This is a genomic window from Mycobacterium sp. 1081908.1, from assembly GCF_001673535.1.
Classification (GTDB): domain Bacteria; phylum Actinomycetota; class Actinomycetes; order Mycobacteriales; family Mycobacteriaceae; genus Mycobacterium.
On sequence record NZ_LZLY01000022.1, the window covers coordinates 1 to 81,609 of the forward strand.

Sequence of the window (81,609 nt, forward strand, 5' to 3'; positions counted from 1 at the left end):
CAACACCGCGCTCGCCCAGATGGTGCTGCGCCTGGCGGCCGACCTGCCCATCGAGATCGCGGACCGCAACAAGCGCGCCTTCGTGACCGCCGGCTCGATCCTGTGCGCCGCGCAGCGCCAATGCGACCTGGCGGCGCCGACGCAGGCCTGACGAACGCCCGGTAGATAACAGAGCGGACGCTCTGTTATCCTTGCGAGGTGCCCCGCCCTCGCGTCCATGACCAGGATCAGATCCTTGATGCCGTGGAGTTGTTGGCGGCGGAGTCCGGGCCCGCCGCCGTCACGATCCGCGCGATCAGCGACGCGACCGGCGTGTCCAACGGCGCGCTCTATCACTCATTCGGTTCGCGCGCCGGCCTGGTGGGCCGCGCCTGGTTGCGGGCCGGGCACCGATTCCTTGCCGCACAAGGCGAATTGATCGACGCCGCGCTCGACGGCGACCCCGCCGCCGCGGTGGTGGCCGCGGCCGAGGCGCCAGCGGTGTTCGCCGAACAGCATCCGCACTCGTCGCAGCTGGTGCTGACGGTGCGCCGCGAGGAGCTGCTGGGACCCGACACCCCGGCCGAGATCGCCGCCCAGTTGCGCGATCTGGACCGGTTGTTGGTGGAGGCGATGATCCGGCTGGCCCGCGCCCTGTGGGACCGAAAGGACGCCGCGGCCGTAGACGCCATCACCATGTGCATCGTCGACCTGCCGACGGCAATCCTGTTAAACCGCAACCGAATCCACGATCCCGACGCCCGAGAACGACTGCGCGCCGCGGTACGCGCCGCGCTGGCCGTCGGGCCACCGCCGTTGCGACGCCGAAGCACCGAAAGGAACACGAAATGACACCCACACTGATCTGGGACGACAAGATCGCCGTCGTCGACCTCGGCGAGGACGAGAACCGATTCTCGCCAGAGTTTCTCGACGCCATCAACGTCCACCTGGACGAGATCGAGGCCGCCGGCGCGCAGGGCCTGGTCACCACCGGGCGCGGCAAGTTCTACACCAACGGGCTGGACCTGGACTGGCTCGCCGCCCACGGCGACCAGACGCAGTCCTACGTCGGACGGGTGCAGGCCTTGTTGGCCCGCGTCCTGACCTTCCCGCTGCCGACCGCCGCCGCGGTCACCGGACACGCCTTCGGCGCCGGCGCCATGCTGGCGATCGCCCACGACGTGCGCGTGATGCGCGCCGACCGCGGCTATTTCTGCTTTCCCGAGGTCGACATCCGGATCCCGTTCACCGACGGCATGGCCGCGCTGATCCAGGCCAAACTCACCCCGCGCGCGGCGGTCGCGTCGATGACCACCGGGCGACGCTTCGGCGGGACCGAGGCCGTCGAGTTCGGCATCGTCGACGCCACCGCGGGCGAGGGCGAGGTGACCGCGGCCGCCACCGACCTGGTGCGGCCGTTGGCCGGCAAGGACCCCGGCACGCTCGGCGCGATCAAGCAGACCATGTTCCGCGCCGCGGCACAGGCTCTGACCAACGCCTGATACCTATTCGCCGGCGAAGCGCTCCCACGCCGACTGGCGCGTAATGCCCAGCGTCTGGCCGATTTTCGCCCAGGTGACCCCGCGCCGGCGCAGCTCAGCCACCCAGGCGCGCAGGTCGGTCTCGACCTGCTGGGCCACCACCGCCATGCGGGGGATGTGGTCGAGCATCTGCTGATCGCTCCACGACTCCCAGATCGGCATCCGGAGTTCGTTCGGCTTGTCGCGGAACTCGTCGATGATGGCCTGGGAGAGGTCGATGCATTCGTTGCAGATCTGCACGCCCGGCCCGGCGACCAGCTTGTCGACCTCGGCGTTGGACTTGCCGCAGAACGAGCACCAGATCTGCGCGGTCTGCTTGGTGGTCGGGCTCATGGGGACTCCCTGGGTTGTCAGGCTCCGCCTGACACGGTACGACGTCAGGGTCGGCCTGACAAGGGGCTAGCGGCGAGGTTCTGCTCGGCGATAAGCGGTGGGGTCCTGGGGGATTTCCTCACCCGTAATGCGGGACGTCGGGGGCGTCGGATTCAAGGCGCTCGAGCAGGTCCTTCACGGCAGTCGTGATGTCCCTGAGTTCCTTGAAATGTGTGCTCGGCGCGGCATCGTCCTGCTGTATTTTCGCCAAAGTTTCAGTCAGGCCTGCCGGGAGAGACGCGGCGGCGTCCGCTGCATGCCGACCGATCGCTTCGACAGCCTCAGTCAACTCCGAGATCAGGAAGTCTTGCGCCTGGCGTTGCGCAAACTCGCTCGCGTTCTCTTTGGCCGCTAGACCGCTGTAGGACATCAGCCGGTTGGTCAGACCCGCGCGGGCTATCTCGATTCCCGCCTTGCACCAGAGCATGGCAGTGACACTACGGGCCGCGAGCGTAAGGCACCGTCAAATGCTCAATCTCGTGGGTTGCCCGGTTCCTCGGCAATCCGCGACATACGGTCAGCGATTGTTACCATCGCGCGGGTGAGTGATCGGCCCGTTTCACGGCGCGACGTCCTGAGGTACGTCGGCGTCGCGCCGGCGCTGCTCGGCGGCGCCGCGCCGGCCGGCGCGCCCCGCGCGGGCGCCGGCATCGCCGGCATGGGCGTCTTCCTCGACCCGGGCCACAACGCCGTGAACGACGCCTCGATCAACCGACAGGTCCCGAACGGCCGCGGCGGCACCAAGGAATGCCAGACGTCGGGCGCGTCGGCTGACGACGGCTACCCCGAGCACGCGTTCACCTGGGCCGTGGTCGGGCTGATCAGCGGTTCGCTCAACCAGCTGGGCGTGCACACCCAGCTGTCCCGGGACAACGACAGCTCCGTCGGCCCGTGTGTCGATGCACGCGCGGCGGCGGCCAACGCGATGCACCCCGACGCGATCGTGAGCATCCACGCCGACGGCGGCCCCGCCTCCGGTTCGGGATTCCACGTCAACTACTCCAGCCCGCCGCTGAACGACGTGCAGGCCGGCCCGGCCGTCCAGCTGGCGCGCACAATGCGGGATGCGCTGGTGCAGGCGGGCTTTCACCCGTCCACCTACGCCGGCTCGGATGGCCTCTACGGCCGCGCCGACCTCGCCGGGCTCAACCTGGCCCAGTACCCGGCGATCCTCATCGAGCTGGGCAATATGAAGAACCCGGACGAAGCCGCGCGGATGCAGACCCCCGACGGTCAGGCGAAGTACGCCGCCGCCGTCACGCAGGGGATCGTCGCGTTCCTCAACGCCAAGGGCCCGGCCTAGCGGCTCAGGTGCCGAAGCCGCCCGGCGTCCTGGCGTCGCCGCCGAGATGGCTGGCCGCGAAGGCCGCGCCCTTGTCGATCATCTGCCCGTCCGAGGCGTACGTGTTGTGGGCGGCGAAGTTCATCCCGTCCGAGCACACCGGGTCCTCGGGCGCGCACACCTTGATGGTCTTCGCCTGATAGAGCGGGCCGATGGCGACCGGGGGCTCGTTGAGGAAGTTCATCGCGCGGACGTTGGGCATGCCGAAGAGCACGACCGAGGAGACGTGGTCGGCGACGGCGGGGTCCATCGGTTTGGGCACGGTCGCGGGGTCGACGCCGTCCGGCACGGCGGAGGAGGTGACGAAGCCCATGACGGCCGCGCCCTGGGAGTAGCCGCCGAGCACCATCTTGGTGTTGGGGCAGCTCCTCGCCATGTCCTCGACGTGAAAGCCGGCGTCCTTGATGCCGTCGAGACCGGTGTCCCAGTCGTTGCTGGCGGGGTAGTTGACGGGATAGACGTCGAGCGATCTTCCGCCGATTCGCGAGCGCAGGTTGTCGACGAAGGCCTGCCCGGTCGGACCGACGCCGGGGTCCTCGCCGGTGCCGCGGGCGAAGACCACCTGGACGTCCGGGCATCGGGCGGAGGCCGGGGGGAGGGCGGGCGCGACGACGGCGGCGCTGATACCCGCCACCGCGGCCGCCGCGGAAACAGCGAAGCGAGGGATGTGACGCGTAATCATGCCAGGTTATTTACCAGGATGAGCAGCGCCCAAACCTGGGAATTTCCTTGAACTTTCATAATGTTTTGCTGGTCGAGCCACCGCGCTAGACCAGCTGGGCGACCATCGTCACGACGATGAGCGCCAGCACGGCCGCCCCGATGCCGTACACCTGCCGGCGCGGGGTGATCCGCGGCGGCAGTGGATGCCGCTGCAGCGTGCGCTGGCGTTGCAGCGCGATCAGGTAGGTGCCCAGCGCGACCGCGGCGGCCAGAAAGGCGGGGACCAACTCCCACGGCCCGACGGGGCCGTGCAGGTTCTTGATCGTCAGCAGCGCGCCGTTGGCCAGGAAGGCGAAGGCCGTCCGCGTCCACGCCAGCGTCGTCCGGTCGGCCGGGTCGTTCAACCGGTGACCGCCTTGGCGATCACCAGCCCGATGGCGACCAGCCCCACCACGCTGAGACCCACCGCGAGGTAGGCCGGGGTGGGATGGCGGGGCAACGGCTCGCCGTGCCGCATCGCCTGGTCGGCCTGCCGCCAGCGCACCAGCCCCATGCCGCTGGTGAGGGTCGCCAGCACGGCGAGCCCGATGCCGAGCGCGCGTCGCGCCCCGGGGACGGCGAGCTCGGGAACCAGCTGCACCAGGGCGACCGCCGCGGCGAGCAGGCCGAGCGCGGTGCGCTGCCAGGCCAGGAAGGTCCGCTCGTTGGCGAAGGTGAAGCGGTAGTCGGGCTCGCGCTCGTCAGGTTCGGCCACGAACTACCCCGCCTCGGAATGGAAGGTCAAGCGTTTCGACGTCGCAGATTTTAGCCTGCATGATGAGCCTCGTGGTCAAGGCGCTGTTGTTCGACGTGCAGGGCACGGCGACGGATTTTCATTCGACCGTGTGCGACGAGGCGGCGCGGATCAGCGCGGGGCGCTACCCGGGCGTCGACTGGCCCGACGTGGTCCGGCGTTGGCGCGCAGGCTACTTCGCGGCGTTGGAGACGGCGCAGGGGAGCGGCTGGGTCTCGGTGCACTCGGTGTATCGGCGCGCGTTGGACGCCGTCCTGGACGACGGCGGGATCGCGGGGTTCTCGGACGCCGAACGCGAGGAGCTCACCCTGGCTTGGCAGCGGCTCAGGCCGTGGCCGGACGTGGTGCCCGGGCTGACGCGGTTGAAGCGCGGGTACACGCTGGCCACCCTGTCGAACGCCGACGTGTCAGCGGTGGTCAACATCTCCAAGCGGGCGGGTCTGCCGTGGGACGCGATCTTTGCCGCCGAGATGGCCGGGGTGTTCAAGCCCGACCCGGTGATCTATCGCATGGCCGCGACCTATCTGGGCCTGCATCCCGCTGAGATCATGATGGTGGCCAGCCACAAGTACGACATCCGCGCCGCGGGAGGGCTGGGTTTTGCGACGGCCTTCGTCGCGCGCCCGCTGGAGTTCGGGCCCGGCGGCGACGCCGACGTCGCGTACTCCGACGAGTTCGACGTCAACGCGTCCGACTTCCTGGACCTGGCAGCGCAACTCGGTTGTTAGCGGCGCGCCGAGGCTGTCAGCGGCTGGCCGTTGGCGGATTCCAGCAGGCAGATGACGGTGCTCGGCGTGAGATCGGCGCCGGTCCGGTCCTGGTTCGAGTCGATGAGGAACGTGATCGAAAACGGGCTGCCGTCCACGGGCCGGCCGGTGTAGGGGGCGAATCCTTCGTTGCAGTCCTTGTTGGCGACGATGGCGACGGCCTTGTCGACGGCCAGGGGACCTCTGAGATACACCTCGGCCAAATGCGGTGTGGCGCAGTCGACGGCGGTGACGGTCACCCGGCTCAGATCGATCGGCGGAAGGTCGGCCACGCACTCGCCGACCTGCGGGTCGATCCATTTCACGGTGTGTGAGCTCAGCTTTGTGGCCGTCGTCGCGGACGGCGTCGCCGTCGCGTGTGGGGTGATTGTGTTTCGGGCTGGGTCGGAACCGCAGGCGGCCAGCAATGCGCCGGCGGCTAGGCCGCATACCGCGTAAAGGGCCCGCATGCGGTGCAGTTTACGCGGAAGTCAGTGCCGGGTCCGGCTTTTCGGGCGACATCGACAGGAAGCCGCGCACACACCGCGCGGCCAGCAACCAGTTCGCAGGCTTCTTCATGTTCAGCCCGCCCAGCAGCTGCTTGATCATGGTCAGCGTGTCGAAGTAAATACGTTCGCAGACAAGCGTTTCGGTGTCGTCGAACACGAAGTAGGCGTTCATGCGCACCCGGAACCGGCTGCCGGTGGGCGGGACCTTGCCGAGATATCCGCGATGCGTGCCCATCAGCCAGAACTCGACGATCACCGCGTCGGCGCTGTGTCGCAGCTTGATGATCTCGTGGTCCTGATCGGGGAACGCCGTCCTGGTGTACACGTAGTAGCCGCGCACCGCCTCGTCGCCGTCGTGGACGACCATCTGCGGGATCAGCTCGTAGCGCGGGTGCGGGAACGTCGCCAACACGTCGTCCCACGCCTGGCGGACCTCGTCGTGAAAGTGGTCGAGCACGAGCTTCTCGCGGGCTGCGAGCACGTCGGGGGCGGGAAACGCGGGAATGGTCACGCTGGTGAGCCTATGGCGCGTCGGCTCGCGAGAGAACGGCTATCCACGAATCGCCTTGCACCCGGCGCTGTCAATGGGGTGTGGCTGTCTCGGAATTTGATAGCGCATGCGCTATCAAGTTTGAACGGGATATATCCCTTCCGGCAGCCGCGGTCGCCCGACGAGAGCGGCTACCACCGCACCAGCGAGAAGGGGTAGGTGTTCACCCCGTCCGGGGAGCCGCCGCAGCCCGTGGCGAACGTCGACTCCACCTGGCCCTGCAGCGTCACCGCGTCCCAGGAATAGACGTCGTGCGAGGGAAGGAACTGCACCACGCAGCGCACGCCGTCGGGGACGTCGACGGCCAACGTGTAGCGGCCGCCGGACAGATACGCCTCCCCGTCGTAGGGCGCCGCCTGCCCGTTGGGTTGCGGAACCGCCGACACGTGAACGCATCCCGCCCGGTCGCCCACGCACTGCCGGACCGACCACATCCAGATGTGGCCGGGATCCCGGTTGGTGTCCACCTTGTAGTTGCCCAGCGTCATGCCCGCATGGGCGGCCGGCGCCAGCGCCAGCGCGGCGACGGCGAATACAACGCTTACCGCGAATCTCTTCACCGCTCAGCTCCTCGGCGTCCACGCGACCGGCAACCTCTTGATGCCGTGGATGAATTGCGACAGCAGCATCGCGGGTTCGTCGACCGCGACGATGTCGGGGATCTCGCGCCGCAATTCGTCGAAGACGACCCTGATCTCGCGGCGGGCCAGGTTGGCGCCCAGGCAGAAATGCGCACCGCCGCCGCCGAAGCCCAGGTGCGGGTTGGGGTCGCGGGCGACGTCGAACATCCACGGGTTGGCGAACTTTGACTCGTCGCGGTTGGCCGAGTTGTACCACAGCGCGGCTTTGTCGCCGGCCGCCATCTTCACGCCGCTCAGCTCGATGTCGCGGGTCAGGGTGCGCCGCATGTAGACCACGGGGGAGGCCCACCGCACGATCTCCTCGACCGCGGTGGGGGCCAGGCCGTCGTAGTCGGCCCACCACTTCTCCCGCTCGTCGGGGTAGCGCGACAGCGCCAGCACCCCATGGCTGATCGCGTTGCGCGTCGTCTCGTTGCCCGCGACCACCAGCAGGATGAAGAACGACGCGATCTCCTGCGACGTCAGCCGCTCGCCGTCGACCTCGGCCTCCACCAGGCTCGTGGTCAGGTCGTCGTGGTGGTTGACGCGGCGATCCTCGGCCAGCGCGGTGGCGTAGGCGCCGATGTCCATCGAAACCTGCGTGAATTCCCCGAATTCGGTCGACAGGTCGGGGTCGCCGAACCCGAGAATCACGTTGGTCCAATGGAATACGCGCTGATGGTCCTCCTCGGGGATGCCCATCATGTCGCAGATGATCTGCAACGGCAGCGGCCCGGCGAGCTCGCCGACCAGATCGGCCTCGCCGTCGGGATGGTTGGCGATCAGCGACGCCACGAGCCGGTGCGCCCGCTCGCGCACCGACGCCTCGATGCGGGCCACCACCTTTGGGGTGAACGCCCTACTGACGATCGAGCGCAGCCGTTGGTGTCGCGGATCGTCCGTCACGATCATCGAGCCGAAGTACTCGGCCAACTCCGGCATCTGGTCGCCGATCGTGATGCCGCCGGCGGAGCTGAAGACGTCCGGATGGCGGCTGGCGTAGTGCACGTCGTCCAGCTTGGTCAGCGCCCAATACCCGGGGCCGGCCTCGAAGCCCTCGTACTCGACGGCCGGCCAGAACGAGATCGGCGCCTCGCGGCGCAGGGTGGCGAAGGCGCCGTCGCGGTAATCGTCGCCGAGCCCCCAGAATTCGAGCGACTCGAGATGAATGTCGGCCAGTGGGATCTCGGGCGGCGGAGTCCCATTCGCGCGAGTCGCGATACCTGTCTTAAGTGGCACGGCGGGCCGTTATCAGTGCGTGCACACGGTTCGGGCCGGCGTCCCCGTCGTCGCCGTCGCGTCGCTCACCACGTTGCCGTCGAGCTTGATCTTGCACGAGATCGGCCCCGGCCCTTGGGCGCTGAGCGCGAAGACCTCGCCGCCGAATCCGGTGAACTGCGTCGACCAGGGCAGCTTGGCGTTCACCGCGCGCAGCTGGCCGTTGTCGGTTTGATACGAGATGTATTCGGCGACGGCCGGTCCGCTCACCTCGTAGGTGACCCTGGGGTTCTCGGGGATGGCGCTGGCCACGCCGCTCCCGTTTGCGAGCCCGACTCCGATCGCCAGCAGGACCGACGGCCCGCGCAGATGACTGGTCATGGTTTCACATCGTGTCACCACGAACATGGCCTGGTCTATAGGGTGAACCGGGGGCCTTGATGCTCAGGAAGGTGTGTATGTCGGGACACGACCCAAAGCGCGTGGTGGTCTGGGGCACCGGATTCGTCGGCAGCATGGTGATCGCCGAGATCGTCAAGCATCCACTGTTCGAGTTGGTGGGCGTCGGCGTCAGCAACCCCAACAAGGTCGGCCGCGACGTCGGCGACATCTGCGGGCTGTCCGAACCGGTGGGCGTCACCGCGACCGACGACGTCGACGCGCTGATCGCGCTGCGGCCCGACGCGCTGGTGCACTACGGCCCGACGGCGATGCACGCCGACGCCAACATCGCGCTGATCACCCGGTTCCTGCGCGCCGGCATCGACGTCTGCTCCACGGCGATGACGCCGTGGGTCTGGCCGACCATGCACCTCAACCCGCCCAACTGGATCGAGCCCATCACCGAGGCCTGCGAGCTGGGCGGATCGTCGTGCTTCACCACCGGCATCGACCCGGGTTTCGCCAACGACCTGTTTCCCATGACCCTGATGGGCGTCTGCTCGGAGGTGCGCCGGGTCCGCGCGTCGGAGCTGCTGGACTACACCAACTACGAGGGCGACTACGAGGTCGAGATGGGCATCGGCCGCGAGCCCGAATACAGCCCGATGCTGGAACACCCCAGCGTGCTGATCTTCGCGTGGGGCGCCACCGTGCCGATGATCGCGCACGCGGCGGGCATCATGCTCGACGAGATCACCACCACCTGGGACAAGTGGGTGACGCCCACCGAGCGCACCACGGTCAAGGGCGTCATCAAGCCCGGGCACGTCGCCGCCGTCCGGTTCACCATCAACGGCATCTACCAGGGCGAGACGCGCATCCAGCTCGAGCACGTCAACCGGATCGGGAACGACGCCGCCCCCGACTGGCCGTCGGGCCACGACAACGACGTCTACCGGGTGGACATCGAGGGGACCCCGAGCATCTTCCAGGAAACCGCGTTCCGGTTCACCGACGGCTCGGGCCGCGACGCGGCCACGGCCGGCTGCCTGGCCACCGGGATGCGGGCACTCAATGCGGTCCCGGCGGTCAACGACCTGCGGCCCGGCTGGGTCACCCCACTCGACCTGCCGCTGATCGCGGGCGCGGGCTCCATTCGCTGACCGGGCGGCGGCTGCCCCGTTATACAGCTCACGCATAGCATGCGCAGAGACTGGCTATAGGTTCTGGCGGCACGATTTAGGTGCCGCTGACCTTGGGGATTGATAAATGGTGGATAGTGCTAGGCCCGCGCTGGGCTTGTCGATTGGTTCCACCAACCTCGCGGCCGCGACCGCCAACCTCGCGATCATGCGCAAGCCGGTCCTCACGCTCTATCGCCAACGCGCGCCCGAGGTGGGCGTGCCCTCGGAAAACCCCAGGCTGGACGAGCCGGGCGTGGTCGTCGCCGGCTTCGTGGACCGGATCGGGGACCCGGCGGGAATCCGGGCCGCCGACGGCTCGGTGCACCGCAGCGACGCGCTGATCGCCGACGCGATGCGCGCCCTGGCGTACGCCGCCACCGGCGGCCGCCCGCTGCCCGACGGCACCGCGGTGACCTATCCCGCCCACTGGTCGGACCAGGCCGTGCATGCCCTGGGCGTCGCGCTGGGCGGCGTGTCCGAATGGTCCGATCCCGCCAAGCCGCTGGTGCTGATCCCCGATGCCGCGGCGACGCTGTTCGCGGTGCGGGCCAACCCGGGCATACCGGAGCGCGGCACCGTGGCCGTGTGCGATTTCGGCGGCAGCGGCACCAGCGTCACGCTGATGGACGCCGCCGGCAACTACCGGGCCCTGGCCCCGACCGTGCGGTATCGCGACTTCTCCGGGGACATGATCGACCAGGCGTTGCTGACCGCCGTCATGGCCGACGCGCCGAGCGTCGGCTCGCTGAGCCCGCTGCGGAGCGGATGCCGCGGTGCCAAGGAGCAGCTCTCGTCGGACACGGTGACCACCCTGAGCGTCAGCGACATCCGGCTCACCAGAAGCGAAGTTGAGGACGCGATCCGCGGGCCGCTGACCAACTTCGTGGCGGTGCTGGATGATGCGTTGCGCCGCAACGGGATTCGCGATCTCGCCGCGGTGGTTTCGGTGGGCGGCGGGGCGAACATCCCGGCGGTCGCCACGACGCTGTCGGGACATTTCCGGGTCCCGGTCATCACGACGCCGCGGCCCCAGCTGGCCGCCGCCGTCGGGGGCGCGTTGCGGGCCGCGTGGGATCCCGCGGAAAGCAGCGCGACCGTGCTGATCCCGGCCGCCCCGGCAACCGCGCCGGCACCGGCGATGGCGACGGCGACCGCGCGGGCGTGGCCGGGGCGTCGCGGCGGTGGGATCGCGACGGCCGAGGCGCCCGCGACGGGGACGTCGCCCGCGGTGGCGTGGTCGGAGGCCACCGGCGCCGGCCCCACGTCCGGGAGCCCGGCGCCGAAGCACGACCAGCCCGAGCCCTCGCCCGCGGAACCCAAGAACTCTGGCCGGCTGTGGCGCCGGCTGGCCTTGGTGGTGATCATCGGCGCCTTGTTGACGATCGCGGTGGTGGGCGCCGCGATGGCCATTGGCCTGGGGTCCAGCGACAAGCCCGCGACGACGCCCGGCGGGAACACGACTCCTGCTTCGCCCGCGCCGTCCTCGGCGCCGCCCGCCCCGGTGACCCAGGCGCCGCCCCCGCCGCCGAGCGTCGAGCCGAATGCGCCGCCCGCGACGGATGCGCCGAGCCCCGCGCCGCCGGCCGCTCAGGAGTCGGTTCCGGCGCCAGCGCCCGCCCCGGCCGCACCGCCGGAGCCACCGCCCGCGGCGGCCGCGCCGCCGATACCGCGGATCCCGCGAATCCCCGCGATTCCCGCGCTGCCACCCATTCCCGGGATCAACGAGCCGATCCCCGGCTTCCCTGAGATCCCGACGCTATTGGGTGAACTCGCTACGCGCGTTCACTGAATCAGCTTCCGGTGGGCCGCTTTTCGCCTTTGTTCTCCTCGGCCGCGGCCTTCTTCAGCTCCTCGTTCAGGGCCTTGTCCTTCTCGATCTGCTCCTGGTGAGCCTCGGGGTCTTTGCCCTCGTCGTCCTTCTGGTCCGAGCCGGCTTCCTTCGGGTCCGAGTCGGCTTTTGCGCCGGCATCCTCGGAGCCGGCGTCGTCGGGCGTCTCGCACTTCGGGTTGCCGTCCTCATCCAGCCAATCGTTGACCGCGGTGCCCGTCACCATCGCGGCGGACCCCGGCAGCACCAGGGTGGGACGGTCTTCGTAGGCCGTCATCATCTCGGCGGCCTTTTCCTTGTGCTCCTCGTTCGGCTCCGGCTTTTCGGTTTGCTGCCGATCGTTTTCGTTGCCCGACTCCTGGTCGGTTGCCTGCTGGTCTTCTTCCTGGCCAGTTTCTTTGTCGTCCTGCACGCTCATGCACGTACCCCCTTGGAGTCGCAGCGACTATCCCCGGGGGTTACCCGCTGCCGCGGCGTGCCGAAACGCTCGTCACTGCGATCGGCCGCGCTTGACCAGCACCACCGAGGCGATCGGGATTCGCATGGGCTCGGGCGCGCTTGACAGACGTCCAGCAACGGCGGCCTCCAACTGCTCGACGAACGCGGCCGCCCGCGGGTCACCGGCACCCCCGTTTAGCCCGCTCACCAGGGCCGGAAAGAGCGCGGCCCGCGCGAACGCCGCCCATTGCGCGCCGAAAGCGTTTGCGTCGTCGTCAATTTGGAGGCGGGCCCAGAATCGGTCCTCGGCGTTGAACGTCTCGAGGTGTTCGATGGTCAGGCCTTCGAACCGCCCGCTCGGCGCGAACGGGGCGCGAAAGTCCTTCTCGCCGCGGGCGAATGTGGGAATGACCATGCGGCGCCGCTCGTCCTCGTCGAGCAGGCCGTCGCGCGCCTGCTCGGCCAGCGCCGCGACGATCGCGTCGAGCAGCGGCCTGAAGCCGGACGTGCCGTCCTCGTCGACGGCCGACGTCATCACCACCAGCCGCCCCTCGGGAACCAGCTCGCGGCCCCGGAACGCGACGAAGTCGTGCCAGTCGACGGCGGCCTGGTGCGCGTAGGCCGCCCGCGCCGCGTCGTCGCTGGTGTAGCCGACGTGCACGTGATCGTGCAGCTCGCAGGGGATCCGGCTCACCCACTGCGTCGCCCACGACGTCCAGCCGAGGTTGACCGCGTTCGACGGCAGGATCTGGCCGTAAAAGGACCGCCCGATCGCCGAGACGAAACTTGTTGTGTCCGTGTGCAAGTAGCTGTCCGGGTCGTCGGACAGGGTCCGGAACAGCGTGGAGAAGTCGTTGTCCGGCACGTCGGTGTGCGCCACCAGGATCGCGTGGTCGTGGCGGGTGCGCCGGCGCAGCACCGCGATGCCGGCCGACAGCGGCTTCAGCGAGTTGTGCCCGTTGGCGGCGCCGTAGTCGGCGATGACGATCGGCTGGGGAGCCGCGGGGATGGGCACCTGTTCGGCGGCGCGCTCGAACAGCGCGATGCCCTGGGCCAGGCCGGCGGCCTGCAGCCGGGACGACTGGGTGTAGGTCGCGCTGTCCGTCGGCTCTGGCCGGACCACGATGCTCGACTCGGGGAGTCGACGTTCCGGCCGCATGCACCAACGATAGTCAGTTGGTCGTCGGGTAGCTGACCCCGGTGAGCTGCTCGGAAAGCTCCCAGAGTCGCCGGCAGTCGTCCTCGTTGCGGGCGAGCTTGGGCACCCGGGCGGGCGCGACCCCGCCGCCGGCCAGCTCCTGGAACCCGCGGGGCCCGTAAAACGCGCCGCCCTCGGCGCGCGGGGCGGCGGCCGCGTACAGCGCCGGCAGGATCCCCGCGTCGATCTCCTGCCACAAGAACGGCGTGAAACGCCAGGACGCCTTGTACAGCCGCTCCATCAGCGCGGGCCTTTCGCGGCCGTGCGAGGGACCGGCGATCTGCAGGTTGGTCTTCGTCAGGCCGGGGTGCGCGGCGTTGGACACGATGCCCCAGCCGCCCGCGCGGCTGCGCCGGTCGAGCTCGAGGGCGAACATCAGCACCGCCAGCTTCGACTGTCCGTAGGCCGACATCGCGGCGTAGGACTTCTCGAACTGCGGGTCGTCGAAGTGAATCTTGCCGCTCTGGCGGGCGGCGAGGCTGCTCAGCGAGACGACCCGGGCGCCATTGGCGGCGCGCAACAGCGGGAGCACGTGCCCGGTCAGCGCGAAATGGCCGAGATGGTTGCTGCCGAACTGCAATTCGAAGCCGTCGGCGGTGGTGTCGCGATCCGGTGGCGTCATGACGCCGGCGTTGTTGATCAGGATGTCGATCGGGCGGCCCTCGGCGTTGAGCTGTTCGCCCAGCGCGGCGACGGAGGCCAGCGACGACAGGTCGAGGGCCTTGATGGTGAGCTTGGCGTCGGGAACCGCGGCGCGGATTTCCTCGATCGCCTTTTCCCCTTTGGCGCGGTTGCGGATCGCCATCACGACGTCGGCGCCGGCGGCCGACAGGCGCCGGGCGAGCCCGAAGCCCAGACCGCTGTTGGCCCCGGTGACGATTGCCAGCTTGCCCGACAGGTCGGGAACCGTGGCGACGAGATCGTTGGCCATGCGTATCACTCCTTGGTCGGTATCAGCCCCGTCCTAGTCTGCTCTTTGTGTCGCGGTCAGCGAACCCCTGCGGCAATCTGATCGCCGCGTCGGTGCTCGGCGCGCTGCCCGCGCTCGCCTTCCCCGCGCCGACGTGGTGGTGGCTGGCCTGGGTCGGCCTGGTGCCGCTGCTGTTGGTGGTGCGGGCGGCGCCGTCCGGGTGGGCGGCGGCCGTGCGGGCCTGGTGCGGTGTCGCCGGGTTTGTGCTGGCCACCCAGTACTGGCTGGTCACCAGCATCGGGCTGTTGCTGGTGCTATTGGCCGCTGGGCTGGGTGCGCTGTGGCTGCCGTGGGGGTGGCTGGCGCACCGGCTGTTGGCCGCGCCCGTCGGCCCCGGGCGAACTGTCGTGGCAGTGGTGGTGTTGCCCAGCGCGTGGGTTGTGGCCGAAGTCGTGCGGTCCTGGCCGCCGCTGGGCGGTTCGTGGGCGCCGCTCGGCGCCTCGCAGGCCGCCCAGCCCGTGACGCTGGCGTCGGCGTCGCTGGGCGGGGTATGGCTGACGAGTTTCCTTGTGGCCGCGTGCAATACGGCCGTCGTCGGGGCGCTGGTGCACCGGGGCACTTTCGGCCGTGCCTTGGCGTTGGGGTGCGCGGTGGCGTGCGTCGCGGTCGGCCCTTTGTGGTACCTGCTGAGCCATTTCCCGGCCGGGAGCGCGACGGCGCGTGTGGCGCTGGTTCAGCCCGGCGACATCGCCGACTCCGGCGAGCGCGAGGCGGCCGGGGAGGCGCTGACCGGGGGGCTCGCCGGCGCGCGGCTCGACCTTGTTGTCTGGGGTGAAAGCAGCGTGGGATCCGATCTCGCCGGCCACCCGGAGGTGTTGGCCCGGCTCACCGACCTGTCGCGGCGGGTGGGCGCGGACCTGCTGGTCAACGTCGACGCGCCCGCGCCGGGCGGCGGGATCTACAAGACGGCCGTGCTCGTCGGGGAGCGCGGCGTGTTGGGCAGTTACCGCAAGACCCGGCTGGTGCCGTTCGGCGAATACGTCCCGCTGCGACCGCTTTTCGGCTGGATCACCCGCCACAGCCGGGCCGCCGCCGAGGACCGGCAGCGCGGGAGCGGCCCGGTGGTGCTGCACGCGGGCGACCTGCCGATCGGGCCGCTGGTCAGCTACGAAACCCTGTTCCCCGACATGGCCCGGCGGGAGGGGCGCCTCGGCGCCGGCTTGCTGGTGTACCAGAGCTCCACGTCGTCGTTCCAGGGCAGTTGGGCGCAGCCGCAGCTGGCCGCACAGCCCGCGGTGCGCGCCGTCGAGGTGGGCCGGCCGGCGGTGCACGTGGGATTGTCCGGCGACAGCTCGGCCTTCGACGCGCGAGGCCACCGCCTGGTCTGGTGCCGGTCGGGATTCCGGGGGGTGACCGTCGTGGCGGTGCCGTTGGCGTCGACGGTCACGCCGTACCAACGGTTGGGGGACTGGGTGCCGGTGCTGGCATTGGTGATCCTCGTCGGCTTTGCGGCTTTTCGCTGGCATCGCCTGGCCCGCGGTGCCACACTGCGTGGATGACCAGCAGACGGCTCGCGAAGATTTCGCTGTCGGCCGCCGTCGCGCTGATGGTCGTGTCGGTGGGCGGCTTCATCGTCGCGCTGGTGCTCAACCTGTTTTTTCTGGACAAGTACAACGCCTACGGCGAGGTGCCGATCCCGGGGTCGAACAGCCTGTACCTACCCGCCGGCGAGGTGACCGTCAGCCTGCACGCCCTCGTCGTCGGCAGCTCAAACGGGGGCCTGCCGGTGCCGCCGCTCGGCGTCACGATCGCGCCGCCCGAGGGGGTCGCGCAACCGGCCGTCAACGAAAACATCGGCAGCACAACGACGGTCAACAACGACGCGCACGTGCGGGTGTGGGTGGCGCAGATTCCCGTCGCCGGAAACTACAACATCACGACCGACGGCCAGGTCAACGGATACATCAACCCGCGACTGGCCTTCGGCCACCAGAGTTCCTACGGCTTTCTGGTGTGGCTGTTCGTCGGCCTGTTCGTGGTGGGACTGGTCGATTCGATCCTGTCGGGCATGTGGCTGTCTCGCACCCGGCGCAAGGCGGTGGTGGCGGCCAACCCGTTCTACCAACCGCCCGCGCCCGTGTCGCCGACGGCGCCGGTGGAACCCGGTGACGAGGGGATTCGCATCGAGCGGCTCAAAACGCTGGCGGCGCTGCGGGATTCCGGCGCGTTGACGGCGGAGGAGTTCGAGGCCGAGAAGCGCCGCATCCTCGGGGGATACTGAAGTCTCAGGCTTGCGTACCAACGGCATTGAGGAACATGGACGTGAACGCCGCGCACACCTGCTCCAGATCGGGCATCTCCCAGTCCGGCCGCCCGGCAGCGGGACGGAACAACGCGTGGGCCAGCAGGGGCCCGGTCAGTTGCTCCACCAACAAGGGGATCGGAATGTCGCGGATCGCGCCCGCGCCCGCCTGCCGCTGTAGCCATCCCCCCACGATGGCCTGCTCACGAGGAAAGTACTCGGCAAAGACCTGGGCGACGGCTCCGCGCGGGCTGGCCAGCAGATCGGCCAGCATCGCCGGCGCCACCCGAGGTTCACGCGTCAGGCCGGTCACCATCGCCTCGTAAAAGCCGGCCACCGTTTCCTCGATGCGCACCGCTTCGTCGGAGAACAGGGCGGCCAGGTCGCTCAGCGGGCTGTAACGCTCGTAAATCGCCGCGAACAACCGGTCCCGCGTGCCGAATATGGCCTGCAAGCTCGCGACGGAGCAATCCGCCGACACGGCAACGGATTCCAGCGTCACGGACGCGAGCCCCCGATCGCTGATCAACCAGGCTCCGGCTTCGATCGCGCGTTCGCGCACCGGCCGTCCGCCGGGATCGACGCCGGCGGCGCGCACCGCCTCGTCCAACGCCCGCCGGGATCCCCCGATCCGGCGCAGCAGCGTGCTGCGCGAGATCCCGGCAGCCTCCGCGAGCGTGCCCAATGGCACCTCGGCCACCGGCCGGCCGCACCGCTTCGCGGCGGCGTGGGCGGCGTCCACCAGGTCCGGTGACACTTCTAATTCATTGCCTGTTGACATCTTACTAGGCATATCACATAGAATAGTATCACAGTGATGTCTCGGCCTGGGAGACAAGGCGATTCGCCATGAGAGGGGTGCGACCACGATGGCCGGATACGTCGCCGCGTCTATCCTCATCGTCCTAATTGCGACGGTGCTGACGAGAGTCCTCATGCTGCGCAGAAGCGGCACGCGGGCAATGCATTTCGGAAACCTCGACAAGACGGATTTTCTGATCCCGCCGGTCGCGCTGTTCTACTTCTATACGATTTTCGCCGCCGCGTTCGACTGGCCGCTGGTGAGCCGGCAGCGGTTCTTTCATTCGGATGTCGCGGCGTGGGCGGGGATCGCGGTTTGCCTCGTCGGGTTGTCGGTCCTGGCGGGCAGCCTGGTCTCGTTCGGCCGCAGCTTCCGCGTCGGCATCGACGTCGATCATCCCGACGAGTTGGTCACGACGGGCATCTTTTCGGTGACCCGCAACCCGATCTATGTCGGCTTCGCTCTGATCTTGATCGGCGAGTTCCTCGTTTTCCCGAACTGGATCCCGTTGGCCTACCTCGCCGGCGGGTTCGCGCTGTTCCACCGCCAGGTGCTGCGCGAGGAAGAATTCATGCGCGGCCACTACGGCGAGCAATACCGCCAGTACTGCCAACAAGTGCGGAGATACGTGTAGGTCGCCGGGCGGCGGCCGACTTGCCTGAACCCTAGGATGTTCGTTCCGGCCGCGCTACGATCCTGGCAGCTGAGCTGGGAGGTGGCTCATGTCGCACGTGACCGCTACGCCGCACATGTTGGCGGCTGCGGCCGGGGATCTGGCCTCGGTCGGGTCGACGATAAGCGCGGCCAACGCGAGTGCGGCGGCCGGGACAGCGGGAGTCGACCCTCCGGGCGGCGACGCCGTGTCGGCGTTCGTATCGGCACTGTTTACCGCGCACTCCAAGGCCTATCAGGCCGCCGGCGCCCAAGCCGCCTACTTCCACAACCAGTTCGTGCAGGCCCTGCACGCCAGCGCGGGATCGTATGCCGGTACCGAAGCCGTCAACGCGTCGCCCCTGCAGAAGGTGCAGGAATTCATCGGCACGGCCAGCCAGACTCCCGCAGGGCACCTGATCGGCAACGGCGCCCACGGGGCGATGGATGCCGCGCAACACGCAGGCACCGGCGGGCCGGTCACCAGCGGCGGCACCCCCGCGCCCGTCGCCGGCAACCACGCGGGCGCTGGGGTCGGAGCTTCCGCCGGCGACGGCCGGGCGGCCGCGGTCGGTGGCCCGCAAAGCGGCAATGCCGGAGGCGGGGCCAACGCCGTCACCACCGGTGACGGCGGCGGCCCGGGTGGCGGCGGCGGGGGCGGATCCGCCGGGTCCGCCGGGTCCGCCGACCAGGGTGGCGTGATCGTCAGCGGCGGCAGCGCCACGGCGGCGGCCGCCCCGGCCGCTTGGGCACCGGCGGCCCCGGCGGCGCCATTGGCGCCGGGCGTGGCGACGCCGCCGGCGGCACCCGCCGTGATGGCGACCGGCTACCCGGTCTCGCCGATGCTCTCGGGGCTTGGCGCGGAGGGAGTCAGCGGCCACGCCGCGGCCGTAGGCGGCCTGGGCGAACCGGTGACGCCGGCGGCCTCCGCCGCGGCGCCATCCCCGGCGACCGCCCCGGCCATACCGACGGCACCGACGGCACCGAAGGCGCTGCACCAGGCCGGCCCGGCGCACGACGGCGACCACTCGGATCACTCCGACCGCGACAAACCGGCGCTGCTGCTTCCCATACCGCCGCTTCGGCTACCGAGCCTTAGGGGGTTGCGCGGCAAGCTGCGGTTGGGGCTTCGCGACAGGGAGGAATGGCGAAACGAGCTTCGCGAGGCCGCGACCAGCAAGCCGTGGGGGCGCGAGGAACTTCTGGGCGCCCTCGGCCTTCGACCGCCCGGGAACTAACGCCCGTTCCGGCACAACAACACTCGAGACGAAGATCTTCGTTACGCCCGCGGGGCCGAGCCAGCCGATTTGATGACACGCAGCAGTTCGTGCAGCCGGGGAGCGTCGGCGCTGTGGGCGTATGCGCCGAGCCACTCAGTGAGCTTGGTTATCAGTTCGGACGTTATCGGCGCGCCCTGTTGTGCCATGGTTTGCAGCGCTGTGTCGATCGCGGTATAGCACTCGCCCGAGCCGATCGCGGCGTAAAACCGGCTGCGGTCGCGGTCGGTGAGCGCGGGGCTGATCAAGTCAGCCAGTTCCCACGCCAGGTCGGATTCGGCCCTATCGTCCACGCCCTCAATCTTCGTCGGCCCGGGCCGTTTCGGCGACTCAGAGCGTGACGAAGTCGGCCATCATCGCCATGTCTTCGTGCTCGAGGTTATGGCAATGCACGAGATAGGTTCCGCGGTAGTCGGTGAATTGGACGGCGACCTCCACCGCCCCGGACGGCGCGACGTCGACGGTGTCTTTCCATCCGAGATCGTAGGGGCCCGGGGCCCTGTTGTTGCGTGAGAGGACCTGGAAGTGGTTGAGATGCACATGGATCGGGTGGCGGATGTCGGTGATGAATCGCCAGATCTCGACATCACCCAGGCGCGGTGTGGCCAGCGGGACCCCGGGCTTGTACGGCTTGTTGTTGATCGCCCAGACGCCGCCGCGGCCCTGTCCGAACAGGAAGGTGCGGGTGGCCACGGCGCGACCAGCCTCTAGCGGGGCGTAGCTTTCACTGAGTTTCTCGGGAATCGCCGTGTCGTCCGACCGGTCGGTACCGACGACGTCGAAGCGCATGATCTCCGAGGTGGACTGCGTCCCAAGCGCATTGGTGAGCCTGATCCGGGTTCCCGCCGGGTAGCGGGAGAAGTCGACGACAAGGTCGAACCGTTCGGCCGGGGCGAGGTCGATCGCGTCGTGGTTGATCGGCGCGGGCAGCAGGCCGCCGTCGCTTCCTATTTGGGTGAACGCGGACCCGCCGGGAGGTGGCGGGTCGAGCTGCAGCCGGTACCGGCGCGCGTTGGAGGCGTTGAGAACCCGGAATCGGTACCGCGCGGGGTCGGTTTCCAGCACCGGCCAGGGCGCCCCGTTGACCAGCACGACGTCGCCGAGCACACCGTTCATGTAGGGCAGGGCGACGTCGCCGCTTTCCGTGGTCGGGTACTGGAACGAGCCGTCGGCGCCGAAGGACCGATCGGCGATCATCAGCGGTATGTCGCGGCGGCCCCGCGGCAGTGGCAGCGCGTCCTCTTCGTCGTCGCGCACGATGTGGAAACCGGCGAGCCCGCGCCAGACGGCCTGACCGGTGTAGCCCATCCGGTGATCGTGATACCAGAGCGTGGCCGCGCGTTGCTGCATTGGGTAGACGTACTCACGCTGCCCGACAACGGAGTTGCGCGACATGCCGGGCATGCCGGTATGGCCCGCGGCGTGTGGCGCATGTGGCTCGAGGAGGTCGAGCGGGTACCCATCGCTGTCCGGCGGGGTGTGGCCGCCATGCAGGTGCACGGCGACCGGAACCGGGAGGGCATTGTGATGGCGGATCGCGGTTCGCCGGCCCGACCGCGACTCGATCGTGGGCCCGGGAAACGTTCCGCCGTAGGTCCACGCCCGCGTCGCCAGCCCGGGCAGTATCGCCAAGTCGGCGACCCGCTGGGTGATGGTGTAGTAGTCCGTCGTGCCGTCGGTTTCGTTGGGGGCCAGCCGGACCGGGATGGGCAGCGGCGCCAGATAGCGCGGCGGCAGCGGCGCACGGCTGGCCAGCAGCGTGCCGGGCTCGGCGGGGCCCAGCGCTGTTTGCGCCGCCGGCAACGCGGCTCCGACGACGCCCACACCCGCGGTGAGCAGGCCCGCGCGCAGCACGGCGCGGCGGTTCATGGTGTCGCCTCGAGCTCGGCGACGACGCGTCGCACCGGCAGGGGAATACGCCAGACCATCGTCACCAGTTGGACAATCCCGGTGACCAGCAGCACACCGAGCGGGATGTGCAGGGCGGTGAAGCGCAGTTCGCCGGTCGCGAACTCGGCGACGAGCAGCAGGGTCTGCACGACGCCGGCGAAGAAGGGGCCCCGCCGGCGAGTGCTGCGCCAGACCCAGGCCAGGATCACGATCTGCACCGCGGAGGTGATGGTGATCGCCCTGGCGCCAAGCGCGTGCAGCCGCAGCGCGTCGTACTGGCCGCCGAGGAAGTTGCCGGCCAGGATCGCCTGCGTGAGCGCCCAGGCGACCATCAACGCGGTGCTGAAGCGCGCCAACAGCAATGGAACGCGTGCCATGTTCACAAGACCCCCGGGTGGGCGGCGATCGCGGCCGACAGCGCGGCGCAGTTGAGCGCGAGCAGGAACGCGCCGAACATCATCTGGCCGGTGATGTCGTGGGCAAGCACGTGGGTGTAGACGGCGCAGACGAAAAAGACGACCAGTCCCGCCGCGGCCGCGATGCCGATGGCCGGAACCCACAGGCCGACAACGAGTCCGACGGTGCCCAGGGTCTTCAATGTTCCGATGGGAAACCTCAACCACGAGACCGGGACGCCCGCGCTCGCCATCCCCGGGAGAATCGGCGCGAAGTGAACCAGCGCCGCGACGCCCGAGAATCCATCGAAGGCGATCGCGATGAGCGTTACGACGAGATATGCGGTGTGCACGTCGCTCTCCTATCGGAGCAAATTAATCACAGATGATGATCATCATCATATGTGACAATTACGAGCGATGCCAGACCCCCAAGGGTCCGAGCAAGGAGCGGACGCGGCGCGCGCGTCGCGCTCAAGCCAACCGCGGGTGAACTCCCGGGATGAGTCCCGCCCCGGCGGCGACTCGCTGCAAAAGTCGTCGCAGCGTGGCGCGTTCCTTGGCGGATAGCGGTGCGGCGATCTCATTTTCAAGCTCAAGGCCCTGGTCGTGCAGGGCCGGCAGCAGGCGCCGGGCCTTGGCGGTGAGCGTCACGGCCACCGCCCGCCTGTCGTCGGGATGGGTCAACCGTTTGGCCAGCCCGCGTTGCTCGAGGCTGTCGATCACCATGACCATGGCGTTGCGGTGGATGCCGAGGCGCTCGGAAAGCTCGCGCTGCGACTGCCCGTCGGCGCTGGCCAGTGCCAGCAGCACCGCGTATGTGCGCGGGTCGGCGCCGATCGGCGCCAGCCGGCGCTGGAAATCGCTGCTGACGTGGGCGCCCAGCTGCGAAAGCAGAAATGGGATCCGTTCGTCGAGTTCGGTGATGCCGGAGCCCTGTTCACTCATTGGCCAAGGCTACATCGGCCGCGAGCGCGTTGATAATCACAGCGTGTGATAATACACGCTGATGACGGAGTTGAGTTGGTTTAGGCCGTAGCGACCTAATGGCCGCGGGCCACCCACTCCTCGTAGTGCACGATCTCGTCGCCGATGGTGGTGCTGTCGCCGTGACCCGTGTGCACGATGGTCTCGCCGGGCAGCGTGCCGAGGCGCTCCGAGATGGACTGCAGGATCGTCGGGAAATCGGAGTACGAGCGGCCCGTCGCGCCGGGGCCGCCGGAGAACAGGGTGTCCCCGCTGAACACGATGCCCAGGTCGTGCGAATACCAGCACACCGATCCGGGGGAGTGGCCCGGCGTGTGCAGCGCCCGCAGCTCCGTGCCTGCCACGCTCAGCGTCTCACCGTCACACACCGAGCGGAAGTCCGTGTCCGGGTGGGTCATTCGCCACAGTACCTCGTCGGCCGGGTGCAGCAGCACCGGCGCGTCGAGCGTCTCGCCGAGTTCCGGCGCGACCGTCACGTGGTCGTTGTGCCCATGCGTGCACACCACGGCTACCACGTGGCGGCCACCCACGGCCTCGACGATCGGTGCCGCGTCGTGGGCGGCGTCGAACACCACGACATTGGAGTTGTCGCCGATCAGCCAGATGTTGTTGTCGACTTCCCAGCTGCCGCCGTCCAATTCGAACGTGCCGTGGGTCACCACGCGATCGATGTTCACCATCAGAGCACCACCACCGAACGTAATATCTTGCCGCCGTGCATCTTGTGGAACGCCTCCTCGACGTCGTCGAGGCCGATGCGCTCGGAGACGAACTTGTCCAACGGCAGCCGGCCCTGCAGGTACAGGTCGATCAGGGTGGGGAAGTCGCGTTCGGGCAGGCAGTCGCCGTACCACGACGACTTCAGCGACCCGCCGTGGCTGAAGAAGTCCACCAGCGGCATGTCCAGGCGCATGTCGGGCGTCGGAACACCCACCAGCACAACGGTTCCCGCGAGGTCGCGGGCGTAGAAGGCCTGCTGCCAGGTCTCGGGCCGGCCCACCGCGTCGATCGCCACGTTGACGCCGAAGCCGTCGGTGAGGTCCTGGATGGTCTGCACCACGTCGAATTCGCGGGCGTTGATCGTGTGGGTGGCGCCGAACTTGCGGGCGAGGTCCAGCTTCGTGTTGTCGGTGTCGACGGCGATGATCTGGCGGGCCCCGACCAGCGCGGCCCCCGCGATCGCGGCATCGCCCACGCCGCCGCAACCGATCACGGCGACGGTGTCGTCGCGGGTCACCGCCCCGGTGTTGATCGCCGCGCCGATGCCGGCCATCACGCCGCAGCCCAGCAGCCCGGCGACCGCGGGGTCGGCCTGCGGGTCGACCTTGGTGCATTGGCCGGAATGCACCAGCGTCTTGTCGGCGAACGCCCCGATGCCCAGCGCCGGGGTCAGTTCGGTGCCGTCGGTCAACGTCATCTTCTGTTCGGCGTTGAACGTGTCGAAGCAGTACTGCGGGCGGCCGCGCTTGCAGGCCCGGCACTGCCCGCACACGGCGCGCCAGTTCAGGATCACGAAGTCGCCCGGCTCGACGGCCGTCACGTCCGGCCCGACCGCTTCGACGCGGCCGGCGGCCTCGTGGCCCAACAGGAACGGGTACTCGTCGTTGATGCCGCCCTCGCGGTAGGTCAGGTCGGTGTGGCAGACCCCGCAGGCGACGACGTCGACCACCGCCTCACCGGGCCCGGGGTCGGGGACGACGATGTCGACCAGCTCGACGGGTTCGCCCTTCTTGCGTGAAATCACTCCGCGCACTGTCTGACTCATGGGCACCAACCTACTGTTGGGCCCGCCGCGTGGTGGCGTCGAGTCGGTACTGAGATCGCCCGGGCCGCCGAAATGCGCGCGCTGAGCGCAGACTCGGCGCGTAACCGCTCGGGTGTAGCGTCGCTCAGCGTGACGGCTAGCGAAACCACCGAGGAATTCGCCGGGCGAATGGTCGCGGCCATCGACGGCGCGAGCCTCACCATCCTGCTGAGCATCGGGCACCAGACCGGCCTGCTCGACACGCTGGCCGGGCTTCCGCCCGCCACCAGCGCGCAGATCGCCGAGGCCGCCGGACTCAACGAACGCTACGTGCGGGAGTGGCTGGCCGGCATGGTCACCGGGCACGTCGTCGACTACGACCCGGCCGGCGCCACCTACACGTTGCCCGCCCATCGGGCGGCCGCGCTCACCCGTGCCGCCGGCCCGGACAACCTCGCCCTCGTCGCCCTGTTCCTCCCGCAGCTCGGCGAGGTGGAGCAGAAGATCGTCGGCTGCTTCCGCGCGGGCGGCGGGCTGCCGTACAGCGAGTTCCCGCGCTTCCACGCGCTGATGGCCGAGCAGAGCGCCGCGGTGTTCGACCTCGCGCTCGTCGACGTCGTGCTGCCGCTGGTCGACGGGCTGCCGGATCGCCTGCGCTCCGGGGCCGACGTGGCCGACTTCGGCTGCGGCAGCGGACACGCGATCAACGTGATGGCACAGGCGTTCCCGGCGAGCCGCTTCACCGGCATCGACTTCTCCGACGAGGCGATCGCCACCGGCGTCGCCGAGGCCGCCCGCCTCGGCCTGACGAACGCGACCTTCGAAAGCCACAACCTGACCCGGCTCGACAAACAGGACGCCTACGACGTCATCACCACGTTCGATGCCATCCACGATCAGGCGCAGCCCGCACGGGTGCTGGAGAACATCTACCGCGCGCTACGCCCCGGCGGCGTTTTCCTGATGGCCGACATCAAGGCGTCGAGCCGGCTCGAGGAGAACGTCGACGTCCCGATGAGCACCTACCTGTACACCGTGTCGCTGATGCACTGCATGACGGTGTCGCTGGCCTTGGACGGCGTCGGGCTGGGCACCGCGTGGGGGACGCAGCTGGCCACCTCGATGCTCGCCGACGCCGGGTTCGACGACGTCGAGGTGACCGAGATCGAGGGCGACCCGATCAACAACTACTACATCGCCCGGAAGTGATGGCGGCCCTCGACTCGATCGCTGACTGGCCGGTGACGGCTGCGGCCGCCGCAATCATCGGACCCGATGGGGTGCTGGCCAGTCACGGCGACACCGGGCGGGTCTTCGAGCTGGCCTCGGTGACCAAGCCGCTGGTGGCCCGCGCCGCCCAGGTCGCCATCGAGGAGGGGGTCGTCGAGCTGGACACGCCGGCCGGGCCGCCCGGCTCCACGGTCCGGCACCTGCTGGCGCACGCGTCGGGCCTGGCGATGCACAACGATCGGGTGCTGGCCAAGCCCGGCACCCGGCGGATGTATTCAAACCAGGGCTTTGCCGTGCTGGCCGAGACTCTGGAGGCGGAGTCGGGGATCGAGTTCGGCCGCTATCTCGCCGAGGCGGTGTGCGAACCGCTCGGCATGGCGGCGACCCGGCTGAACGGCGGCGCGGCGGCCGCCGGCTTCGGCGCGACGTCCACGGTCGCCGACCTGGCGGCCTTCGCTCGCGAGCTGCTGCGGCCGGCCACGGTGTCGGCGGCGCTGCACGCCGAGGCCACGACCGTGCAATTTCCCGGCCTGGACGGGGTTCTGCCCGGCTACGGGGTGCAGCGGCCCAACGACTGGGGCCTGGGCTTCGAGATCCGGGACGCCAAATCGCCGCACTGGACGGGGTCGCGCAACTCGGCGCGGACGTACGGCCATTTCGGCCAGTCGGGCGGGTTTATCTGGGCGGATCCGGAGGCGGAGCTGGCGCTGGTGGTGCTGACCGACCGGGACTTCGGGGAGTGGGCGATCGCGCCGTGGCCTGCGCTTTCGGACCTGGTGCTGGCCGAGTGATATTTGGCCACTCCGCACACTAGCGCAACAGGGGTATCAGAGGGCACAATAGACACGCAGGACACAAAAATTTACATGCATCCCGCTTTCACGGGTCCACCAGGTCGTTGGGGAAGACGTCCCTCGTGGAACCGAAGGAGCAGGAGATGCGTGCGTCGAATCAATTTGCCGACGTGACGACCGGCGTGGTGTACGTGCACGCCTCGCCCGCGGCGGTGTGCCCGCACGTCGAGTGGGCGTTGTCGTCGACCCTGCAGTCCAGGGCCAACCTGGTCTGGACGCCGCAGCCGGCGATGCCGGGGCAGCTGCGCGCGGTCACCAACTGGGTCGGGCCGGTGGGCACGGGCGCCCGGTTGGCCAACGCCCTGCGCTCCTGGTCGGTGCTGCGCTTCGAGGTCACCGAGGACCCGAGCCCCGGGGTCGACGGCCAGCGGTTCAGCCATACCCCGCAGCTCGGCCTGTGGAGCGGGTCGATGAGCGCCAACGGCGACGTCATGGTAGGCGAGATGCGGCTGCGATCGATGATGGCCCAGGGCGCCGACTACTTGGCGGCCGAGCTGGATTCGGTGCTGGGAACGGCGTGGGACGAGGCGCTCGAGGTGTATCGCGACGGCGGCGACGCGGGCGAGGTGACCTGGCTCAGCCGGGGCGTCGGCTAGACGACCGGCGGGCTAAACGGGGTGGCGGTCACGGGCATTTCGACACTGCCCTTGCAGGCGCCGTTCAAGATGTCCATGTGAAGCACGCCGGTGAGGCTGCCGTCGGGGCTGGGCGTCAGGGCCGTTATCGACCTCGCCGCGTCGTGTTCCACGACGCCGCCGAACAGCGGGCAATCCCATTGCCGGTTTATCTGCTGCACCCACTGGGACCCGTTCCAGGCGTATTGGACAGATCGCTGCATGTACGGATTCTTGGGCGCCGGCGGCTCGCTGACCGCGGCGACGCAGACGCCCGTCGAGCAGCTGGAAGTGAACGAGTAGCTGGCCCGTTGGGCGTATTCGGGCTGGCGGGCCGCCAGGCTGGTGCCGACTTTTTGGTTGGCGGAGAAGGTCAGCAGATAGGGCCCGTCCCAGGACGAGGCCGCGCCGGCGACAGCCGTAGGCGCAACCGCCAGAGAACAGCCCAGCGACGCAGCCCCCAACGCGAGCAGCGCGGTCTTGCGGTGTCCCGACATCTTTCCTCCCGATGAGCAGGTATATCAAGATGTCGCTTTCGGTGTCCGAGTTGTTACAACGCCGTGATCCTCATCGGGCCGGTCGCAAGATCCGGGCCGCGGCCGGGACCGCGGAAATCTCGGCGGGCAGCGCGCAGGCGAAGTCGCCGTCGGCGTAGACGTTGATGCCGGGGCATTCCACGTGGATGGTCTTGGCGCGCGCCGTGGTCACCTCGTCGAGGTCGACGTGCGTGCCCTTCATGACGGTGGGGAACAGCCGGACCAGCTTCGTGCGGGACGCCGAATGCGCCATGGTGATGTCGAGCAGCCCGTCGGTGGGATCGGCGTGGGGACAGATCAGCAGGCCGCCGCCGTAGCTGCGGGTGTTGCCGAAGGCCGCCAGCGTGATGTCGGCGTCGATCTCCCGGGTGCCGTCGAACACCATGCGAAACGGCAAGAGCCGCAGCTGCGACAGCTCGGCCAGCATCGCGATGTAGTAGCGCAGCCGCCCGTGCGGCCAGGTCATCCGGTTGGCGCGATCGGTCACCAGGGAGTCGAACCCGGTGGCCGCGACGGTCCCGAACCACTTCTCGGTGTTGTCCCACTGGATCCGGCCCAGGTCGATGGTTTCCGTCCAGCCGTCGACGACGACGTCGGCGGCGGCCGCGGGATCCTTTGTGGGAATGCCGAATTCGCGGGCGTGGTCGTTGCCGGTGCCGGCCGGGATGATGCCCAGCGGGACGTCGGTGCCCGCCAGCACCTGCAGGGCGTTGGAGACCACACCGTCGCCGCCGGTCACCATGACCGCGTCGGTTCCCCGTTCGATCTCGGCGGCGACCAGGTGGCGCGCGTCCTCGGCGTCGTCGCCGATGATCTCGGTGACCTGCACGCCCCGCTCGTGCAGACGCGCGATCGCGACCTGCGCGGCGCGGATCGCGGCGCCGTGACCCGAGACGGGATTGGTCAGCGCGGTGACTTTGCCGACCTCGCGGCGGGTCACGGAATCAGCTTGCCGGGGTTGAGGATTCCGGCCGGGTCGAGCGTCGCCTTGACCGCGCGCAGGACCTGGACGCCCAGCTCGCCGACCTCGTCGCGCATCCAGGGCCGGTGGTCGGCGCCGACCGAATGATGGTGGGTGATGGTTCCGCCGGCGGCGACGATCGCGTCCGAGGCGGCCTTCTTGGCGGCCCACCACTGCTCGATCGGATTGCCGCGCTGCCCGGCGACGACCGTGAAGTACAGCGAAGCGCCGGTGGGGTAGACGTGCGAGATGTGGCACATCACCAGCGCGGGTGTGCCGGATTCGGCCAGCGCGCTCGTAAGCGCATCGGTGACAGCGGCTTTCAGCCTCGGAACGTTGGACCAGTCGGTGGCGGTCTCGAGGGTCTCGCAGAGCGCGCCGGCGGACAGCAGCGAGTCGCGCAGGTACGGCGCGGCGAACCGGCCCCGCTCCCACGCCTGCGCCGGCGCCTCGCCCAGCGACGTGCCGCCCTTGGCCGCCAGCAGCGCGCTGGTCTCGGCGTGCCGGCTCTCGACGTGCTCCTTGGTGCCCTCGAAGGCCGTGATGCCCAGGCAACCGCCGGTGATCTGGCTTTCGCCGATCGCCTCGGTGGTGGCGAGGTTGACCCCGGTCTCGACCTCGTCGGAGAGCCGAATCACGGTGGGGCCGGTGGCGTTTTGCGTGACGGCGCGCAGGGCCGCGGCCCCGGTCTCGAAATCGGGGAACGACCACGCCTCGTAGCGCACGGCTTCGGGGATCCGGTGCACGCGCAGGCGCACTTGGGTGATGACGCCGAGCGTTCCCTCCGAGCCGAGCAGCAGCTGACGCAGGTCGGGGCCCGCGGCCGATTCCGGTGCGCGGCCCAGCTCCATCGTGCCCACCGGTGTGACCATCCGCAGGCCGCGAACCATGTCGTTGAACCGGCCGTAGCCCGCCGAGTCCTGGCCCGACGACCGCGTCGCGGCGAAGCCGCCGATGGTGGCGTACTCGAAGCTCTGCGGGAAGTGGCCGAGCGAAAAGCCGTGTTCGCCGAGCAGGCGTTCGGCGTCCGGCCCGGTGACCCCGGCCCCGAAGACGGCCTGGCCGGACACCTCGTCCAGCTCGATGAGCCGGTCGAAGCGGCGCAGGTCGAGCGACACCACGGCGCCGAACTCGCCGCGGGTGGGGTCGAGACCGCCGACCACGCTGGTGCCGCCGCCGAACGGGATCACGGCGATGCGGTGCTCGGAGCAGTAGCGCAGGACCGCGGCGACGGCGTCGTCGTCCGCGGGCAGCAACACGGCGTCGGGCGCGTCCTGCACCCCGGCATCCCTGCGGCGCAGCAGGTCGAGCGTGGACTTGCCGCCGGCGCGCAGCAGCCGGTCGCGGTCGGCCGTGCGGCAGTGCTCGGCGCCGACGATGCCGGCCAGCGCCTCTTTGTCGGCGGGGGACAACGCTGACGGGCGCAGCTTCACCTGGTCGGCGTCGAGTTCGGGTTGGTCCGAATCCTGCAGGCTCACAGCCTGTTTCAGCAGCGCGCGGATCCCCTCGGAGAGGGGCTTGGCCGCGGCGGGGTCCCCCCATGCGTTCCACTTCATCGGCGGGAGGAGTTGCTCGGCGTGCGTCATGCGTTACAGTATTACACATGCTGTCAATCAGTAACGCTCCGCCGGACACCCGGGACCGGATCCTGTCGGCGGCGGCCAGCTGCGTGGTCGATTTCGGGGTGGACCGGGTCACCCTGGCCGAGATCGCCCGGCGGGCCGGTGTCAGCCGGCCCACCGTGTACCGCCGCTGGCCGGACACCAAGTCGATCGTGGCGGCGCTGCTGACCCAGCGCATCGTCGGCGTGATGCGCGACGCGCCGCTGCTCGGCGACGACCGAGAATCCCTTGTGCGACAGATCGTTACGGTCGCCAACCTGCTTCGTCACGACGAGCTCGTGATGTCGGTGATGCACTCGGAGCTGGCACCGATCTACATCACCGAGCGCCTCGGGGCCAGCCAGCAGATGCTGATCGACGCCCTGGCCGAGCGCCTGCGCGCGGCCCAGCGCCACGGCAGCGTCCGCGCCGGCGATCCGCTGCAGATGGCCACGATGGTGCTGCTCATCGCGCAGTCGACCATCCAGTCCGAGCGGATCGTCCGCCCGATCCTCGACGCCGACGCGCTGGCCGCCGAACTCGCCTACTCGCTCAACGGATACCTGTCGTGACGGCCCTGAACGCCGCGCGGCGCATTGCCGACCTGACCGAACTGGCCGACGGCGAACCGCTGGACGTCGTCGTGATCGGCGGCGGCATCACCGGCGTCGGGATCGCCCTGGACGCCGCGTCGCGGGGCCTGCGGGTGGCGCTGGTGGAAAAACACGACCTGGCGTTCGGCACCAGCCGCTGGAGTTCCAAGCTGGTCCACGGCGGTCTGCGGTACCTGGCGACGGGAAACGTCGGCATCGCCCGGCGCAGCGCCATCGAGCGCGGAATCCTGATGACGCGCAACGCCCCCCATCTCGTTCACGCGATGCCGCAGCTGGTGCCGTTGCTGCCGTCGTTGAGCCACACCAAGCGGGCGCTGGTGCGCGCGGGATTCCTGGCCGGCGACGGGCTGCGGGCGCTGGCGGGGACGCCGTCGTCGGTGCTGCCGCGGTCGCGGCGCGTTTCGGCGGCACGCGCCGTGCAGATGGCACCCACGGTTCGGCGCGACGGCCTCGACGGCGGCCTTCTGGCCTACGACGGGCAGCTGATCGACGACGCACGCCTTGTCACGGCCGTCGCGCGCACCGCGGCGCAACACGGCGCCCGCATCCTGACCTATGTCGCGGCCTCCGAGGCGGCGGGCACCTCGGTGCGGCTGACCGATCAGCGCACGGGACAGTCGTTCGACGTGTCGGCCCGCGCGGTGATCAACGCGGCCGGGGTGTGGGCGGCCGAGCTCGACGATTCGTTGCGGCTGCGGCCCAGCCGCGGGACGCACCTCGTCTTCGACGCTCGGGCGTTCGGGAATCCGACTGCGGCCCTTACGGTTCCGATTCCCGGTGAGCTCAATCGCTTCGTGTTCGCCATGCCCGAACAGCTCGGCCGGGTCTACCTGGGGCTGACCGACGAGGACGCGCCCGGCCCGATCCCGGACGTGCCGGAGCCGTCCGGCGACGAGACCGCGTTCCTGCTGGACACGGTGAACACCGCGCTGGGCAGTCAGCTGGGTGCCTCCGACGTGATCGGCGCCTACGCCGGGCTGCGGCCGCTGATCGACGCCGGTGAGGGCCGCACCGCCGACCTGTCGCGCGAGCACGCCGTCATCGAGGCGCCGTCCGGCGTCATCAGCATCATCGGCGGCAAGCTGACCGAATACCGCCACATGGCCGAGGACGTCCTGGACTTCACCGTCGCCAAGCGGGGGCTGAGCGCGGCCGGCTGCCGGACCCGCGACCTGCCGCTGATCGGGGCGCCGGGCAATCCGGGGCCCGGGGCGGGTTCGGGCGCCGGGTTGCCCGCGTCGCTGGTGGCGCGGTACGGCGCGGAGGCGCCCAACGTCATCGCGAGCGCGAGCTGCGACCGCCCGACCGACCCGGTCGCCGAGGGCATCGACGTGACCCGGGCGGAGTTCGAGTACGCCGTCACCCACGAGTGCGCGCTGGACGTCGACGACATCCTGGACCGGCGAACCCGGATCGGCCTGGTGGCGCGGGATCGCGACCGGGTGGTCGCGGTGGCGGAGGAGTTCCTCGCTGGCGCCGGAAAGTGATAGGCACTATCATTTTAGTGTGACTTCCACATTGGATGTACCGGTGCTGATCGTCGGCGCGGGAGCCGCCGGCCTGGCCACCTCCGCGCTGCTCGCCAAACACGGTGTTCGCTCGTTGGTGGTCGAGAAGCGCGGTGAGGTGTTCATCTACCCGAAGGCGCGCAACCTGAGCTTCCGCAGCCTGGAGATCCTGCGTGGCCTTGGCTTGGCCGACGAGGTCCACGCGATCGCCCACGGCGTTTCCGACATGCGCAGCAGGCCGACGCTCAACAGCCCCGAAGAGCGTCAGGCACTCGACGTCAACGCGATCTTCGCGCCGTTCAAGGACCTGAGCCCGGAACCCGGCGGCCAGTACTGCCCGCAGAGCGCCTTCGAACCGATCCTGCTCACGCACATCCGCCGGCACGGTAGCGAGGCGCGCTACAACACGGAGTTGGGCTCGTTCGACCAGGACGACAGCGGCGTCACCGCGGTCATCCGCGACCGCGAGTCGGGCGCGACCGAGACGGTGCGCGCCGACTACCTCGTCGCCGCCGACGGCGTGCACAGCCCGATCCGCGACGCGCTGGGCGTGACGACCTCCGGCTACGGGGCGCTGCCGATCTATGTCGTGTTCGTCTACTTCCGGGCGCCGTGGCGGCAATTCGCCCGCGGCCTCGGGGCGGGCGACGGCATCCAAGTTAAAAACCCGGACGTGGAGGGCATCTTTCTGCCGGTGCGCGACGACTTCGGAATGTTCATCAGCACCTACTTTCCCGCCCGCGGCGAATCCGTCGAACAATTCACCACGCAGCGGTGCCGCGAGATGCTGACGAAAGCGATCGGCGAGCCGATCGATGTGGAGGTCATCGACGTCGCGCCGTGGCAGCCGTACGAGCGGGTCGCCGACCAATTCCGCTGCGGCCGAGTGTTTCTCGTCGGCGATTCGGCCCACACCATGCCGCCGTTCAAGGCCGGCGGGGCCAACACCGCCATCCAGAGCGCGCACAACCTGGCCTGGAAGCTGGCTAGCGTTTTGGACGGGACCGCCGGCCCGGGGTTGTTGGGTACCTACCATGTCGAGCGGCACCCGGTCGGGCGTTTCAACGCGCGCCAGTCGCTCACCGGGCCGTCGCTGGCCTTCCTGCGGTTGGACGACGACCGGCCGCAATTGCCGCCGGACGAGGAGGCGCCGATGTTCGCGGTGCTCATCGGTTACCAATACCGCTCTGCCGCAGTGGTTTCCGATGACCCCGCACCGGTAGACCCGGACGCCGTGTCGCTGGTGGCCGGATTGCGCGGGCAGCCCGGCACCCGTGTCCCGCACGCCTGGGTCGTCGACGGCGGGAGGCGGGTCTCCATCCTCGATCTGCTCGGGACCGGCTTCACGCTGCTGACCGGAGACGACGACTCCGCGTGGTCGGACGCCGCAGCCCACGCGTCGAAGGCCGCCGGCGTCCCAATCACTTTGCGGCGCATCGGAACCGCGCTCGACGCCGACGGCTCGTGGTCCACCGTCACGGGACTCGCGCCCGACGGGGCGCTGCTGGTGCGCCCCGACGACTTCGTCGCCTGGCGCGCCGACGCGCCTCCGAGCGCGCCCGGGGACGAGCTCGGCCGGGCGCTGTGCCGGATCCTCGGCCGCGCGCCGTGACCGACCCTCCGCGTTTGGAAACGGTGGCCTGCCTGGGGCCGAGTACCACCGCGTCGCGGGGAACCTACAAATGGATCGACGAGCTGGAAAAGCGGCCTCGCAATGGCCAGACATTCCACGAGCGCCTGATGCGGGCGGGGACGACCAAACCATTCACCCGTTTTTCGTTCGCGTCGCTCTACCGCGACTACCTGTGGCGGGAAATGGTTCTGCGCCAAAGCTTTGACGAGATCTCTCGGCGCAACGGGTGGCAATTCCACATCGACGGCATTCACCTCAACACGAACGGCGGGCGCATCCTCACCGAGGTTGTCCAGGAGTTCCTCGCCTCCTGAAACGAGTCACTTGATGACCGTTGACCAATATTGTATTTTGGTCACGAGTTGAGTGGGGACCGGAAGGATCGCCGATGGCCGAACCTGTGCGCCTCGGCCGGCGGGATCGGGCCGATCGGATCCTCGACGTGGCCAGGGACTTGCTGCTGTCGTGGGGCTACCGGCGGGTGACGGTCGATGAATTGGCTCGTCGCGCCGGCGTCGGGAAGGGAACCATCTACCTGCACTGGCGATCCCGCGAGGAGGTGTTCCACGCGGTCAGTGCCCGGGAGGCCGCGACGATGGCGGACGCGATCGTGCAGGCGATCGCTAGTGATCCGGCCGAGGTCGCCCTGCACCGCTACGTGCGCCGGCTGTTCGTCGAGGCGATGAACCGCCCCGTGTTGCGCGCTTTGTACACCCGCGACGCCGACACGCTCGACACGTTCCTCGCGGCGGCGAATCATCAGCGGCTGGAGGAAGGCAAGCTCGGGGTGCACCGCGACTACCTGGGTGTGCTCGCCGCGGGGGGACTGCTGCGGCCGGACTTGCGACCCGAAGACCTCGGTTACACCCTGCCGACCATCGTGTTCGGGTTTTTCGCGGCGGAGCCGTTTTTGTCGCCGGCCATCGGGCTGACCTTGGAACAGAAGGCCGATCAGCTCGCCGAGACGGTGCGGCGGGCGTTCGGGCCCAGCAAAGTGCCGGGTCTCGGCGCGGTGAAGAGGGCTGCGGTGCAAGCCATTCCGATATTCGAACGACTTGCCCGGGATTACCGGGCCGCCGCTTACGGAGGAGATGACGATGACTGAGCACCCCACCGAACTCGTCCGCCCGCGGGGGCGCTATGGGGTCGACGGCGACTACCGGCTGATTCCTGCGCCTGCCGTTTTCGGCGCATATCTGCTCTTATGTATTGCCGCAACGGTTTTGGCCGGGTGGTGGTTGGCGACGGGGCGAACGCTGGCCGGGTCGGGGGCCGCCGTGGTTGCGGCCGTGTTGATCGCCGCCGGCTTTAGTGTGTTGCGGTTCAGCCGGCGGGGAAAGTTCGAAGTGTGGGCGCGGCTGCTAAAGGGGCTCGGTCTGCGAGGCGACGAACGCGTGCTCGACCTCGGCTGTGGACGTGGCGCGGTGTTGCTGGCCGCGGCGAAATTGCTACCGCGGGGAAGGGCTGTCGGAGTGGACATTTGGCGGGCCGACCAGACCGGCAACTCCATGCAGGCCACGATGGCCAATGCGGAGGCCGAAGGCGTGGCCGACCGGATAGAACTGCACACCCGCGATATGACCGACCTGCAATTTCCCGACGCATCCTTCGATTTGGTCGTGAGCAACCTGGCGATCCACAACCTGCCGGGCAACAAGGCGAGGCTGCTCGCCGTCGACGAAGCCGTACGGGTGCTGCGGCCGGGCGGCCGCCTGGTCATCGCAGACCTCGGCTTCACCCGCATGTACGCCAGCAGGCTTCGGGAACGTGGCATGGTGAGCGTCGGGCGTCGCGACCTGGGTTGGCGCGCATGGTGGGGGCTACCGCTGCTGCGCACCCACGCCGTTACCGCGACCAAGCCCTAGGCGAGGGCGACGCGCCCAGCGTGCGGGGCTTTTGGTCTGCTCGCGGTAAAAGGGGGCTACAGCGGGATGTTCTTGTGCCGGCCGCGGCGCCGGCGCGCCTGGGCCAGCGCCTCGGTGAGCTTGCTGCGGGTGTGCGCCGGGTCGATCTTCTCGTCGACCACGCCGATCTCGATGGCGCTGTCGACGCCGCCGGCGATCCGCTCGTGCTCGGCGGCCAGTTCGTCGTGCAGCGCCTCGCGCTCGTGGTCGGCCGCGGCGGCCAGCTTCTTCTTGTGCAGGATGCCGACGGCAGCCTTGGCGCCCATCACGGCGACTTCGGCGTCCGGCCAGGCGAACACCTTGGTCGCGTTCAGCGAGCGGGAGTTCATCGCAATGTAGGCCCCGCCGTAGGTCTTTCGGGTGACCAGGGTGACCCGGGGCACGGTGGCCTCGCCGAACGCGTGGAGCAGCTTGGCGCCGCGGCGCACGACGCCACCCCACTCCTGGTCGACACCCGGCAGGTAGCCGGGCACGTCGACAACCACGATCAGCGGGATCCCGAAGGCGTCGCACAGCCGCACGAAACGAGCGGCCTTCTCGGCGCTTTCGGAGTTGAGGCAGCCGCCCAGCCGCAGCGGGTTGTTGGCCAGCACGCCGACGGTGCGACCGGACAACCGGCCCAACCCGACCACCATGGACGGCGCCCAGTTGGCCTGGAACTCGTCGAACGGGGTGTCGGAGTCCAGGATCGCGGTCACGATCGGGTGCACGTCATACGCCCGCCGCGCCGACTCGGGCAGCAGCGCGTGGATGTCGGTGTCGCCGGCCTCGGCCTTGCTGCGGTCGAAAAGCCCTTGCTGGCAGAACAATCCGACCAGACGGCGGCCGCGCTCGTAGGCGTCGAGCTCGTCGTCGGCGACGATGTGGCACACCCCGGACTTCTTGTGGTGCGTCTCCGGGCCGCCGAGCGACGCCATGTCGACGTCCTCGCCGGTGACGCTGCGCACCACGTCGGGTCCGGTGACGAACACCCGGCTCTCGGGCGCCATCACCACGACGTCCGTCAGCGCCGGTCCGTAGGCGGCGCCGCCGGCGGCGAAGCCGACGACCACCGAAACCTGCGGAATGTAGCCCGACGCGCGGATCATGGCCTCGAACACCAGCCCGACCGCGTGCAGCGCCCGGACGCCCTCGGCCAGCCGCGCCCCACCGGAGTGCCAGATGCCCACGATCGGGCTCTGTTCCTCGATGGCGGTGTCGTAGGCGTTGACGATGTGCGTGCATCCCTCGATGCCCATCGCGCCGCCCATCACCGTGCCGTCGGTGCAGAACGCGATGGTGCGCAGGCCATTCACGGTCCCCGAGGCGGCCAGCACGCCCGAGCGGTCACGCTCGTGCAGGAGTTCCACGCTGCCGTTGTCGAAGAAGTTGCTCAGACGCAGCAACGGGTCCCGGGGGTCGAGCGACTCACCAACCGACGCGGGGGCCATGATTGTCATCGCAGGTCTCCTGTTCCGAGTGTGCCCGGGCTATAGGGCGGGATTAGTACCGCCCGAAGGCGATTGCCACGTTGTGACCGCCGAATCCGAACGAGTTGTTGATCGCGTACTTGTAGTCGCCCGGCCGCGGCTTGCCCGCCACCACGTCCAAATCGATCTCCGGATCGAGGTTTACGAGGTTCAGTGTGGGCGGGACCACCTGATCGCGCAACGCGAGCACGGTCAGGATCGACTCCACCGCACCGACCGCACCCACCGAGTGGCCGAGAGCGGACTTGGGCGCGTAAACCGCCGGCTTGTGGCCGCGCAGCGCGTTGTTGATGGCGCGGCCCTCGGCCAGGTCACCGACCTGGGTGCCGGTGGCGTGGGCGTTGATGTGGTCGATGTCGCCGGGGGTGAGGTCCGCGAGCTGGATTGCCCGCGTCATCGCGTGACCGGCGCGCTCCCCGTTGGGATCCGGCGCCACCATGTGGAAGCCGTCCGAGGTGATGCTGGCGCCCATGATTCGGGCCAGGATGTTGGCGCCACGAGCTTTGGCGCTCTCCTCGGTCTCGATCAACATGAGCGCCCCCGCCTCGCCGAACACGAAGCCGTCGCGGTCCTTGTCGAACGGGCGGCACGCACCGGCGGGGTCGTCGTTGTTGGTCGACATCACGATGCGCATCTGGGCGAACCCGGCGATGGGCACCGCCTCGATGCGCGTCTCCACGCCACCGCAGATCGCGGCGTCGGCCTCACCGAGCACGATCTGCTGCCACGCCCGCGCGATGCCCTCCGAACCGGACGCGCACGCCGAGATCGGCGTCATCACACCGGCTTTGGCGTGCCGTTCCAGCCCCACCGCGGCGGCGGCACCGTTGGGCATGTACTTCTGCACAGCCAGCGGCGAGACCGCCTTCATGCCGCGAGCGCGCATGTCGTCGTAGCTGAAGACGAGCTCTTCGGCCGAGCCCAACCCGGTGCCGATGGAGACCGCCAACCGGTTGGTGTCGAGGTCCGGGTTGCCCGCGTTCTCCCACAGGCGCCGGCTCAAGACGGTGGACATTTTCTGCAGGTAGCCCATCCGGCGCAGCTCGACGCGCGTGAGCTGAGTGTCGAACTCCTCTAGCAGGTGGCCGCCGATGCGGACCGGCAGGTCGAACTCCTCGACGAACGGGTCGTCGAGCGTGCGGATTCCGCTTTGGCTGTCCAACAACAGCTTCCACGTGTTCTCCGCGTCGGTTGCGAGTGCGGTCGTCATGGCAACGCCGGTAACCACTACGTTGGGGAGTGCTTTCCCCGTAACCAGCTCCGTCATGGCTCTAGCGATCGTTCCTTCCGTGCCTTAGTAGCGCCCAAACGCGAGCGCTACGTTGTGACCGCCGAAGCCGAACGAGTTGTTGATTGCATAACGGTATTCGCCGTAGCGAGGTTCGCCTGCGACCACATCAAGGTCGATCTCGGGGTCCGGGGTTTCGTAATTCAAGGTGGGCGGTATGACGCCGTCCCGAAGGGTCAATACCGTCAATACGGATTCCAGCGCGCCAACCGCGCCGATCGAGTGGCCCAGCGCCGACTTCGGCGCATACACCGCGGCGTTCTCGCAACCGGCGACACGGAGCGCGTTCGCCTCCGCGGCGTCGCCGATCGGTGTCGCCGTCCCGTGCGCGTTCACGTGGTCAATGTCCTTGGCGGACAAGCCCGCCAGCTCCAGCGACCGCGTCATCGCACGACCTGCGCGAACACCGTCCGCGGCGGGCGCCACCATGTGGAAGGCGTCCGAGGTGATACCGGCACCGAGCAGCCGGGCCAGCGGCTTGGCGCCGCGGGCCTTGGCGTGCTCCTCGGTCTCGATGAGCATGAGCGCCCCGGCCTCGCCGAACACGAAGCCGTCGCGGTCCTTGTCGAACGGACGCGAGGCGCGTTCCGGCTCGTCGTTGCGGGTCGACATGGCCCGCATCATCGAGAACGCCGCGATGGGCAGCGCCTCGATGGGCCCCTCGACGCCACCGGCGACGGCGACGTCGGCATCCCCCATGACGATCTGGCGCCACGCGTGGGCGATGGCCTCCGAGCCCGACGAACACGCCGAGACCGGGGTCATCACGCCGGCGCGGGCACCGAGCTGCAAACCCACCACTGCAGCAGCGCCGTTGGGCATGATCATCTGAACGGCGAGCGGCGACACCTTGCGGGGGCCGCCCTCGTTCATCAGGTCATAGCTCTCGATGACGCGTTCGGCGCCACCCAGGCCGGTGCCGACCACGACCGAGAACCGGTCGGGGTCGACCTCGGGATTGCCCGCGGTTTCCCAGAGCTGACCGGACAGTAGCTTGCTCATCCGCTGGACATAGGACATCCGGCGCAGGTCGAGCCTGCCCATGTGGTTATCGACGGGCTCCTTGAGGTGTCCACCGATCTTGACGGGCAGGTCCCACTTGGTGACGAACTCGTCCTCGAGTACGTGGATGCCGCTCTCGCCGGCCAACAAGCCCTTCCACGTGCTCTCGATGTCCGGCGCGATCGATGTCGTTGCCGTGACGGCGGTTACCACAACGCTGGGGTAACCGCCATTAGCAGTGGAAGGCTTGGTCACTTGCTGTCCGCTTCCAGCCTCGCCTTGACGTTGGCAACGGCCTCGGGGTTCTCGGACTCGATCTTGGCGCGCAGCGCGGCGGCGGCCTCGGGGTCCTCTTCCTCGAGCTTCTGGATGTAGGCGACGACGTCACCGACGGTGCGCAGGCCGGCGAGGTCCTCGTCGGGGATCTTCACGCCATACTTGTCCTCGGTCTGCACCGCGATCTCGACCATCGACAGCGAGTCGATGTCCAGGTCGTCGACGAACGACTTCTCCGGGGTGACCTCGGAGGGCTCGATACCGGTCACCTCTTCGATGATCTCGGCGATACCGGCGATAATTTCTTCCTGAGTGACGGCCACGGCCTATTCCCTTCGTAATGTGTTGTGTGCAAATCGGATTGACGTTTGCAGTTTTCTTTTCCTGGCGAAAAGCCGGCGGTCTTACAGGCTTGCCAACTCGTCCAGATCTGCGGGTGACTTCACGGCACGGGCCGTTACCCCCCGAAGTTCGCGCTTGGCGATGCCGGTGAGCGTCCCCGCCGGGGGGGACTCCACGATCGCCGAGACTTCGTGCGCACGCATGGTCTCGGTGCACAGGTCCCAGCGCACCGGCTGGGTCAACTGGGCGACGAGGGTGTCCATCGCGGCCGCCGCCGAGGCGACGGGCTTCCCGTCGCGATTGGACAGCAGCGTGGCGGTGGGCTCGGCGGTCGTGACGGCGGCCGCCGCGGCGGCGTAACCGTCCAGGGCCGGAGCCATGTACTTGGTGTGGAAGGCCCCGGCCACGCCGAGGGCGCGCACGCGCGCCTTGGCCGGCGGGTCACCGGCGAGCTTCTCCAGCGCGGCGAGCGGGCCGGCGGCGACGATCTGCCCGGGCGCGTTGCGGTTGGCGGGGAACAGCTCGAGCTCCTCGAGGCGGCTCAGCACCTCGGCCTCGTCACCGCCGAGCACCGCGGACATGCCGGTGGGCTCGATGGCGCAGGCCTTGGCCATTTCGGCGCCGCGGGTGGCGGCCAGCGCGACGGCGTCATCGGCGGCCAGCACGCCGGCGATGGCGTAGGCCGCGATTTCCCCGACGGAGTGGCCGGCGACGATGAATTCCTCACCGGCGAGCAGGTCGCGCCTGGTCAGCTCCTGGTGCGCGAGCAGCGTGGCCGCGACGATCAGGGGCTGGGCGACCGCGGTGTCGGTGATCTCCTCGGTCGAGGCGGTGGTCCCAAGCCGAACCAGGTCCAGGCCGCTGGCCTTAGACCACAGGGCCAGCTGGTCTGCGGCGCCTGGCAGCTCCAACCACGGCGACAGCATCCCCTCCGTCTGCGAACCCTGTCCGGGCGCAAGCAATGCAATCACGTGTTTAAGAGAACACTGTGGAAACGGTTTTGGCGGGTGTAACAGATTATGAACCTCGTCTTAGGTTTTTGTAGGCACCTTACAAAATCGCTCCGTAAGCTACGGTTTTGATACCGCGCCGCGATCTGTTGCCTGAATCACTATCGCTCGAGCGGGCCGGCCATACCACTCCTGACCGGCAGGGGGACCGGCGCGAGGACGTTGTTGTCGATGCTGGAAGGCTGCGCGGGATAGTTCAGCTGGCCCACCGTCGAGGCCACACGCAGCACGTACGCGTCGCGCGGCTGGGTGGGATCACGCCCGGTGAAGTCGGTGACGCGCTTGAGCCGGTATCGGACGGTGTTTGGATGAACGAACAACTTTCTGGCACAAGCTTCAATCGCGCCGCCACAGTCTAAGTACGCGTCGAGCGTCTCGATCAGCGTGGGCCCGGCGTCGGCCAGCGGCCCCATCACGTCCGTATGCAGCGCCACGATCGCCGACGCGTCGCCCATCAGGGCGCGTTCGGGCAGCAGTTCCCGGGCCAGCACCGGCCGCGGCGCCCCACGCCAGCCGGCGACGGCATTCATCCCGGAGATCGCCTCGCTGGCGCTGTGATAGGCGGCGGTGAGCATGGGTGCGGTCGGCCCGATGACCACCGGGCCGTCCGACAACGCGTTCAACAGGTCCCCGAGGAATTTGTCGGTTAGCGATAGTTGGCCGGACACGATCGTCACCAGCCAGGTGCCGTGCACGTCGGTGAGCGCCGCCCGGCCGTGCTGCGCGGCGATGTCGCGGACGTCCTGGCTGGCCCGCTGGCTGCTGCCGTCGCCGTCCGAGCCGTTCCGGCCGGGCGCCGGGATCCCGACGACGACCGTCGCCGGGGCGGTGGTGTCCCAGTTCAGCGCGGCGGCGCGGGAGAGCAGTTCGGGTCCGGTGTCGCCGCGCACGACGGCGTCGACGACGCTGGCCTCCATCCGGCTGTCCCAGGTGCCGCGCGCCTCGGCCGCGTTCGCGTAGGAGGAGGCGGCGGTGAACGCCAGGTCGCGGCTGTACTTCAGGATGCCCACCGTCAGCGCGGTCAGCTGCTCCTCGGAGCGGGCCACCAGCGGCACGACCTCCTCGAAGAACTCCATGGTGACGCGGGCCAGGTCGACGCTGTCGCGCAGCGCGATGCGGCGGGCCAGGTCCTGGGGCACCAGTTCGAAGGCCTGCGCGGTGTAGCTGACGTCGCTGTGCGGGTCCTGCATCCACTCGACGAAGTTGTTGATGGCCGTCTGCACCACCAAGGCCACGCTGGCCCGCTGCGACGCCTCCAGGTCGGCGAAGAACGGCAACCGATCGCCCATGACCGACACCGCCTCGGTGGCGAGCCGGCCGGAGTACTGCTTCAGCCGGCGCAGGAGCGATTCCGGGACGGTGTCCAGCAGCTCCAGCGGCGAACGCGGGTGCTTGGCGAAGGGGCCGGCGAACGGGTTGTCATTCACCCCTAAAACCTACGCCATTTTTTGGAAGTATTCGCCAAAGGGGTGCCCGCGTCGCGTGCTTTGGGCTGGCGGCGACGGCCCGGCGTGCGGCTGGCCGCACGCTCGACGCCCAGCGTGCGGCTGGCCGCACGCTCGGCGGGGAGGTGGTCGCGGTTAGGCGACGCCGGGGTCGGACGTCTGCTCGGGCGCGGCCAGCACGTCGTCGATCCGGTACTCGCGGGCGGCCGCGACCGGCACGGACGGGTCGATCTCACCGTCGCGAGCCAGCGCCTCGAGCACCGCGACGACCTGCGACTCGGCGTCGGTGTTGAAGTAGCGCCGCGCGGCGGGCCGGGTGTCGGAGAAGCCGAACCCGTCGGTGCCCAGGGTGACGAAGGTGCCCGGCACCCACTGCCGGATCTGCTCGGGCACGGCGCGCATCCAGTCCGACACCGCGATCACCGGGCCGGCGGCATCCGCGAGCGCGCGGGTCACGTAGGGGGTGCCGGCCGGCTGGTCGGGGTGGCGCAGCCGGGCCCGCTCGACGCTCACGCCGTCGCGGTTCAGCTCGCCCCAGCTGGTCACCGACCACACGTCGGCGGCGACGTCCCACTCGGCGGCCAGCATGTCGGCGGCCTGCAGCGCCGACGGCATGGCGACCCCGGAGGCGAGGATCTGCGCCTTGTTCGCCCGTTGTTCGGTGGCGGCGCGGTAGCGGTAGATGCCGCGCAGCACGCCCTCGGGATCGAAGTTGTCCGGCTCCGGCGGCTGCGGGTAGGGCTCGTTGTAGACGGTGATGTAGAAGAACACGTTCTCCGGGTTCTCTCCGAACATGCGGGCCAGCCCGCTCTCCACGATGTAGGCGATCTCGAAGGCGAACGCCGGGTCGTAGGACACCACCGCCGGATTGGTGGCGGCCAGCAGCAAGGAGTGGCCGTCGGCGTGCTGCAGGCCCTCACCGGTCAGCGTGGTGCGCCCCGCGGTCGCGCCGAGCAGGAAGCCGCGCGCCATCTGGTCGGCCGCGGCCCACAGCCCGTCGCCGGTGCGCTGGAACCCGAACATGGAATAGAAGATGTAGATCGGGATCATCGGCTCGTTGTGCGTCGCATACGACGTGCCGGCCGCGATGAACGAGCCCACCGAGCCCGCCTCGTTGATGCCCTCGTGCAGGATCTGGCCGACCTCACTTTCCTTGTAGGCCAGCATGAGTTCGGCGTCGACGGCGGTGTACAGCTGGCCGAGGCGGTTGTAGATCTTCAGCGAAGGGAACCACGAGTCCATCCCGAACGTGCGGGCCTCGTCGGGAATGATCGGCACGATCCGCGGCCCAACCTCCTTGTGCCGCAACACTTCCTTGAACGTTCGCACCGTCGCCATGGTGGTGGCGACCTCCTGGTTGCCCGACCCCTTCTTCAGCGCGGCGTAGGTGTCGCGGCCGGGCAGCGAAAGCGCCTTGGCCTTCGTGCGGCGTTCGGGGAGGAAGCCGCCCAGCGCGCGGCGCCGGTCGAGCAGGTAGCGGATCTCCGGGGCGTCCGGACCGGGGTGGTAGTAGGGCGGCAGGTAGGGATCCTCTTCGAGCTGGGCGTCGCTGATGGGGATCCGGATGGCGTCGCGGAAGTCCTTGAGGTCTTGCAGCGCAAGCTTTTTCATCTGGTGGGTGGCGTTGCGGCCCTGGAAGTGCGCGCCCAGCGAGTAGCCCTTGATGGTCTTGGCCAGGATCACCGTCGGCTGTCCCTTGTGGTCGACGGCGGCGCGGTAGGCGGCGTACACCTTGCGGTAGTCGTGGCCGCCGCGCTTGAGGTTCCAGATCTCCGAATCGGTCATCTGCTCGACGAGCGCCTTGGTGCGCGGGTCGCGCCCGAAGAAGTGGTCGCGCACGTAGGCGCCGTCGTTGGCCTTGTAGGTCTGGTAGTCGCCGTCGGGCGTGGTGTTCATCAGGTTGACCAGCGCGCCGTCCTTGTCGGCGTGCAGCAGGGCGTCCCACTCGCGGCCCCAGACCACCTTGATGACGTTCCAGCCGGCGCCGCGGAAGAACGACTCCAGCTCCTGGATGATCTTGCCGTTGCCGCGCACCGGGCCGTCGAGGCGCTGCAGGTTGCAGTTGATCACGAAGGTCAGGTTGTCCAAGCCCTCGAGTGCCCCGACGTGCGCCAGGCCGCGGCTCTCGGGCTCGTCCATCTCGCCGTCGCCCAGAAAACACCACACGTGCTGGTCGGAGGTGTCCTTGATGCCGCGATCGTGCAGGTAGTGGTTGAACCGCGCCTGGTAGATCGCATTGAGCGGGCCTAGGCCCATCGACACGGTCGGGAACTCCCAGAAGTCGGGCATCAGCCGCGGGTGGGGGTAGGAGGGCAGCCCGCCGCCGGCGTGGCTGTGCTCCTGGCGGAAGCCGTCGAGCCGCTCCTCGCTGAGCCGGCCCTCGAGGAAGGCGCGGGCGTAGATGCCGGGGGAGGCGTGGCCCTGGATGAAGACCTGGTCCCCGCCGCCGGGGTGCGACTTGCCGCGGAAGAAGTGGTTGAAGCCGACCTCGTAGAGCGCCGCCGACGACGCATAGGTCGAAATGTGGCCGCCCACGCCGATTCCCGGGCGCTGGGCGCGGTGCACCATGATCGCGGCGTTCCACCGGATCCACGCCCGGTAGCGGCGTTCGACGTCCTCGTCTCCGGGGAACCACGGCTCCAGCTCGGTGGGGATGGTGTTGACGTAGTCGGTCGACGTCAGCGACGGGATGGCCACCCGCTGGTCGCCCGCGCGCTCCAGCAGCCGCAGCATCAGGTAGCGCGCCCGCGCCGGCCCCGAGCGCTCCAGCATTTCGTCGAAGGACTCGAGCCATTCCGACGTCTCGTCGGGGTCGATGTCGGGCAGATAGGACGCCACACCCTCGCGGATCACCCGAACGCGGTCGGGTTCGCTTGCGCTACTTGGGGTTTTCGCCAGGTCGTGGCGGGCGAACTCGGTGGTCAACTTCCGCTCCTGTAGTCGGCGGGGCAACGGCTTGCGTCGTATCCCCCTATCGTGCCGCACCGGCGTTTCGGGCGGGTAGCCGCGGTGACGATCGGAAACCCGGTAACGTCTCCAACCGTGCTCATCGGATGGCGTGCCGTCCCTCGCATGCACCTGGGGGAGATCCCCAAGCGAGGCGCGCTGGCGCTCGGCTGTGTCGCGGCGGTGATCCTCGGGATCGTGGGGTGTACGAGCGTCACCAAGGGGACCGCCACGCCCGATACGAACGTCGCCCCGGCCTACCGGCAGTCGGTGTCCGCCTCGGTGTCGGCCTCGTCGGCCACCTCGCGCGTGAAGGAGTCGCAGCGCCAGGCCTCGCTGACGACCAGGGCGGTGCGCACCTCCTGCGACACGCTGGCCACCTCGGCCAAGGACGCGATCGACCGGGTGAACGACTACGTCGCGTCGTTCAACGCGGGCCGCAACACCGGCCCGAACGAGGGCCCCGCGATCGGCGCGCTCAACGACAGCGCCACCACGGTCTCCAACAGCTTCAACGATGCCCTGTCCCAGCAGCTGAAGGACGCGTTCAACGCCTATGTCGACGCGGCGCGCGGGGTGGCCAACGCCATCGGCACGCACGCGTCGATCGCGGAGTTCAACAGGCGGGTCGACCAGCTCAACGACACCAAGACGAAGGCGCTGAAACTCTGCCTGGCATCCTACTGAGACGCCTGGTGAGGCACGGGTATGGACCGCGTCAAGGCTGTGCGACGATAATTCCCATCACACGGCGCGCAGATAGCTTAAGGAGGCTCCACGGTGGTCGCGGCGGATGACGCCCCGAGCTACGCTCGCAAACTCGGCATCCATCGAGACCAAGTCGTCCAGGAGTGGGGCTGGGACGAGGACACCGACGACGACATCCGCGCCGCGGTCGAGGAGGCCTGCGGAAGCGAGCTGCTCGACGAGGACAGCGACGAGGTGATCGATGTCGTGCTGCTGTGGTGGCGCGACGGGGACGGTGACCTGGTGGACACCCTGATGGACGCGATCAGCCCGCTCGCCGAGGACGGCGTGATCTGGGTGCTCACCCCCAAGACCGGCAAGCCCGGTCACGTGCTGCCCGCGGAGATCGCCGAGGCGGCCCCCACCGCCGGCCTCATGCCGACCTCGTCGGTCAACCTCGGCGACTGGAGCGCCAGCCAGCTGGTGCAGCCGAAGTCGCGGACCGGGAAGCGTTGATGCTGCCCGTCGGCACCACCGCCCCCGACTTCACATTGCGCGACCAAAACCAGCAGCCCGTCACCCTGAGCTCCTACCGCGGCGCCAAGAACGTCCTGCTGATCTTCTTCCCGCTGGCGTTCACCGGGATCTGCCAGGGCGAGCTGGATCTGCTGCGCGATCACCTGCCGGAATTCGAAAACGACGACAGCGTGGCGCTCGCGATCTCGGTGGGGCCGCCGCCCACGCACAAGATCTGGGCGCTGGAAAGCGGGTTCACGTTCCCCGTGCTGTCGGATTTCTGGCCCCACGGCGAGGTCAGCCAGGCCTACGGCGTGTTCAACGCCGACGCCGGCTACCCCAACCGCGGGACCTTCGTCGTCGATCGGTCGGGGATAATCCAATTCGCCGAGATGAAACAGCCGGGCGAGTCCCGCGACCAGCGGCTCTGGCTCGACGCGCTGGCGGCTTTGCAGGCCTGAATTTTGGGTGCTCGGCCCGTCGGCGTGTAGCCTGCTGCGGGCATAAGGGCGCGTAGCTCAGTGGTAGAGCTCTGGTTTTACACACCAGCGGTCGGCGGTTCGATACCGTCCGCGCCCACCGGTGGTATTGGCCTGGCGCCGCGAGCGTAGGCCGCTTGGTGGATCAGGCGTCGAGTTGGTCGATGCGCCGGACCAATTCCGCGCGGGTGCGCACGTCGAGCTTGCGGTAGATGTGGGTGAGGTGTACTTCGACGGTCTTTGGGCTGATGAACAACGTGGCGGCTAGCTCCCGGGTGGTCATGCCCGATGCGGCGAGCTCGGCCACCCGCCGCTAGCCAGCCGTCAGTAGTTTGGCCGGGCGCACGGTGATGTCGGAACGGGCCAACGACGTACGAGCCTTCGCCGATGGGGTGCCTAGTCCGTCGAACGATTCCAGCGTCGTCGGCGAGTAGAGTCGCGTCGGTGAATCTTCCCGGCCACACCTCGATCTGAAAGGTGTTGAACTGCAAGTGAATCAGCTCGCCGTCTTCCCCGCGCTCCTGACCGCGCCGCATCCAAGAGGTCATCGCCTTCATAGGCTTGGCTGAGGTCTCCGCTCCAACCCAGAAGCAACGCGCTCTGCACACCCGGCCAGCAACGCCGCAGGCATAAATGCCTCGCGGTCCTCAAGGTCGAGTGCGCGTTGCAGGCTGTGTTGGTCGAGGCCGCCTCCGCGGCGGAATCGCAGGTGGACGCTCATGCTGAGCGCCCGGCCCGGCATCCAAATGATTACGCGCCGAACGGATCCGCCGCTTGGGACTGTCGCCCCCAGGTCGGATGGCCATGTCGAGAAATTCCGCGGCGGCGGCCACGGTTCCCGGCGATTTCGACCATGCCCTGTGTTTCGGCCCAGCGGTGATCCGCGCCGGCGGGCCCCGCAGGCGGCCGTGTCGAGGGCATCTAGGGTTTGCAGTTCGCCGGTGCTTCGAGGCGGACTCCGCGGACGCCGTTGAGCAGGTCTGCCGGTGCGCGGGAATGGCGCCGCAACAGCTCAATCCGGCCGTCGAAGGCCGCGTTCGCGGCACTTACCACCGCGACGACAGCGCCCCGTCGGGCAACGACTAAGCGCGCATGCTCGACAACCATCCACCGCCGGCGCATGTGTCGGCCCCGGTAGCGAAGGTGCTTGTGGCGAAAAGAATAGGGAAATCCCTGATTTCTCCAGCGCTGGCAACGACATAGCATCGAATCCGCCACTGAGCTGGGGTTTTGGGGCGACGAGAAGGCCGCATCCGTTTCGGCATGGTTGCGACCGTGAAGCTCGGGATCGAGCAGTGCGCAGCCGCGTGGACGCCGTCAATCATGGGGAGAGAACGCATGACCAAGCAATCGTCGACCACGTCGAGCAGCGTCGGTCAGAGAGCACGGTCCGCTGGTTATGTGTTCGCGGCTGGCGCCCGCGGATTCGCGTCGACGACAACGGCGATGCCGACTGCGCACGCCGATCCACTCGAGAACATCCGTGGCGCCCGCGCCGCGGCACCGGCGCTCGTCGCCCGATCCCGCAGCGGACGAGCCGCGGCCTACCTCGGCGCGGCGGCGCTGAGCGTAGTGGGGGGGTTGGCGTCGAGCCCGCTTACCCAGGCCGCCCCGCCGATTCCGCTGAGCCCCCCGTGCTCGCAGTGGCAATTCACGGGGAGTATGCCGATCAGCCAGGGCAACGGTCAACGAGCCGACATCCCGTGGCAAGGAACTCGGGTAGGCGGCGCCATAGCCAACGTGTTTCAGGGAAACGAGAAAGTAGACGTGGGTGACCCCGAAGGGGGAGTGAACGGAAACAACATTGATTTCACTGTCAACTGGACGCGTGGGCCAGGGCACTACACAGCCAGCATCAATAACTCCGGCGAGGTGGTGTTAGGTGTCACAACGGACAGCCAGAACCACCGGGCCGATTGGCACACCGATGCCAAATTCACCTGTGCGGTGACTGCGGCACCACCCCCGGCCGCCCCGCCGCCCGCCGCCCCGGCGAACCAGCCCGCACCGGCGCCCGCACCGGCGGCGCCGGTGACCAACGCGATCCAATTGTCGTTCGGCCCTCCGCATTTGGGCAGCATCACGGCCACGATTTCGAACTCGTCGGCCCTGACCGCCAAGTGCACCTATGACTCGACCCCTTTCAATACTCACCGTGACTTCACGGTTAATCCGAACGGGAGTACGAACCAGACCTTCAATGGTTTCAACACCGGAACCAGCTATCACGTAGTGGTCTCCTGTCACGACGCCAGCGGTAAACAGACTCAGGAGATCGGCCACGCCGAAACGAACGTGACGTTCTAGGCGGGGAACTTCGATGTCGCATCTGAGCATCGGGAGCAAGCCTGGATTGCTCGGTGCCGCAATCGTTCTCGGCGCCGCGGCGCTGCTGTCCGCCCCAGTGCTCGCACGGGCGCGGCCACCGGTGCCGCTCGACCCGGTGTGTGACCGGTATCAGTTCATCGGTGATTACTCTTTGCGCCAAGCCAATGGCTTTATTGTGCAATTCAGGTCGACCGGTCCAAGCGCCAGCGGCAGCGCGAGTGCGTTGGACTCTTCGGGCAAAACCGCAATGACCGGCACGGTCAGCGGCGGCATCGACCGCACCCGCATCGACTTCACCATCCGCTGGGGCAGCGGACCGCGCGGTCACTACACCGGCGAGATCGACGGCGACGGCTTTGCCCGCGGTACGACCGTTGACGAGGCGAATCACGGACCGATCACGAACTGGGGCGCCACGGTGCCGCTTGGATGCGCGACACCCGCACCGACGGGGCCCCGACCTGGCCCCAGCAACGGCCCGATCCTCGCGCCGACCACGACACGACCGGCCCCGTCCGCCGGTCCCGAACCCACGGTGCCCAGCCGCCAACCGTGACCGTCGGCGGTGGGATACCGTCCGCGGCCGCGCTCGCAAGGCTTACCTGTGAATCGGTGTCCAGCTATCGATTGAAACCGCTCGGCCTCCTAGGATTTGAACGCAGCGCCGCAAGGCCGAGGAGGTCCGGCAACGTGTGGGAGTGGACCACCGACTGGTATGCCGACACGCGCGCCGGCGAGCCGTCCGAGGCGGACAGCTATGACCCGGCCCAGCCGCAGTTCCGGATACCCCGTAAGGTGATCAAGGGCGGCTCGTTCCTGTGCGCGGACAGCTACTGCCTGCGCTACCGACCGGCCGCGCGCAGACCGCAACCCGTCGATACCGGCATGAGCCACATTGGCGTCCGGTGCGTCGTGCGGCCCGGTATGGCGAGGTCGGGGGCGTGAACGAGCAAGGCCGACCTGTACGCCGCATTGGATGCGCTTCGTGCCGACATGCGTGGACTGCTCGCCCAGCAAGGCGCCTGGCAGCTCCGACGGGTCATCGTTGATTAGGGCATAACTCGTGCTCCGCGGACCTCGTCCGCTTAGGCTCACATCTGAGTTAGCTGTTGGGGCGCGGAGGACATGTGGGCGATGGCCGAGACCACGACCAGATTCACACACCGCACGGAAATTGTGGAGGTTTCGGATTTCCTCGCGCGTGCCTCAAAAGGACCTTGCGCGCTGGTAATTGAGGGCGACGCGGGTATCGGCAAGACGACCTTGTGGCTGGCGGCATGCGAGCGCGCCGAATCGAATGGCTTCCGGGTGTTATCCGCCCGACCGGCAGCTGCCGAAGCGGTCATGGCGTTCGCCGCACTCGCAGACCTCCTGGCTGGCATCGAATCCGGTGTCTGGGCGCACTTGCCTGGCCCGCAACGACTCGCGATGGACGTCATCACATTGCGGTCCACCGACGATAGCGCCGCAGCCGATCAGCGTACGGCGTCGGCGGCATTCCTGGCCGTGATCGAGGGACTCGCCGCTCGCCAGAAGCTGATACTGGCCATCGACGACTTGCAGTGGCTCGATTCGTCGAGCGCTGCGGTTTTCGCCTTCGCCGTGCGGCGGCTGTCAGGGCCGGTCGGTGTGATGGCCACCGTCCGCACCGGACCGTCGGGGAACGAGGCCGCGCCGCTGGAGCTTGCCAGGCCGGACGCGACGCGGCGGATCAGGCTGGCCCCGTTGAAACTCGGCGCATTGCATGACGTCGTGTCCCAGCGCCTCGGGCGATCAATTCCCCGTCCTGCGATGGTTCGGCTCCACGAAGTCTCGGGTGGAAATCCCTTCTATGCGCTAGAACTCGCTCGCGCAGTCGAGATCGACACGGCCACCGCCGACATCCCATTGCCCGCGACGCTAGCGGAGTTGGTGCGAGCACGGCTTGCCGCTCTGAGTGCCGACGTGAAGGAAATGCTGCTCGCAGCAGCCTGTCTGGGCAAGCCAACCGTTGAGCTTTTGGCCGCCGCTCTGGCGATCGGTCCGGATGCACTGAGTCGGCTGCTCGAGGAGGCCGAGAGCGCGGGCATCATCGTTCTCGAGGGTCATCAGGTTCGCTTCTCACACCCGCTATTGGGCAATGGCGTCTACACCGGAGCCACCCCCGCAGATCGACGAGGTATGCATCGCCGGCTGGCGGATATCGTGACCGAACCGGAGTTGCACGCACGACATCTGGCCCTTGCCGCCACACACGGTGACGCGGCGACCCTCGGATCGCTCGACACCGCCGCCGAATTGGCCCGAGCTCGCGGAGCCCCACTCGCTGGGGCAGAACTCCTCGAACTCGCCATGCGGCTCGGCGGCGACACACCTGACCGCCGGATACGAGCCGCGGTACATCATTACAACGCGGGAGGGACTGCGCGGGCACGCGCACTGCTCATCCACATCATCGAACAACCCGCGCCGAAGGCGTCGCGCGCCGCGGCGCTCCGGTTGCTCGGACTCTGGAGCCTGCTCGACGGCAGTTCTCGTGAAGCCGTCAAATTGCTGAACGAGGCCATCGATGAAGCCGGCGACGATCTCGTGTTACGCGCACAGATCCTGGTGCCGCTCGCCCACGCCCAAGTCAACGATCGTCAACTCGACGATGCCGCGGGCAGCATTGCCGACGCCGTGCAAACAGCTGAGCGGATTCGACAACCGCAGCTGCTCAGTCAGGCCCTGGCCATGCACGCGCTGGTGAGCTTCTTCCTCGGCGAGGGTCTGGACGAACCCGCACTGCAACGCGCCCTCGAACTGGAGGACCGCGAAGCCCCCATCACGGCTCACCTTGATACAACCGTGCAACACGCGGCGCTGATGGCGGGGTCGGGTCGGCTCGACGAGGCCCGCGAAGAGTTGCAGGCTTATCGGCGGCGGGCCATCGAGCGCGGTGACGAAAGCGAACTGTTGATGTTCGCGTTCCACGGTGGCCTCAACGAAATTTGGCGGGGCAACTTCTCGGACTGCGCCGTGATCGCCGAGGACGTGATGCAACGAGCGACCCAGCTCGGCGGAGACCTACCACGTGTGCTGGCGCCGATGCTGCAATCCGCACTGGCCGCCTACGCCGGCAAGGAAATCGAGGCACGGCGCCACGCGGCCGAAGCGCTCGCAATCTGTCACCGTTGCGACTCACCCTTTCTCGTGACGGTGTGGCCCATCACGACATTGGGCTTTCTCGAGGTATCGCTGGGCAATTACAAAGCCGCGCTCGACACACTCGAACCCTGGGTGCGTGCGGTCGAAGAGGCGCCGCGTGCGACGGAGATCTTTGTCGCCCCGTTCCTTCCCGATGCCATCGAGGCGAAGATTCAACTGGGCCAGGGGCGCGAGGCGCAACCGTTGATCGACGCTCTGGAACGTAACGGTCGCCGGTTGAACCGCGCCTGGATGCTGGCCCTCGGCGCGCGCGGCAGAGCGATGCTGTTGGCCGCCCAGGGCGATCTGGTCGCTGCGAGCTCGGCGGCGGAACGGGCGATGCTTGAGCACGATCGGTTGCCGATGCCGTTCGAGCGGGCCCGAACCTTGTTGCTGCTCGGTCAATTGCAGCGTCGGCAGCGGAAGAAGGATACGTCGGTGACGACGGTTCGGGAGGCGCTGAATCTGTTCGAGAAGCTCGACACCCCGTTTTGGGTCGACCGGGCTCGTGCCGAGTTGGAGAGGTCCAGCGTGGGCCGGAAACGGGGTGCCGGGCTGACGTCGTCCGAACAGCGGGTGGCAGAGCTGGCCGCGTCGGGGATGACCACGCGCGAAGTAGCAGCCACCTTGTTCATCAGCCCGAAAACGGTCGAGGTCAATCTCACTCGGATCTATCGCAAGCTCGGGATCCGCTCGCGCGCCGAACTCGGTCAACGCGTCAAGCTGGACGTCAACCGAGAGGTTATTTCGCGCGAAGGTGGACTTCAGCGGCGGGAGTGAGGCGCTGCGCCGATAGCCCGGCTCGATCGCACGCCTGGGCCACAATCTGCGCCGACGCTGCGGAGAAGACGCCGAAAAGCACCGAATCAGTCGGCACGGCCAGTACCGCGAGTAGCCGAACCGGCGTGCCCAAAGCCGAAATCTCGGCGGCCGCATTGTCAAGCGTGGTGACCGTCGGGCCAACGGGTGTATCGGACAGCTCTTCCCGATACCACTCTGCGAGAAAACAAGAATCCTGTGATGCCGGCGATTCCATGACCTTGACGCTACTTCGCCACACGTCTAACGAAATCAGGCGTTTCCCTACCGCCGCCAAGAACATTGGAGCCGTTGGATGCCGAGCCGTTCGACTTCAGAAGGACGTAGCGAACGGAAGCCCGCGCCGGCCGTGTCGGGCGTAGGCACACCAGCGGCAACTACGCGAGGCCGGTCACGGAATCGGGATTCCGTTTGATTTTCTGGTCGAGCGGAACCACGACGCCCGGTTCCGGCGCCTTCCCGCGCTCTTGGTAAGCCGCGTCAAGGGTGGCCGGAACCGCTTCTAGGTCGCGATAGACGCGCATGAGTTGCTCGAGGATCTTGATTCGCTGCTGACTCGCCTCGTCCACCACCCGCCGGGCCTGTTCACGACAATGGTCCGCTTCGCGCCGTGCGTCGGCGAGAAGTAGGTCGCGCTCCCGCTCGGCGTCCCGCCACGCCTCATCGATCGCCGACCGGGTTTCGGCGCGCATCCTGGCCAGTTCGGCCTCGAGCTTTTTCTTGGCCTCCCCGTACTCGGCCTCCAGGGTCTTTCGCTCCGTGGCCATGTCCGCGAGTCGCTCGTCGTGCTCTCGCTGGGCGTCCTCGGCGCCCGACTCGGCCGCCGCGATCAGCGCCTCTGCCTCGGCCCGCGCCTCGGCCTGCATCTCGGAAATCTCGTCGACCGCACGCTGCAGCATCTTGGCCATCCGGCGTTGCATCGCCTGGGGCGAGGATGAGGCCTCGGTGAGGGCTGCGACCTCGTCGGTGAGGACGGCCACCTCGATCCGCAGCCCCGCCGCTTCGTCGCTGGATTCCTTGAATCTCGCCCTGAGGCTGTCAATCTCGTCGAGCAGCACCTGCTGCTTGGCGATGAGGCTCCCGATGTAGGCATCAACCTCGTTCGGTTCGTAGCCCCTGAAGATGAGCGGGAATGCTTTTGCGGTTTCGGTGATCATCGCCAGTCCCCATTCTGGGAATGCCTGGTAGGCCCATGAGACCTACCTACTCAAGTATTTCACGGTTCTGCCCCCGCGGGACCCCTGCATTCGGCGCTAATTTTCCGCGCATTCGGGGGAGTGCCTCTCGTTGTTGCAGGTCTGTCGAATATGGCAAGGTCTGAGGAGCGGGCAAGCGGCCCCGCGTTCACGGACGACCACGAATGGTGAACCCCATGAAGCCTTTTCGAATCGACGTTGCCGACGATGTTCTCGACGATCTGCGCGCGCGCCTGGCGCGCACTCGCTGGCCGGAGGCCGAATCCGTCGACGACTGGAGCCAGGGCATTCCGCTGGCGTACACGCGCGAGCTCGCCGACTACTGGGCCAACAAATACGACTGGCGGTCCCGGGAGGCCGCGCTCAACCGCTTCGATCAGTTCGTCACCGAAATCGACGGCCTGGACATCCATTTCGTCCACCAGCGTTCGCCGCACGACGGCGCCTTCCCGCTGCTGATCACCCACGGCTGGCCGGGCTCGATCGTGGAGTTCCACAAGGTGATCGAGCCGCTGACCAATCCCGCGTCCGGGCGCGCCGAAGACGCGTTCCACGTCGTGTGCCCGTCGCTTCCCGGGTACGGCTTCTCCGGCAAGCCCACCCGCACCGGGTGGGGCGTCGAGAGGATCGCCGAGGCGTGGGAGACGTTGATGCTGGGCCTGGGCCACGACCGCTACGGCGCCCAGGGCGGCGACTGGGGCGCTGCCGTCACCACGCAGATCGGCCGAAACGGCGGGCACTGCGCGGGCATCCACCTGAACATGCCCATCGGCCGGCCCACCAAGGAGGCGCTGGCCGATCCGACGCCGGAGGAGCAACGCGCGCTGGCGTCGATGGCCGAGCACCGCGAGTGGGGCACCGGCTATTCCAAGCAGCAGTCCACCCGGCCGCAGACGCTCGGTTACGGGCTGGTGGATTCCCCGGTGGGGCAGCTGGCATGGATCGTCGAGAAATTCTGGGCGTGGGCCGATTGCGACGGGCACCCCGAGAACGTGTTCAGCCGCGACGAGCTGCTGGACAACGTGATGATGTACTGGGTGACCGGCAGCGGCGCGTCGTCGGCCCGGTTGTACTGGGAAAGCTTCCGGGTCTTCGGCCGGATGAACGACCGGGTCGAATTGCCCACCGGCGTCAGCGCTTTCCCGGCCGAGCTGCTGAAGGCGCCACGAAGCTGGTGCGAGCCCGCCTACAACATCACGCACTGGACCGACATGCCGCGCGGCGGGCATTTCGCCGCGTTCGAACAGCCGGAGCTGTTCGTGGACGACGTGCGCGCATTCTTCGCGACGGTGCGCTAGACGATGCGCCGGCCGCGGCGCGCCCGAATGCGCATGTCCCACAGGTAAAGCTGATAGCCGAAGATCCACGCCCGGTGCGGGATCAGCCGGTCCGCCAGGCGCAGCCCGCTCAGCAGCCATTCGAACCGGCGCTGCTGGGCCGGCGACCAGTCCAGCTCCATCATCGCCCGGAACTCCGGGGCCAAGAATCCCGTCGTCGCGAACCGGTTGAACGGTCCGCCCAGCGCGCGCAGCGGCAGCGGCAGGAACGCCATCGAGGCCACGCCGTGCAGGTGCTCCCGCACCGGCGGGTCGATGTGCAGTTCGTCGAGGGAGCGCTTCCAGTATTCGTCGAAGGCGGCGAGGTCCGGCGGCCACATGCGCTCGGGCACCTGCAGCGTGGTGCCCAGCCGTTTCGCGTCGCGATAGACGGATTCCGCGCTGGCCTCGTCCAGCGGGCCGTGCAAGAACTGGTGCTGGTCGACGAAGTATCGGTACAGGCAGGCGGCCACCCACAGCTGCAGCTTGGGGTCGAAAGCGTTGTAGGACACCGGACTTGACGGCGTCGAGCGAACCTGCCGGTGCGCGACGTCCACGGCGTTGCGGATCAGGGCGCGGTCGGACTCGGTCCCGATGGCCGCGACGGCCAGGTAGGTGCCGGTGGTGCGCGCCCGCTTGAACGGGTGCTTGTAGAGGTTGCCGCTGTCCACCGGGCTTTCCAGCACGCCATAGCCGACGCCGGGCAGGGACAGCTGCATGATCACGTTCGCGGCGGGCAGCAACATCGCCGCCGGGTTCAGCAGATCGGCGACCCGGGTCGCGGGCCGCTTCATCCCGGATTACCCCTCATGGAGTCGAGTACACCACGGCAAACCGTTATTTCCGCCGAAAAATGGGCAGACCTGCAGGATGAGTACTCAACCTGGTAACCCGAGCCGGCCGCTGCCGCGCGCGCCGGCCGATCCCGACGCTTTGCTGTGGTGGGTGGTCGGCCTGCTGATCGTCGTGGTGATCGTGGCGGCCATTTTGGCCATCTAGCGTCGCCGAGCCCGGCCGCGGCGGGTGTGAGACGCTGCCCGGGTGCGTGCGACTCGGGCCCGAACCGCGGGCGTGCTGGCCGGCTACCTGGCCGACCTCGCGCTGAGCGACCCCGAACGGGGCCATCCGGTCGCGCTGTTCGGCCGGGCGGCCGCGGCGCTGGAGGGCGTCACCTACCGCGACGCCAAGGGCGCCGGCGCGCTACACGTGAGCCTGCTGGTCGGCGCGGTGACGCTGGTGGGCGCGGCCGCCTCCCGCTGGGGAGGGCTGTGGGCCACCGCCGCGGCGACCTGGATCTGTCTGGGCGGAACGTCGTTGGCGCGCACCGGCCGGGAAATGTCGGGGCTATTGGAAGGCGGCGACGTCGAGGCCGGCCGACGGCTGCTGCCGTCGCTGTGCGGGCGCGATCCGGCCCGCCTGGATGCCACCGGCCTGACGCGCGCGGCGCTCGAATCGGTCGCGGAGAACACCTCGGACGCCCAAGTGGCGCCGCTGCTGTGGGCGACGGTGGGTGGGGCGCCCGCGGTGCTGGCATACCGCGGCGTCAACACGCTGGATTCGATGATCGGGCACCGCTCGCCGCGCTACCTCCGATTCGGTTGGGCCGCAGCGCGATTGGACGACGCGGCCAACTACATCCCGGCCCGCGTGACCGCGGCGCTGGTGGTGCTGTGCGCACCGTTGGTCTCCGGATCACCGTCCGGTGCGTGGCGGGCCTGGCGCGCTGACGCGGCGCGGCATCCCAGCCCCAACGCCGGGGTGGTCGAGGCCGCCTTCGCGGGGGCGCTGGGCGTTCGGCTCGGCGGTCCGACGCAGTACCGCCACGAGCTGCAGATCCGGCCCACGCTCGGGGACGGGCGGCCACCCGAGGTGGCAGACCTGCGCCGCGCGGTGGCGCTGTCGCGGGCCGTGCAGGCCGCCGCGGTATTGCTGATCGCGTTGGGTGTGCGCTCACGGCGTCGAGTGTGTATCGGTGGCTTTGCGAGTGCGTGGGGGGCGAGAAATCCGCGTTTTTCCCGCCGTCAGTTCACACTGAAGGCCGTCAGTTCACACTGAAGGGCCTACCGCCGCCGGCCGTAGCGGTCGGCGAGCTTGTCCTCGACGGTCACCGGCGTGGCGGCGCTTTGTTGTTTTTCCCGTCGGCGCACCCGCAGCTCGGAGTAGACGAAGTAGCCCAGCCCGATGGGCGCGAGGATGCCGAACGAGATCCACTGGATGCCGTAGGACAGGAACGGCCCCGCGTCGAGGTGCGGCACGCCGATCACGCCCAGTCCGCCGGGCTGGTTGTCGACCAATTGCAGATAGGACCCGGCCAGCGGCACCTTCGTCAACGCCGAGACCTGTGCGGTGCTGATCGAATACACCTGCTGCACACCGTCTCTGACGAAAGGATCCTTGCCCGTCACGGTGGGCTCGGAATCGCGCAGCCGTGCCGTGATCGTCACCGTCTCGGCCGGCGGGCGGGGGATCGGGGGGACGTGCGATCCCGGCTCGGGCCGCACGTAGCCCCGATCGACCAGCACGGTGGGGCCGTCGTCGACGACGAAGGGCGCCAGCACCTCGAACGCCTGATCCCCCTCGACCACCCGCAGGCGGGCCAGCACCTGCACGTCGGGCAGGAAGTGCCCGGTCGCCGTCACCCGGCGCCACTGCGCGCCGGACGCCGACGAATCCTGCTGGGGCAGCAGGGTTTTCAGTGCGACGGGCGGGGTGTTGAGGGAGTACTCGATCTGGTGATTCTCCCGCGATGTCCGGGTGTTCTTTCCCAGCTGCCACGGCGCGAGCACCATGAAGCACAAGTAGGTGAAGGCGATCACCACGAGCGCCAGGGCGATCCAGCCCGGCCGCAGCAGAAACGCCAAGCGTCGCATCTAGGCGTGCCCGTTTTCCGCGAGCCGTTCGTCGACCCAGGCGTGCAGGCCGGGCAGGGCGGCCTCGATGACGGTGAAGACGTCCTCGAAGTCGTCGTGGTCGCCGTAGTAGGGATCCTCGACGTCGAGGGCGTGCGCGCCCGAGCGCGGGTCGAACGACCGCAGCATCCGGATCCGGTCTTCCTCGACGCCGAGCTGGCGCAGCATCCGAACGTGATTGCGGCCGAGAGCCACCACCAGGTCGGCGGCGAGGTGATCGTCGTTCAGCTGCGCGGCGCAGTGGGCGGTGGGATAGCCGTGGGAATGCAGCACGCGGGTGGCCCTGTCGTCGGCGCAACTGCCGACGTGCCAGTTGCCGGTGCCCGCGCTGGTCACGCGGACCGCGTCGCTGAGGCCGCGCCGCTGCAGCTGGTCGGCGAACATCTTCTCGGCCATCGGGGAACGGCAGATGTTGCCGGTGCACACGAAGGTGACGTGCAGACGCTCAGACACCGAGGGCCCTCCGCAACTCCTGGACGGTCGCGGCGTGCGTCACGCCGGTCAGGGTGAATCCGTCGTGAAAGTCGTCGCGCCCGTAACCCCAACCGACCACCACCGTGTCGATTCCGTGCGCGGCCGCGCCGTGCACGTCGTGGCTACGGTCGCCGACCATCAGCACGCGTTCGGGCAGCGGCTGCAGCTGTTCGAGGGCGTGGGCCAGCACCTCCTCCTTGGTCTTGCGCGAGCCGTCGGGGGCCGCGCCGGCGATCACCTCGAAATACCCGTCCAGCCCGAAATGGGCGAGGATGCGCCGCGCCGTCGGTTCCAGCTTGGAGGTGGCCACGGCCAGCCGGACATCGGCGGCGCGCAGGTCGGCCAGTAGGGGCTCGATGCCGTCGAACAGCGTGTTCATCGCCCAGCCCCGGGCGCCGTACTCGGCGCGGAAGGCCGTGATCGCGTCGTCCGCGGAGTCGCCGAACATCGACCGGAAGGTGTCGTCCATCGGCGGACCGACGATCTGCGCGGCCAGGTCGCCCGCGGGCACGGCCGCCCCGACGTGGGTCAGCGCGTGCAGGAAGCTGGCCACGATCCCCTCCGCCGAGTCGGTCAGCGTGCCGTCGAGGTCGAAGATCACCAGCTGCGGTGCGTCCGCGATAGTGCCCGTCACCTCTTCATTGTCCCGGATGGCCGCACGCGCTTACGGCGGCCCACTAGTGTTTCTCGGATGGCGACTCTGAACCCGAGCCCGCCAGCGGCGGCGCGCTATCACGGCGATCAGGCCGTGGCGCCCGGGATGCTCGATTTCGCCGTCAACGTCCGGCACGCGCGGCCGCCGGAGTGGCTGCTGCGCCGGCTGGCCGCGCGGCTGCCCGACCTGGCGCGCTACCCGGGGCCGCCCGACGTGCACCGGGCGCAGGACGCGGCCGCCGAGCGACACGGCCGCAGCCGCGACGAGGTGCTGCCGCTGGCCGGTGCGGCCGAGGGCTTCGCGTTGCTGCCCAACCTGCGCCCGGCGCGCGCGGCGATCGTGGCGCCGTCGTTCACCGAGCCGGCCGTGGCGTTGGGCGCGGCCGGGGTGCCGGTTCGGCACGTGGTCCTGGGGGCGCCATTCCGCCTGGACGGCGCGCGGGTGCCCGACGACGCCGACCTCGTCGTGGTGGGCAACCCGACGAATCCCACCTCGGTGTTGCACACCCGCGAACAGCTGCTCGCACTGCGTCGGCCCGGCCGGATCCTGGTGGTCGACGAGGCGTTCGCCGACGCGGTTCCCGGTGAGCCGGAATCGCTGGCGGGTGACTCGCTGCCCGACGTGCTGGTGCTGCGCAGCCTGACCAAGACGTGGGCGCTGGCCGGCCTGCGTGTCGGCTACGCCCTGGGCGCGCCGGAGCTGTTGGCGCGGCTGACCGCGCGGCGCGCGCACTGGCCGGTGGGGACCCTGCAGCTGACGGCCATCGCGGAATGCTGCGACCCGCGGGCCGTCGCCGAGGCGGCGGCCGGCGCGCTGCGATTGGCCGAGCTGCGCGACGAGATGGCGGCCGGGCTGGCATCCGTGGGCGCCGACGTGGTGGACGGCCGCGGCCCGTTCGTCCTGTTCCGCATGCCAGACGCCGCTCGGATACGAACGGGCTTGGAGCGCAAGGGGATTGCCGTTCGCCGGTGCGACACCTTCGTCGGCCTGGACGACCGGTACCTGCGGGCGGCGGTGCGACGGGACTGGCCGCTGCTGGTCCAGGCCATCGCGGAGGTGGTCCGGTGAGCGTGCGACTGGCCGACGTGATCGAGGTGCTCGACGAGGCGTACCCGCCGCATCTCGCCCAATCGTGGGACTCGGTCGGCCTGGTGTGCGGCGACCCCGACGACGCACTGGACTCGGTGACCGTCGCCGTCGACGCGACACCGGCCGTCGTCGACGAGGTTCCCGACGGCGCGCTGCTGCTGGCCCATCACCCGTTGCTGCTGCGCGGGGTCGACACCGTGGCGGCCAGCACGCCGAAGGGCGCGCTCGTGCACCGCCTGATCCGCACCGGGCGGTCGCTGTTCACCGCGCACACCAACGCCGACTCCGCGTCGCCGGGGGTGTCCGACGCGCTGGCCGACGCCCTCGGGCTCACCGTCGAGGCCGCGCTCGAACCGCTCGCGGCGGCGGGCGATCTCGACAAGTGGGTCGTGTACGTGCCCCGCGAAAACGCCGAGGCGGTGCAGCAGGCCGTGTTCGGGGCCGGCGCCGGCCACATCGGCGACTATTCGCATTGCAGCTGGAGCGTGAGCGGCATCGGGCAGTTCCTGCCGCACGAGGGGGCCTCGCCGGCGATCGGCAGCGTCGGCTCCGTCGAACGGGTGCCCGAAGACCGGTTCGAGGTCGTCGCACCGTCGCGCGCCCGGGCAGCGGTGCTGGCGGCGATGCGCGGCGCCCATCCCTACGAGGAGCCCGCGTTCGACATCTTCGCGCTGGTGCCTCCGCCCGGCGACGCCGGGCTGGGCCGCATCGGCACGCTGGCCCGGCCGGAACCGCTGCGCAGCTTCGTGTCCCGCGTCGACGCCGCGCTGCCGCCGACCACGTGGGGCGTGCGCGCGTCGGGCGACCCCGACGCGCCCGTGTCGCGGGTCGCCGTCTGCGGGGGCGCCGGGGATTCGCTGCTGGCCGCCGCGGCCGGCGCCGACGTGCACGCCTATGTCACCGCCGATCTGCGGCATCACCCGGCCGACGAGCATCGCCGGGCCTCGAACGTGGCCCTGGTCGACGTGGCGCACTGGGCGAGCGAATTCCCGTGGTGCGAGCAGGCCGCCGGCATTTTGCGGTCCCGCTTCGGAGAGGCGCTGCCCGTTCGGGTGTGCACCATCCGCACCGATCCATGGGATCTTGGCGCGAGGGAGGGAAGGCATGAAAGCTGAGGTCGCACAGCAACTTTCACTACTCGAATTGTCGAAGCTGGATGCTGAGCTGTCCCGCATCGCGCACCAGGCCTCCCACCTGCCCCAGCAGGACGCCGTCGAGCGGATCCGGGCCGACCACAACGCCGCCGCCGACCGGCTGGGCGCGCTGCGAATCGCCCTGGAAGACCTGGACGCCCAGGTGTCGCGGTTCGAGTCGGAGATCGAGGCGGTGCGCCAACGCGAAGACCGGGACCGCTCGATGCTCAAATCCGGTGCGACGGACGCCAAGCAACTGTCGGATCTCCAGCACGAGCTCGAGACCCTGCTTAGGCGTCAAACCAGCCTCGAGGATTCGCTGCTGGAGGTGATGGAGCGACGCGAGGAGCTGCAGGCCCAGCTGCTCGACGAGCAGCGCGCGGTCGAGGCGCTGCAGTCCGAACTCGCGGACGCCCAGGAGGCCCTCGACGCCGCGGTCGCCGAGATCGACGAGGCCCGCCAGGCTCGTTCGTCGCGCCGCGAAACACTGTCCGCGGAACTGGATCCCGCCTTGTCCGCCGTGTACGAGCGGCAGCGCGCCAGGGGAGGGCCGGGGGCCGGGCCGTTGCTAGGGCATCGGTGCGGCGCCTGCCGGATCGAGATCGGCCGCGGTGAACTGTCCCGCATCTCGGCCGCCCCCGAGGACGAGCTGGTGCGGTGCCCGGAATGCGGCGCGATCCTGTTGCGGGTCAAGGGGTTCGATCAGTGAAGGTCGTCGTCGAAGCCGACGGAGGGTCGCGCGGCAACCCGGGACCGGCCGGATACGGCGCGGTGGTCCGCACCGCGGACCGTTCGACGGTGCTGGCCGAGAGCAAGCAGGCCATCGGCGTGGCGACCAACAATGTCGCCGAATACCGAGGGCTGATCGCCGGTTTGGACGACGCCCTGCAGATGGGCGCCACCGAAGTCGAGGCCTTTTTGGACTCCAAGCTGGTCGTCGAGCAGATGTCCGGGCGGTGGAAGGTCAAGCATCCCGACCTGATCGAGCTGCACGCGCAGGCCCGAAAGCTGGCGTCGCGGTTCGACCGGGTCTCGTATGCCTGGGTGCCGCGGGCCCGCAACTCGCACGCCGATCGGCTGGCCAACGAGGCGATGGACGCCGCGGCCGATATCGACGAACCGGCCGAACCAGCGAAAAGCATTGCGGCCGAGGCCAAGACGTCGCCCGGCTGGACCGGGGCGCGGGGCACACCGACCCGGCTGCTGTTGCTTCGGCACGGGCAGACGGAACTGTCGGCGGAACGCCGCTACTCGGGGCGCGGCAACCCGGCGCTGACCGACGTGGGGCGCCGGCAGGCCGGGGCTGCGGCGCGATACGTGGCGGAGCGCGGCGGCATCGCTGCGGTGATCTCCTCGCCGTTGCAGCGGGCCTACGACACCGCGGCGGCGGCGGCCAAGGCGCTCGGGCTGGACGTCACCGTGGACGACGACTTGATCGAGACGGATTTCGGGGCGTGGGAGGGGCTGACGTTCGCCGAAGCGGCCGAACGTGATCCGGAACTGCACCGGCGGTGGCTGCGCGACACCAGCACGACGCCGCCGGGCGGCGAAAGCTTCGACGCCGTGCTCGATCGGGTGCTTCGCGTGCGCGAGCGGATCGTCGAGGCACACCAGGGCGCGACGGTGCTGGTGGTCTCCCACGTGACGCCGATCAAGATGCTGCTGCGGCTGGCGCTGGATGCCGGGCCCGGCATCCTTTACCGCTTGCACCTTGACCTGGCGTCGCTGAGCATCGCAGAGTTCTATTCGGATGGGGCGTCGTCGGTGCGGCTGGTGAACCAGACGGGCTACCTCTAGGCGGGGACAAGGGGAGATCGATGCGGCCGTCTCAACCACCCAACCCGCCCGTGCCCGCGGAGATACGGGCGCGGGTGATGCCGGCGGCCCTCGACGAGCTGGCCCGCTGGGGCGTGGAGCGGTTCAGTATCGAGGCGATGGCGGAGCGCCACCGTCTCGACCCCGCGATGGTCTACCACTACTGGGGCGAGCGGCAGCGGCTCATCGTCGATGCGGCCCTCGCCGATGCCGAGGCCTTCAGCTTCGTCAGGGACACGGGTTCGCTGCGTTCCGATCTGCGGGCGTTCGCGCGCAGCGCGGCCGCCCGGCTCAACTCCGTGGAGGGCCGCACGTTCATTCGGGCGCTCGTCATGGAGCGTCCCGGGCATCACGACGAGGAAACCCGAATCATGCTGTGGCGGGCGCGTTTTGCCTCGGTGCGCGCGGTCATCGATCGGGCCAGGGAACGCGGTGAGCTGCGCGCGGGCGTGAATACCCTGGCGGCTGTGCAAATGGTCCTGGCGCCGCTGAATATTCGCGTTCTCTACTCCGACCTGCCTATCGACGATCGCTACTGCGAGGCCGTGGCCGAGATGGCCTGGCACGCGCTGGCAAAGCGGGAGTGAACTCGACCGGCGTCACGAGGCTTTGACCGTCTCGGTGTCGCGTCCGGACCGCAGGACGGTGCCGGGCAGGGCGCCGGTGGCGACGCCGTCGCGACACACCTCGACACCACCGACCAGCACCGAGGTGATCCCGTACGCGTCTGCGACCAAACGCGGCGCGCCGGCGGGCAGGTCGTAGCGGGTGCGCTCGGGCCCGTGGTCGACGGTCGCCGGGTCGAACAGCACCAGGTCGGCGTGCCAGCCCGGCTCGATGCGGCCGCGCCTGGTCAGCCCGTAGAACCGGGCCGGCACGTCGGTGATCAGCCGGACGGCCTCCTCGAGCGTGACGACCTGATGCTCGCGGACGCCGCGGCCCAGCAGCGACGTCGTGTAGATGGCGCCGCACATCATGTCCAGGTGCGCGCCCGCGTCGGAGCCGCCGATCACCGCGCCCGGGTGGTGCCACACCTCGGCGCGCGCCCGCCAGTCGGCGGCGTCGTCACCGGTCAGCGGCGGGGACAGGCCGGTGCGCAGCTCGTCGGCGATCACGACGTCCAGCAGCGTGTCGAAGGGCTCGCCACCCCGGGCGGCGGCGACCTCGCCGACTCTGCGGCCGGTCGCGTCGGCGTTCTCGGGTGCGAACGTCTCGACGATGACGAGCCGATCCCATTGCGCGAGGCCGCGCAGCATGCCGGCCTCCCTGGAGGCTGCGCCCTCGGCGAGGCGGCGGCGCACCTGCGGATCGGCAAGCGCGACAAGCCGTTCGGGCACCGGCAGGTGCATCGTGTCGCGCCAGCCCGGCAGCCCGTCGAGCACGAAGCCGGAGAGGAACGACAGCCGGATCTTCATGGCCTGCGGCAGGGTCAGCGCCACCACCCGGCCGCCGCGTCGGGCCGAGGCGTCGAAGGCGCGCAACTGCTTTTGGTGCCCGGCCGGGTTGGCCGCCGAGACGCCGAGCAGGTTCCAGTTCAGCGGGCGGTCCGCGGCCACCGACATGTCGGTGAGCAGCGCGATGTCGTCGTCGGTGAAGCCCGACAGGCAGCCGGGGATGATGGCCTCGAGCGTGGTGCCCGGGTGGTCGCGGAGCGCGCCCGCGAGCGCCACCAGTTCCTCGCGCGACGCGCTGCGCGACGGCACCGGCTGGCCGGCGCCGTCGTTGTGGGTGGGCGACTGCGAGGTCGACAGCCCGAGCGCGCCGGCGCCCAGCGCGTCGTGCAGGACCGCGACCATCTTTTCGATCTGGTCCGGGCCCGCCTCGCCGCCGACGGCGTCGGCGCCCATCGCGGCCAGCCGCAGCGCCGAATGGCCAACGAGGAAACCGGCATTGACCGCGGTGCGGCCGTCGAGGCGGCCCAGCCAATCGCCGAACGATGCCCATCCCCAGTCCAGTCCGGCGCGCAGCGCGTCGAGCGGCATTCCCTCCACCCGCGCCAGCATCCGGGTGAGGTAGTCGTGTTGGTCGGGCGCCGCGGGCGCCAGCGTGAAGCCGCAGTTGCCGCCGAAGACGGTGGTCACGCCGTGCTGCACCGACGGGCTGGCGGTCGGGTCCCAGAACAGTTGCGCGTCGTAGTGGGTGTGCAGGTCGACGAAACCCGGAGCAAGCGTCTGCCCTTGGGCGTCAACGGTTTTAGCGGCCATGTCGTCGGCCTCTCCGACGGCGACGATGCGCCCGTTGCTGACACCGACGTCGCCGTGGCGGGCGGGCGAGCCGGTGCCGTCGACGATCTCGGCGTCGCGGATGAGTAGGTCCAACATGGCGAGCCTCCTACGCTGTGGCGAGCCACCCGTCGGCGGGCAGCGGGTGGCGGAACAGCTGTGCGGCGTTGCGGTGGGTGATCCGGGCGGCGTCCTCCGCCGACAGGCCCGCGACGTTGCGCGCCACCACCTGTTGGGTGTCGGGCCAGGTCGAGTCGGCGTGCGGGTAGTCGCTTTCGACGAGGATGCGGTCGGCCCCGATCGCGTCGAGCGCGCCGAACGCGTGCGGGTCGTCGATCGAGCAGAACCAGAAGTTGCGCCGCAGCACCTCGCTGGGCAGCAGGTCGCTCTTCCACGCGCCGCCCTCGTGCCCCGAAGCGGAGTGCGCCAGAACGTAATCGGCGCGGTCGCCGAGCATGGCCGCCCAGCCGAGACCGCCCTCGGCCAGCGTGATGTTCAGCCCCGGGAACCGCACCGGTATGCCCGACCACAGCATGTCCGCGCACGCGACCAGACCGTTCACCGGGAACAGGGTGGTGATGGTCTCAAATGGCGTGTCCGGAGCGGGGATTGGCGCCCATTGCGCCGAACCGGTGTGCAGGCACACCACGGTGCCGGTCTCCTCGCAGGCGGCGAAGAACGGATCCCACGCGCCGCTGTGCAGGCTCGGGATCCCGCACTGGGCGGGCAGCTCGGGAAAGCTCACCGCCTTGAAGCCGCGTGCGGCGTTGCGGCGGACCTCTTCGGGCGCGAGCTGCGGGTCGGCGAGCCACGGCAGCTGCAGCGGGATGATCCGGTCTGGATGGGCGCCGGCCCACGCCTCGAGGTGCCAGTCGTTCCAGGCCCGCAGGGTGGCCAGGCCCAGCTCGAGGTCGTCGCTCTTCCAGAAAACGGTGCCGGCGAACCCGGCGATCAACGACGGGAAGTTCAGGGATGCCCAGATGCCGGCGAGGTCCATGTCGGCGATCCGGGCATCGACATCCCAACAGCCGCGCCGCATCTCGTCGAACCGGGCGGCCTCCATGCTCCATTCCTCGCGGGGCCGTCCGATCACCGCGTTGAGGCCGATGTTGGGATACTCGCGGCCCTCGTAGCGCCACACCTGGCGCCCGTCGTCGGTCTCGACGACCTTCGGGGCGCGGTCGGACAGCGCCGCGGGGAGCCGGCCGATGAACAGATCGGGCGGCTCGATGACGTGGTCGTCGACCGAGATCACGACGTGTTGTCGCTGCCGGGGATCAGGGTCTGGCAGCAGCGCCATACTTGACGACTATCGTCGGTTTTCCGGCGCTGTCAATGCTATCTATGCAATCAATATGAAGTTGGCTTGGCGGGCTTTCTGTGTGAACCCAGGGCGCCACCCGTGCACAAGCGACGCCCTGGGTGCACACTCAATCGGGCCTCAGTGTCCGGGGTCGAATTCGATTGGCAGCGCGATCGGTCCGCTCAGCCCGGTGAGGGGTTTCCAGGGAGCCGGACCGGTGCGCCGCGCGTTGGGCATGCGCCGGGTCATGATCGCCAGGGCTTCGGCCAGCTCCAGTCGCGCCAGGTTGGCGCCCAGGCAGTAGTGCATGCCGGCGCCGAACGTCTGCATCGGCGGGGCGTCCGTGCGAGTGATGCCGAGGCGGTCGGGCTCGTCGTAGACGGCGGGGTCGCGGTTCGCGGCGGCGGTGTTGGCGATGACCAGCGTGCCGGCCGGGATGACCACCCCGGCGATTTCGACGTCCTCGAGGGCGGTGCGCAGCGTGGCGGCCGCGATCGGGGAATGGCGCATCGTCTCTTCGACGGCTTGGGTGGCGAGCTCGGGATGCCGGGCCAGCAGCTCCCACTGGTCGGGCTGCTCGCACAGCGCGTGCACGGAGGCCGCCAGCTGGTTGCGGGTGGTGTCGGTGCCGGCGATCAGGAGGCCGGCCGCGAGCATGCGCAGCTCGTCGGCGTTCAGGCGATCGCCGTCGTCCTCGGCGCGGATCAGCTCGGAGATCAGGTCGTCGGTTAGCGTGTGGCGCCGCTGGGCGACCATGTCGTCGATGTAGGCGTCGAGTTCCGCCCACGCGGCCAGGATGGCCCGCTCGTGGGCGGCGACGTCCCAGCTGAAGGCCTTGAAAATGTCGTCGGTCCAGTCCGAGAACAGCTGCCAATCGCCGGCCGGGGCGCCCAGCAGCGCGCAGATGATCGGGATCGGGTACTGGCGCGCGATGTCGGTGACCACCTCGCAGCGCCCCGTCGAGGCGTGGCGGTCCACCAGTTCGGTGATCACATCGACAATCGTCGTGCGCAGCTGGGCCGTGGCGCGCGGCGTGAACGCTTTGGACACCAGTCGTCGCAGCCGGTGGTGCTCGGGTCCGTCGAGACTGATCAAGTTCGTGGCGACGCGCTCCCACAACGGGCCGCTGGTGATGCCTTGCGAGGCCAGGAACATGCCCTGCGGCAACCGGAATCGGGGGTCGCGCAGCACCGTTCGAACCAGTTCGTAGGTCAGCAGCTCCGGCCCGTGCGGGCCGATCGCGATCGGCGCCTGGCGCCTGGCCCGGTGCAGGATTTCGTGCGCCTCATCCGGGCTCTGGCAATGGTCGTAATCGATCGTCGGCAGGCCGGCATCGAAGACGCTCGGGCGGGTCGGCGCATCAACGGCGATGGTCATTGTGGTCCCCAGAGGTCGTCGGTGAAGTGCTTTCACCAGGAAGTCTTGGTGGCGGGGGACCGCATCACACGCGTAGTCGGCTACTCCACTTTTCGGTGCGTCCGACGGTTCTCGCGCGCCTGCCACCGCCTATCCTTTGAGGACCACTGCAAATGCTGGGAACTGGATTGGCGGAGGTCGGATGACGACCGCATCGGCATGCCGGACGTGCGGCACCGAGCCTCTGGCGAATGCGCGGTTTTGCCACGGTTGCGGTTCACCGGTCGCCGCCACCGAGGCCAAGGCGGAGTACAAACAGGTCACGGTTCTGTTCGCCGACGTGGTCGGATCGATGGACATCGCGACGGCCGTCGGTGCGGAGCGTTTGCGCGAGATCATGGCCGCACTGGTCGACCGTTGCACGGCGGTGGTGCGGCGCTACGGCGGGACCGTGGACAAGTTCACCGGCGACGGCATCATGGCGGTGTTCGGCGCCCCAATTGCATTGGAAAATCATGCGTTTCGCGCCTGCCTGGCCGGGCTGGCGATCCAGGAGGCGGTCGAGGGGCTCGCCGTGGAGATCGGCCGCCGCGACGGCGTGGACCTGAGGCTGCGGGTGGGCCTCAACTCCGGCCAGGTCATCGCGGGCGAGATCGGTTCGCGCGCATTGGGTTACACGGCGATCGGCGAGCAGGTCGGCATGGCCCAGCGGATGGAATCGGCGGCTCCTCCCGGCGGGGTGATGCTGAGTATGTCCACCGCCAGGCTGGTCGAGGACGCCGTGGTGGTCGGCGCCCCGGAGCTGGTGCGCATCAAGGGCGCCGACGAGCCGGTGGCCGCGCGCCGCCTAGTGGGCATCCTCGAGGGCCCGCGCAGTGGGCGAAACCACCCGGCGCTTGTGGGGCGCGCATCGGAGCTGAACACAATTGGCGAGGTCTTCGACGAGGCCTTCGGTGGCGCCGGAAGGGTGATCGGGGTGCGCGGCTCACCGGGCATGGGCAAGAGCCGCATCGTGGAAGAGTCGGCCGCGCTGGCCGGCCACCTCGGCGCTGAGGTGTTTTTCACCTACTGCGAATCCCACACCAGCGACGTGCCGTTTCACGCGGTGACGGGATTGCTCCGGGCTCGGCTGGGGCTCAACAACATCGACAGCGCCGCCGCGCGGGTGCGCATCCGTGATTGCATTCCCGACGGCGACCCCGAAGACCTGACGCTGTTGGACGATCTGCTCGGCATCCGGGACACGCGGACGCCGTCCCCGGACATCGATCCCGACGCGCGGCGCCGGCGGTTGACCGCCCTGATCCAATCGGCGTGGCTGGCACAAACCGTGGCGGCGCTGTACGTCATCGAAGATGCGCATTGGATCGACCACGTCAGCGACTCGATGTTCGGCGAGTTCCTGAGCGTCGTTCGCCAAACGCCTTCCGCGGTGTTGATCACCTACCGTCCCGAATACATCGGACCATTGATCGATACGCCGGGCGCGCAATCCATTTCACTCGCCCCACTTACCGTCGCGGAGACCGGCACATTGCTGGGGCAGCTCTTGGGATCGCATCCGTCCGTTGCGGCCGTCAAGGAGCTCGTCTCCGAGCGAGCGGGCGGCAACCCGTTTTTCGCCCAGGAGATGGTGCGCGACCTGGCCGAGCGCGGCGTCCTCGACGGGGATCGCGGCAGCTACCGAAGCGCCACCGACATCGCCGAGGTGACGGTTCCGGCGACCCTGCACGCGACGTTGGCAGCCCGCATCGACCGGCTTGGTGCCAGGGCGAAACAAACCCTGAACGCCGCAGCGGTGATCGGATCACGGCTCGACGCCGACCTGTTGTCCAGCGTCGTGGACGGCCCACTCGTGGCCCCGCTGATCGAGGCCGACCTGATGGAGCAAGTCGCTGCCACGCCGCGCATCGAATACGCGTTTCGCCACCCGCTCATCCGCGCGGTGGCGTATGAATCGCAACTGAAGTCCGACCGCGCCGCGCTGCATCGCCGGTTGGCCGCGGCAATCGGAGAACACGACCCGGGATCGGCCGACGAGAACGCCGCGTTGATCGCCGAACACCTGGATGCCGCCGGGGAATCGCTCGGCGCCTACGCGCAGCACATGCGGGCCGGAGCCTGGTTGATGACCAGGGATATCGTCGCTGCGCGGCGAAGCTGGGAGCGGGCCCGGCAGGTCGCGGACGCGTTGCCTGCCGAACTCCCGGACCGCACCTCGTTGCGCATCCACCCCCGAACGATGTTGTGCTACAGCACCTGGCGGGTGGGCGGCAGCGCCGAGGAGACGGGGTTCGAGGATCTGCGTGAGCTGTGCACCGCATCCGGTAATAGGGTCTGGCTCGTCGCCAGCTTGTCTGGCGCCGTGTTGTCGTTGACCATGTCCAATCGGCATCACGAGTCCGTCCGGCTGGCTTCCGAACAGATAGCCGTGTTCGCTTCGGCGGTCGACCCGATGGACCACTTCGCGGTGATGTCGGGGGCGATGTTCGCCAAGCTCCACGGCGGCGAGGCGGCCGAGTCGCTGCGCGTGGCGCAAAAAGTGATCGAGCTGGTTGGCGATGACGGCTCGAAGGGGAACGTGTCCGGGCTGGGATCTCCGCTGGCGGTTGCGCTTCTCTACAGCGCGCACGCCCGCGCGGCGCTCGGCGACCGGCACTGGCGCGACGATTTCCAACGCGCCATCGCGATTCAGCAAGGGCTGCGCGGGCCATCCGGCCTGGTAATCGTGATCACCTATGGGTACACCCTCGCTGTCACGAACGGCTTGCTGTTGCCGGACGCGGCGGCACTGTCCGACACGGCCGACGTGCTCGGTGACGCGGAAAGGTGCGGCGAGGACGTTGCCGTGGCGCTCGCGCAGGTGGCTCACGGGCTTCTGCTGACACACTCGGATGTCCAGGGCGGGTTGGAGTTGGTATCGGCGGGGCGCGACGCTCTGCTGCGGCTGCGAAACCTGCTCGGTGTATCGATGGCCGACATTCGCATTGCCCAACTGAAGGCCGAGGCCGGCGACGTCGACGGCGCCATCGCGCTCGCCCGCGCGACCGTGACCGAGCTGACCGATTCCGGGGAGATGCTGGTGCGCGGCGCCGCCAGCGCCGCACTCGTTTCCGCCCTGCTGTCGCGCGGACATGACACTGACGTGGACGAGGCGCAAGCGACGATCGACCGGCTGGCGGCCACGCCCGTCGAGCCCGGATTCGTCGCCAACGAGCTGCCATTGCTGCGGATGCGGGCGCTCGTTGCCCGCGCCCGCGGTGATGACGCCGCATACCGGGACTTCGTGGCCCGCTACCGGGACGCGGCGACGAAGCTGGGCTTCGACGGACACATCGCGATGGCCGAGGCGATGCCATGAGTGTGCACTCTGGGCTTTGAATGTGAGCCCAGGGCGCCCTGTGTGCACACGCGAAATCCCTCGGTGCACACTCAAAATTCGCCGGCAGACCGCGGGAAGGAACACCATGACGGAGCTCATCGATCAGACCAAGACGTTCCGCAATTGGATCTTGATCTCGTGATGTCAACGCTGACCGAAGACCCGCGTTACATCGCCTGGGGAGCGCCCGCGGACATGAGTCCGGTTGGGCGGCAAGCAGTCCGAAGCTTCTACGAAGACACGATTGTGAAAGGCGGCCAGTGGTACCTCGAGTTGGACATGGACCGCATCGTCGTCGATGACGACACCATCGTCACCGAGGGCGTTCTGCGCTCCCTCTACTACGGTGCCGACGCGGCATCGCGGGGCTTTCCCGTTGACGACCAAGACGGTTTCTATCTGCTCACGCTGCGGATGTTGGTCGTCTGGCCGTTCAACGCCGACGGCTTCATCAGGGGCGAGGAAACCTACAGCGCCATTACGACGCCGGACTTCCTCACGAAGATCGCGGCATCCGAGGTTCCGCAGAAGTTCCGCGACTTCGTCGGCGCACGCTGAACGCCGCAGGCGATTTTCGACCGTTCCTGGCCGAACGTGGCTAGCATTGTTTGCTAGCAACAGCAAAGCGAGTGTTCGGCAAGAGGCAACATGAAGAGGACAGCCAAGATCGTCTCCGCCTTCTCGACCTGCTCTGTCTTCGCAACGGCTCTCGGCGTAGTTTTTGGTTTTGCCGCGCACGCGGACAATTCGGGCAACGCGGTGTACAGCGGCGTTAGCCGGCTTCGCCAGACATGCGGTGTGATCACCGATGACCCGCGTTTGACAGCGGCAGCGCAGCGGCACGCCGATGACATGCTGGCGAACGGTGTGAACGGCCATATCGGTTCGGACGGCTCTTCACCGCAGACGCGTATCAGCGATGCGGGCTACGTCCCGGCCAGCTACACGGGTGAGATTGTTTACTCGGGCACTGGATCCGCTGCGAGTCCGAGCGTGGCGCTCGCCCAGTGGATGGGGAGTCCCCCGCACCGAGCGATCATCCTGAATTGCGCATTCACCGCGGTCGGCTTCGCGACCGCCTCGGACGGCAATAAGATGACCGCCGTCGGTGACTTCGCGGCTCCCTAAACGCCAACACCGGACTTGTAGCATCCTTGTATGAAAAGGACTTTCGTCGTCACGCTCGCGTTCGGGATTATCGTGGCGCTGTTCGGTCTGATCTGGGCACTTCAGGGGTTCGGTGTGCTTCTTGGCAGCCCGATGAGCAACACGACAACCTGGTCCGTCATCGGTCCCATCACCGTGCTGATCGGCATCGCGATCGCGGTGTTCAGCTGGCGAAAGCTCTCTGCGAAGTAGCGCTTCACGCCTATACGACGGTGAAATCCACCGTGTGCCAGCCCGTCGCGCCGTCCGGGACGCTGCCGACCCGATCCGCCGTCTGGGTGGCTCCGGTGTTGTCGGTGGCGCGCACGGTGATGGTGTGCTTCCCAGGGCTTTTCGCCTGCCAGGGAAAGCGCCACAACCGCCAGGTGTCGTTGGAATAACTCGCACCCTGCTCGGCGGGCCGCCAGCCGTCATCGTCGATGCGGACCTCGACCGTCCGCACGCCGCGATTCTGTGCCCACGCGACGCCGCCGAACACCACGGGGCCCATCGGCACCCGCTGGCCGCCCGTCGGCACGTCGATCCGCGACTCGGTCTTGACCGGCGCGCGCGGCGCCCAGCCCTGCCGAGTCCAGTACGCCTTCGCCCGGTCGAACCGGGTCAGCTCCAGATCGACGACCCACTTGGTCGCCGACACGTAGCCGTAGAGTCCGGGCACCACCAGCCGGGCCGGGTAGCCGTGCTCGATCGGCAGCGGCTGACCGTTGAGGCTGACCGCCAGCAGCGCGGCGCGGCCATCGGTGAGCGCCTGCACGGGCGTGCCGGCGGTGAACCCGTCGATCGACGTCGAGAGCACCATGTCGGCGTCCGCGTGCACGCCGGCCGCGGCCAGCAGATCGGCCACCCGGTAGCCCGTCCAGACACCCGTCGAAATCAGGTTTCCGCCAACGGGATTGGATACGCAAGTCAGCGTCGTCACCGTTTCGACGACATCGAAGCGGGCCAGGTCGTCGAAGCGGTAGGTGGCTTCGCGGTCCACCATGCCGTGGATGCGCAGCCGCCAGTCGGTGTGGCTGAGTTGGGGAACGGTCAGTGCGGTGTCCACGCGGTAGAAGTCGGCGTTGGAGGTGATAAAGCTCGGCAGCGCAACGCCGTTCGGCTGCACATCGGCGGGTACCGGTGGCGCCGGCGTGCGAGGGCGGGGAAGCGCGAAGCCGGTGCGGTCGGCGGCCACCGAATGCGCCAACCGCGTGAGGACCGCGCCCGCCACGCCGCTCACCACCCCGAACCCGAGCAGTCCCAGCATGACCAGCCTGCGCCTGCCCGCATCCGGCTCGCCGGCTCCGTCGGCCGAGCCGGACCAGATCCGACGGGTGAGCAAACGAAGGGTCGCCACGCCGCAGGCGGCGCCGGCGAGGGTGGGGACGGTGTCGAGGGCCGTCGCACCCTGCCGTGACAAGACCGCGAGGCAGCCAAGGACGCCCGCCGCGCCGATCGTGGCGCTGCCGAGGGGGCGGCGGGGAGTCTCGAGGGTCCCGGCGAGGGCGGCGATCGTGGCGATCGCCACCAGGACGACGACGGCCACGAAGGGCTTGTCCAGGGAGCCGAGCGTCTGGATCGCCCACTCTTTGACGGGTCCCGGTGTCACGTCGACGGCCACCGAGCCGATCGCGGCCCGCGCGTCGGCCCGCGCGCCGAACGGGATGCCCACCAGCTGGGCCACCCCGAGCGAGACGGACGCGGCGGCGACGCCGGCGATCATCCGCTCATTCGACGCGCCGACGGCCATCGAGCCACTCTACCCGCGTTCGCCGCCCCCATCGGGACCGCAAACACCTTGCCGTGCAGGAAAAACCGGTGACCCGGCCGTACGGCTAGTCTAGAAACAGCCGAGATGTCCGTTTGGGCTTGCAGATATGAAAAAAGTGATTTAGCCTGCGACACCCTGGCCATCCGCATATGTTGGGCTTTGTAGGCCCGGGGGACGCATGGGAGCGTAGGACTTGACCGCGATCCGCCGAACGATCCGTTCGTCGATTCCGGTTGTCTCGGCGAACGCGAAGCGCGGGGCGTCGCGGGCTCCGGATGTCTTCGTGCGCTTGGGGTTTGGTGGCGCGGCATGACGCGCGCGACGGCGGCCGAACAGGTCGACAGCGAAAACCCGTGGCCGGGGCTCGAGGCGTTCGAGGAATACGCGTCCGCGTTCTTCCACGGGCGCGGCCATGAATCGACGACGCTGCTGAGCTGCGTTGTCGACGCCCCGATCACCGTCCTGTATGGGCGCTCCGGCCTGGGGAAGACGTCGTTGCTGCGGGCGGGCCTGTTCCCGTCGCTGCGCGGCCACCACTTTCTGCCGGTCTACGTGCGCTTCGACCTTGCGGCGGGTGCGGCATCCCTCACTCGCCAATTGCGTCAATCGGTCCACGACTCGGTCCGGGCCGATGCGCGTGATCCGGTGCTGCCTTTGGAGGATGAATCTCTTTCGGAATATCTGCATCGCGAGCTCCGAAGCGAGCGGGGCGAGTTGCTTACGCCGGTGATCGTCGTCGACCAGTTCGAAGACCTCTGTGCGCCCGGCCAGGGGGCCCAGGAACTCGTCCGCGAATTCAGGAACGAGCTTGCTGAGCTGGCCGAGCGGGCGGGCAATTACAAGTTATTGATCAGCCTGCGCGAGGAGTTCCTCCCCGAACTCGAAGGGTGGCGCCTGGTCATCCCGTCGCTCGGGGACTCGCGGATGCGCCTGCTGCGGATGGGGACACCCGAGGCAGTCGATGCGGTGTACAAACCGGCGGAAGAGCTGATGACCCGTTCGCTGGCGCGGCGGGTGGTCGCGATCGTCGCGGGCGAGCACCTGCACCGCGCCCGGCCTGGCTTCGATGGTTCGGACGCTCCGGAGGTGGAGCCCGCGCTGCTCAGCTTGTTCTGCCGCGAGCTCAACGAGGAACGCAAGCGGCGCGGGCAGGGCCACTTCGACGAGCTACTGGTCGAGGACGCCAAGCGCGACATCCTGTCGAACTACTACCTGTCCTGTGTGCGCGATTTCCCTCCGCGCGTCGCGCAATTCATCGAGTCCGAGCTCATTACCGAGAAGGGATTCCGCGACAGCTACGTTCGCGAGGAAGCGGTGCCTTCGCGGCTCACCGACGACGAACTGACCCGGCTGATCGGCTCGCGGCTGCTTCGGCTCGAGGAACACTATGGCGCGCAACGCGTCGTACTTGCGCACGATGTGTTCACCGAGCCGGTACGCGAACACCGAGACCGGCGGCGCGCGGCAAAGACAAACGCCGCCTTGGCATCCCGCGCGGGCGGGCCGCAAGCCGGACCGGAAGTCGACCAGCGACGTACGGCCGCCCTGCGGAAGCGATCACGGATCCTCGTTGCCGCGTTGGCGGTCACCGCCGCCGTCGCCCTCGTCGCCGTGATGCTGAGCGTGCAGGCGGTCCAAGCCCGGCACGAGGCGCAGCTCCAGCTGCACCAGAAGTTGCTCACCCAGCGCCAGATTCTGATCGCGGAGGCGCAGGACATGCTGGCCGGCACCCAGCCCGGCGGCGACGCGCGGGCATTCCAGCAAATCCTCGCCGCGCGCGCCCTGCTCACTCCCGCCGATGACGGCCCGCTCTATACCGCGGTGGCCCAACGAGCCAGCACCCTCAAAATCATCACCGGCCACACCGGCGCGGTCAACGGTGTTGCGTTCAGCCCCGACGGGCGCCGGCTCGCCAGCGTGGGCCTCGACAAGACGGTGCGGGTGTGGAACGCCGAGACCGGACAACAGGTCGGCGCGCCGCTGACCGGTCATCAAGACAACGTGATCGGCGTGGCGTTCAGCCCCGACGGGCGCCGGGTGGCTTCCGCGAGCATGGATAAGACGGCGCGGATCTGGGACGCCGAAACCGGCCAGCAGGTCGGCGTCCCGCTGCGCGGTCACACCGGTTCGGTGCTGGGCGTGGCGTTCAGCCCGGACGGGAACTGGCTGGCCACCGCGAGCAGTGATCGCACCGTGCAACTGTGGGATGTCCGGACCGGTTACTCGCCCGGCCCCCGCCTCGTCGGTCACACGGGCTCGGTGGTCGGTGTGGCGTACAGCCCCAACGGGCAGCGGCTGGCGACCGCGAGCGACGACCAGACCGTGCGCCTGTGGGACGCCCGGACCGGCCAACCGGTCGGCGCCCCACTGGTCGGCCACATCGGCCCGGTGCTCAGCGTGGCGTTCAGCCCCGACGGGCACCGGCTGGCTTCGGCGAGCATGGATACGACGGTCCGGATATGGGACGCCGACACAGGTCAACCGGTGGGTGCGCCGCTCACCGGTCACACCGGGCCGGTGCAGAGCGTGGCGTTCGACCCCGCCGGACACCGGCTGGCCAGCGCGAGCGCTGACCAGACCGTGCGGCTGTGGGACGCCGATACCGGCCACGATCGGGGCCCTTTGCTGGTTGGCCACACCGGCATCGTGAACGGCGTGGCGTTCAGCCCCGACGGGCGTCGGCTGGCCAGCGCCAGCAGCGACGCCACGGTCCGGCTGTGGGACGCCGGCCTGCCGTTCGGCGCACCGCTGGTGGGCCACACCGGCAAAGTCAACAGTGTGGCGTTCAGCCCCGACGGGCACCGCCTCGCGTCGGCCAGCGAGGACCAGACGGTGCGGCTGTGGGACGCCGGGACCGGCCAACCGGTCGGCGCGCCTCTGGTCGGACATGCCGGCCCCGTGCTCGGCGTGGCGTTCAGTCCGGACGGGCGCCGCCTGGCCTCGGCCGGCGACGACCAGACGGTGCGGCTGTGGGACGCTGGGACCGGCCAACCGGTCGGCGCGCCCCTGGTCGGCCACACCGGCCCCGTGCTCGGCGTGGCGTACAGCCCCGACGGCCGCCAGCTGGCTTCGGCCGGCGCCGACCGGACGGTGCGGCTGTGGGACACCGCCACCGGCAAGTCGATCGCCCTGACCGGCCACACCGGCAGAGTCGACGGCGTGGCATTCAGCCCCGACGGTCGCCGGTTGGCCTCGGCCAGTTTCGACCAGACGGTGCGGCTTTGGGATGCCGGCACCGGGCAATCGGTCGCCGTCATCGCCGGGCAAGCCGGCCCGGTGTTCGGGGTGGCGTTCAGCCCGGACGGTCGCCGGCTGGCCACCGCGAGCGGCGACCAGGTGCGGCTGTGGGACGCGGGAACCGGACAGTCGGTCGATGACGCCCTGAGAGGGAACGGCGACACCGTGAATGATGTGGCCTTCAGCCCCAACGGGCAGCGGCTGGCCACCGCGGAAAGCGAAGGCACGCTGCAGCTTTGGGACGCAACGACCGGACAGCCGTTCGGCGCCTACCTGGAAGGCCACGCGGGTCCGGTGCTGGGCGTGGCGTTCAGCCCCGACGGGCGACGGCTGGCCTCCGCGGGTGTGGACGCCACGGTCCGGCTGTGGCCGGCGGACGCCTCGCCGGAAATGCTGTGCGCCAAGCTGACTTCCAACATGAGCCGCCAGCAGTGGCGCGACTGGGTGTCGCCCGATATGGGCTACGTCAAGCTCTGCCCGGGGCTGCCGATCGCGGGCAGCGGCTAGTTCGGCACCGGATGGCGGACGAACGCCCGCGGCTGGGTGAACGCCCGGATCCCCTCGACGCCGAGCTCCCGGCCCAGGCCCGACTGGCCGCAGCCGCCGAACGGCAGGCGGGGGTCCTGGGCGGCGAGGCCATGGCAGTTGACGCTGACCGTGCCCGCGACGAGCTGGCCCGTGATCCGGTCGGCGAGCGCGTCGTCACCCGTCCAGACCGACGCGGTTAGGCCGAATTCCGTTGCGTTGGCGGCGGTTACGGCGTCGTCGATGCCGTCGTAGCCGAAGATCGGCAGCACCGGGCCGAACTGCTCCTCGGTGGCCAGTCGCGAATCGGGGGCGAGGCCGGTGACGACGGTCGGCAGCGCGAAGTAGCCGCCGGAGCCGGCGTCGGCCTCGCGGATCCGCCCGGCGGTCCGCACCGACGCGCCTTGGGCCTCGGCGTCGCCGACCAGCGCGGCGACCCGGTCGCGCCCGGCGGCGGTGTGCAGCGGGCCGAGCGTGGTCTCCTCGGCGAGGCCGTCGCCGATCACCTCGCGTTCGCAGCGCGCGAGCACCGCCTCGGCCAGTTCGCCGACCCGTTCGGCGGGCGCGTACAGCCGCTTGATCGCCATGCAGACCTGGCCGCCGGTGGTGTAGGTCGCCGTCACCAGCCGCTCCACCAGCTCGTCGGTGACCTCGATGTCCGAAGCGATGATCGCGGCGTCGTTGCCGCCGAGCTCGAGCAGCACGGGGGTGAGGCGCGGCGCGGCGGCCGCCATGACGGCGCGGCCGGTGGCGACGCCGCCGGTCAGCGAGATCAGGTCGATGCCCGGGTGGGTGACCAGCGCCTGGGCCAGCTCGCTGCCCGGTCCCGACAGGACGTTCACCACGCCCGGCGGCAGCGCCGCGGCCAGCGCCCCGGCGAGCTGCAACGCCGCCAGCGGGCAGCTCGGCGGCACCTTGACGACGGCGGTGTTGCCCGCCGTCAGCGCCGACGCCAGCTTCGTCATCGTCAGCGCCAGCGGCCAGTTGAACGGCAGCACGAGCGCGGCCACGCCGAACGGCTCCCGGTGCAGCCGCGGATAAACCGCGCCCGGGTCGACCTGTTCGGGCGCCAGGGCCGCCTCGGCCATCGAACCGATCAGCGCGGCGAGCCCCGGGCCGGTGCTGATCTCGAAGTTCGCCTCGGCGAGCACCTTGCCGTGCTCGCGGGTGTACAGCCGCGCCCCGTCGCGGGCGCCCAGCTGTTCGGCGGCCGTGGCCGCGGCGACCGAGATGGCGGCGACCCGCTCGGCGACGCCCAGCGCCCGCCATTCCGGCGCCGCCCGCCGCGCCGCCGACACCGCGGCGTCCAGTTGGCGGCGGTCGGCGGCCGGCGCGTGGCCGACGATCTCGGCCGGCCGGGCCGGGTTGTGTACGGGATAGGTTCCGGCGGCGCCTTCCTGCGCCTGGCCGCCGATCGGCAATACCGCGTCCGTGGCCGGCGCTTTGCGGACCGTAGTCGTCATCGCCCGTCTCCCTTGACCGAAGGCAATTGTCCCGCCATCGTATGTCGCTATGACGCAGATCACAGGCGCGGTCCGATGAAAGCCGTCGTGCTGCGCGAGGTCGGACGGCCGACGGCGGTGGAGGAGCTCGCGCTGCGACCGCTGGGTGGCCACGAGGTCCGGGTGCGGCTGCACGCCAGCGGCGTGTGCCACAGCGATCTGTCGTTGCGCGACGGGGCGATCCCGACGCTGCTGCCGTCGACGCTCGGGCACGAGGGCGCGGGGATCGTGGCCGAGGTGGGCGCCGACGTCACCACCGTCAGCCCAGGTGACCACGTGGTGCTGACGTGGAACGTGCCCTGCCGCGCCTGCCCGCATTGCCTGCGCGGCGAGGCTCAACTGTGTGTGCACGGCTACGACCACGCCTACGGCGGCCCGTACGCCGAGGGCGCCGGCGCCCCGGTGTGGCCGGGAATGGGCGTCGGGTCGCTGGCCGAGGAGACGCTGCTGCCGGCGGCGGCGGTGGTGCCGGTCGACGAGTCGCTGCCGCTCGACCTCGCGGCGCTGCTGGGCTGCGGCGTCACCACCGGGGTGGGCGCGGTGATGCGCACCGCGGCCGTGCGTCCGGGGGAGAGCGTGCTCGTGATCGGTTGCGGCGGTGTGGGTTTGGCCGCGATCCAAGGCGCGCGGCTGGCCGGCGCGGCGCCGATCATCGCCGCGGACCGGGTCGCCGGCCAGCTTCCCGCCGCGCTGGCCAACGGGGCAACCGACACGATCGATGCCGGCGAGGTCGACGTCGTCGCCGCGGTGCGCGACCTCACCGGCGGCCTCGGGGTCGATCACGGGATCGAGGTGGTGGGCAAGCCCGCCACGATGCGCCTGGCCTACGAGGCCACCCGCCGCGGCGGCAAGGTGACCCTGGTGGGCGCCGCCGGCATCGCCGAGGAGGTGACGTTCCCCGCGCTGTCGTTGATGGCCGACGGCAAGGCGGTCCAGGGCAGCGTCTACGGCGCCAGCGACCCGGCGCGCGACATCCCGGTGCTCGCCGCGCTGGCCCGACGCGGCAAGCTCGACCTCGAAGCGTTGGT

Annotated in this window: 82 protein-coding genes, 1 tRNA gene and 1 pseudogene; 41 read left to right on the top strand and 43 right to left on the bottom strand. The window is 69.1% G+C overall.

Translation table 11 applies throughout. The features are described 5' to 3' along the window. The first annotated feature begins 198 nt into the window (after window positions 1–198). Both A5655_RS03970 and A5655_RS03975 read left to right on the top strand, forming a co-directional pair. Entirely contained in the window at window positions 199–831 is a 633-nt protein-coding gene (locus A5655_RS03970) for a TetR/AcrR family transcriptional regulator (RefSeq protein ID WP_067005796.1), read from the top strand. Beyond that, the gene (locus A5655_RS03975; RefSeq protein ID WP_067005799.1) at window positions 828–1,484 is read left to right on the top strand and encodes an enoyl-CoA hydratase-related protein; all 657 of its coding nucleotides are present in this window, start codon (window positions 828–830) and stop codon (window positions 1,482–1,484) included. Before A5655_RS03970 ends, A5655_RS03975 begins: the two co-directional genes overlap by 4 nt. Window positions 1,485–1,487: 3 nt before the next feature. Here the strand turns inward: A5655_RS03975 and A5655_RS29340 are convergent, their stop codons facing one another. Both A5655_RS29340 and A5655_RS03985 read right to left on the bottom strand, forming a co-directional pair. Next, window positions 1,488–1,856, bottom strand: a complete 369-nt coding sequence (locus A5655_RS29340) for a ClpX C4-type zinc finger protein (RefSeq protein ID WP_067005801.1) — start codon at window positions 1,854–1,856, stop codon at window positions 1,488–1,490. Window positions 1,857–1,974: 118 nt separating this feature from the next. Beyond that, a complete protein-coding gene (locus A5655_RS03985; protein WP_067005803.1) occupies window positions 1,975–2,322 on the bottom strand; it encodes a hypothetical protein in 348 nt (115 codons plus the stop codon). A gap of 114 nt (window positions 2,323–2,436) precedes the next feature. Here A5655_RS03985 and A5655_RS03990 point away from each other — a divergent pair, with 114 nt between their 5' ends. Next, complete coding sequence (locus A5655_RS03990; RefSeq protein ID WP_067005805.1) at window positions 2,437–3,198, top strand: Rv3717 family N-acetylmuramoyl-L-alanine amidase; 762 nt, start codon at window positions 2,437–2,439, stop codon at window positions 3,196–3,198. Between the two features lie 4 nt (window positions 3,199–3,202). On the opposite strand, the gene A5655_RS03995 is transcribed toward A5655_RS03990, so the two are convergent. The 3 genes from A5655_RS03995 to A5655_RS04005 all read right to left on the bottom strand — a co-directional run bounded on the left by A5655_RS03995 (window position 3,203) and on the right by A5655_RS04005 (window position 4,654). Further along, on the bottom strand, window positions 3,203–3,919 hold the full coding sequence (locus A5655_RS03995) for a cutinase family protein (RefSeq protein WP_067005806.1): 717 nt from the start codon (window positions 3,917–3,919) through the stop codon (window positions 3,203–3,205). An 85-nt stretch (window positions 3,920–4,004) separates the two neighbouring features. After that, window positions 4,005–4,304 (bottom strand): DUF202 domain-containing protein, encoded by a 300-nt coding sequence (locus tag A5655_RS04000; protein ID WP_067005808.1) that lies wholly within the window; start codon window positions 4,302–4,304, stop codon window positions 4,005–4,007. Beyond that, on the bottom strand, window positions 4,301–4,654 hold the full coding sequence (locus tag A5655_RS04005) for a YidH family protein (RefSeq protein ID WP_067005810.1): 354 nt from the start codon (window positions 4,652–4,654) through the stop codon (window positions 4,301–4,303). The genes A5655_RS04000 and A5655_RS04005 overlap by 4 nt, the downstream gene beginning before the upstream one ends. 59 nt (window positions 4,655–4,713) lie before the next feature. Between A5655_RS04005 and A5655_RS04010 the strand changes: the two genes are divergently transcribed. Beyond that, window positions 4,714–5,421, top strand: a complete 708-nt coding sequence (locus tag A5655_RS04010; RefSeq protein WP_082978460.1) for a haloacid dehalogenase type II — start codon at window positions 4,714–4,716, stop codon at window positions 5,419–5,421. On the opposite strand, the gene A5655_RS04015 is transcribed toward A5655_RS04010, so the two are convergent. From A5655_RS04015 to A5655_RS04035, 5 genes are all read right to left on the bottom strand, one after another. Continuing rightward, window positions 5,418–5,909 (bottom strand): hypothetical protein, encoded by a 492-nt coding sequence (locus A5655_RS04015; RefSeq protein ID WP_067005812.1) that lies wholly within the window; start codon window positions 5,907–5,909, stop codon window positions 5,418–5,420. The genes A5655_RS04010 and A5655_RS04015 overlap by 4 nt on opposite strands. A gap of 10 nt (window positions 5,910–5,919) precedes the next feature. Then, complete coding sequence (locus tag A5655_RS04020; RefSeq protein ID WP_067005814.1) at window positions 5,920–6,459, bottom strand: ester cyclase; 540 nt, start codon at window positions 6,457–6,459, stop codon at window positions 5,920–5,922. A gap of 170 nt (window positions 6,460–6,629) precedes the next feature. Next, a complete protein-coding gene (locus tag A5655_RS04025; protein WP_197508588.1) occupies window positions 6,630–7,058 on the bottom strand; it encodes a hypothetical protein in 429 nt (142 codons plus the stop codon). A 3-nt stretch (window positions 7,059–7,061) separates the two neighbouring features. Then, complete coding sequence (locus A5655_RS04030; protein WP_067005816.1) at window positions 7,062–8,357, bottom strand: cytochrome P450; 1,296 nt, start codon at window positions 8,355–8,357, stop codon at window positions 7,062–7,064. 12 nt (window positions 8,358–8,369) lie between these two features. Next, complete coding sequence (locus A5655_RS04035; RefSeq protein ID WP_067005818.1) at window positions 8,370–8,717, bottom strand: MmpS family transport accessory protein; 348 nt, start codon at window positions 8,715–8,717, stop codon at window positions 8,370–8,372. Between the two features lie 77 nt (window positions 8,718–8,794). On the opposite strand from A5655_RS04035, the gene A5655_RS04040 reads away from it, so the two are divergent. Both A5655_RS04040 and A5655_RS04045 read left to right on the top strand, forming a co-directional pair. Then, window positions 8,795–9,880 carry a dihydrodipicolinate reductase gene (locus tag A5655_RS04040; RefSeq protein ID WP_067005820.1) on the top strand — a complete coding sequence of 362 codons (1,086 nt, stop codon included), beginning with the start codon at window positions 8,795–8,797 and terminating at the stop codon, window positions 9,878–9,880. Window positions 9,881–9,986: 106 nt separating this feature from the next. Then, entirely contained in the window at window positions 9,987–11,690 is a 1,704-nt protein-coding gene (locus A5655_RS04045; RefSeq protein ID WP_067005822.1) for an Hsp70 family protein, read from the top strand. Between the two features lies 1 nt (window position 11,691). Here the strand turns inward: A5655_RS04045 and A5655_RS04050 are convergent, their stop codons facing one another. From A5655_RS04050 to A5655_RS04060, 3 genes are all read right to left on the bottom strand, one after another. Next, a complete protein-coding gene (locus A5655_RS04050) occupies window positions 11,692–12,147 on the bottom strand; it encodes a hypothetical protein (RefSeq protein WP_067005824.1) in 456 nt (151 codons plus the stop codon). Window positions 12,148–12,219: 72 nt separating this feature from the next. After that, a complete protein-coding gene (locus A5655_RS04055) occupies window positions 12,220–13,326 on the bottom strand; it encodes an SAM-dependent methyltransferase (RefSeq protein ID WP_067005826.1) in 1,107 nt (368 codons plus the stop codon). A gap of 13 nt (window positions 13,327–13,339) precedes the next feature. Beyond that, window positions 13,340–14,296 (bottom strand): SDR family oxidoreductase, encoded by a 957-nt coding sequence (locus tag A5655_RS04060; protein WP_067005828.1) that lies wholly within the window; start codon window positions 14,294–14,296, stop codon window positions 13,340–13,342. A 47-nt stretch (window positions 14,297–14,343) separates the two neighbouring features. On the opposite strand from A5655_RS04060, the gene lnt reads away from it, so the two are divergent. Next, entirely contained in the window at window positions 14,344–15,834 is a 1,491-nt protein-coding gene (gene lnt / locus A5655_RS04065) for an apolipoprotein N-acyltransferase (protein WP_067005830.1), read from the top strand. Then, entirely contained in the window at window positions 15,831–16,556 is a 726-nt protein-coding gene (locus A5655_RS04070; RefSeq protein WP_067005832.1) for an SHOCT domain-containing protein, read from the top strand. The genes lnt and A5655_RS04070 overlap by 4 nt, the downstream gene beginning before the upstream one ends. Window positions 16,557–16,560: 4 nt before the next feature. On the opposite strand, the gene A5655_RS04075 is transcribed toward A5655_RS04070, so the two are convergent. After that, complete coding sequence (locus A5655_RS04075) at window positions 16,561–17,334, bottom strand: TetR/AcrR family transcriptional regulator (protein WP_067005834.1); 774 nt, start codon at window positions 17,332–17,334, stop codon at window positions 16,561–16,563. 178 nt (window positions 17,335–17,512) lie between these two features. Here A5655_RS04075 and A5655_RS04080 point away from each other — a divergent pair, with 178 nt between their 5' ends. Continuing rightward, window positions 17,513–18,013, top strand: a complete 501-nt coding sequence (locus A5655_RS04080; protein WP_231999059.1) for an isoprenylcysteine carboxylmethyltransferase family protein — start codon at window positions 17,513–17,515, stop codon at window positions 18,011–18,013. A gap of 88 nt (window positions 18,014–18,101) precedes the next feature. Then, entirely contained in the window at window positions 18,102–19,268 is a 1,167-nt protein-coding gene (locus tag A5655_RS29175; RefSeq protein ID WP_067005837.1) for a PE family protein, read from the top strand. A gap of 41 nt (window positions 19,269–19,309) precedes the next feature. Here the strand turns inward: A5655_RS29175 and A5655_RS04090 are convergent, their stop codons facing one another. The 7 genes from A5655_RS04090 to A5655_RS04120 form a co-directional block, all read right to left on the bottom strand. Next, window positions 19,310–19,600, bottom strand: coding sequence for a hypothetical protein (locus A5655_RS04090; protein WP_067005840.1), 291 nt, complete (start codon window positions 19,598–19,600; stop codon window positions 19,310–19,312). A gap of 37 nt (window positions 19,601–19,637) precedes the next feature. Further along, window positions 19,638–21,176 carry a multicopper oxidase family protein gene (locus tag A5655_RS04095; RefSeq protein WP_067005842.1) on the bottom strand — a complete coding sequence of 513 codons (1,539 nt, stop codon included), beginning with the start codon at window positions 21,174–21,176 and terminating at the stop codon, window positions 19,638–19,640. Then, entirely contained in the window at window positions 21,173–21,574 is a 402-nt protein-coding gene (locus A5655_RS04100; RefSeq protein WP_197508589.1) for a hypothetical protein, read from the bottom strand. The genes A5655_RS04095 and A5655_RS04100 overlap by 4 nt, the downstream gene beginning before the upstream one ends. 2 nt (window positions 21,575–21,576) lie before the next feature. Next, window positions 21,577–21,945, bottom strand: coding sequence for a DoxX family protein (locus A5655_RS04105; RefSeq protein WP_067005844.1), 369 nt, complete (start codon window positions 21,943–21,945; stop codon window positions 21,577–21,579). 121 nt (window positions 21,946–22,066) lie between these two features. Next, window positions 22,067–22,540: a MarR family winged helix-turn-helix transcriptional regulator gene (locus A5655_RS04110; RefSeq protein ID WP_067005846.1), complete on the bottom strand. Its 474-nt coding sequence runs from the start codon at window positions 22,538–22,540 to the stop codon at window positions 22,067–22,069. 95 nt (window positions 22,541–22,635) lie between these two features. Next, complete coding sequence (locus A5655_RS04115; RefSeq protein WP_067005848.1) at window positions 22,636–23,259, bottom strand: MBL fold metallo-hydrolase; 624 nt, start codon at window positions 23,257–23,259, stop codon at window positions 22,636–22,638. Then, window positions 23,259–24,344 carry an S-(hydroxymethyl)mycothiol dehydrogenase gene (locus tag A5655_RS04120; protein ID WP_067005850.1) on the bottom strand — a complete coding sequence of 362 codons (1,086 nt, stop codon included), beginning with the start codon at window positions 24,342–24,344 and terminating at the stop codon, window positions 23,259–23,261. Before A5655_RS04120 ends, A5655_RS04115 begins: the two co-directional genes overlap by 1 nt. Window positions 24,345–24,512: 168 nt before the next feature. On the opposite strand from A5655_RS04120, the gene A5655_RS04125 reads away from it, so the two are divergent. The 3 genes from A5655_RS04125 to A5655_RS04135 all read left to right on the top strand — a co-directional run bounded on the left by A5655_RS04125 (window position 24,513) and on the right by A5655_RS04135 (window position 27,003). Further along, entirely contained in the window at window positions 24,513–25,532 is a 1,020-nt protein-coding gene (locus tag A5655_RS04125) for a class I SAM-dependent methyltransferase (RefSeq protein ID WP_231999063.1), read from the top strand. After that, a complete protein-coding gene (locus A5655_RS04130) occupies window positions 25,532–26,344 on the top strand; it encodes a serine hydrolase (RefSeq protein ID WP_067005852.1) in 813 nt (270 codons plus the stop codon). The genes A5655_RS04125 and A5655_RS04130 overlap by 1 nt, the downstream gene beginning before the upstream one ends. 146 nt (window positions 26,345–26,490) lie before the next feature. After that, window positions 26,491–27,003 carry a DUF3145 domain-containing protein gene (locus A5655_RS04135; protein ID WP_067005932.1) on the top strand — a complete coding sequence of 171 codons (513 nt, stop codon included), beginning with the start codon at window positions 26,491–26,493 and terminating at the stop codon, window positions 27,001–27,003. Here the strand turns inward: A5655_RS04135 and A5655_RS04140 are convergent. The 3 genes from A5655_RS04140 to A5655_RS04150 form a co-directional block, all read right to left on the bottom strand. After that, complete coding sequence (locus tag A5655_RS04140; RefSeq protein ID WP_067005854.1) at window positions 27,000–27,518, bottom strand: hypothetical protein; 519 nt, start codon at window positions 27,516–27,518, stop codon at window positions 27,000–27,002. The two genes, A5655_RS04135 and A5655_RS04140, sit on opposite strands and share 4 nt — an antisense overlap. Before the next feature lie 70 nt (window positions 27,519–27,588). After that, entirely contained in the window at window positions 27,589–28,497 is a 909-nt protein-coding gene (locus A5655_RS04145) for a diacylglycerol kinase (RefSeq protein WP_067005856.1), read from the bottom strand. Next, window positions 28,494–30,074: an FAD-binding oxidoreductase gene (locus A5655_RS04150; protein ID WP_067005934.1), complete on the bottom strand. Its 1,581-nt coding sequence runs from the start codon at window positions 30,072–30,074 to the stop codon at window positions 28,494–28,496. The genes A5655_RS04145 and A5655_RS04150 overlap by 4 nt, the downstream gene beginning before the upstream one ends. Window positions 30,075–30,121: 47 nt before the next feature. Between A5655_RS04150 and A5655_RS04155 the strand changes: the two genes are divergently transcribed. The 6 genes from A5655_RS04155 (at window position 30,122) to A5655_RS04180 (ending at window position 35,739) form a co-directional block, all read left to right on the top strand. After that, window positions 30,122–30,691, top strand: a complete 570-nt coding sequence (locus tag A5655_RS04155) for a TetR/AcrR family transcriptional regulator (RefSeq protein ID WP_067005858.1) — start codon at window positions 30,122–30,124, stop codon at window positions 30,689–30,691. Continuing rightward, complete coding sequence (locus A5655_RS04160) at window positions 30,679–32,220, top strand: glycerol-3-phosphate dehydrogenase/oxidase (protein WP_067005860.1); 1,542 nt, start codon at window positions 30,679–30,681, stop codon at window positions 32,218–32,220. The genes A5655_RS04155 and A5655_RS04160 overlap by 13 nt, the downstream gene beginning before the upstream one ends. Window positions 32,221–32,239: 19 nt before the next feature. Continuing rightward, complete coding sequence (locus tag A5655_RS04165) at window positions 32,240–33,853, top strand: FAD-dependent monooxygenase (protein WP_067005862.1); 1,614 nt, start codon at window positions 32,240–32,242, stop codon at window positions 33,851–33,853. After that, window positions 33,850–34,188, top strand: a complete 339-nt coding sequence (locus tag A5655_RS04170) for a hypothetical protein (protein ID WP_231999060.1) — start codon at window positions 33,850–33,852, stop codon at window positions 34,186–34,188. The genes A5655_RS04165 and A5655_RS04170 overlap by 4 nt, the downstream gene beginning before the upstream one ends. A gap of 74 nt (window positions 34,189–34,262) precedes the next feature. Continuing rightward, a complete protein-coding gene (locus A5655_RS04175; protein WP_067005866.1) occupies window positions 34,263–34,979 on the top strand; it encodes a TetR/AcrR family transcriptional regulator in 717 nt (238 codons plus the stop codon). Beyond that, a complete protein-coding gene (locus A5655_RS04180) occupies window positions 34,972–35,739 on the top strand; it encodes a class I SAM-dependent methyltransferase (protein ID WP_067005936.1) in 768 nt (255 codons plus the stop codon). The genes A5655_RS04175 and A5655_RS04180 overlap by 8 nt, the downstream gene beginning before the upstream one ends. A 56-nt stretch (window positions 35,740–35,795) precedes the next feature. Here the strand turns inward: A5655_RS04180 and A5655_RS04185 are convergent, their stop codons facing one another. The 7 genes from A5655_RS04185 to aceE form a co-directional block, all read right to left on the bottom strand. After that, window positions 35,796–37,217, bottom strand: coding sequence for an acyl-CoA carboxylase subunit beta (locus tag A5655_RS04185; RefSeq protein WP_067005868.1), 1,422 nt, complete (start codon window positions 37,215–37,217; stop codon window positions 35,796–35,798). 43 nt (window positions 37,218–37,260) lie between these two features. Then, window positions 37,261–38,514, bottom strand: coding sequence for a 3-oxoacyl-ACP synthase KasB (gene kasB, locus A5655_RS04190; RefSeq protein WP_067005870.1), 1,254 nt, complete (start codon window positions 38,512–38,514; stop codon window positions 37,261–37,263). Between the two features lie 27 nt (window positions 38,515–38,541). Next, a complete protein-coding gene (kasA, locus tag A5655_RS04195) occupies window positions 38,542–39,792 on the bottom strand; it encodes a 3-oxoacyl-ACP synthase KasA (protein WP_067005872.1) in 1,251 nt (416 codons plus the stop codon). After that, on the bottom strand, window positions 39,789–40,136 hold the full coding sequence (gene acpM, locus A5655_RS04200; protein WP_067005874.1) for a meromycolate extension acyl carrier protein AcpM: 348 nt from the start codon (window positions 40,134–40,136) through the stop codon (window positions 39,789–39,791). Before acpM ends, kasA begins: the two co-directional genes overlap by 4 nt. 81 nt (window positions 40,137–40,217) lie before the next feature. Next, entirely contained in the window at window positions 40,218–41,126 is a 909-nt protein-coding gene (locus tag A5655_RS04205) for an ACP S-malonyltransferase (protein ID WP_067005875.1), read from the bottom strand. A gap of 140 nt (window positions 41,127–41,266) precedes the next feature. Then, window positions 41,267–42,592, bottom strand: coding sequence for a CdaR family transcriptional regulator (locus tag A5655_RS04210; protein WP_067005877.1), 1,326 nt, complete (start codon window positions 42,590–42,592; stop codon window positions 41,267–41,269). 153 nt (window positions 42,593–42,745) lie between these two features. Continuing rightward, a complete protein-coding gene (aceE, locus tag A5655_RS04215; protein ID WP_067005879.1) occupies window positions 42,746–45,535 on the bottom strand; it encodes a pyruvate dehydrogenase (acetyl-transferring), homodimeric type in 2,790 nt (929 codons plus the stop codon). A 117-nt stretch (window positions 45,536–45,652) separates the two neighbouring features. On the opposite strand from aceE, the gene A5655_RS04220 reads away from it, so the two are divergent. The 4 genes from A5655_RS04220 (at window position 45,653) to A5655_RS04235 (ending at window position 47,338) form a co-directional block, all read left to right on the top strand. Next, window positions 45,653–46,243, top strand: coding sequence for a hypothetical protein (locus A5655_RS04220; protein ID WP_067005938.1), 591 nt, complete (start codon window positions 45,653–45,655; stop codon window positions 46,241–46,243). A gap of 93 nt (window positions 46,244–46,336) precedes the next feature. Then, window positions 46,337–46,759, top strand: a complete 423-nt coding sequence (locus tag A5655_RS04225) for a DUF3052 domain-containing protein (protein ID WP_066932751.1) — start codon at window positions 46,337–46,339, stop codon at window positions 46,757–46,759. Beyond that, entirely contained in the window at window positions 46,759–47,220 is a 462-nt protein-coding gene (locus tag A5655_RS04230; protein WP_067005881.1) for a peroxiredoxin, read from the top strand. The genes A5655_RS04225 and A5655_RS04230 overlap by 1 nt, the downstream gene beginning before the upstream one ends. A gap of 46 nt (window positions 47,221–47,266) precedes the next feature. Next, window positions 47,267–47,338, top strand: a tRNA-Val gene (locus A5655_RS04235). A 45-nt stretch (window positions 47,339–47,383) separates the two neighbouring features. On the opposite strand, the gene A5655_RS26865 is transcribed toward A5655_RS04235, so the two are convergent. Continuing rightward, window positions 47,384–47,545 (bottom strand): helix-turn-helix transcriptional regulator, encoded by a 162-nt coding sequence (locus A5655_RS26865; protein ID WP_082978463.1) that lies wholly within the window; start codon window positions 47,543–47,545, stop codon window positions 47,384–47,386. Window positions 47,546–48,576: 1,031 nt separating this feature from the next. On the opposite strand from A5655_RS26865, the gene A5655_RS27680 reads away from it, so the two are divergent. From A5655_RS27680 to A5655_RS04255, 4 genes and pseudogenes are all read left to right on the top strand, one after another. After that, window positions 48,577–49,545 carry a hypothetical protein gene (locus A5655_RS27680; RefSeq protein ID WP_156764684.1) on the top strand — a complete coding sequence of 323 codons (969 nt, stop codon included), beginning with the start codon at window positions 48,577–48,579 and terminating at the stop codon, window positions 49,543–49,545. A 13-nt stretch (window positions 49,546–49,558) separates the two neighbouring features. Next, window positions 49,559–50,122 carry a hypothetical protein gene (locus tag A5655_RS04245; RefSeq protein ID WP_156764685.1) on the top strand — a complete coding sequence of 188 codons (564 nt, stop codon included), beginning with the start codon at window positions 49,559–49,561 and terminating at the stop codon, window positions 50,120–50,122. Between the two features lie 125 nt (window positions 50,123–50,247). Next, window positions 50,248–50,511, top strand: a pseudogene (locus A5655_RS04250) (SUMF1/EgtB/PvdO family nonheme iron enzyme); the annotation flags it as partial. A gap of 189 nt (window positions 50,512–50,700) precedes the next feature. After that, window positions 50,701–53,511, top strand: coding sequence for a helix-turn-helix transcriptional regulator (locus A5655_RS04255; RefSeq protein WP_067005940.1), 2,811 nt, complete (start codon window positions 50,701–50,703; stop codon window positions 53,509–53,511). On the opposite strand, the gene A5655_RS26875 is transcribed toward A5655_RS04255, so the two are convergent. Beyond that, complete coding sequence (locus A5655_RS26875) at window positions 53,474–53,767, bottom strand: hypothetical protein (protein WP_082978467.1); 294 nt, start codon at window positions 53,765–53,767, stop codon at window positions 53,474–53,476. The two genes, A5655_RS04255 and A5655_RS26875, sit on opposite strands and share 38 nt — an antisense overlap. Window positions 53,768–53,927: 160 nt before the next feature. Next, window positions 53,928–54,707, bottom strand: a complete 780-nt coding sequence (locus A5655_RS04260) for a cell division protein DivIVA (protein ID WP_067005889.1) — start codon at window positions 54,705–54,707, stop codon at window positions 53,928–53,930. 215 nt (window positions 54,708–54,922) lie between these two features. Between A5655_RS04260 and A5655_RS04265 the strand changes: the two genes are divergently transcribed. Continuing rightward, entirely contained in the window at window positions 54,923–56,044 is a 1,122-nt protein-coding gene (locus A5655_RS04265) for an epoxide hydrolase family protein (RefSeq protein WP_067005942.1), read from the top strand. Here the strand turns inward: A5655_RS04265 and A5655_RS04270 are convergent. Next, the gene (locus A5655_RS04270; RefSeq protein WP_067005891.1) at window positions 56,041–56,856 is read right to left on the bottom strand and encodes an oxygenase MpaB family protein; all 816 of its coding nucleotides are present in this window, start codon (window positions 56,854–56,856) and stop codon (window positions 56,041–56,043) included. The two genes, A5655_RS04265 and A5655_RS04270, sit on opposite strands and share 4 nt — an antisense overlap. A gap of 76 nt (window positions 56,857–56,932) precedes the next feature. Between A5655_RS04270 and A5655_RS29080 the strand changes: the two genes are divergently transcribed. Further along, window positions 56,933–57,061, top strand: a complete 129-nt coding sequence (locus A5655_RS29080) for a hypothetical protein (protein WP_255361986.1) — start codon at window positions 56,933–56,935, stop codon at window positions 57,059–57,061. Between the two features lie 42 nt (window positions 57,062–57,103). Continuing rightward, window positions 57,104–58,117 (top strand): cobalamin biosynthesis protein, encoded by a 1,014-nt coding sequence (locus A5655_RS04275; RefSeq protein ID WP_082978465.1) that lies wholly within the window; start codon window positions 57,104–57,106, stop codon window positions 58,115–58,117. A gap of 5 nt (window positions 58,118–58,122) precedes the next feature. On the opposite strand, the gene A5655_RS04280 is transcribed toward A5655_RS04275, so the two are convergent. Genes A5655_RS04280 through A5655_RS04290 form a run of 3 tightly spaced genes read right to left on the bottom strand, consistent with a single transcriptional unit; the run spans window position 58,123 to window position 60,046 of the window. Next, window positions 58,123–58,932, bottom strand: a complete 810-nt coding sequence (locus tag A5655_RS04280; protein WP_067005893.1) for an SURF1 family protein — start codon at window positions 58,930–58,932, stop codon at window positions 58,123–58,125. Continuing rightward, entirely contained in the window at window positions 58,933–59,424 is a 492-nt protein-coding gene (locus tag A5655_RS04285) for a low molecular weight protein-tyrosine-phosphatase (RefSeq protein WP_067005894.1), read from the bottom strand. It abuts the gene before it with no gap. Then, on the bottom strand, window positions 59,417–60,046 hold the full coding sequence (locus A5655_RS04290; RefSeq protein WP_067005944.1) for an HAD-IA family hydrolase: 630 nt from the start codon (window positions 60,044–60,046) through the stop codon (window positions 59,417–59,419). Before A5655_RS04290 ends, A5655_RS04285 begins: the two co-directional genes overlap by 8 nt. A gap of 90 nt (window positions 60,047–60,136) precedes the next feature. On the opposite strand from A5655_RS04290, the gene cobC reads away from it, so the two are divergent. The 5 genes from cobC (at window position 60,137) to A5655_RS04315 (ending at window position 64,724) form a co-directional block, all read left to right on the top strand. Further along, window positions 60,137–61,168 carry an Rv2231c family pyridoxal phosphate-dependent protein CobC gene (cobC, locus tag A5655_RS04295; RefSeq protein ID WP_067005896.1) on the top strand — a complete coding sequence of 344 codons (1,032 nt, stop codon included), beginning with the start codon at window positions 60,137–60,139 and terminating at the stop codon, window positions 61,166–61,168. Continuing rightward, entirely contained in the window at window positions 61,165–62,304 is a 1,140-nt protein-coding gene (locus A5655_RS04300) for a Nif3-like dinuclear metal center hexameric protein (protein WP_067005898.1), read from the top strand. The genes cobC and A5655_RS04300 overlap by 4 nt, the downstream gene beginning before the upstream one ends. Further along, window positions 62,294–63,031 carry a zinc ribbon domain-containing protein gene (locus tag A5655_RS04305; protein WP_067005900.1) on the top strand — a complete coding sequence of 246 codons (738 nt, stop codon included), beginning with the start codon at window positions 62,294–62,296 and terminating at the stop codon, window positions 63,029–63,031. Before A5655_RS04300 ends, A5655_RS04305 begins: the two co-directional genes overlap by 11 nt. After that, the gene (locus A5655_RS04310; protein WP_067005902.1) at window positions 63,028–64,119 is read left to right on the top strand and encodes a bifunctional RNase H/acid phosphatase; all 1,092 of its coding nucleotides are present in this window, start codon (window positions 63,028–63,030) and stop codon (window positions 64,117–64,119) included. The genes A5655_RS04305 and A5655_RS04310 overlap by 4 nt, the downstream gene beginning before the upstream one ends. Window positions 64,120–64,196: 77 nt before the next feature. Further along, window positions 64,197–64,724 (top strand): TetR-like C-terminal domain-containing protein, encoded by a 528-nt coding sequence (locus A5655_RS04315; protein ID WP_231999062.1) that lies wholly within the window; start codon window positions 64,197–64,199, stop codon window positions 64,722–64,724. Between the two features lie 12 nt (window positions 64,725–64,736). Here the strand turns inward: A5655_RS04315 and A5655_RS04320 are convergent, their stop codons facing one another. From A5655_RS04320 to A5655_RS04330, 3 genes are all read right to left on the bottom strand, one after another. After that, a complete protein-coding gene (locus A5655_RS04320; protein WP_067005905.1) occupies window positions 64,737–66,458 on the bottom strand; it encodes an amidohydrolase family protein in 1,722 nt (573 codons plus the stop codon). Window positions 66,459–66,468: 10 nt separating this feature from the next. Then, a complete protein-coding gene (locus tag A5655_RS04325) occupies window positions 66,469–67,659 on the bottom strand; it encodes an amidohydrolase family protein (protein ID WP_067005907.1) in 1,191 nt (396 codons plus the stop codon). 141 nt (window positions 67,660–67,800) lie between these two features. After that, window positions 67,801–69,039 (bottom strand): cytochrome P450, encoded by a 1,239-nt coding sequence (locus A5655_RS04330; RefSeq protein WP_067005909.1) that lies wholly within the window; start codon window positions 69,037–69,039, stop codon window positions 67,801–67,803. 181 nt (window positions 69,040–69,220) lie between these two features. Here A5655_RS04330 and A5655_RS04335 point away from each other — a divergent pair, with 181 nt between their 5' ends. From A5655_RS04335 to A5655_RS04350, 4 genes are all read left to right on the top strand, one after another. Then, a complete protein-coding gene (locus A5655_RS04335) occupies window positions 69,221–72,379 on the top strand; it encodes an adenylate/guanylate cyclase domain-containing protein (protein ID WP_067005911.1) in 3,159 nt (1,052 codons plus the stop codon). Between the two features lie 162 nt (window positions 72,380–72,541). Continuing rightward, window positions 72,542–72,958 carry a nuclear transport factor 2 family protein gene (locus A5655_RS04340; protein ID WP_156764686.1) on the top strand — a complete coding sequence of 139 codons (417 nt, stop codon included), beginning with the start codon at window positions 72,542–72,544 and terminating at the stop codon, window positions 72,956–72,958. A gap of 90 nt (window positions 72,959–73,048) precedes the next feature. After that, window positions 73,049–73,528 (top strand): CAP domain-containing protein, encoded by a 480-nt coding sequence (locus tag A5655_RS04345; RefSeq protein ID WP_197508591.1) that lies wholly within the window; start codon window positions 73,049–73,051, stop codon window positions 73,526–73,528. Window positions 73,529–73,558: 30 nt separating this feature from the next. After that, window positions 73,559–73,759, top strand: coding sequence for a hypothetical protein (locus A5655_RS04350; RefSeq protein WP_067005915.1), 201 nt, complete (start codon window positions 73,559–73,561; stop codon window positions 73,757–73,759). A gap of 10 nt (window positions 73,760–73,769) precedes the next feature. Here A5655_RS04350 and A5655_RS04355 read toward each other — a convergent pair whose 3' ends face one another. Next, window positions 73,770–75,296 carry a molybdopterin-dependent oxidoreductase gene (locus A5655_RS04355; protein WP_067005917.1) on the bottom strand — a complete coding sequence of 509 codons (1,527 nt, stop codon included), beginning with the start codon at window positions 75,294–75,296 and terminating at the stop codon, window positions 73,770–73,772. Window positions 75,297–75,626: 330 nt separating this feature from the next. Between A5655_RS04355 and A5655_RS04360 the strand changes: the two genes are divergently transcribed. Beyond that, window positions 75,627–79,061, top strand: a complete 3,435-nt coding sequence (locus tag A5655_RS04360) for a WD40 repeat domain-containing protein (protein WP_067005919.1) — start codon at window positions 75,627–75,629, stop codon at window positions 79,059–79,061. Here A5655_RS04360 and A5655_RS04365 read toward each other — a convergent pair. After that, the gene (locus tag A5655_RS04365) at window positions 79,058–80,542 is read right to left on the bottom strand and encodes an aldehyde dehydrogenase family protein (RefSeq protein ID WP_067005921.1); all 1,485 of its coding nucleotides are present in this window, start codon (window positions 80,540–80,542) and stop codon (window positions 79,058–79,060) included. The genes A5655_RS04360 and A5655_RS04365 overlap by 4 nt on opposite strands. Window positions 80,543–80,617: 75 nt before the next feature. Between A5655_RS04365 and A5655_RS04370 the strand changes: the two genes are divergently transcribed. Continuing rightward, window positions 80,618–81,609: zinc-binding dehydrogenase (locus A5655_RS04370; RefSeq protein ID WP_067005923.1), on the top strand; the 992-nt coding region annotated here is incomplete at its 3' end.

Excerpts from the sequence above, each read along its gene's own strand:
- A5655_RS03975 (WP_067005799.1), top strand. The coding sequence starts at position 828 with ATGACACCCACACTGATCTGGGACGACAAGATCGCCGTCGTCGACCTC.
- A5655_RS29340 (WP_067005801.1), bottom strand. The coding sequence starts at position 1,856 with ATGAGCCCGACCACCAAGCAGACCGCGCAGATCTGGTGCTCGTTCTGC.
- A5655_RS03985 (WP_067005803.1), bottom strand. The coding sequence starts at position 2,322 with ATGCTCTGGTGCAAGGCGGGAATCGAGATAGCCCGCGCGGGTCTGACC.
- A5655_RS03995 (WP_067005806.1), bottom strand. The coding sequence starts at position 3,919 with ATGATTACGCGTCACATCCCTCGCTTCGCTGTTTCCGCGGCGGCCGCG.
- A5655_RS04010 (WP_082978460.1), top strand. The coding sequence starts at position 4,714 with ATGATGAGCCTCGTGGTCAAGGCGCTGTTGTTCGACGTGCAGGGCACG.
- A5655_RS04015 (WP_067005812.1), bottom strand. The coding sequence starts at position 5,909 with ATGCGGGCCCTTTACGCGGTATGCGGCCTAGCCGCCGGCGCATTGCTG.
- A5655_RS04035 (WP_067005818.1), bottom strand. The coding sequence starts at position 8,717 with ATGACCAGTCATCTGCGCGGGCCGTCGGTCCTGCTGGCGATCGGAGTC.
- A5655_RS04040 (WP_067005820.1), top strand. The coding sequence starts at position 8,795 with ATGTCGGGACACGACCCAAAGCGCGTGGTGGTCTGGGGCACCGGATTC.
- A5655_RS04045 (WP_067005822.1), top strand. The coding sequence starts at position 9,987 with ATGGTGGATAGTGCTAGGCCCGCGCTGGGCTTGTCGATTGGTTCCACC.
- A5655_RS04050 (WP_067005824.1), bottom strand. The coding sequence starts at position 12,147 with ATGAGCGTGCAGGACGACAAAGAAACTGGCCAGGAAGAAGACCAGCAG.
- A5655_RS04055 (WP_067005826.1), bottom strand. The coding sequence starts at position 13,326 with ATGCGGCCGGAACGTCGACTCCCCGAGTCGAGCATCGTGGTCCGGCCA.
- A5655_RS04060 (WP_067005828.1), bottom strand. The coding sequence starts at position 14,296 with ATGGCCAACGATCTCGTCGCCACGGTTCCCGACCTGTCGGGCAAGCTG.
- A5655_RS04070 (WP_067005832.1), top strand. The coding sequence starts at position 15,831 with ATGACCAGCAGACGGCTCGCGAAGATTTCGCTGTCGGCCGCCGTCGCG.
- A5655_RS04080 (WP_231999059.1), top strand. The coding sequence starts at position 17,513 with ATGCTGCGCAGAAGCGGCACGCGGGCAATGCATTTCGGAAACCTCGAC.
- A5655_RS29175 (WP_067005837.1), top strand. The coding sequence starts at position 18,102 with ATGTCGCACGTGACCGCTACGCCGCACATGTTGGCGGCTGCGGCCGGG.
- A5655_RS04095 (WP_067005842.1), bottom strand. The coding sequence starts at position 21,176 with ATGAACCGCCGCGCCGTGCTGCGCGCGGGCCTGCTCACCGCGGGTGTG.
- A5655_RS04100 (WP_197508589.1), bottom strand. The coding sequence starts at position 21,574 with ATGGCACGCGTTCCATTGCTGTTGGCGCGCTTCAGCACCGCGTTGATG.
- A5655_RS04110 (WP_067005846.1), bottom strand. The coding sequence starts at position 22,540 with ATGAGTGAACAGGGCTCCGGCATCACCGAACTCGACGAACGGATCCCA.
- A5655_RS04115 (WP_067005848.1), bottom strand. The coding sequence starts at position 23,259 with ATGGTGAACATCGATCGCGTGGTGACCCACGGCACGTTCGAATTGGAC.
- A5655_RS04120 (WP_067005850.1), bottom strand. The coding sequence starts at position 24,344 with ATGAGTCAGACAGTGCGCGGAGTGATTTCACGCAAGAAGGGCGAACCC.
- A5655_RS04125 (WP_231999063.1), top strand. The coding sequence starts at position 24,513 with ATGGTCGCGGCCATCGACGGCGCGAGCCTCACCATCCTGCTGAGCATC.
- A5655_RS04130 (WP_067005852.1), top strand. The coding sequence starts at position 25,532 with ATGGCGGCCCTCGACTCGATCGCTGACTGGCCGGTGACGGCTGCGGCC.
- A5655_RS04135 (WP_067005932.1), top strand. The coding sequence starts at position 26,491 with ATGCGTGCGTCGAATCAATTTGCCGACGTGACGACCGGCGTGGTGTAC.
- A5655_RS04140 (WP_067005854.1), bottom strand. The coding sequence starts at position 27,518 with ATGTCGGGACACCGCAAGACCGCGCTGCTCGCGTTGGGGGCTGCGTCG.
- A5655_RS04150 (WP_067005934.1), bottom strand. The coding sequence starts at position 30,074 with ATGAAGTGGAACGCATGGGGGGACCCCGCCGCGGCCAAGCCCCTCTCC.
- A5655_RS04155 (WP_067005858.1), top strand. The coding sequence starts at position 30,122 with ATGCTGTCAATCAGTAACGCTCCGCCGGACACCCGGGACCGGATCCTG.
- A5655_RS04175 (WP_067005866.1), top strand. The coding sequence starts at position 34,263 with ATGGCCGAACCTGTGCGCCTCGGCCGGCGGGATCGGGCCGATCGGATC.
- A5655_RS04180 (WP_067005936.1), top strand. The coding sequence starts at position 34,972 with ATGACTGAGCACCCCACCGAACTCGTCCGCCCGCGGGGGCGCTATGGG.
- A5655_RS04185 (WP_067005868.1), bottom strand. The coding sequence starts at position 37,217 with ATGACAATCATGGCCCCCGCGTCGGTTGGTGAGTCGCTCGACCCCCGG.
- kasB (WP_067005870.1), bottom strand. The coding sequence starts at position 38,514 with ATGACGGAGCTGGTTACGGGGAAAGCACTCCCCAACGTAGTGGTTACC.
- A5655_RS04230 (WP_067005881.1), top strand. The coding sequence starts at position 46,759 with ATGCTGCCCGTCGGCACCACCGCCCCCGACTTCACATTGCGCGACCAA.
- A5655_RS27680 (WP_156764684.1), top strand. The coding sequence starts at position 48,577 with ATGACCAAGCAATCGTCGACCACGTCGAGCAGCGTCGGTCAGAGAGCA.
- A5655_RS04245 (WP_156764685.1), top strand. The coding sequence starts at position 49,559 with ATGTCGCATCTGAGCATCGGGAGCAAGCCTGGATTGCTCGGTGCCGCA.
- A5655_RS04255 (WP_067005940.1), top strand. The coding sequence starts at position 50,701 with ATGGCCGAGACCACGACCAGATTCACACACCGCACGGAAATTGTGGAG.
- A5655_RS26875 (WP_082978467.1), bottom strand. The coding sequence starts at position 53,767 with ATGGAATCGCCGGCATCACAGGATTCTTGTTTTCTCGCAGAGTGGTAT.
- A5655_RS04260 (WP_067005889.1), bottom strand. The coding sequence starts at position 54,707 with ATGATCACCGAAACCGCAAAAGCATTCCCGCTCATCTTCAGGGGCTAC.
- A5655_RS04265 (WP_067005942.1), top strand. The coding sequence starts at position 54,923 with ATGAAGCCTTTTCGAATCGACGTTGCCGACGATGTTCTCGACGATCTG.
- A5655_RS04270 (WP_067005891.1), bottom strand. The coding sequence starts at position 56,856 with ATGAAGCGGCCCGCGACCCGGGTCGCCGATCTGCTGAACCCGGCGGCG.
- A5655_RS29080 (WP_255361986.1), top strand. The coding sequence starts at position 56,933 with ATGAGTACTCAACCTGGTAACCCGAGCCGGCCGCTGCCGCGCGCGCCG.
- A5655_RS04280 (WP_067005893.1), bottom strand. The coding sequence starts at position 58,932 with ATGCGACGCTTGGCGTTTCTGCTGCGGCCGGGCTGGATCGCCCTGGCG.
- cobC (WP_067005896.1), top strand. The coding sequence starts at position 60,137 with ATGGCGACTCTGAACCCGAGCCCGCCAGCGGCGGCGCGCTATCACGGC.
- A5655_RS04305 (WP_067005900.1), top strand. The coding sequence starts at position 62,294 with ATGAAAGCTGAGGTCGCACAGCAACTTTCACTACTCGAATTGTCGAAG.
- A5655_RS04315 (WP_231999062.1), top strand. The coding sequence starts at position 64,197 with ATGCCGGCGGCCCTCGACGAGCTGGCCCGCTGGGGCGTGGAGCGGTTC.
- A5655_RS04320 (WP_067005905.1), bottom strand. The coding sequence starts at position 66,458 with ATGTTGGACCTACTCATCCGCGACGCCGAGATCGTCGACGGCACCGGC.
- A5655_RS04325 (WP_067005907.1), bottom strand. The coding sequence starts at position 67,659 with ATGGCGCTGCTGCCAGACCCTGATCCCCGGCAGCGACAACACGTCGTG.
- A5655_RS04330 (WP_067005909.1), bottom strand. The coding sequence starts at position 69,039 with ATGACCATCGCCGTTGATGCGCCGACCCGCCCGAGCGTCTTCGATGCC.
- A5655_RS04335 (WP_067005911.1), top strand. The coding sequence starts at position 69,221 with ATGACGACCGCATCGGCATGCCGGACGTGCGGCACCGAGCCTCTGGCG.
- A5655_RS04340 (WP_156764686.1), top strand. The coding sequence starts at position 72,542 with ATGTCAACGCTGACCGAAGACCCGCGTTACATCGCCTGGGGAGCGCCC.
- A5655_RS04345 (WP_197508591.1), top strand. The coding sequence starts at position 73,049 with ATGAAGAGGACAGCCAAGATCGTCTCCGCCTTCTCGACCTGCTCTGTC.
- A5655_RS04350 (WP_067005915.1), top strand. The coding sequence starts at position 73,559 with ATGAAAAGGACTTTCGTCGTCACGCTCGCGTTCGGGATTATCGTGGCG.
- A5655_RS04355 (WP_067005917.1), bottom strand. The coding sequence starts at position 75,296 with ATGGCCGTCGGCGCGTCGAATGAGCGGATGATCGCCGGCGTCGCCGCC.
- A5655_RS04360 (WP_067005919.1), top strand. The coding sequence starts at position 75,627 with ATGACGCGCGCGACGGCGGCCGAACAGGTCGACAGCGAAAACCCGTGG.
- A5655_RS04365 (WP_067005921.1), bottom strand. The coding sequence starts at position 80,542 with ATGACGACTACGGTCCGCAAAGCGCCGGCCACGGACGCGGTATTGCCG.